The following is a 113,735-nucleotide window of genomic DNA, read 5'->3' as shown; positions in this document are numbered from 1 at the left end:
GCCGCGCCGAAACGGTCGTTGAGAAACACCTGGCGCCGCGCGTCGAAACTGAGCGCCTTTGCCGCGAGTTGGTTGAACCGCGGCAGGTAGGACGGATAGAAGCAGCTATTCTGGAACAGGCGCATCGCTCAGGCGTACCTTGCCAACATCCATTTCATGTTCAGATACGGCCAGATCCGCCCGACCGTCTCCCAATCCCACGTCTTTGACGCCGTCAGCCGGCTGACTGCTCGGCGCAAGGCCGCTTCATCCACCAATTCGGCAAAGGCCGGCACCTCGCGGTCGAGCAGGTCGGCCGTCCAGCCGGCCAAAGGTCCATTCAGCCATTCGGGCATCGGCGAGTTGAAGCCGACCTTGCGGCGCGCGGTCCGGATCGACTCCGGCATCAGGTTGGCCATCGCCCGCCGGGCGACAGCCTTGGTATAGCCGTCTGCCGACTTGCTGCTTTCCGGAAGCGCCATCGTGTAGGTCACCAGGCGCCAGTCCATGAAGGGCATACGGACCTCGACGCCGTGGGCCATCGAGAGACGATCGAAGTTGCGCAGGATCGTGGGCAGCACCGTGCTGTGAAACATGCGGTAGAGCCGCCGGTTCAGGCCGCCCCATTCACGCGGCAGCACATCGTCCTCGGCAACCAGCGGAAGCGGGCTCGGGATCTCTCGCAGGCCGCCCCGCAGAAAATAGACGCCCTGACGTTTCAAGGCGAGCACGCGCAGGAGGTCCACGCAGCGACGCGCCAGCGGCGATCGCGAGGCCAGATCTTCCGCGGCGTTCCGGATTCGAAATGCAGCCGCCTGGCCTTCCTGCAAATAGGCCCCCATCAACTCGTCCGCCCCGTGGCCGTCGAGCGACACCGTCACGTCGCTCTGCCGCAATTGCCGATAGATCAGCCATGCCGCGCTGGGCAACCCGACATAGACGTCGTCGAGATCGTCGAGAATCCGATCGAGATCCGTCAACGCATCGCCCTGTCCGATCTCGAGGAAAGTGGGTTCGACCTTGGCCCAGGCGGCAGCCTCCTCGGCCATCGGCCGCTCGTCATTCAATGCGCCCGGGAACGTCGCGACGAAGGCATGACGCCATGCAGCGCTGTCGCGCGGCCCCATCCCGGCCTGCTCATGCGCCGCCATGGTGCAGATCACCGCCGATGAGTCGAAGCCTCCGGACAGGCACGTCCCGATCGGCACGTCGCTGCGCATCCGCAGCGCCACGGCGTCCTGGAACAGCTCGCGGAAGCCGGCCACACGCTCGGATTCCGTGGCCGGTACCGCAGGCAGATGATCGATCGTCCGCCACCAGCGCCTGACGCCGACCTTGCCCTGGCGCAGCCACATGCAATGGCCGGCCTGCAGACGGCGAACCTGCCGAAACAGGGTGCGGTCGCTTCCTTCGATACCGAAGGCGTCGAGCAACAGCCGCCGTGCCACCTCCAGGTCGACGGAAGCATCGATCAGTCCGCTCCGCACCAGCGCCCGCTGCTCGGAGGCGAAGACAAATCGCTCCGGCGACATGGCATAGAGCAGCGGCTTGATGCCGAAGCGATCGCGCGCGAGAAACAATTCGCTCGTAGCCGTGTCGAAGATCGCCAGCGCCCACATGCCGTTGAAGCGCGGCAGCATGTCTTCCCGCCAGGCCTCCCAGGCGGCGAGGATCACTTCGGTATCGGATTGGCTGCGGAACACCGCGCCCCGCGCCTCGAGCTCGCGGCGCAGCTCGAGGAAATTGTAGATCTCGCCGTTGAAGACAATGACGTGACGGCCGTCCGCAGACAGCATCGGCTGATAGCCGCCCTCGCCGGGATCGATGATCGCAAGGCGACGATGGCCGAATGCGAGAGTCCGGTCCGGGCTGAACCACGTTCCTTCGCCAAACGGACCACGATGCGCGATCAGGCTGGTCAGCCGCGAGATGTCGGCCGGCTCGACCGCATTGCCGCGCAAATCGACGATTCCTGCGATTCCACACATGTCCTAGATGGCCTTCAGGGGCACGAAGCGACTGAGAATGGCGCGCAAGTCCTGCAAGCAGGCCCTTCGATACGGCCCCAGCTGCGAGGCGGCAACTTCGACGACAAAAATGATCGCAGCCGTCACCGACGCGACGAGGCCCACCGACCACCAGGACGGCGCAAGGTGGAATGGTGCGCGGTCGAGGCCGGTGCGCAGCGCCAGCGCCGTCGCGATCCCGATGCCGAGCGGCATCAGCACGCAATGGATGACGCGCGGCCAAATGCCGGAAATGTCAAAGCTACGGCGCAGCAGCACGACGATGGTCGCCATCTGCGCGGTCATGCCGGCGCAGGCGCTCCAGCCTGCGGCCTGCCATCCGAAGCGCGGCAATACGACCACACTGGTACCGAGGATGACGATACCCGTGATCAATGCGATGAGCGCGTTGGAGCGCGAGCGCCCCTGCGCCAGCAGATAAAAGCCGAACACGTTCGCACTCGATCCGAGGATACCGGCAATCGACAGCACGACGAGCACCCGCGCGGCCTCGGCTGCAACCTCCGCTCCGGTCCAGACATGCAGCAGCGGGCCGGCCACGGGGATCAATGCGCCCAAGGCACTTGCAGCGAGAACGTTCAATATCCACGACGATCGGAACAGCAGATCGACCTTGCGATCCTCGCTCTCCTTTTGCAGCGTGCTGAAGAACGGAAACAGGATCTCACCGACTTTGAGGATGCCGATATAGGTCGCCTCCTGCAGACGCTGCGCCACGCCATAGAAACCGACGAATTGCGGTTGCAGCAGCGCGCCAAGCAGATATCGATCGGCCTGCCCCGCAAGCAGTGCACCACCCTGCGCGGCCACCTGCCAGATGCCGAAGCGAGCGAGCCTTGCGAACGCATCGCGATGCAATGCCGGCGGTGCGAGCCATTGACCGATTGCGCCACGGGACCAGGCCACAGCCATCAGCAGGCCGGTCGCAAATCCCAGCGCCTGGCAACCGAGAAACGTCGACGCATATGGCGAACCGGGGATCAGCAGGAGCATCGAGAACGTCGAGACCACGGTGCTGGCCATGCCGACCAGGGCAATCCGGCGATAGTCCTGGCGCGCGGTAAACAGGGCAACGAAGACCGCCGATACGCACTGGCATAGCCAGCCAATGCCAGCCAGTGCGAACGCCCGCCCGAGGTCGTCAGCGGCCGGACCGGCCAGATGAAATCCGAGACGCGCAAGGGGGGCCCCGGCAACCAGAAAGAAAACACTGATCGGGCCGCCCGCGCCGATCGCGAGCATCACCGAGGTCGCGAACAGGCGTCGGGCATCGTCACGATCGGATGGCTCAAGTCGCTGCGCAAGCTCGCGCGCCGTCGAAAGTCCCAGCGCGTTGCTGAACACCAGCGCCGGCGCAATGCAGGCGGTGACGAGACCGGCCACGCCGAAGGCAGCGAGGCCGAGGTGAACGATCACGAAAGGCAGGATGGCCAGGTTCAGCACCACGGCCACCACGAAGGCCGTCGCATTCCACGCGGAGTTCCCCAGCAGATCGGGCGGTCTTTTTCTCGAAGTCATGCCAGCCACCCGGCCGTACCCTCACCAAGCCTTTGCCACCTCGTCAATCAGGGTTCCCCCAAGCAGCGCGAATTCGGGCTAGCAGTCAGTGCACGGATTGTCGATAGCCTGCGGAGGCCACTGCCGTCCGCCTGGGCCGGGCCCGTCCCGGCACGGCCAGCTTGCCGGGACGCATCACGAACGTGGGCTTCCAGATTCCGGGATCGAGCGCTCAGAGCCCATCCGACTCGCCGTTCTTCGGCGTCGAACGTGGCACAAAGGGCGCAAACGACGGATCGTTCGTCCCGGGCACCGTCGGCCTCCCGCCGACATCCACAGGGGGAGCCGCGGGGGCCGCTGCCGGATCCACCGGGCGCTGGAGCGCCAGCACCTCGCTGCGATCACCCTGCTTGAATGTCACCTCGCGCGGCTGAACCTCCGTCAGCGACCAACCGCCGAGCGATTCGCCCTGCCGCAGGCGCACGACCTTCTGGTCGATGCGGTTGACCAGAATCGCGATGGCGTCGCCCTCGCCCACCACGGCGCCCACCAGCAGCAACGGCGGCGGCGCCTCGACCGCCTTGGGCGGCGGGGCTGCCTGCACCTCTTCGACCGGAGACCCGGCGACCGCGCGCGGCGGTGGCCGGCGCGAGGCCGAGAAGATCGGGCGCTCCTGGGTTGCCGTCAGCGCCGAGAGCGGCACCGACCACAGTGGATTGCCACGAGGGATCGGCTTGCTCACAGCCTGCGCCGGCCGCGCAATCGGCCTCACCGCGCCGACATCGACGCTCTCGGCAGGACTGCCCGCGGCATCGTCGGGCAGGATGTCGATGCGCGAAGAGGTGGCAGCCCAGGTCGCGGCACTGCCCAGCACCGTCCAAAGCGCGGCCAATCCGATCGCTCGAAGCCACCCGGACATCGAATTCCCCTGCAAGGTCCCTTCCGCAGCAAACTAGGCCCGATGCGCCCGGCCATCAACCGGCTCGTGTCTGCTCAATCCGGCATCGGGCCGCATTTCGCTGCCTCTGTTGCGACACGTGAAAATGTTGCCCAACGGCCACGATTGCGGAAATTGCACGCGGGAACAGGTCCGAACCCCGCGCAATCATACCTCCGTTCATTGCGATGCACGGTGAGGCCATGAGATCATGGCACAGGCACAGAGCCGCACCGCACGCATAAGTTGCATACCTGCGATATTTTTTTGATTTGAGAGCCCCGATGGCCAGACTGAAAATGGCGCCCGAGAGGATCGGATACGGACTGCGGTCCGTAACGCGCCACGCGCTGGCGACCCTGCTCGCAACGACCGCGCTCGGTGTCGTCGCCGCGCACGCCGTGGACGGCACCTGGACCGGTGGCAGCACCGACTGGACCGATCCGACCAACTGGTCATCGAACCCAAGCGTGCCGGACGGAACCGCGACCTTCACCAACACCGGCAGCGCGAGCGTCGACAACAACAACGGCGTCGTGGTCATCGGCACGGTGCTGTTCACGAACACCGCGCAGGCCTACACGGTCACGGTCGGCGACGCATTCATCGTCAACGGTACCGGCATCATCAACGATTCGGGCAACACGCAGAACTTCGTGTCCGCCTCCGGCGGCATCAATATGGTGTTCCAGAACAGCAGCAGCGCGAGCGGCGGCACGGGTGCCGTGACCATCACCAACAGTTCCGGCGGCACCGTCTCCTTCCTCCAGAACAGCACCGCGGGAACGGCAAGCATCATCAACGGCAGCTTCCTCACCTTCGAGGATTCCAGCACCGCCGCCAATGCCCAGATCACCAACAATGCCGGCGGCCAGATCGATTTCTTCACCAGCGCCTCGGCCGGCAGCGCCACGATCAGCAACGCGGCGAGCGCCACGCTGAACTTCCACAACACCACGACCGCAGCCACCTCGTCCATCATCAACGACGGGACGGTGAATTTCGACGGCTCGGCCACCGCCGGCAGCGCCACCATCACCACCAACAACGGCGCCACGACGAACTTTTCGGGTGCGGCGACCGGCGGCAGCGCGCGCTTCATCACCAATGCCGGCGGCACCGTCGACATTTCGGGCCTCACCAGCGGCGGGATGACCAGCGGCTCGATCGAGGGTGCGGGCAATTACGTGCTCGGCGCCAACACGCTCACCACCGGCAGCCTCAACACCTCGACGCAGGTTGACGGCGTGATCTCCGGCACCGGCGGCGGCCTGACCAAGGTCGGCACCGGCACGCTGACCCTGACCAACGTCAACACCTACACCGGCCCGACGACGATCTCGGCCGGAACGCTGGCATTATCCGGCGCCGGCAGCATCGCGAGTTCCAGTGTCGTGACGGTGAATGGGACATTCGACATCTCTGCGGCCTCGTTCCCGATCATCGCCATCACGACGCTCGCCGGCAGTTCGAGCGGCGTCGTCAACATGGGCGCCCACGGGCTGTTCATCAGCAACGCCTCGACGGAATTCGCAGGCGTCATTCAAGGCACCGGCGGCTTCGAAGTCGGCGGCGGCACTCAGACGCTCTCGGGCGTGAACACCTACACCAACGTCACCCAGATCGACGGGGGCGCGACGCTCGCTCTGAAGGGCGCCGGCTCGATCGCAAGCTCGCTCTATGTCGCCCTCGCCGGCGCCGGCGCCACGCTCGATATTTCCCAGACCAATTCAGGCGCTTCGGTCGGCGGCCTTTTGTCCGCCAGCACCGCCGGCTTCGTCTCGCTGGGATCGAGGACGCTGACGATCACGAACGGCAGCTTCTATGGCGGCGTGATCCAGGACGGCGGCATCGGCGGCGGTACCGGCGGCAACCTCGTGATCGCGAACGGCGCGACGCAGCAGCTGTTCGGCACCAGCACCTATACCGGCACCACGACCATCGCGAGCGGCGGCGAGCTCGATCTCATCGATTTCGGCGCCCTCGATGGCAGCATTGCGACCTCCAGCGGCGTCATCGCCAACGGCGTCTTCGGCATCTCGGGCCTGCTCAACGGCGGCACCTCGATCAAGGCGCTGTCAGGCTCGGGCACAGTCAATCTCGGCTTCAACACGCTGACCATTACCAACGGCAACGGCAATTTTGCCGGCGTCATCGACGATGCCGGCCTCGGCGGCGGCTTGACGCTGACCGGCGGCACGCAGACGCTGTCCGGCGCCAACACCTATACTGGCGCCACCACCATCAACGGCGGCACGCTGGTGGTGAACGGCTCGCTCCTGAACAGCCCGGCCACCGTCAACACCGGCGGCACACTCGCCGGTACCGGCACGCTCTCTGGCATCGACGTAAACGGCGGCACGCTCGCCCCGGGCAATGCGGCAAACCCGTACGGCACGCTCAGCGTCACCGGAAACGTCACCTTCACCGCCGGCTCGACCTATCTGGTTCAGGTCTCCTCGACGAGTGCCAGCCTCACCCAGGCCAACGGCACGGGTGACCTCGGCGGCGCAACGGTGCGCGCGAATTTCAGCACGGGCACGCTCAAGAAGCAGTACGCGATCTTCTATGCAGCGGGCGGCCTCGTCGGCACCACCTTCAATCCGACCGTCGTCTCCAACATGCCGACGGTCAATGCAACGCTGAGCTACGACGCCCTGACCGCGTACCTCAACGTCAACGTGAACTTCACACCCGCCGGCGGCCTCAACGCCAACCAGCAGAGCGTCGCGAACACGCTGACCAATTTCTTCAACACGACCGGCGGCATTCCCGCGGCCTTCGCCGCGCTGAGCCCGGCGGGACTGACCACCGCCTCGGGCGAGCTCGGCACCGGCATCCTCCAGGCCGCGATCAACGCCGACGGCCAGTTCATGAGCCTGATGCTCGATCCGACCATCATCGGCCGCTCCGGCGGCTTCGCCAAGGCGGGCAGCGTCGCGCAATTCGCCGAGAGCGACGACGCCACCGCCTACGCCAGGATGCGTCCGGCCAACGCGCGCGAGCGCGAAGCCTATGCGATGGCGACCAAGGCGCCGCTGCTCTCCTCGCAGCCGAGCAGCCGCTGGAGCGTCTGGTCGGCGGGCTATGGCGGCTCGGCCGAGGTCGGCGGCAATGCCGCGGTCGGCTCGCAGGACCTCACCGCACGGGTCTGGGGCGGCGCGGCCGGCGCCGATTACAGGATTTCGCTGGACACCCTCGTCGGCTTCGCGCTCGGCGGCGGCGGGCTGAACTACTCGGTTGCGAATGCAATGGGCTCGGGCTCGTCCGACCTGTTCCAGGCCGGCGTCTACGGCCGGCACAATTTCGGCCCGGCCTATATCTCGGCCGCCCTCGCCTATGGCTGGCACGATGTCACCACCAACCGCACCGTCGCGCTCGCCGGCGCCGACCAGCTCCAGGCCCGCTACAAGGCCGACAGCTTCTCGGCCCGTTTCGAGGGCGGCTACCGCTTCGCAACGCCGATGATCGGCATCACGCCCTACGCGGCGGCGCAGGTGACGAATTTCAACCTGCCGAACTATTCCGAAACGAGCCTCAATGGCGGCGGCCTGTTCGCGCTGAACTACGCCGCGCAATCCCTCACCGACACCCGCTCCGAGCTCGGCCTGCGCACCGACAAGTCCTACGCCATGCAGAACGGCGTGCTGACCTTGCGCGGCCGCGCCGCCTGGGCGCACGACTACAATCCGAGCCGCGCCGTCACAGCCTTGTTCCAGACCCTGCCGGGCACCAGCTTCGTCGTGAACGGCGCCAGGGTCGATGCCGATTCCGCGCTCGTCAGCGCCAGCGCCGAGATGAAATGGCTGAGCGGCTTCTCGATCGCCGGCACCTTCGACGGCGAATTCTCCGGCAACGTCACCAGCTATGCCGGCAAGGGCGTGTTCAAGTACAGCTGGTGAGCTGGCACTACTTCCCCGCCTGCCACTGGCCGGAGACGCCCAGGATCACCCTGACACGGCCGGTGGGCGCATCGCCGAGCGCGGTGGTCTGCGGTACCTGGACGTCGAGCTGGTCGACGAACAGGAACGGCATGCCCGCCTCGAGATCGTAGAGCAGCTTCTGGAGCGCGGGCTGCTCCAGCTCGCAGCTCACGACGAGGCCGACGAAGCCGTCCTTGGTTTGCGCACCTGATACGTCCACCTGCGAGGACTGCACCGAGCCGCCGACATTGCCGACGGCGGCTGCAACCCGCTGCAACAGATTGGCGCCCGCGACCGTCACGGTCGGCCCTTCCAGGAACGGCGTGCCGGGATGCTCGGCCGGCGACGTCGCGGCGTTCTTGGCGCCGCCCTTGCGGCCGCGCAGCTGATCGAGCAGGTCCGACGTCTCTGCCAGCGCCTGGCGGTGAGCAATGACGTCGGCGATCGAGAGGCCGGCCATCAGCAGCAGCCCGCCGGCGATCGCGACGTAGAGCGAGACCGCAATCAGCGGCGAGCCGGTCAGCGCCCGCGTCACGACGTTTCCACCAGCGGCCTTGGCGCTGCTCATGGCGCGTTCCTCGGCTCGACCTGCGCCTCGATGTGGAAGCGCTCGCCGGGATCCGACGGGCTGCGGGTCGTCGGCGCGTAGAAGGTCGCGCGGGTGAAGTGCTGGGACTGCTCGATCAGCGGGATCAGCGAGGGCGCATCGTGGGTGATGCCGCCGATCTGGATCTTGTTGCCGGAAAGATGCAGCTCGGTGACGTAGGTGTGGTCCGGCAGCAACCGGCTCAACGACTCCAGCACGATCACGCTCGCCGGCGTCTCGTATTTGCGCCGCTCGAGCAGCGCGAGCGGCGAGCGCTCGCCGCCGTCATTGCCGCGCAGCGCGGCGCGGCGCTGGCTGATCTGCCGTTCGAGCTCGCTCTGCTGCGTGCTGAGGCTGTCGGCCAGATAGCCTGCCGCGACCGACCCGGTCACCGCGGCGACCGCGGCGAGCGCCAGAACGGCTTGCAGCGCGCGGCTCAGCCGCACCGGGTCGACGGCGCCGCGCGATTTCTGCTCGAACACCTTGATGCGCGGGCCATCCGCCGCCTCGGTCACGATCGCGATCGCCGAGGGGTGGAAGCCCATGAGCGCCTCGACATAGCCCATCGCCATCCGGCGCGGCGCCGCGGCGATCTCCGTGGTGATGCTCTCGCTGCCATGCGCGACCGGCGGACTGCAGCCGAACACCGCCTCGGCGGCGCTCCACGGCGTCAGCCGGTCGATCTGGGCCCGCACGATGCCGTCGAGGAAATCGGCCGCACGGGCCGGCAGCTCCAGGGGGCGAAACAGGAAGCGCGTCGACCGCAGCACGATCTCGACGCGGCTGCCGCGGACGATCGGTGCGAGATTGGCGCCCACGAACTTGCCGTCCTCGAAGCTGATCTCGTTCGGCACGTTCTCCGACTTCGAGGCCTCCAGCGCGAATGCGCCGGTCCCGGTCTCGACCAGCCGCACCACGCGCGGCGCCACCACCCGTTCCAGGCCGGCAACGATCGTGCCGGCCACGGTGCCGGTCCAGGCATCGAGAATGCCGCGAAGGGAATTGAGCGAGCTCATCTCACAGAGGCTTTCCGGCAGAACCGTCGAAGGCGTTGTGCCATGACAATACACGATAGGGCTCATCGCCGCTTTCGAGAAGCAGGATGACGATCTCGGCCGAGCTGCGGCGATGCGACGGGGCCTCGACGGCGACCGTCATCCGGTAGGCCTTCGAGCCCTCGATCGTCGCATTGGCGCTGCCGGCGAGCCCGACCAGGGAGCGCGGGTCGACCTTGGGATCGGCGCGGTCGCGCAGCACCTGCTGCAGCGTCTCCGGCGTCATGCCTGGCAGCGCCGCCACCACCTGCGGCGCGGCGTCGAGCACGTTCACAGTGCGCATATTGCTGAACACGGTGACGAAGGGCATCACGCGTTCCACCACAGCTGACGGAATGCCGCGCACGAGCCAGAGCTCGTCGCTGTGCGGAAACGGTGCGTGACGCGGCAAGTACGGTGCGCCGAGCGTGCGATAGTAGGAATCCTCCGGATTGTCCTGTCCGGCCTCCGTCGACGAGCGCCAAGCCAGGATCCGGTCGGCATAGACGGGCGCATCGCTCGCGGAGACGCCGAGCGCCATCATCAGCCCGGCGAGCACCGGCTTCGGCGCCATGTTGAGGTCGACGCGCGCGGCCTCCGAGCGGAACGTCACGCTCACCCGCCCGGCGCCGACGCGGGCATTGAAAGTGCCGCTGGTCGGACGCGCCGCTTCGTTCTGCGCCGTCAGCCGGTAGGCGGCGAGCTCGAGCCCGGCATTCACCAGCGCGTCAGCCTGCAGCCGGTCGGCGCTGACGGCGACCGTGACCGCGGTGTTGGTGACATAGGTCAGATAGATCAGCGCCAGCGCGGCCAGCGCCGCCAGCATCCAGAGCACCGCGACGACGATGAAGCCGCGGCGATCACCAGGCGTCGCATGGTCGGGCCTCGCGCCGCTCACAGCTGCTGCTCCTCTTTCGCCGGCTGTTGCGGCCGGCCGCCCGCCGCCACGCAGGTCACCGGATTCTTGGCCCGCGCGCATTCGGCCGGTGCCGTGATGTGCGGGATCACTGCGCCCGACACCGCCAGCACCTGCCCGCTGGCGCCGTCACGCACGGTGATGCGGATGCGAGCCGGCAGTTGCGGCTGGCCGCGCCAGGTCGGCTGCCACTGACCGTCCTGCCCGGCATAGGCGAAGCTGACGCGGAACGGCGCCCGGATCAGCACGACCTGGTCGACGAAGCGGATCTGCCCGTCCGTCGGCATCGGCTGGAACGGCGCGCGCTCGCGCACCAGCGCGAGCCCCTGCGAGTCGGCTTTCTCGATCAGGCGGATGAATTCGAGTCCGGGACGCGCGCTCGGGCCGAGTGAGGTGCGCAGAAACGTCACCGACAATTCGGCGCCGTCGAACAGCGGCGCTTTGGCATCGCCGTTGACCGTCATCTGCTCGGCGACCGAGAGGTCGGCGATGATGCGGTCGAGGCCAGTCGCGAGGCGCTCGGCCCGCTGCACGCGGGCGATGCCGCGACTCCAGTTCGGCAGCCATTGCGCCGTCACCGTCGCGAGGGCCGCCAGGATGACCGTCATCAGCAGCGTCGCGAGCAACACTTCGAGCAGGGTGAAGCCCGCCTCATCGGCGAGTGCGCGGCGCAGGCGCTTCATGGCCAAGCCTTCAATAGAGCCTTTCTTAGAAAAGCCCTTCACTGCGGAGCCCTCGGCACCAGCTTCACCGTCGTGACCTGGATCGCAGCGCCGTCGGCGCGCTGCAGCCGCAGATTGACGGCCATCGGCACGAAGCGATCGGTCTCGGGATTGCCACCCGTCACGCTCATCGGGGCAACATCGACGCGCCACCGGCTGCCGGCGAGTTCGCCGCTCTGCCGCCCCGGTTTCAGCAAGGACCGCGCCGGCAGGTTCGCAAGCAGGGTCTCGGCCGTGCCGGCGAGCACGAGACGCTGGTCGATCGCACGCGTGCCCTTGGTCGTGGTGGCGATGACCGAGCCGATCGTCCCGAGCACGACGGCGATGATCGCGAGCGCGACCAGCGCCTCGATCAGCGTGAATCCGGCGGCGTCAGAGCAGCTTCTGCGGGACAATCTCGACGCCTCCGGTCAGCCAGTTGACGCGCACCTCGTAGCCCATGCCGGGCCGCGCCAGCGCAATCGTTCCCCCGCACGACATGCCCGACGGAAAGAAGTCGATCGACCGCCCCGTTGCGCGATCGGCACAGCGCGAGGCCAGCATCGCCTGCATCACCACGTCGCCCGGCAGGCGGATGGTCCGCCCGGTGACGCCGGAACGGATCGCGCGCGCCTCCGCGTCCACCTGCGTCGTCACCCTGACCTGCCGGCGCAGCGCCGCGCTGCGGTCGGCCTTCAGCAGCGCCGCGGTCTCGACCGCGTAGCTTTCCAGCCTCGCCCGGGTCGTCGAGCGCGGGATCGCCGGCAGGATGATCGCTGCAAGCAGGCCGATGATCGCGAGCACGCACAGGATCTCGATCAGCGCGAAGCCGTGCGCATCGCGGATGTCCTCAGCGCGTGCCGCTGACAATGTCGGCTGCCGTTCCACTGCCGCCTTCCTGGCCATCCGACCCGAGCGAGATGATCTCGTAGGGCGCGCTCGCGCCCGGCGAACGATAGACGTAGATGTGACCCCACGGATCGCTCGGCACCGCGCCGCCGCGCAAATAGGGTCCGTTCCAGCCGGCCTGGTTATTGTTGCGGGTCAGCGCCGCGAGGCCTTCATTGGACGTCGGATAGCGGCCGAGATCGAGATAATAGAGATCGAGCGCGCTGGAAAAGCTCTCGATCTGGATCTTCGCCGCCTTCGCCTTGGATTCGCTGAGATAGTTCAGCACGCGCGGGCCGACCAGCGCCATGATCATCCCGATGATGGTGATGACGACCAGCATCTCGACGAGGGTGAAGCCCTCTTCCCCTCGGCCTCTTCGCCGCCGGCTGCGCCTTGCGGATGGATGTTTGGTCACTTCAAGCTTCTCCCGTTCCCTGCCTATCCGACAATCTGGCTCACCGACATCAGCGCCGTCATCACCGAGGTGATCAGGCCACCGACCACCAGCGAGATCGCGATGATCGCCGCCGGTCCGGCAATGCCGACGGCGCGGTCCAGCGTACGCTGCAACTTGGCCTCGTAGAATTCGGCGACCCGCCCGGACAGCATCGGCAATTGCCCGGTCTCGTCGCCGAGCCGGAGCATGCGCACCGCCATCGCCGGCAACGCCGCGGTCTCGGCCAGCGCATCGGAAAGTTTCGAGCCATGGCGGACGCGGTCGGCGGCCTCGCTCCAGACCGTGGACGGGCCGGTGGTGGCCATCATGTCGATGAGGATGCGCAGCGTAGTGGTGAGATTGACGCCGCTGCCGAGCAGCAGGCCGAGATTGCGGCAGAACAGCGCCGTGCGGTACGCGCTCATGATGTTGCGGATCGCCGGCAGCCGCGTGATCGCATGGGTGATGCCGCGGCGAATACGCTCCTGCCGCAGCAGGAGCCAAGTCGCGGCGATGACGGTCGCGAGGCCGCCCAGCACCACGTCGGAATTGCTGCGCAGGAAGGTCGAGATGTTGAGGAAGACACCGACGACCGGATCGACCTTGGCACCGAAATCCTGCAACACCGATGCGAACTGCGGCAGCACGAAGGTGAGGAAGAACAGCAGCACGCAGCCGGCCGCGCCGAGCACGAAGATGGGGTAACGGATCGCATCCGACAGCCGGCGCCTCAAGGCCTCGCTGCGCGCGCGCTCGCCGGCCAGCACCTCCAGGACCTGATCGAGGGATCCCGAGGCCTCGCCAACCCGCACCAGCGCGATGTACATCGGCGGAAACAGCCCCTCGTGCCGCGCCAGTGCCTCGGCAAAGCTCTCGCCCGAGACGACGCGGGAACGGATGTCGGCAACGACCGGCCGCAGCCGGCCGAAATCGGGATCGGCTGCGAGCAGTTCCAAGCCGTCATTGATGCGGGCGCCGGCCCGCAACAGCAGCGCGAGGTCGCGGGTGAAGATGGTGACGTCTTCCGGCTTCGGCCTGTTGAAGAGGCTGGTCACGCGACCGGCCGCGCCGCCCTCTTCCGGCGTGACGTTGTCGACGAGGACGAGGCCGAGCCGCTCGATCCGCTGCGCGACGTCGCTCGCCGCGGGCGCGGCGATGGCGCCGGAGACCAGTTCGCCGTTGGCGTTGAGTGCGCGGTAACGATAGTTCGGCATGGGTTCTAGAGCCGAATGAGCTTGGGTCGAATGGATTGGCCGCGGGCTCGGTGCACCTCTCCCGCTTGCGGGAGAGCATAGGCCGCCTTCGGCGGCCGTTCTCCAAGAACGCCGAGGCGAAGCCTCGGCTTTGCCGAAGGCGCGGGTGAGGGCTCTCTCCTCTTGGGGGTTCTCGATTGCGGAGACACCCTCTCCCCAACCCTCCCCCGCAAGCGGGGGAGGGAGCAAACTTCCCTCGCGGTGGGATTTGCACCAGATCTCATCATATCCTAGCGCACCGTCGTGACGCGGAAGAGCTCGGGCACGGTGGTGAGCCCGGCCCGGCATTTGGCCACCGCGTCCTCCAGCATCGTCGTCATGCCGCCCCGCATCGCGGCGGCGTCGATCGAATGGGAGTCGGTCTGCGGTCCGACCAGCGCGCGCACCTCGTCGGACATTTCGAGGATCTCGAACACGCCGTTGCGGCCGCGATAGCCGGTGCCGCCGCAGCGCTCGCAGCCGCCGGCCTCGTACACGACCTCGCCGCACCGAAAGCCGATCACCGCAAGGCGCGGGTCCTTGGCAAGATCGGCCTCGGTCAATGCATGCGGCACCTTGCAGCGGTCGCACAGCACGCGCACCAGGCGCTGCGCCACCACCGCGCGCAGCGTCGACTTCAGCAGGAAGCCCTCGATGCCGAGATCGATCAGGCGCGGCACGGCGGCCGCCGCCGTCTCGGTGTGCAGCGTCGTCAGCACGAGATGGCCGGTCAGCGCCGCATGAATCGCGATGTGGGCGGTCTCGGCGTCGCGGACCTCGCCGACCATGATGACGTCGGGGTCCTGGCGCACGAAGGCGCGCATGGCCGAGGCGAAGGTCAGCCCGATCGACGGCTTGACCTGGGACTGGTTGATGCCTGGGATCTCGTATTCGACGGGATCCTCGATGGTGAGGATTTTTCGCGTGGGCTCGTTCAGGATCGACAGCATGGTGGCAAGCGTCGTCGTCTTGCCGCTGCCGGTCGGGCCGGTCACGACGATCATGCCGTGCGGCATCGCCAGGAGCCGCGTCATCACGCTCTCGTCGCGTGCGGCGAGGCCGAGCTTGCTCATCTCCAGCAGGCCGCGGTCGCGCGGCAACAGGCGGATGACGGCGCTCTCGCCGTGCTGCGTCGGCATGGTCGCGACGCGGACGTCGATCTCGCTGCGCCCGACGCGCACGCGCGCGGCGCCGTCCTGCGGCAGCCGCCGCTCCGCGATGTTGAGGCTGGCGAGAATCTTGATGCGCGAGATCAACGCCTGTGGCGGGATGCCGTGCGGCGACGGCAGTGCGCGCAAGAGGCCGTCGACACGCATGCGCACGGCAAGTCCGGCGCGGAACGGCTCGACATGGATGTCGCTCGCGCGCAAGTCCACCGCGCGCTCCAGGAGATCGTTGAGCGCGCGCACCACCGGCGCACCGCTGGCGAGATCGCGCAGGCTTTCGATGTCGTCGTCGGACTGCTGCGCGACGCTCCTGCCGCTTCGATCGGCATGTGCGTCGTCGGCCTCGGCCCGTTGATCGAGCACCGTCGTAATGTCCTCATATGACGCTACGACGACATCGACCGGTGTGCCGAACACGATTTCGGCGGCGCGAATGGCAGCGGTGTCGGAGGGGTCGGCGACGGCCAGCCGAAACACGTCATCGGTCGCACTAAAGGGAAAAATGGTGGATTCACGCAGGAAACGGCGCGAAAAGCCGTCGAGACGGGGCGTGGCCGCGAGCAACTGCGGTAGGCTCAGCCGCGGCAGGGCAAAATAATCGGAGACTTCATCCGCGAATTCGGCAGCGGAAAGATCGGTGGCCTCCCACAATTCGCGCAAGGGGCGCGTCAACGCGGGATTGGCCGACTTGTCGATATGGGCGTGCGCCCGCTGCGGCAGTGAATATTTTTCCAGGAGGTGTTGCCGGAAGCTATCTGCGGAGCGGTCGCGCATCGCATTCACAGCGTTGACCTTGTTACCTGAATGCAACAACTTCGGCGGGTTACGCCCTTGACTTATTTCTTAGCAAAAACATAATCGTGGCGCAAACAATTGCGCGTCCGAACCGAGGGGGATCGGATGCAATTTCCAATCACTCCTAGCGTTGGCAGGCGTATTTTGTTTAGGGTGCTCCAGCCGCTTTTGCGCCTTCGCTCAGCGTTGCCTGGAACGCTCATCCTGTTGTCGTCAGCCTTCCTGCTCGGCGCTTGCATCGTCACCGCCGATCAGTCGATCGAGGCCGATCCAAAGGATCCGCGCGCCCAGGACATCGCCGACAAGATCCGCTCCCTCGACCTGCAGCCGCGGCAACCTGCGGATGCAGGCGCGAGCGGCATTGCCCAGGCGAAATCGTCCAAGCCCGCGATCTACCTCAGCGATAGTGCAACGCCGCAAGGTGGCGCGCTGGCCGAGCGCGACGATGGCGGCGGCAGCGGCTATGACCTCAATTTCGAGAATGCGCCGGTCGCCACCGTGGCAAAGGTCATTCTTGGTGACGTATTGAACGTCGGCTACACGATCGACCCGCGCGTGCAGGGCACCGTGACGTTGGCCTCGGTGCGCCCCGTGCCCAAGGCGGACGCGCTCTACGTGCTGGAGAACGCGCTACGCATGTCCGGTGTCGCGCTGGTCCGCGACCGCACCGGCTATCGCCTGCTCCCGGCACCGGAAGCCGGCCCCGGCGGCGTCGATCGTTCGGTGAATGCCGCGGCCGGTCAGGGCATCACGGTGGTGCCGCTGCGCTATGTCTCGTCGCAGAACATCTTCAAGCTGCTCGATGCCTTCGGTGTGAAGGCCTCGACCATGCGTCCCGACAACGCCCGCAACACGCTGATCGTCAGCGGCAGCGGCAGCGATCGGGCGGCCGCGGTCGACACCATCCTCTCCTTCGATGCGGACTGGATGCGCGGACAATCCGTCGGCATCTTCCCGGTGCGCAATTCCTCGCCGGAGCCTGTCATCACCGAGATCGAGAAGATCATGGATTCCGGTGAAGGCGGCATGAGCCAGAACGTGATCAAGTTCCAGCCGATCTCGCGGCTCAACTCGATTCTCGTGGTGAGCCAGAAGCCGGAATATCTCAAGCGCGCGCAGACGTGGATCGCGCGGCTCGATCGCTCCGACACCGACGGGGTGAACCTGAAGTCCTATCCGCTGCGCTACGGCAATTCCAAGCTGATCGTGTCGCTGCTGAACGAGATGCTGCTCAGCCAGGGCTCGGCGAGCTCGACGCTCGACAACGCGTCGAGCCAGATTGCGCCCGGCGCCGGGATGTCGACGACGTCTTCCAGCAATCCGGTGGCGTCGCTGAGCGCACTGCCGACTGCTGCCGCAGGTGCGGCAACGCCGGTCACCACGCCTCCGGGATCATCGCTCAGCGCCCGTCCCGCACCGGCCGCCGCCGCGACGCCGGCGCAGGACACTGGCCTTGGCGGACTCTCGGGCGGCGGAGCCAAGCCCGGCCTCAACGGCATCCTCCAGAACGTGCGGATCACCGCCGACGTCACCAACAACGCCGTGCTCGTCTACGCCAATCAGGAGGCGCAGCGCATCGTCGAGCAGACCATCCGTCAGATCGACCGGCCGCAGCGCCAGATCGCCATCGAAGCGACGATCGCCGAGGTGACGCTGAACGACCAGCTGAATTACGGCGTACAGTTCTTCCTCGCCAGCAAGCAGGGCTCGATCTCCAACACCATTTCGGGCATCAGCAACAGCGCCACGATCGGCAGCAACACCGAGCCGGCCAGCAACCCGGTCAATGCCGCGGCCGGCGCCCTGCTCGGCCGCGCGCTGCCGGGCTTCAACTTCCTGATCGGCGCCGAGAACTCGCCGCGCGTCGTGCTCGACGCATTGCACGGCATCACCAACGTCAAGGTGTTGTCGAACCCGTCGCTGGTGGTGCTGGACAACCAGGCCGCGACCTTGCAGGTCGGCGACCAGGTGCCGTTCTCGACGGGCACCGCGACCGTGTTGACCGCCAACAACACCGTGGTCAACACCATCGACTACAAGAACACCGGCATCATCCTGCGCGTGCTGCCGCGCGCCAATGCCAACGGCAACGTCGTGCTCGACATCGAGCAGGAGATCTCGAGCGTGGCGGCCGGCAGTGCCAACTCGTTGACGCCGACGATCTCGCAGCGCCGGGTCAAGAGCTCGATCGCAGTGACGAGCGGGCAGACCGTGCTGCTCGCCGGTCTGATCAGTGAGACCGAGAACAGGCAGCGCCAGGGCCTGCCGATTCTGGATTCCATTCCCGGCATGGGCGATGCCTTCTCGCATCAGACCAACGCGCGCAGCCGCACCGAGCTGATCCTGTTCATCCGTCCGACCGTCATCAAGGACGGCGTCGATGCTCACGTCATCGCCGAGGAGATGCGCAGCAAGATGAACGGCCGCATCGTCGGGACCAGCAATCCCGTGGTCACCGTGAGCCCGCCAAGGGCTGCGCGCTGACGGCGTGTCGGACCAGGTGGTGAACGACGGCACGGGCGCTTCGTTCGCGCTCGGCATCGCCCTGCTGCTGGGGGTGTTCGCGAGCCTCGTCGCCGCGCCGGGGGCGGAAGGCCTGTACGGCGCGTTCCTGGCTGCCCTGATGCTGGCGATCGCCGCGCACGATGCCCGTCACTACCTCATTCCGAACGAGCTGACGGGCACCGCTTTCGCGCTCGCCTTGCTCCGCGCCGCGGCGTTCGTGCCCGATATCGGCCTGGAGGCACTGCTTTGGCCGCTCGCCCGTGCCGCAGCCGTGGCGCTGCCGTTGCTCTTGCTAATGGCGCTCTACCGGCGCTGGCGCGGCCGTGACGGGCTCGGGCTCGGCGACGTCAAGCTCGCCGCGGTGTGCGGCGCCTGGCTCGATCTTGTGACCGTGGCCGCGGTGATCGAGCTTGCGGCGCTGCTTGCGATCGCCGTCTATGCCGCCAATGCTGCGCGGCGAAAGAAGCCGCTGCGCGCGACCGCCTTTCTGCCGTTCGGATTGTTCCTGGCACCGGCGATCTGGCTCGGTTGGCTGGGCGAGACCTGGTACGCGAACTGGCTTGGCGGCTGGCCCGGCTAAGGCGCGGTGATACCGGGCGGAATCGTCATTCCACCGCACGCGGGAGGCGCCGCGCCGGCGGTCGCCGCCTACTGTGCATGGGGTTGTTTTCGCACTTTTTTGTTGGGGGCCTCTTTAGGGGCGCGGACGGCCGGGCAAGCTCGACGGAAGGCCGTCAGTGCTCGCGGCTCGGCGCCCATTCCAGCGCCCGCAGACGGGCCTGGGCGATCTCTCCGCGCGTCATCTTGGTGGTGACGGCATCGCGGATCCGGGCCCGCGCCTCGCGCGCCGGCGGGGGGGCGGCGGCCGTCGACAGGTTGAGCCATTTGGAGGCCTCGACGATGTCCTGCGGCACGCCAAAGCCGCGGTCATAAAGCAGGCCCAGCGAGTATTGGGCACGGCTGTCGCCCTGCTCCGCCGCGCGGCGGTACCACATCGCAGCTTCCGTATAATTCTGCGGCACGCCGCGCCCGGTCTCGAACAGGAAGCCGAGATAGGTCTGCGCCGCCGCGTTGCCGCGCTCGGCCAGCGGAATGAAGATGCGGGAGGCCGCCGCATAGTTCTGGTGCTGGAATGCGGAGACACCCTGGCGAAGCGACTGGGCCCCGGCCGGCGCTGCGAGCACGAGCGTCATGAGCATCGCGAAGATGGCGGTGCTCCCCCATCCTGTCCGTCGCGGAAAGTCGCGCAACCGTGCTCGCGGCACCTCGCGGCAAAACCCAATATTCTGGCTGTCGAGGGTCTGCATGCGACCGGCTCTCCCTGCATATGCAGCCAGACTAGTCCGCGGGCATCCCAAAATCCATAGCGCTGCCAGGCACAAGACAAATCCGGGCGCATTGCGCCCGGAGTACACGACAGCTTTGACTAGGTCCAAGCCAGGGAGATTTCATCGTGCTCTGAGAAAGGCATTGTGCGCCGCCTCTAGTCGTCCCCGCGACGGCCTGCCGATAGCAGCTTTTATGATGTCCGCCACCCGATGATAGTGACGCTCAAAAAGAACCGCAAAAATGAATGCGACAACGTTCGAGACGAGGATCGCGAACAGCAATCTCAAGACGCTCGGCTCCAGCCACAAGCTGAAAATGGCACGCATAATTGTGAGGTGGACCAGAAAAAGCGAGTACGAATAGTCAGCAAGAAAAGTGATCAGCTTGCTTAGCGAATGCGGCACTACACGAAAATGTTGCGACACCAAAACCAAACTGAAGAACGACAATACTAGCAATGGATATTGCTGCAGGCTGGCATCGTCCCCCGGCGTCCGCTGAATCAGCCAAGATGCTGTCGTTACCACGAGAGCCAAGCACCAGAATGCTACATTCGGCTTCAATTCGATAACAGCTTTCGCGACATAATAAGAGGCGAACGCCATAAGCCAGAGCGCGAACAGCGCACGATCACTGCCAGCCGGCCCGCTGGAAAAATAGGTAAGTGGCATGAAAGAGAATGGCGCGGCAATACAGCAGCAAAGCACGAAGTTCCTACCACGAAGAACGAAGTACATCGCCCCCACGAAGAAGTAGATATGAAATTCGAGCGCTACGGAAGTGAGCTGTCCAGCCGTTCCGAACGTGGCTACCCCCATACAGCACGGGACGTTCTGCTGCATGAGCAAATTGCCAATAAAAGTCTTCACATTGACCGGATCACCACTCATCTCGACGCCATACCATCGCAACACCAGCGTTGCGATCCCGATGAACAACATCGCCGGTAGATATGCCGTATAAATTCTCGCAAACCGCTCTACGCCAAAATCGATCACCGTGTAGGATAGCGCTCTAGATTTGCCATCTAAAGTATAGGCAATGAGAAAGCCGGACAGAACAAAGAACACCAACACTCCGTCGACGGGGATGAACGTGACTCCAAATCCTCCGAAGTTGCAAGCATGACCAATGCAAACAGCTTGTGCTGCAGCTGCCCTCAGAAAATCCAGCGTGACCGAAGTGTCATTCTTAGCCGGGTCCAATCTAAGCATAAAAGGGATGTTCCTTACCTTCCACTCGGGTTTTGATCACTGTTCAATCCCGGGACCCGCAGAGAGGACACCGCTCGTCTGGACAATTGCCACAGCGTTGCGCAAGCTGCCAATGCGAAACATCGATAAGATCGGGATGAACGCAATCAAAGACGCTTCGGTTTGCTAGACTGCTGCCTGAGAATGGAGCATCTGCATTGTCGAGGCCGTCGCCCTGCATGGAACCACGGAAAAGGCTCCAGACGGATCGTCTGGAGCCTGCACATGCTGATGATTGAATTGGGTCTACTTGTAGCCGCCTGCTGACGGAGGCGTGGTATCCGTCCCGTTGCCGGCGATCTGATTGTCGAGATAGGACAGAACAGTGCCAGCGGTGGCCGTTCCGCTATTGTTGACGATCATGGACCGGCCGATGCGGACGTTTGAGACACCACCTTGAGCTACGCCTGTACTGAGACTCTCAGAGATGTTGCTGTTGTTGACCTGAACATTGACTGAGCCCTGGACATTCAGACCGACAAAATTCTTGTTGATGGAGACATTGTTGATGAGGACCTTGGCGGTTCCGCCATTTGGGTTGATCAGAACCCCATTTCCATCAGCGTTCGAACCATTGTGCGTGATGATGCTGTCGCGCATCATCAGCAACGCGTTCGCATTCGAAGGAGTGAAGGAGACGCCCACCCCGCCGGCAGCATTGAAGTTTCTTATGAAGGAATGCTCGATGACCACTGAGGCCGCCTGCAGGACGTTGACGCCCTTGATCCCGGTCCCGGCCCCGTCGATGTCCAGGCCGCGCAGCACGATGTGGTCGGTTGCCGCCGCGTTGATGATGACGCCGTTGACACCGGATGCCAGAATGCCGCCCACGACACCTTCGCAATAGATCGTAATCGCCTTGGTGATGGTCACGGTGCCGAAGCCGCCCGAATCGAGACAGTTGATCTCGCCGCCGGCCGCCGTCTTCGAGATCGCGCCAGGGAAGGTCTTGCACGGCGCAGTGCGACTGCACGGATTGACATCGTCTCCTACGCCCGAAACCCAGGTCCTCGTCGCTTGGGCGTGAGCCGGCTGCGACGCGAGCAACGGCGCAAACAATCCGGCCGCGAAGACCAAGAGTGCTATTCGTCGCATTTCATCCTCCAAATTAGCTGATACTCAGCTTGTTGCACTGTACGACTTTCCTGCGACCGCAACCGTACCGCGCGCGACTGCACGGACCGACGTCACGCGCACTGAATTTCCCGTCGCCGCCGGCGTAACCGGGACTAAATTCAGGTCTCTAACTATCTGGGTACGCAAGGGGGACTAAGGCTCTGGATGGCTTCTGCAGTGTTTTGCAAGACGGCATGCAATTCAGAAGAGCCCGCGGGACTGCCGCGAGTTACTCAACGAGAGAACAACGTGGGAATGCGCTCACTACCGAAGCCAATGGAGATCTCGGGAGATACCATCAAAAAAGCAAGAGGAACGATGAAAGCGAGGACGAGAGCAATCAAGACCCATTGGCGATTAGTCAGTGATCTCTCATCCACTGGCAGATCTTTCGTTATCCATTGCGAACACTCATTAAAAGACATCGCTGGACGAGAGGTAAGTTTACCGCCTACGGGTCCAAAAAGTCATTTCGCGAGTAAGAGTTGAATTACGACGGAGCATTGATCTTATGGTTGTCGCGCAAAACAGAGCAGGGTTCAAGTCAGCCATGCAATTTTTATTGTGTGCAATCGGCTGCCAACCGTGAAGCCGCGGTCGCTCCGATGGCCTGCGTCAACGGGCATCACCGCTTCTCTTTTCCCCGCAGGGCCGGATCCATCCAGCGCGAGCTATGACAGAAAAAGCCGCACAGGATGTCGCGATTGGACACGACGAGACCACGCCGTCAGCCCAGCAGGAAGCCGGAGCCGTGCAGGTTGTGAAGCACGTCCATCAGAACGTCGATCGCAGCCGCGTCGTGACTCCCCGCCAATTGAGTCCACGGCTCTGACGTGGTGTGCGGATCGGCTGGCGCCGGCATAGGATCGGGGAGCTCGGACGGGATGGTCGACGAGGTCCCGCCCTGGGCGAAGTTGAATGCGAAGCTGTCATTGGAGGTCGTTGTCGCGAGCGGCGCTGCGCCTACGACGCCGTCGCCGTTGAGATCCTGGTGGAGCGTCGGCTCCAGCGCTTTCAGCGACGGATCGGATCCGAGCACTTCCGGGGCCGCTGCAAGGGTGGTCTGGAAGTTGCCGTTAGCGTCCGTGCTCCAGACGGAATAATGGGCGTTCGCCGAATTCTTCCAGACCACGTCGTAACCACCGCCAGATACTTGCTCGGCGCCAATCACCGACCACGTGCTGTAATTGGCGGCGTTCACGACAGAGCCCGCGTATTTCAGGGTCGGTTGGGTACCGGTCGAGATGTTTTCGAGGTAATAGTTGCCTCCAGACAAGATCACGCTGGTCGATCCGAGCGCTTCGATTGTGACGCCGCTGACGACGGGGAAGCCGATCGTGCCGTCGCCGTTGAGATCCTGATGCAGCGTCGGCTCCAGCGCTTTCAGGGACGCATCGGTGCCCAGCACTTCCGGGGCCGCAGCAAGGGTGGTCAGGAAGTTGCCGGTGCTGTCCGTACTCCAGACGGAATAATGCCCGTTCGCCGAATTCTTCCAGACCACGTCGTAACCGCCACCCGACACCTGCTCGGCAGCAATCACCGACCACGTGCTGTAGTTCGCCGCGACCACCGCGGAGCCGGCATATTTCAGCGTAGGTCCAGTGCCGGTCGAGATGTTGTCCAAGTAGTAGTTGCCACCAGACAGGACCACGCTGGTCGATCCGAACGCCTCGATCGACGCCATGCTGGAGCTTGCGACTGTGCCATCAGCAAACTGAAAATATTCGACGCCGGTGGCGGTATCGGTGCCGTCAGGCGAACCGCTGCGTTGGTCGACAATGGTAAAGGTCTGCGTCGCCGAATTGTACGAGACGAGATAGTTGGCCTGGTTGCCCGAATACACCGCCGTGTCCGTGCCGGCTCCGCCGACGATGGTGTCGTTGCCGCCGCCGCCGGTGATCGTGTCGTTGCCGGAGCCGCCGTTCAGCGTGTTGGCGATGGCGTTGCCGAGGATGGTGTCGTTGCCGGACCCGCCGATGGCGTTGTCGATGTAGGAGCGCGCGTCGTTGTTGTAGAGGTAGGCGTTGTAGACGTTGCCCGAGGCGTAATGGCCATTGCCGAGATTGGCGAGCTGCGTCGAAGAGAACAGCGATGAAGCGCCGGGATTGAGGTTGATGCTCAGGTTGGTCGTGTAGTTCGACAGGTCGTAGGTATCGACGCCGCCGCCGTCCCACACCGTTTCGTAGATGCGGTTGGCCGAGCCGCCGGTGCCGCCGCCCGGCGCGAGCTGCCCGACGCCGTTGATGAACTCCTGTCCCGTCGTCGGATTCCAGGTGTAGACCGTGCTGCCGCTCTGGGTCGTGTAGTTCGCGCCGTACATCGTCTGCAGCGCGAGGATATCGTTGGCCATATAGGTCTGCGGGTATCCATACGACTCGTTGGTGTAGCCGCTGGTCGTCGACGCACCGACATAGCTGCGATAGCTCATGACGGTGTATTCGCTGTCGTCATGCGCGCTCGGCACCGCGACGTTGGCGGGGCCACCCGTCTCCTGGCTGTGCTTGAGGCCGAGGGCGTGGCCGAGCTCGTGCAGCGCCGTCGTGAAATAGTAGTTGCCGAGCTTGGCCAGCGAGTAGTTGTACTGGGTGCCGAACCAGATGTCGCCGCCGGACGCATAGTTGCCGGGATAGTAGGCGTAGGAGGTCGGATTGGCCGACGGGGACTGCGCGACCATGATGTCGGCGCTGCCGGTCCCGTTGTACTGGATCGTCGCGTTGGTGTAGCCGAGGATCAGCCCGATCGCGTAGTTGATCGCCGCCTGCATCTGCGTGGGCGCCGAAGCGAAGCCCGTCGAGGTCGGTTCGCTGTTGCCGCCGGTGTAAGGATTGGCGTAGTCGCTGGGCGAATCCGGAAAGCTGTAGCTGATCGTGCCGGTCCATTTGGAGCCCGACAGCAGACCGTCGATCTCCGCGTTGTAGGTGGCACTGACTGAAACCGAGGTAGCCAATGAACTCTCCGAAGCAATGCATCGCGCGCGATTCGCGGCGCAGGAGCATGATTCTAGCTAGAGAGTTATACGTTTGGTTTAATTTGGGCGTCGGGCCATCAGTCGGGCCGTAACGCCGTGTTAGCCATCAACTCCCGTAATGATACGGAGCAGCAACGGCATTCAGTACCGCGCCTAGCGTGTTCCGTAAAGGAAACTATGAAACTGCGCCCATTTTTGGCCGGTCTGATCGGCACCCTGGCGGTGCTCGCCGGGCCGGACCGTCTGCCCATCGGAGAACAGCCTGTCATGGCCTCGAAAGCCAATGCGGACGAAAGCAGCAAGGGGATCACCAAGGGGGGACGCGCCCCCTCCATGCCAATGGCCCGCGATCCTTCCGCCGCGGTGGCGGAGGAATTCGAAGCCGCCCGTCGGACGGGAACGCGGGAGGCGTTCGAGCTCTTCATAGCGCGCCACGGCGATGACCCGCTGGCCGAGCAGGCGCGCGCCGAGCTGAAGCGCCTGTCGCGCTGATCCCTCGCGCCGCGCGGCAAGCTGCGTCAGGCCTGCATTTCGACAGGCGACATCCGCGTCGCGGCCGTCTTGCCGCCTGACGTTTCGGCACTATGGTGGCTCCGCAATCTGTCCCGGAGCCTTTCAAGATGCCTTTTCCGCATGCCTCGGAAGCCCTGTCGCGCTTCACCGTGCTCGATCTGACGCGTGTCCGGTCCGGGCCCACCTGTGTGCGTCAGCTTGCGGACTGGGGCGCCAACGTCATCAAGATCGACGCGCTGACCGAGGATGCCGGCGGCGAGCAGCCGGGCGGGCCGCGCCGTGGTTCCGACTTCCAGAATTTGCACCGCAACAAGCGGGCCATGACGCTGAACCTGAAGGACGAGCGCGGGCTCGCCGTGTTCAAGCGCCTCGCCGCCAGGGCCGACGTCGTGGTCGAGAATTTCCGTCCCGACGTGAAGAAGAAGCTCGGCATCGACTATGAGAGCCTCGCCGCGATCAATCCGCGCATCGTCTATGGCAGCATCTCCGGCTTCGGCCAGGACGGCCCCTATCACAAGCGGCCGGGCTTCGATCAGATCGCGCAAGGCATGGGCGGGCTGATGTCGATCACCGGCGCGCCGGGCGAAGGTCCGATGCGGGTCGGCATTCCCGTCGCCGACCTCACTGCCGGCCTGTTCTGCGCCATGGGCATCCTCACCGCGCTGCTCGAGCGCGAGGTCTCGGGCAAGGGCCAGTGGGTGCAAACCTCGCTGCTGCAGGCCCAGATCTTCATGCTCGACTTCCAGGCCGCACGCTGGCTGATGGAAAAAGAAGTCGCAAAGCAAGCCGGCAACAATCACCCGACCAGCATTCCGACCGGCGTGTTCAAGACCTCGGACGGGTACATCAACATCGCGACGACCGGCGGGCGGATCTGGGAGCGCTGTGCGCAGGCAATCGGCGCGCCGGAGCTCTACAGCCATCCCGACTACGCGACCGCCCCTGCCCGCTCCAAGAACCGCGACGCGCTCAACGCCGAGATCGAGAAGCGCACGGCGACGAAGTCGACCGAGACCTGGGTCCGTGAGCTCAACGAGGCCGGCGTGCCCTGCGGGCCGATCTACGCCATCGACCAGATGTTCGAGGACGCCCAGGTCAAGCATCTCGGCATCGCGCAGGACGTGCCGAACGATGAGGACCGGCCTATCCGCCTGGTCGGCCAGCCCGTGACGCTGTCGCGCACGCCGAGCAAGATGGTGGCGCGACCGCCGGAATTCGGCGAGCAGACCGACGAGGTGCTGAAGGAATTCGGCCTCAGTGCGGACGAGATCGCTGAGCTTCGTCAGCACAAGGTGGTGTGACAGAGCGGCAGCGCTCTCGCACCTTTCCGGATCATGCTCTAAAGCGCGATGAGATTTGGATGAATCGTCATCGCGCTTTAGGTCGTTGTTTACGCATGATCTTTTCGGAAAACCGCTTCGCACTTTTCCGGATCATGCTTTAGATCTTGCGCAAACCGTCGAACCGCGTGTCGACATAGTGACCGCCCGCATCGACGACCCGGCACAGCTCTCCGCCGTCATGGTAGAGCAGAACGACCTTGGCGCCCGCTTCGAATTGTCCGGCCGGTGGCCCGCTCGGCAGACCGCGCGAGGTGTAGAACGGCTGCGATCTCGCCACCTCGTGGGTGAACTGGTTGGGTGGCGGCGAGATCAGGCAGTCCGACGGGATCAATGACGAATCCGGCAGCACGATCGCTTCCGGTCGCTTCATGCCCTCCATGATCCGGTATCCCTGAATTGCGCAAGGCCTGGCAGTGCCTTGCCTTGTGAGCCTTGGCTCAAGGGTCTTGGCTCAAGAGCCGAGGCTGTCCTCGGGCAACGTGATCGGAATCCGCCGGAGCACGATGCCTCTCGTGTTGTCGGCATGCGCCGCAACGATTCCTGCTTCGGCCATATGGAGGTGATTGGGCAGGTGATAAGACTGGGCAGCGTCCATGTTCACCTGATAGCCGAGATCCTGCAGACTCGCGATCGTCATCCGGCTCATCGGATTGCCGCCTTCATTGACGAAGCCGGTCATCATCTCCGCGCCGAACACAGTGTCGCGCCAATGCGAGTCCACGGTCCCTTCACCGCCCGTGTTTTCGACGGGGACGGGCAGTGGCGTCGCGGAGCCGCGGAGCTTGGCGTATTCGTGCATGGCGTTGGCGCCATTGAACGTCGGATTGTGGGTATGTGCGCCTTTCAGCAATTTCTTGTTCGTCCAGATCGTTCCGATGCCGATCACGTGCCCCATCTCGTGCGTGATGACGTCGTTCAGGGTACCGTCGGCTTCCATGGCGGCAAGATCGGCCGTGTCGAATTGCATGTCGCCTGTCGCCGGCAGGAACGCGGCGGCCCCGGCATTCTTCGGGCGCAGGCGGTCCGGCCCCGCCTGGCCGAGAACATTGCCGGGCCCGTCGATGTCGGTGCCCTGCGCCGTGATACGGAGGTTGTTGATCCTTTCGCCGCCGACCGTGACGTCAGGCAAATCCCCGATGATCGCGTGTGTCCACCTGTTTGCGGCGAGCTTGAAAGCGGCCTTTTGCTTGTCCGTCAGTCCGCCCAGGAAATGAACCTCGATCGTGTAGCCTCCGGCGGGTGCGGCCGCGACCGCGTGTGAAATCTCGGCGCCTCTGCGAGCGCGATAGCGTTCAATAGCCATGACATTCTCCAAAAAAATAAGATCAACAAATTTCTATCTAGGCTTGTATTGTGATCCCGATTAGCGTCACTGACAAGTGAGAGAAAGCGTCATGGGGTCTGACTGTTCTCATCACAAAAGCGCGAAAGCCCGGCGCGACCGCCGGGCTTTCGACTTGCAGGAGGCCTGCAAAGATCTCGCTCAGGTGCCGCTGAAGCAATAGTTCAACCCGAAGCGCAGGATGTTGTCGCTGACATGCGCGCGATAGCCGACGACCAGCGGTGCGCCGCTGAGTGCGATGACAGGGGTCACGAGCGAACCCGACACCGTACCGAGATCGACATAGAGATACTCAAGCCTGGCGCTCCAATTGTCGGCGAAGGCGCCTTCGACGCCGGCACCCGCGGTCCAGCCGACCTTGGTCGTGCTGCTGCCAAAGCTCGCGGCGACCGGCGTGAACGTGCCGCCGTCGGCGCCGGGGAAGCCGCCGACATTGATCGCGCTCACGCTGCCCGATGTGGAGATGCGGCCATAAGCGAGACCGCCGGTGCCGTAGAGCAGCACGCGCGGCGTCACGGCAACGCCGAGCCGGCCGCGGACGGTGCCGAACCAGTCGAGCTTCTGGGTGAGATCGAAGGCAACCGGCAGTGCCGGATCGAACGTGTTGTCGCCACGATGGCCCGGCGTGCAGACGCCATCCTGCAAGCCTGCAGGCGCGCCGGCGCACAGCGCGGCGAAACTGCCCCTCTGGCCGCTGCCCTGGAAATCGGCCTCAAAGCCGACGACAACCATCTCGCGCTGCCAGTTGTAGCCGATCTGTCCGCCGCCGGTGAGGCCGTTGCGATCGAACGTGCCGGCGCTGGAGCTGAGCAGCGCGCCGGCTCGGCTGTCGATGAAGTCCGCTGTCGTGGCTGAACGGCCCCATCCGTAGCCGACATTGATGCCGGCATAGAAGCCGCTCCAATTGTAGCCGGGATCGACCGCCACCGGCGGCGCCTTGGCGTAAATCTGCGGCACCGCCAGATCAGCGGCGAAGGCAGGCGGCGCGAGCAGCATGGCGGTCGCCGCCGCAGCCAGCAAAGTTGTCATCACTCTTCCCTCGAGACATGGCGTTGCCTGTTCGCCTGCTCGAAGATGCGCGGGCGATTCAGTGCCGCGACACTAGGGAAGAGCGTATCGCTCCGCGTCCTGCGTTCGAAGGTCACTCGTTCGAAGGACGCAAGTCAGCCGAGGGCGTGCGAGCGATCTCGGCGATTTCGAGCGCGCAGAAACGACAAAGCCCGGCGCGAGGCCGGGCTTTGCTTCTTGTTGACGCCTTGGTTGATTTCAGTACTTAGCGACCACCGGGCCGCCGAACTGATAGTTGATGCCGGCGCGCAGGATGTTGTCCGTGAAGCGCGACGAGGTATTGGCCGCGATCGCAGAAGCCGGCGCGAGCGAGAACGGACCGGCGGAGAAGCGGCCGAGATCCATGTAGAGATATTCGAGCTTCGCACTCCAGTTCTGGGTGATCTTGCCTTCGACACCCGCGCCGACGGTCCAGCCGACGCGCGTATCCGAGCTCGAGCCGGTCGAGGCGATAGCGACACCGGCAGGCGTAAAGCCGGTCATGGTGCCCGTGGTCTTGATTTCGCCGAAGGCCAGACCGCCGGTGCCGTAGAACAGCACCTTCGGGGTCGCCAGGATGCCGACGCGGCCGCGGACCGTGCCGAACCACTCGAGCTTCTGGTCGATCGTCAGCGTGGTGCCAACCAGAGCGCCAGGCGGAAGGAAGGTCAACCCGGGAAGACAGGCACCGCCGGCAGGCGCGACGCCGCCGCAGTTGAAGACCGCGCGGCCCTTTTCACCGGACCACTGCAGGTCACCCTCGATGCCGAACACCCAATTGGCGCTCTGCCAGTTGTAACCAGCCTGACCGCCGGCGACGCCGCCGTTCATGTCGAACGAAGCGCTGGTGATGGAGCCGGCCGGAGGCGCGATCACCGCACCGGTAGCCGTGTTGTTGTAGGTGACGTCGGTGCGCGAACGGCCCCAGCTGTAGCCGCCATTAGCGCCGACGTAGAAACCGGTCCAGCTCCAGACCGGATCGACCATCACCGGCGCCTTGACATAGGGCTTTGCCGCGAGATCGGCAGCCATTGCACCCGTCGCGAACAGCGACATCGCCGCCGCCATTCCAATCACAATCCGCTTCATGGCAATCCCCTCCGCACAAATTTGTGATCAAGATATACGCCAGCGTCCCCCCAAGGGCTGTGCCGCGGCTGCAACATTCAGAAACAATCGAGCCCTGGGTAGTGTCCCGACTGGTACACCACCCTGGATATAAGAAATTGATTTCAAACGATATTATTCGGCGAAGCGCGGGCGATGTCGTCCGGCGATGTCGCCCTGGGACGCTGCGTCCATCCGACGCGGCCTAGCAAACCGGCGATCGCGGGGCAAAACAGCAGCAGAATCGCCCCGTGCCAAATCGGGCAGGAAATGACAAAGCCCGGCTCGGGGCCGGGCTTTGCAGCTTGTCGACGTCCTTGTCGATCTCAGTACTTCGCGACCACCGGGCCGCCGAATTTGTAGTTCACACCGACCCGAAGGATATTGTCGGTGATGCGCGAGCTGTAGTTGCTCGTTAGCACGCCGCCACCGAGAGCTCCGATCGCGGTCGTGAACGAACCGCGGGTGCGGCCAAGATCCATCCAAAGATATTCGAGCTTGGCAGTCCAGTTGCCGCTGATCACGCCCTCGACGCCGGCGCCGACCGTGTAGCCCACCCGGACGTCGGAGTTGGAGAACACGGCCGCAGCCGCACCGATGGTCTCCGTGGTCTTCACCTCACCATAGGCCAGACCGCCCGTTCCATAGAACAGCACGGTCGGAGTCGCCAGGATGCCGACGCGACCGCGCACCGTCCCGAACCAGCTCAGCTTCTGGTCAAGCGTGACCGGCACGGCGGGACCGGGGGCCACGAAGAGCACACCGAACGGAGGCGTACAAACACCGGTCGGACAGGTGAAGGCGCGGCTGCCCTTCTGATCACTGCCCTGGATGTCCGCCTCGAGACCCCAGACCCAATTCTGCGTCTGCCAATTGTAGCCAATCTGACCGCCGCCGATGACGCCGTCCATGTTGGCGCGATCGCTGCTGGCAAACAGCGCCACACCCGCCGGCGTCGTCAAGGTGGAGTCGTCTCGCGAGCGTCCCCAGCTGTAGCCGATGTTGCCACCGACATAGAAGCCCGTCCAATTGTAGACGGCGGCGACCATCGGCGGAGCCTTGACGTAGGGGCGCGCCGCAAGATCAGCGCCCATCGCGTTCGTGGCGAGCAACGAGATTGCCGCGGCTATTCCCAGCACTATCCGCTTCATAGAAATTCCCCTCCGTCTAAGATACTGACTCAAATACGCCTCGGAGGGCCGAAAAGCTGTTGCGAGTCAGCAACATCATGAAACACTAGCCCGGACCACAGACCCGGCCTGGAGCGACATAATCCGTTAAGGCATTGACGTTCTAAGGGTTTTATATTCGCCGTGTCCATCCGACACGGCCCAGCAAGCCGTCGATCACCGGCCAGAACAGCAGCACGATCGCCAGCGTCGTGATCGAGCCGACCAGCCCGTTCGACCAGAACACTCCAAGGTTTCCGCCGGAGCCGATCATCGACAGGCGGAAGGCATCCTCGGCGCGGTTGCCAAGCACGAGCGCCAGGGTGAAGGGCGCAAGCGGAATGCCGATCTTCTTGAAGACGTAGCCGACGACGCCGAAGCCGAGCATCAGCCAGATGTCGAACATCGCGTTCTGGATCGCATAGGCACCGATCGCGCAGGACACCACGATCATCGGCGCCACCGCGGCGAACGGCACGCGCAGGATCGAGGCGAAGACCGGCACGGTCGTCAGCACCAGCACGAGGCCGACGACATTGCCGAGATACATCGAGGCGATCAGGCCCCAGACGAAGTCCTTGTGCTCGACGAACAGCAACGGACCCGGATTGAGCCCCCACACCATGAGGCCGCCGAGCAGGATCGCCGCGGTGCCCGAGCCGGGAATGCCGAGCGCGAGCATCGGCAGCAGCGCCGAGGTGCCGGAGGCATGCGCGGCCGTCTCGGGTGCGAACACGCCCTCGATGCGGCCCTTGCCGAAGCTTTCGGAATCCTTGGCGAAGCGCTTGGCCAGGTTGTAGCCCATGAAGGACGCCGCGATCGCGCCGCCTGGGGTGATGCCGAGCCAGCAGCCGATGAAGGAGGAGCGCAGCAGCGTCACCCAGTATTTCGGCAGGTCCTTCCAGACGCCGAGCACGACGCGCAGCGAGATGCTGGCTGCATGTCCGCGCAGCGCGAGGCGCTCCTCCATCGTCAGCAGGATCTCGCTGATGCCGAACAGGCCGATGACGGCGACCAGGAAGTTGATGCCGCGGAGCAGCTCGGCCGAGCCGAAGGTCATGCGCAGATTGCCCGACACCGTGTCCATGCCGACGCCGGCGAGCAGCAGCCCCAGCGACATCGAGATGACAGTCTTGTGCTTGGCTTCGCGCCCAAGGCCGACGAAGGAGCAGAAGGTCAGCAGATAGACTGCGAAGAACTCGGGCGGGCCGAATTTCAGCGCAAAGGACGAGATCATCGGCGCGAGGAAGGTGATCAGCAGCACCGCGACCAGCGAGCCGACGAAGGAGGAGGTGAACGCCGCCGTCAGCGCCTCCGCCGCCCTCCCCTGCTGCGCCATCGGATAGCCGTCGAAGGTGGTTGCGACCGACCAGGCTTCGCCCGGGATATTGAACAGGATCGAGGTGATGGCGCCGCCGAACAGCGCGCCCCAATAGATGCAGGATAGCATCACGATGGCCGAGGTCGGGTCCATCGTGAAGGTGAGCGGCAGCAGGATGGCGACGCCATTGGGGCCGCCGAGCCCCGGCAGCACGCCGACGAAGATGCCGAGCACCAGCCCGACCATCATCAGGACGAGCGTTTTCCAGGTGAGCAGGACGGCGAAGCCGTGAAGCAGGAGACCGAGAGCTTCCATCGTTCGCCCGCCCTAACGGCCGAAGGCCGCTTCGAGCGGCCCCTTCGGCATGATGACATCGAAGGCGATGTCGAAGGTGACGAACATGATCGCCGTGAACACGAAAGCGGTGAGCAGCGACTTCCACAGCGCGATCTTGCCGACGAGGCGCATGAAGCCCGCGATCAAAAGGAAGCTCGCGACATAGAGGCCGAGGAACTGCATAACGAGGCAGAACAGCAGCGTCGGCACGAACACCGCCATCACGCGGCGGGCCTGGGCGCGGGTGACGAAGCTTTCGAATGCCGCGCGCCGCGCCAGCAGCGCCGCAATCAGGCCATAGAGGCTGCCGCCGCCGAGAATGATGGAGAGATAGAACGGGAAATAGCCCGGTTCGGGCCCGGTCGCGTCCCAGGACGCGCCGGTACGCCAATTGTCGTAGCCGAGGGTGACGGCGAGCGCGAGCAGGAGGACACAGACGACGATCTCGATCGTGCCCGAGCTGACAACAGAGGGGGAGTCGTCTTCAGGCGCGGTCGGATCGTCGACGACGATTTCAAGATCGGTTTGGGACATGCTCTGCCAAGTCAGGTTGCGCTGTCATCATCCGCGAAAGCGGATGATCCAGTACGCTGTGCAGAAGCCGTCCTTCGTCGAGCTCTGTGCAATACTGGATGCCCCGCCTTCGCGGGGCATGACGTGGCGGATATGATTTACTTCGCGACGAATCCGGCTTCCGTCATCAGCGCCTTGTTGACGGCATCGTCCTCCTCGAGGAACTGCACCATGTCCTTGCCGGTGAGGAAGATCGGCTTCAGCGCCTGCTTCTCCATATAGTCCTTGTACTCGGCGGTCTGCGTCACCTTGTGGAACAGCTCGACGTAGAACGCCTGCTGCTCAGCCGTGACCTTGCCGGGCAGGAACATCGCCCGCAGCATCAGATACTGGACGTCGACGCCCTGCTCCTTGCAGGTCGGGATGTCGGCCCAGGATTGGGTGTCCGTCACCTTGCTGGTGTAGGAGATACGCTCCTTGTCGAACACGCAGAGCGGACGCACCTGGCCGGCGCGCCAGACCTCGAGGTTTTCACTGGGATTGTTGACGTTGGCTTCGGTGTGGTTGCCGACGAGCTGGGTCGCTGCCTCGCCGCCGGACTTGTAGGGCAGATAGGAGAATTTCGCGCCGGTCTTCTGCTCCAGGAACACGGTGAGCACGTGATCCTCGCGCTTGGAGCCGGTGCCGCCCATCTTGAACGGCGAGTTCGCCGCCTTGGCAGCCTCGATGAATTCCTTCACCGTCTTGGGACCGGCGCTGTTGTCCCACAGCACGAACTGGTCGAGCGCAATCACCGAGACCGGGGTCAGTTCGCGCCAGTTGAACGGGATCTTCGCCGACAGCGGCAGCATGTAGATCAGCGAATAAGCGATCAGCACCTTGTTCGGGTCGCCCTCGCTGGACTTCATGTACATCAGCGCTTCCGCACCGGAGGCGCCGCCCTTGAGCGAGACCACCATGGGCTGCTTCATCAGATTGTTCTTCTGGATCGCGGCCTGCATCATCCGGGCCATCTGATCGGAGGCGCCGCCTGCACCCGCCGCCACCACGATCTCGACGGGTTTGGTCGGCTCCCAGCCGGCAAAGGCGGGCGTGCTCAACAACAAGGCCGTCGCAGCCCCGACGGCTTTCACTGGAATTCGCACGAGTTTCGTCCCCTGGTTATTATTGGCTTATGATGCCGGGAAATCTTATCGATGCATTGTGCGGACTAAAGGTTGTGAGTTCAAGCCGGCGGACATTCCGCCGCATATGACTTTCGGCTGACGAAGCGCGCTACTTGCCCTTCCAGACCGGCGCACGCTTGTTGAGGAAGGCGTCCATGCCCTCGCGGAAATCTTCGCTCATATAGGCCTTGAGGATCAGGTCCTCGCCCTCCTCGCGCGACAGCGTGCGGCGGATGCGGCGCACCGCTTCCTTGGTCGCCTCGAGCGTGAGCGGTGCGTGGCTCGCAACGAGCTTGGCAGTCTCATCCGCGCGGCGTTGCAGCGTCTCGACGTCGGGCACGATCTCGTTGAGAAGGCCGAGCGACAGCGCTTCCTGCGCCTCGACCAGGCGCGCCTTGAAGATCAGATCCTTGGTGCGGGCAGGTCCCACCAGCGCGACGACGCGGCTGATGTTGGACATCGACAGGCAGTTGCCGAGCGTGCGCGCGATCGGAAAGCCCATCCGCGTCGTCTCGGTGCCGATGCGAAGGTCACAGCAGGCGGCAATGCCGGCGCCGCCACCGGTGCAGGCGCCAGCGATGGCCGCAATCACGGGCACGCGGCACTGCTCCAGCGTGCCGAGCACGCGGTCGATACGGGCCTCGTAGTCGAGTGCGTCCTGCGCGGTCTTGAACGCACGGAATTGCGAGATGTCCGTGCCGGAGGCGAACGCCTTGTCGCCGGCGCCCGTGAGGATCAGCGCCTTGATGGAGCGGTCGGCGTTGATCTCCTGGCAGATCTCCGCCATGCGGTCATACATGGCGAAGGTCATGGCGTTGCGTGCCTGGGGACGGTTGAAGGTGATCCGCGCGATGCCGTCCGTGACGGAGTAGAGCAGGTCTTCGCTAGTAGTCGTCGGTGCGTTCATCGCGCGCTCACTTTCTAAGTTAGTTCAGGCAACCTGGGCTTTGGCCATCGGCACCACGTCGCGCCCCTTGAGGACATCCATGGCCGCCAGCACGCCACCGCTCCGGTGCGGGATCTTTGCAAGATCCAGGCCCATCTCGACGCCGGCGAGCGTCCCCATCAGCATCAGATCGTTGAAATGGCCGATATGGCCGATGCGGAACACCTTGCCCTTGACCTTGTTCAGGCCGGTGCCCAGCGACATGTCGAAGTTCTCCAGCACCACCTTGCGGAAGGCGTCGGCGTCGTGGCCCTCGGGCACGCGCACGCCGGTCAGCGCCGGCGAATGCGCTGCGGGGTCGATGCACTGCGTCTCCAGGCCCCAGACCTTCGCAGCAGCGCGCGTCGCCGCGCTGTGGCGCTTGTGGCGGGACCAGACGTTCTCCAGCCCTTCCTCTTCCAGCATCTTCACGGCTTCACGCAGGCCATAGAGCAGATTGGTCGCGGGCGTATAGGGGAAGGTGCCGAGCTTGTTGAAGCTGATGACCTCCTGCCAGTCCCAATAGGAGCGCATGCCCGGATTGGCCTTGGCAACGGCGAGCGCCTTCTCCGAGACGGCGTTGAAGCCGAGGCCGGGCGGCAGCATCAGGCCCTTCTGCGAGCCCGCGACCGAGACGTCGATGCCCCAGGCATCGTGTTCGTATTCCATCGAGCCGAGGCCTGAGATGGTGTCAACCATCAGCAGCGCCGGATGCTTGACGCGGTCGAGCAGCTTGCGCACCTCCAGCGGCGGCGTCACGCAGCCGGTCGAGGTCTCGTTGTGGACGACGCAGACCGCCTTGATGGTGTGCTGCTTGTCGGCGGCAAGGCGCGTCTCGATCTCGGCGAGATCGGCGCCATGGCGCCAGTCGCTCGGGATGAAGTCGACGTCGAGCTTGAACTTGTCGGCGATGCCACGCCACAGCACGGCGAACTGGCCGGTCTCGCACATCAAGACCTTGTCGCCGGGCGAGAACACATTGACCATCGCCGCTTCCCAGGCGCCGGTGCCGGACGAGGGGAAAATGATCACGGGCTGCTTGGTGCGGAACACACGCTGCATCGCGGCAAGCACGGCGAAGCCGAGTTCGGCGAACTCCGGACCGCGATGGTCGAGCGTCGGCATGTCCATCGCCCGCAGCACGCGGTCGGGCACGTTGGTCGGTCCTGGAATCTGTAAGAAATGCCTTCCAGTATGCACGGTCATAGGCGTCCTTCCCGGTCTAGCCTTATTTTGAAGGCCGCCGAATAGCACCATTTGACCGGCTTGTCCCCTCTCCAAAGGGCGACTCCCATGCATAAGCGTCGGGCCTCCGCCGCCCCTATTCCGCCGCCACCATCTTTCCGGCCGGCCCCCTGCCCTCGACCTCCGCAAACGGCCGCTCCGGGTGCATCAGGAAGGCCGAAAAGCCGCCGAGCAGGAGCAGGCCCATCGACATCAGGAACGGCAGGTACCAGTTGCCGGTCGCATCGATCACGAAGCCCGCGACCAGCGGGGAGACGATCGCGGCAAAGGCCGAGCCGGTGTTCATGATTCCCGAGGCGGTGCCGGAATATTTCGGGGCGATGTCCATCGGGATCGACCACATCGGGCCGATCACCAGTTCGGCGCAGAAGAAGCCGGCCGACAGGCACAGCGCCACCACGGTGATGTCGTGGACGAACAGGATCGGAAGCAGCGAGAGCAGCGCCCCCGTAAACCCTGTTACGGTGACGCTGAGGCGCGCCAGGCGGACATTGCCGGTGCGGTCGAGGATCCTGTCCGAGAGCACGCCGCCGACGCTGTCGCCGACCACGCCGGCGAAGAAGACCCCGGAGGCGAACAGCGCCGAGTTCTTGATGTCGAGATTGTAGTTGTTCTTGAAGAACAGCGGCAGCCAGTTCAGGTAGAGCCACAGGCACCAGCCGTAGCAGAAATAGGTCAGCGTCACCGGCCACATCCGCCCGAGCAGCGGGCCCCATGGCACGCGCGGCCGCTCGCCGGTCGGGCGTGGCGGCAACGCGGCGAGTTCGGCCTCGGTGATGGAAGCATGCTCCTTCGGCTCGTTGCGGAAGTACCAGACCCAGATCACGCCCCAGATGAGGCTGACGAAGCCGAGCACGACGAAGGCGCCGCGCCAAGTCAGCCACAGGATCAGCAGCGCCACCACCGGCGGCGTCACGGCATTGCCGAGCCGGGCGAAGGAATGGGTCAGGCCCTGCGCAAAACCGCGGCGGTTGGCCGGCGTCCAATATTGCATCGCGCGCGTGGCGGTGGGAAACGTCGCGCCCTCGCCGAAGCCGAGCGCGAAGCGCGCGACGAACAGCGCCGCGAGACCGGTGACGAAGCCGGTCATGATGGTGGCGACCGCCCAGATCATGCCGCACCAGAACAGCGTCTTGCGCGGCCCGAAATGATCGCCGACCCAGCCGCCGATGACCTGGAACAGCAGGTAAGGATAGGCGAAGGCGGAGAACACGAGGCCGAGCTGGGTGTTCGACAGGCCCAGCTCCTTCTGGATCTCGCTCGCGGCCGTGCCGATGTTGACTCGGTCGACATAGGTGATGAAATACATCGCGCAGAGCATCGCCAGCACTACATGCGTGGCCTTGAACCGAACCCCCATCTCACCCCTCCCGTATCACTGTTGTTATGATTGCTGCCCGCCTGTCCCGCGCGACCTAAGTGCCGACCACTTTCAGGTGCGGCGATGCGTTGCCTTGTGGACGCTGCTCCAAGAGCTTCATCGCGACATCGACACCGCCGGAGCGATGCGGCACGCCGGCCACCGACAGGCCCATCTCGACGCCGGTGAGCGCGCCGAGCAAGGTGAGCGCGTTGCATTCGCCGAGATGGCCGATGCGGAAAACTTTTCCGGCGACCTTCGAGAGGCCCGAGCCAAGCGACATGTTGTAATTGTCGAGCACGACTTTCCGGAACTGATCGGCATCATGCCCCGGGGGCATCAGCACGGCCGTCAGCACCGGCGAGAACTCTGAAGGCTCCTGGCAGAGCACTTCGAGGCCCCAATGATTGACGGCGGCGCGGGTTGCGGCGGCAAGCCGCTGATGCCTTGCGAACACGTTGGCGAGCCCCTCCTCGAGCAGCATCGCGATCGCCTCGCGCAGGCCGTAGAGCAGGTTGGTCGCCGGCGTGTAGGGGAAGAAGCCTTTCGCGTTGGGTTTGAGCATCTCCTCCCAGTCGAAATAGGAGCGCGGCATCTTGTTGGTCTTGGACGCCGCCAGCGCCTTCTCCGAGATCGCGTTGAAGCCGAGGCCGGGCGGCAGCATGAAGCCCTTCTGCGAGCAGCTGACGCTGACATCGACCTTCCACTCGTCGTGGCGATAGTCGACCGAGCCGAGCGAGGAGATGGTGTCGACCATCAGCAGCGCGGGATGGCCCGTGCGGTCGATCGCGGCGCGGATCTCGGCAATGCGGCTGGTCGCGCCGGTCGAGGTCTCGTTGTGCACGACCATGACGGCCTTGATCGTGCGTGCCTTGTCCTCGGTGAGCTTTGCTTCGATCACGGCCGGATCGGCGCCGTGGCGCCAGTCGCCCGGAACGAAATCGACCTCGATGCCGAAGCGTCCGGCCATCTGCCGCCAGAGCGTCGCGAAATGGCCAGTCTCGACCATCAGCACCTTGTCGCCCGGCGACAGCGTATTGACGATCGCAGCTTCCCAGGCGCCGGTCCCCGACGAGGGGAAGATGATGACCGGACCCTTGGTCTGAAAAATCTTCTGGCTGCCTTCGAGCACGGTGCGGCCTAGCTCGCCGAACTCCGCGCTGCGGTGGTCGATCACAGGCATATCCATGGCGCGCAAGACACGCTCGGGGACCGGGCTCGGGCCCGGAATCTGAAGGAAATGGCGTCCCTGATGCATGAAAACCTCCCTGTCGGCGGGTTAAGGCCGGCTCTACCGGCTATTTTGCATTCATTTTTTGTCCTTTCAATCGAAATTTGGTATTCGATTGTGGACGTCGACGTGACCAAACGGGCAAACTATTGTGCTGCAAATGAAATCCACGATTCCCGACACCGGGGTTCCGATCACCCCGCCCGCCGGCAATGGCGGCGACCGCCAGGAGGCCTCGCTTCACGGCGAGATCCTGCTGCGGCTGCGCGACTACGTGGTCGAAGGCAACATCGCGGAGGGCGCACGCGTTCCCGAGCGGCAGCTCTGCGAGATGCTCGGCATCTCCCGCACGCCCTTGCGCGAGGCGCTGAAAGTGCTCGCCGCCGAGGGCCTGATCGAGCTATTGCCCAACCGCGGCGCACGCGTGCGCCAGCTCAGCCAGCGCGACCTCGAAGAACTGTTCGACGTGATGGCGGGGCTGGAAAGCCTGGCTGGGCGCCTGGCCTGCGAAGCCATTACGGATGCGGAAATCACCGCAATCGAGCAATTGCATTACGAGATGTACGGCCACTATCTGCACCGCGACATGCACGGCTATTTCCAGACCAACCAGCGCATCCACGAGAGCATCGTCGCAGCCGCGCGCAACGAGACGCTGAAGACCGCCTACGCCAATTTCGCCGGCCGCATTCGTCGCGTCCGTTACTCCGCCAATTTCGCCCGCAAGCGGCAGCGCTGGGCGGAAGCGATGCGCGAGCACGAGGCCATCCTCGATGCGCTGCGTCGCCGCGCCGGCAGCGAGCTCAGCGACATCCTGTTCCAGCACCTGCGCAACAAGCGGACGGCCGCGATCGAGCACCTGACCGAGCCTCAAGAGGACGCGCCGGCCTCGCCTTGAAGGTGCCCGGCTTGCTCATTTTGCATTCATAATATAATCGGTCTGGAACCATAATGAATAACTCAGCAAGGCTGAGCCTCGCTGAGGCAGTCCGGGATCAGGGATGACAAACGCCTCCTCGCTCGAACGGCGCCTGCGGTCGGAATTGACCGGCGACGTCCTGTTCGACCCCTTCAGCCGCGGCCGCTACGCCACCGACGCCTCGTTCTACCAGATCATGCCATCAGGCGTGGTGGCGCCGAAGACGATGGACGAGGCCTTGAGGGCGCTGGCGATTGCCCGCGACGAGGGGGTGAAGGTCACCCCGCGCGGCGGCGGCACCTCGCAATGCGGCCAGACCGTCAATGACGGCCTCGTGGTCGATCTCTCCAAGCACCTCAACCGCATCCTGTCGCTGGACGTCGAGGGCCGCACCTGCGTGGTCGAGCCCGGCATCGTGCTCGACGACCTCAACCGGCAGCTTAGGAAGCACGGCCTGTGGTTTCCGGTCGACGTCTCCACGGCGTCCCGCGCCACCATCGGCGGCATGGCCGGCAACAATTCCTGCGGCGGCCGCTCGCTTCGGTACGGCACCATGCGCGACAACACGCTGTCGATGGAGGCATCGCTCGCCGACGGCACGCTGAGCCGTTTCGGCGAGGTATCGCGCGATCTCTCCGACGTCGAGGCCAGCGACAGCACCCGCGCCCTGTTCCGCGACATGCTCGATCTCGGCACGCGCGAGGCCGACGAGATCGCGGCGCGCTTCCCGAAAGTGCAGCGCCGCGTCGGCGGCTACAATCTCGATGCGCTGGTGCCGCGCAATGCGCCGAACAACATGGCGCATCTCTTGGTCGGCTCCGAAGGCACCCTCGCCTTCACCACCAAGGTCGAGTTGAAGCTCTGGCCCGTGATCCGCAACAAGGCCCTCGGCGTCTGCCATTTCGGCAGCTTCTACGAGGCGATGGATGCGGCCCAGCATCTGGTCAAGCTCAAGCCGATCGCGGTCGAACTGGTCGACCGCACCATGATCGCGCTCGGCCGCGATATCGCGATGTTCCGCCCGATCATCTCCGCGGCCATCAAGGGCGATCCGGACGCCGTGCTGGTGGTGGAATTCGCTGAAGAAGATCAGGCCGACAATCTGCTGCGCCTCAAGCAGCTCTCCGAGCTGATGGGCGATCTCGGCTTCGGCTGGAATAACGAGACGCGCAAATGGGGCGGTGTGGTCGAGATCACCGAGCCGGCGCGGCAGAGTGGCATCGCCGATTTCCGTGCCGCCGGCCTCAACGTCATGATGTCGATGAAGCAGGAGGGCAAGCCGGTCTCCTTCGTCGAGGACTGCGCGGTGCCGCTGCCGCATCTGGCCGATTACACCGCACGGCTGAACGAGGTGTTTGCCAAACACGGCACCAGCGGCACGATGTACGCCCACGCCTCGGAGGGCTGCCTGCATGTGCGCCCGGTGCTGAACCTGAAGCTGGAGAAGGACGTCAAGGCGATGCGCGCCATCGCCGAGGAGGCTTTCGCGCTGGTGCGCGAGTACAAGGGCTCGCATTCCGGCGAGCATGGCGACGGCCTGGTGCGGTCCGAATTCCACGAGACCATGTTCGGCGAACGCCTCGTCGCCGACTTCAGGGAGGTGAAGCAGCGCTTCGATCCCGCCGGCGTCCTCAATCCCGGCAAGATCGTCGATGCGCCCAAAATGGACGACCGCTCGCTGTTCCGCTTCAAACCGGACTATCGCGTTGGCGAGCTGAAGACGAAGCTCGACTGGTCGGCCTATCCCGGCGCCGGCGGCGGTTTCCAGGGCGCGGTCGAGATGTGCAACAACAACGGCGCCTGCCGCAAGCTCGAGGGCGGCGTGATGTGCCCGTCCTATCGCGCGACGCGCAACGAGAAGGATGTCACGCGAGGCCGTGCCAACACACTGCGTCTCGCGATCTCCGGCCAGCTCGGCCCCGATGCGCTGTCCTCCGACGAGATGATGGAGACGCTGAAACTCTGCGTCTCCTGCAAGGCCTGCCGCCACGAATGCCCCACCGGCGTCGACATGGCCAAGATGAAGATCGAGGTGCTCGCCGCGCGCGCCGCCGGCCACGGCCTGACGCTGCGCGACCGCCTGGTCGGGTACCTGCCGTGCTATGCCGGCCTTGCGTCGCGCTTCGCGCCGCTCGCGAATTTGCGCAACCGCAGTCCGCTGTTGCGAAAACTGTTCGAGCGCTTTGCCGGCATCAGCGCGCGCCGGGCGCTCCCCGCCTTCCGCAGCGATGTGTTCGTGCCGCCAGCCGAAGCGGTCGGGCCGGAAACCGGCCGCGAGGTCGTGCTGTTCACTGATACCTTCAACCGCATCTATGAGCGCGAGAATCTCGACGCAGCGCTCCGCGTGCTCGCGGCGGGCGGCTATCGCGTGCACATGCCGAAGCCTGCGAGCGGCAGCCGGCCGCTGTGCTGCGGCCGCACGTTCCTCTCGGCTGGTCTCGTCGACGAAGCCAAAGCCGAGCTCGACCGACTGGTCTCCGCCTTCGCGCCGTTCGCCGCGCGCGGCGTGCCGATCGTCGGCCTCGAGCCGAGCTGCCTCTTGACGCTGCGCGATGAGCTCACCTCGCTGCGCAAGGACAACGACGCCAAAGCGGTCGGCGCCCATGCGCTGACGTTCGAGGAATTTTTGGTGCGCGAGGCCGAGGCCGGACGATTGCAACTGCCGCTCGGCACCATCGCGGACAAGGCCATGGTCCATGGCCATTGCCATCAAAAATCCTTCGGCGCCTTCAAGCCGGTCGAGCAGGTGCTGCGCCTCGTCCCCGGCCTCAAGGTCGAAACGATCGAGTCGAGCTGCTGCGGCATGGCCGGCGCCTTCGGCTATGGCGCGGACACGTACGATGCCTCGATCGAGATGGCCGAGCTGTCGCTGCTGCCCGCCGTGCGGCGCGCGGATCAGACTACGCTGGTCGTCGCCGACGGCACCTCCTGCCGCCACCAGATCCACGACGGCACGCAGCGCGAGGCGCTTCACGTCGCGCGCGTGCTGGCGATGAGCCTCGATCGCGCCACCCCTTCAATCGCCACTCCCGCTACAAAGGAACCAAGCCATGGCTGAACTCACCCTCGACGTCGCCCGCAAGATCCTCGACGCCGCCTTCGCAAAGGCCGGCGAGCTGAAGCTCAAGCCCCTCGTCGTCACCATCCTGGACCCCCGCGGCGTGCTCAAGCTCGCCGCGGCGCAGGACGGCACCAGCCTGATGCGCGCCGAGATCGCCCATGGCAAAGCTTACGGCGCCCTCGCGATGGGCATGGGCTCACGCGCCCTGTTCCAGCGCGCGCAGGAGCAGGCCTATTTCATCGACGCCGTGAACACCATTGCGAAGGGAGCGTTGGTGCCGGTCCCCGGCGGCGTGCTGATCATGGACGGCACGACCCTGCTCGGCGCCGTCGGCGTCTCCGGCGACACCTCCGACAATGACGAGGCTTGCGCAGTGGCGGGTATCCAGACGGCGGGGCTGAAGGCCAACGCGGGGTAAGTGCCGTAGGGTGGGTTAGCACTGTGGGCGCGCAAAGCGCGGCCAGCAGGGCGTAACCCACCTCTTCTGCCTCGACGGAAACAAACGGTGGTGGGTTACGCCAAGGGACTGCGCTTCGCGCAGCCCAGGGCTAACCCACCCTACGAACTTCCTCTCACCTCCCCGTCCAGACCGGCTTCCGCTTCTCGCTGAACGCCTTCAGCCCTTCCTTGGCGTCCTCGGTCATCGCAAGCAGCGCGATCTGGCTCTCGGTGTAGGCGATGCTCTCGTCGAACGACATCGCGGCGATGGCGCGCATGGCGTATTTGCCGCGACGGATCGCGGTCGGTGATTTGTCGACGATGCGGCCGATCAGCCAGTCGACCTTGGCATCGAGCTCGGCCGCGGGCACGACGTAGTTGAGGAGCCCCGCAGCTTGCGCAGCCTTCGCATCGAATGGCTCGCCCGTGAGCGCCCATTCGTTGACGAGGCGCGGCGGCGCGATCCTCTGGAGCAGGCTGAGGACCTGCATCGGGAACACGCCTACCTTCACCTCGGGCAGGCCGAAGATGACGTGATCGGCCGCAACTGCCATGTCGGTCATGCAGAGCAGGCCCATGCCGCCGGCCATGCAGACGCCACTGAGGCGCGCGATCGCCGGCTTGGTCGCGTTCTGCGACAGACGCAGCAGATCCGCATAGTCGACGTTGGGTTTGGAATGATCCATCGCGAACGCCGCGCCGGAATTCTGCAGGTCCGCGCCCGCGCAGAACGCCTTGTCACCCGCACCGGTCAGCACGATGACGCGGACGTCCTTGTCCTCATGCGCATCGCGATAGCCCTTGCTGATGCCGGCGATCACATCGCCGTTCAGCGCGTTGCGCTTCTCCGGCCGGTTGATGGTGATCCAGAACGCCTGCCCGCGCTTTTCGGTGATGACGGCTGTGGTGTCGGTCATGGCACGCTCACTTCCTTGCTCCCGTTTGCCGCCATTTGCGGCAGCTCGGGCGAAAGGTGCAAGCGCAAACTGCGGCGCGGCGCCGCTTTAGCGCCTCGACACAAATTGCGCGGCAATCGCCGTGCGCTCAGCCGACCGCTTTCCTGATCCAGACCTTGTTGTCGTGGAATGCGGCTCCGCCGATCGGCGCGATCGTGTCGGCCCCCGTCAGCATGTTGATGCCGCGCCCACCGATATGATTCTTGTTGGGGTGAACGGACTCCGCGATCAGCACGCCGCGCCGCACGCCATCGAACAGCGTTGCGACCAGCGTGGTCTCGCCGCGGCTGTTGCCGAGTGTCACCGCATCGCCGTCAGCAATGTCGAGCGCGGCCGCATCGATCGGATGGATCATCACGCTCGCTTTGCCCTCGCGCGCCTGCGAGGACGGTGTCTCGTTGAAGGTGGTGTTGAGGAAGCTGCGCGAGGGGCTGGTGGCGAGCCGGAACGGATGGGCCTGGTCGGCGTGCTCGATCACCGCCCAATGGTCCGGCAGATCAGGCATCTTGTCGAAATCGCCCATCGTCACGCCGAACGGCGGGTGCGCCCAATCCGCCCGGAAGTGGAATTTCTTGTCGGCATGGGCAAAGCCGTCGAGGAAATGCGAGGTGCGGAAATCCGGCTGCAGGTCGCGCCAGATGTCGGCTTCGAGGCCGCCGATGTCGCCGTGGTTGCTGAGCTTCAGCGTCGCGTCGATCAATTCGCGCGGCGCCATCTCGAAGCCCCGATGTTTTGCGCCAAGCCGCGGCGCCAGCGCCTGCAAGACCTCATGATTGGAGCGGCATTCGCCGGGCGGGTCGATCAGCTTCGGCCCGACCGAGATGTGCTGGTGGCCGCCGCCGTAATAGAGGTCGTCGTGCTCCATGAACATGGTCGCCGGCAGCACGATGTCGGCCATCAGCGCCGTCTCGGTCATGAACTGCTCGTGCACGGCGACGAACAGATCCTCGCGCGCAAAGCCCTGCCGGACCAGCGCCTGCTCCGGCGCCACCGTCATCGGGTTGGTGTTCTGGATCAGCATCGCCTTGACGGGCCCCTTACCGCGCAGCGCCTCGGCGTCGCCCGTGAGGATGCGGCCGATCTTGGACTGGTCGAGTGCGCGGACGCTGTGGTCGACCGCATCGTGGGCTTCAATGATGGATTCGTTGAAATGCCACAGCGCGTAATTGTTGAAGAAGGCGCCACCGCCCTCGTACTGCCAGGCGCCGGTCACCGCCGGAATGCAATTCGCCGCATGCATCTGCACGGCGCCGTTGCGGCTGCGCGTAAAGCCGTAGCCATAGCGGAAGAACGTCCGCTTGGTCTCGCCGACCGCTTTCGCAAAAGCCTCGATCTCCGCCACCGGCACGCCGCAAATCGCGGACGCCCATTCCGGTGTGCGCGTCTTCAGATGCGCCTCGAGCTCGGCCGGGCAGTCGGTGTATTTGTCCATGTAGGCGCGGTCGGCATAGCCGTCGCGGAACAGGACATGCATGACGCCGCAGGCGAAGGCGCCATCGGTGCCCGGACGCAGGATGATCTTGATATCAGCCTGCTTCATCGTCTCGTTGTCGTAGATATCGACCGCAGCGATCTTCGCGCCGCGCTCCTTGCGGGCACGCGAGGCGTGCGTCATCACGTTGACCTGGGTGTTGACGGGGTTGGTACCCCAGATCACCACGAGGTCGGACAGAGCCATCTCGCGCGGATCGACGCCGGCGATCTTGCCGGTGCCGATCGCAAAGCCGATGCGCCCGACATTGGCGCAGATGGTCTGATAGAAGCGCGAATACTTTTTCACATGCGTCAGACGGTTGAGCCCGTCGCGCATCACGAGGCCCATCGTTCCGGCGTAGTAGTACGGCCAGACCGATTCCGCGCCGAATTCGCGCTCGGCCTGGTTGAAGCGCTCCGCGATCTCGTCGAGCGCCTCGTCCCACGAGATGCGCGCGAACTGGCCCGAGCCCTTCGGCCCAATGCGGCGCATCGGGAATGTCACCCTGTCAGGGTGATGGATGCGCTCGGCATAGCGGGCGACCTTGGCGCAGACGACGCCGGCCGTGTAGGTCTGCTTTTTCGAACCGCGGACGCGGCCGATGCTGCGGCCCTCGACCACCTCGACATCGAGGGCACAGGCCGAGGGGCAATCATGTGGACATGTCGAATGGCGGATTTCGATCTTCGCGTGCTGGTTCATGTCCCAGTTCGTAACACCAAAATACCTGCCAGCCGAGGGCATTTATCCGGCAATGCCCATGCGATTTGCTCAAACCGCGCGCGGCGGTGGTTCCTGCCGCGACCGCGAAATGCGGCCCAATCACACCGAATCCCCCGGATATTCCCGGTCGGATCGGCTTTGTAAGGCGTCGACAGTCCGCATTCCCTGCCGTTACAGTACCGGCCAACAAGAACGACATCAGGGAGGTGGGCATGACGGCCCGAAGCTTCATGCTGGCGCTGGCCGCCGGCCTGCTCGGCGCATGCGCCGCAGCCCCCTCATTGGCGCAGGACTATCCCACGCACGCGGTGCGGATCATCGTCCCGTTCGGGGCTGGCGGGCCGGCCGATGTGGCGGCCCGGCTGATCGGCAACGTCTTCCAGGAAAGCTTTGGCCAGCCCTTCGTGATCGAGAACCGCACCGGCGCCGGCGGCGTCATCGGCACCGTGGAAGCTGCGAAGTCGCCGGCCGACGGCTACACGCTGCTGATGATGTCCAACACCCAGACCGCGAATGAATCGCTGCTGACGCCGGACAAGCGCAAATACGAGCTGATGCGCGACCTCGCGCCGATCGCACCGGTGAACTATTCCGATCTCGTCGTCGTGGTGAACCCGCAAGTGCCGGCGAAGACGCTTGCCGAGTTCATCGCACTCGCCAAAGCGCAACCAGGCAAGCTGAACTACGCCTCCTCCGGCCAGGGCACGCCGTATCACATGGCTGGTGAGCTGTTCAAAGCGATGGCCGGCATCGACGTCGTCCATGTCCCCTACCGCAACAGCGGCGAAGCCCGCGGCGGCGTGATCGGCGGACAGGTGCAGATGATGATCGACGCGGTGCCGGCGATGGCGCCGAACATTGCCGAAAGCCAGGTTCGCCCGCTCGCCACCACAGGCAAGCAGCGCTCCGCGGTGCTGCCGAACGTGCCGACCGCGATCGAAGCCGGCGTTCTCGGCTATGAGGCCACGATCTGGCTCGGCCTGATGGCGCCGGCCGGCACGCCGAAGCCCATCATCGACAAGCTCAACGCCGCCGTAAACGCAATGGTGAAGCGTCCGGACATCGTCAAGCTCTGGACCGAGCAGGGCGCCGTACCCATGTCGATGACACCGCAGGAATTCGAAAAATTCCTGCGTGGCGACATCGAGAAATGGGCCGATGTCGTCAAGAAGTTCGACAAGTCCTGAGGCCGTACTGCTCATGCCCACGGTTCAATTCCGACTCAACGGCGCGGCGATCGTCGTGGACGCCGATCCGGACCAGATGCTGCTCGACGTGCTGCGCAACCGGCTCGGCATCGCCGGTGCGCATTTCGGCTGCGGAGCCGGTGAGTGCGGCGCCTGTCATGTCATGGTCGACGGCCGCGCAATGAGCTCCTGCGACATGCCGATGTGGTCGGTCGAGAACAAGGATGTCGTCACGGCGGAAGGCCTGGGAACAGTGGAGCAACCGCACCCGCTGCAACGCGCCTTCATCTCCGAGCAGGCGATGCAATGCGGCTATTGCGTCTCGGGAATCCTGATCGGCGCAGCGGCGCTGCTGAAACGCAATCCGTTGCCGACGGAGGCTGAGGTGAGAGAGGCGCTCGATCGCAACCTCTGCCGCTGCGGATCGCATAACCGCATGGTGCGCGCGGTACTTCGCGCGGCCTCGGAGATGGCTTTGCCATGACGTCCCCTGCCCCGAAACTGCCGGTCAGTCTGGTGGCCAATCCAAGGCTGTCGTCCTGGGTAAGGTTCACGGGCGACGGCCGTGTCGCGATCTCGCCGGGCAAGGTCGAGATCGGCCAGGGCATCGTGACGGCGCTGGCGCAAATCGCAGCGGATGAGCTCGACGTCGATATCTCCAAGGTCGAGATGATCCGCGCCTCGACGGCAGCCAGCCCGAACGAAGGCGTCACGTCAGGCAGCCTTTCGATCCAGCAATCCGGCCGCGCGCTCCGACAGGTCTGTGCCGAGGTGCGCCAGCGCTTCCTGTTTGCGGCGTCCGAGCGTCTCGGTGTCGACGCAGCGTTGCTCGATGTCGATGACGGCACGATCTCGGGTCCCGGCAATGTCAGCACCAGCTATTGGGAGCTCTCGGGCGACGTCTCGCTCGACCACGACGCCACTGCGGGCGCGGCGGCGAAGAGCGCCGCCAGGCGCGCCGTCGCCGGACATTCCATCCAGCGCGTGGACATTCCCGACAAGGTGTTCGCCCAGCCTCGCTTCATTCACGACCAGGCGTTGCCTGGCTTGCTGCACGGACGCGTGCTGCGGCCGGACATCTCGGGCGCCAAGCTGATTGCGCTCAACGAAACAGCCGCACGCGCCGTCCCCGGCCGCGTCGCGATCGCCCGCGACGGCGGCTTTGCCGGCGTGATCGCTGACGCCGAGGCCGCGGCGGAAGCTGCACTGAAAGCCTTGCGCAAAGGCGCGACATGGTCGGCCGGAGAACCGCTGCCCGATGAAGATGATCTGGCAGGCTTCCTGAAAAGCCAGCCGGTCGAGACCACCGTCATCGACACCAAGCCGGCGTTATCGCCGCGCGAGCACGCTCGTACCCTACGCCGGCAATACACCCGACCCTACATTGCCCATGCTTCGATCGCGCCCTCCTGCGCCATGGCGCGATGGGACGGCGATCGTGTCCACGTCTGGACGCACAGCCAGGGTGTCTATCTGCTGCGCGCCGATCTCGCCATCGTGCTCAAGCTGCCCGCCGAAAACATCGTCGTCGAGCACATGGAGGGCGCCGGCTGCTACGGACACAACGCGGCCGATGACGTCGCGCTCGACGCCGTTCTGCTGGCGAAAGCGGCCGGCGGCCGACCGGTCCGGGTGCAGTGGTCGCGCCACGACGAGATGTCCCATGCGCCGTTTGGTGCGGCGATGGCCATCGAGATCGAGGCCGATCTCGATGCGGACAACGAGATTATCGGCTGGCGCCACGCGATCTGGAGCAACGGCCACGCGGCGCGGCCGGGACGCGCGGCGCAGCCCGCGCTGCTCGCGGCAACCGAAATCGCGAACCCCTACCCGCGCATGATTTCGACGAATCCGCCCGCCGCCAATGGCGGTGGCGGCGATCGCAACTCCGTTCCGCTCTATGATTTCCCGGCCTGGACGATCACGAGCCACCGGCTGCTGACGATGCCGGTGCGTACCTCGGCACTGCGGACGCTGGGCGGGCAAGGCAATGTGTTCGCTATCGAGTCCCTGCTCGACGAGATCGCCGCATTGCGCGGCGAGGATCCGATCGCATTCCACCTGCGCCACCTCCGTGACGAGCGGGCGCGCGACGTCATTCGCGCCGCGGCGCGACGCGCGCAATGGAAACCGCAGAAGCAGGCCGGCATCGGTCACGGCGTCGGCTTTGCACGCTACAAGAACACGGGGGCCTATTGCGCCGCGATTGCAGAGATCGAAGGGGCCGACGACATCCGCGTGAAGCGGCTGACGCTTGCGGTCGATGTCGGCGAGGCCATCAATCCGGACGGCGTCATCAACCAGATCGAGGGCGGCGCCATCCAGGCGACGAGCTGGGTCTTGAAGGAGCGCGTCCGCTTTGACCGGTCGCGCATCACCTCGACTTCGTGGACGGATTATCCGATCCTGACTTTCAGCGAAGTGCCGGCGGTAGATGTCGAGATCATCCAGCGGCCGGAAACCGAGCCGGTCGGCGCCGGCGAAGCCGCGCACGGTCCGGTGACGGCGGCGATCGCGAACGCCGTGTTCGATTGCCTCGGCGTGCGCGTCCGTGACCTGCCGATCACGCGCGACAGGATCATCGCAGCCATGGAGCTTGCATCGTGACGACAGTGACCATCTTGAGCGGCGGCGCGGCGCAAGGCCTGGTGCGCGGCCTCAGCGAGGACTTCAAGACACAGACCGGCTGCGGCATCGACGGTGAATTCGGCGCGGTCGGCGTCATGGCCGACAAGCTGCGCGCGGGTACGCCGACAGATCTCATGATTCTGACGCAGGCCCTGCTTGCAAAGCTTGCCGAGGAGAAGCTCGTCGCTCCATCCTCGATCGCGGATGTCGGTCGGGTCGAGACCGCACTGGCAGTTCGCAGCCGTGATCCCAGGGTGACGGCGAAGACCGAAGCCGATTTGCGCGAGGTGCTGCGTTCCGCGGACGCTATCTACGTCCCTGATATCAAGGCGTCCACGGCGGGACAGCACGTCGCAAAAGTGCTGGATCGGCTCGGCATCGCCTACGAGGTCGCCTCGCGCCTCAAGATATTTCCAAACGGCGCGACCGCGATGCGCGAGCTTGCAGCCTCCACCGCAGCGCGGCCGATCGGCTGCACGCAGGCGACCGAGATCATCGCGACCGAAGGCATTGCGCTGTCGGGGGCGTTGCCGCCGGGCTGCGAGCTCGTGACGATGTACACCGCGGGCGTGACCGCGGGGGCCGCTCATCCGAAAGAGGCCGCCGCGCTAATTGCGTTGCTGACTGGCGCGGATCACAAGGAACTGTGCCAGCGCGTGGGCTTTGCCAGCTAGGCAGCCGCCCTATTTGTGCAGCTGAGTGAGACCGGTCGGCGGCCCGTCGACCGCGGTCCAACCGCCATCGACGAACAACGTGCTGCCGCTGACATAGCTCGCGGCGTCCGAGGCCAGATAGGCCACGGCGGTGGCGACCTCGTCGGCGCTGCTCCAGCGGTTGAACACGGTGTGGCCGGCATAGAGATTGTAGATGTCGGGCCGCTGCTTGAACGGGCCGGTCAGCGCAGTCTCGGCGATGCTCGGCGCAATCGCGTTGACGCGCACGCCGGCATGGCCGACCTCGGAGGCAAAGCCCTTCACCAGGAGGCCGATCGCCGCCTTGGTGGAGCCGTAGACGCCGAGGCCCGGCTCGATGGTCACCGCGCGCACCGAGGAGCAGGCGACGATGCTGCCGCCCTTTTGTTCGACCATGATGCGGCCGAAGGCCTGGAAGAACCAGACCGTGCCCTTGACGTTGAGGTTGAGGACGCGGTCGAGATCCTCCTCGGTGTAGTCGAGGATGGTTTTGCGGATGTTGAGCCCGGGCGTGGTCACGGCGATGTCGAGCCGCGGAAATTTCTGCATCACGGTCTTGGCGAGCGCATTGACGTCCGCGGCACTTGCAGCGTCACAGCTGGCTGCTTCGGCCCAGCCGCCCTTCTCGCGAAGGCCGGCGGCGGTCGCCTCCGCCGCGTCAAGCGCACGATCCGCGCAGACGACGCGGGCCCCTAACCCGGCCAGCGCCTCGGCCGACGATTTGCCGATCCCCGAGGCGGCACCGAGCACCACGGCCGTCTTGCCGGTGAGATCGAAGAGCTTGCGATAGTCGGTCACGGACAGATTCTCCCTGTTGTCGTGACGCAAACTACGCAAGGCGGGTGCGCCGGCCAAGTGGCGGCGCACGCACGGCAGCTATCCCTTGTATCCCATCAACAGACGCGGCAGCCACAGCGAGAAAGCGGGAACGTAGGTGACGAACATCAGTGCTGCGATCAGCGCGGCGTAGAACGGCAGGATGGTGCGCATCACTGCGCCGACCGAAATGCCGCCGATGGCGCAGCCGACGAACTGCGTCGTTCCGACCGGCGGGGTGTTCAGCCCCAGCGCGCAGTTGATCAGCATCAGCATGCCGAACTGCACGGGATCCATGCCCGCCTTCATCGCAATCGGCAGGAAGATCGGGGTGCAGATCAGGATGGTCGCCGCCATGTCCATGAACGTGCCGAGCACGAACAGGATGACGTTGATCAGCAGGAAGATCATCCAGGGCTGCGTCGAGACCTTGCTCATGAGGTCACCGGCGAAGTCGGCCACTTCGTAGAGGCCCATCAGGTACTGGAACATGGTGGAAACGCCGATCAGCAGCAGCACCACGCCCGTCGTCTTCACCGCCTTGGCCGCAGCCCGCAGGAAATTCTGCAAGGTCATGGTGCGGTAGATGAAGAAGGTCAGCAGGATCGTGTAGGTGACCGCGACAGCCGCGGATTCGGTGGCCGTGAAGACGCCCGAGAGGATGCCCGCGAGGATGATGCCGACGATCAGCAGACCGGGCAGCGCGGCCGCGAGCGACCGGAACACCTCGGCCCAGCCCGGGAACCTGCCGGCGGGATAACCGCGCTTCACCGCGACTGCGTAAGCAGCGACCAGCATGCACACCATCAGCACCAGCGCCGGCAGGAGGCCGGCGGCGATCAGCGCGCCGATCGAGACCTTGCCGCCGGCGGCCAGCGCATAGATGATCATGTTGTGGCTGGTCGGCATCAGAGCGCCCACCAGCGAGGCGTGGGTGGTGACGTTGACGGCGTAGTCGGTGTCGAACCCTTCCTTTTTCATCATCGGGATCATCACCGCGCCCATCGCCGACACGTCGGCCACGGGCGAGCCGGAGACGCCGCCGAACAGGGTGCAGGCGACCACGTTCGACATGCCGAGGCCGCCGCGGATGTGGCCGACGAGATTCTTGGCGAGCTTCACGATCTTGTCGGCGACGCCGCCATGCAGCATCAGCTCACCGCTGAAGACGAAGAACGGGATGGCCAGGAAGGAGAAGATATTCATCCCCGACATCATCTGCTGGAAGATGACGGCCACCGGCAGACCTTCGTAGAGGATGGTGCAGATCGCCGAGAGGCCGATCGCGAAGGCGACCGGTACGCCGAGGATCAGGAAGCCGAAGAACGTGGCGCCGAGGATGATCAGTTCCATGAGGGGACGACCTCTTCGCCGCGCAGGAGAGCAATGATGTGCTCGATGGAGAAGGAAACGATCAGGATGCCGGAGGCAATCAGCGGGACGTAGCGGATGACCTCGGGCAGGCCGAGATTGGGGATCTTCACGGTGCCGACCGACGCCCCGAGGATCCAGCCGTTATAGGCCATCGCAATGCCGAACACGGCCACCAGAACGTGGATCACGATCTCGACTTTTTCCCGGACGTGATCCGGAAGCATGACCAGCAGACTGTCCATGCCGATGTGGCCAGCATCGCGCACGCCGACGGCGGCACCAATCAGTGTGACATACAGAATGAGGACCAGCGCAAGATTCTCGGTCCAGGTCGGGCTGGAATTGAGCACGTAGCGTCCGAACACCTGGTAGAACACGATGGTGACGATGACGAGCAATCCCGTCACCGACAGATACATGCCGAGGCGCGCGATGGGTGCATTGATCCGCGAGAGCAGGCCGGTGGACGGCCGCCCGGTGACCGCCTCCTGCTCGTGATCTGCGACGTGTGGGTCTGTCATCGCGCGCCTCCCTCGCGAGGGCCCGGTGTCACCTTGCGGCGACGCCGGACCCGATCCGCCGTGCTCTTACTTCGTGTCCTGGATACGCTTGACGAGGCCCTGCAGCTTCTCGTCGCCGGCGAACTTCTGGTACACCGGCTTCATCGCGTCGACGAACTCCTGCTTGTTGGCGATCGTCACGACCTGAACGCCGGCCGCCTCGACAGTCTTGCGGGAGGCCTGCTCGCGCTCGTCCCAGAGCTTGCGCATGACCGGCACCGATTCCTTGGCCGCCCTGCGGACCATCGCCTGATCCTCCTTGCTCAGCGTGTCCCAGACCTTTTTCGACATCACGAGAACTTCCGGCGCCAGCGAGTGCTCGGTGACGTTGTAGAACTTGGCCGCCTCGAAATGGCGCGAGGACTCGTAGGAGGGCCAGTTGTTCTCGGCGGCGTCCACGAGGCCGGTCTTGAGCGCGGTGTAGACCTCGCCATAGGGCATCGGGGTCGGGTTGGCACCGAGGCTCTGAATCATGCCGACCCAGAGGTCGGATTGCTGAACGCGGATCTTCAGGCCCTTGAGGTCCGCGAGCGACTTGACCGGTGCCTTCACCGTGTAGATGGACCGGGCGCCGCTGTCGTAATAGGCAAGGCCGACCAGGCCCGCGGGCTCCATGGCCGCCAGGATCTCGTCGCCGATCGGCCCGTCAAGGACGGTGCGCATGTGCTGCGTGTCCCGGAAGACGAAGGGCAGGCACAGGGCAACGGTCTCGGGCACGAAGTTGTTCAGCGGCGACGCGTTGATCCGCATCATGTCGAGCGCGCCGATCTTGAGCTGCTCGATGGTGTCCTTCTCGGAGCCCAGGGCACCGTTCGGAAACACCTTCACGCCGAGCTTGCCGCCGCTCGCCGTCGCGAGCTGCTTGCCCATGAACTTGACGGCCTCGACGGTCGGATAGTCGGCGGGATGGACGTCGGCGGAGCGGAAATCGCGCGCAGTCGCCAGCGGCGCTGAGACCGCCAGCACGGCGGCTGCGATGATACCGGTGAGTGTCTTCATCTGGGCTTCCTCCTGAGGTGATTATGTCGTTGTCGGGCAGGCTGCAGGCCGTCTTGGGTCGCTCCACTTCAGGCGTGAAGTCAAGCGCCAATGTCGTCCCTAGGGCGGGCGGCATTCTCTGTCCAAGCCAAATCCAGCATCGATCAATGCAAGAGTTGCATCGATCAGTTTCTTGCGCAATTCGCACTATGGTGGGTATGGCGGCCGGCTCGACGTCGCCGGAGCGTGACTTGACGCCTCCAATGGAGGCCCCTCAAGATATCCCGAACACTGGACTGTCTCGAGGGAATGCCCATGCCGCGGAAGCTGATCGATATTTCGGTGCCGCTCCGAAACGACGTGACGTCCGATCCGCCAGGCAACCATCCGACGATCCAGTACATCGACCACCAGCAGGGCCTGCCGCGCATGCTGCAGTTCTTCGACGGCCTCAAGGCGGAAGACCTGCCGGACGGCCAGGGCTGGGCCGTCGAACAGGTCTCGTTGTCGACCCACAACGGCACGCATCTCGACGCGCCCTGGCACTTCCATCCGACCATGAACCGCGGCGAGCGGTCATGGACCATCGATGAGGTGCCGCTGGAGTGGTGCCTTCAGCCCGGCGTGAAGCTCGACTTCCGGCATCTGCCTGACGGCTACGTCGTGACTGCCGGCGACGTCGAGACCGAGCTCAAGCGCATTGGGCACACGCTATCGCCGCTCGAGATCGTGGTCGTCAACACCAGCGCCGGCGCCAAATTCGGCGAGGCCAGTTACGTCAACTCCGGTTGCGGCATGGGCTATGAGGCCACCATGTATCTGCTCGAACGCGGCGTGCGGCTGACCGGCACCGATGGCTGGAGCTGGGACGCGCCGTTCGTCTTCACCGCGAAGAAATATGCCGAGACCAAGGACGCCGGCCTGATCTGGGAAGGCCACAAGGCGGGACGCCACATCGGCTATTGCCATCTCGAGAAGCTGCACAATCTCGATCAATTGCCTTCGACCGGATTCACGGTCTCATGCTTCCCCGTGAAGATCGAACGCGCCTCGGCGGGCTGGACCCGCGCGGTCGCCATCATCGACAATTAGCTGAGACGTATTACTCGCCGTCGAGGCCGCTCTCGGCGAGTTCGCGCAATGCATCGGTGTCGAGCACCACGATGGCACCATGCTCGAGACGAACCCAACCGCGACCGGCCCAGGCGCGCAATTGCTTGTTGATGCTCTCGCGCGTCATCCCCACCATCTCGCTGATCTCCTGCTGGGTGATGGCGAGCGTGCCGCTGCCGGAGTCGAGCTTGCGCTCCTCGGTGAGGCCGAGCAGCGCGCTTGCCAGCCGCCCCGGCAGATTTTGCAGGATCACCTGCTCGACCTGCTGGCTGGTCCAGCGAAGGCGCGCGCAGAGCAGTTCGATGAACTTCATCGCCAGCGCCGGCTGACTCTTCACGAACGGCAGGAAGTCGCGGCGGTCGATGATGTAGAGCTCGCAATTGGTGTTGGCTGTCGCATCCGCCGAACGCGGCGCACCATCGAGAACCGCGATCTCGCCAAAGATTTCTCCAGGACCGATGAGATTGAGAATGGCATTCCGCCCGTCAGGCGACGAGGAGGATATCTTCACTGTTCCGGTGATCACCGCGAACAAATTGTTGCCGGGATCGCCCTTGGCGGCGATCGTCGCGCCGCGCTTCACCGTGGTGTGCTTGGCGTAGCGGCAAAGCTGATCGAGCGCCTCCGGCTCCAGATCCGCGAAGATCGGGTGCTTGCGCAGGACCGATAATTTGTTGCCCGCCGATTGCCGGGGGTCGCCGGTCTTGTCCTGAGGCACGCCGCTGGGCTCCTAAGACTGCGAGGCACTGGAGTTCCTGCGTAGTCAGTGTTGCCCGGCTTTTCAACCGGAAAGCATGCCCGCGGTTTTAGGCAAATGCGGCGAGATTACCTCGGCCCCGGCTCGGGGTCGGCATCCAAAGGATGCGCCGATGCGCTCCGGTCGATGCAGAGTTGCAGGCACCGCAAGTCGCGATTGCGTCAAGGCGCTACCGAACGGCCCAACGCCGGCTGGGCGAAAGCGGACAGCTAGCTCACCAGGCGGAAACCATGATCCGCAGCATCAACGCTTGGAATCGGGATGGATCCTGCCTGCGCTGGTTTGCCGGTCCGCCCACGCCAGAGCTGCGGCGAACGTGACGAAGATCGCCACGACGACAATAGTCATCAGCAACGCGTCAGTGGGCATCATGCTCCTCCCGGATCGTTTGAGCGCATTATTTGCGGCGGATGCCGGGCGTCATTGATCGGGATCAAAAAACCGAGAGCGTTGTGGAAAGCCCTGTCAGGCTGCGGCCAAGGCCTCGACGCGCGCCGGGTCGAGCAGGCTGATTCCGCCGTGAATGATCTCGATCGCACCGTGGCGTTCGAGCTTGGTGAAGGTGCGGCTGACGGTTTCGATGGTCAGGCCGAGATAGTCGGCGATGTCCTGGCGGCTCATCGGAAGCGGAACCGTGTCGGACGGCCCCTTGAGCGCCAACAGCCGTTCGCGCCAGCCGAGCAGGAAAGCGGCGACCTTCTCGTCCGCCGAGCGGCGGCCGAGCAGGACCATATGGTCGCGCGCCTGGCTCAACTCGCGAATGGCGAGCTCGTTGATCCGCCTGAGTAGCTGCGGACGATCCTCGATGAAACGGCCGAAGGGCGCCTTTGCGAACTGGCAGACGGTCACCGCGCCGATTGCATCGGCCGAAAAATTGTGGCGGCCGGAAAGATTCATCCCAAGGAAATCGCCGGGCAATGCGAAACCCACGATCTGCCGGCGGCCGTCGGGCAGCAGCTTGTACAGCCGCATGACACCATCAAGGACGTTGTAGAACGAGGTCGTGATGTCCTCCTCGGAGAACACGGTCTCGCCGGAAGAAAAATGGACACGGCGTCCGAGATGCTCGAACTCCCTGAGTTCGGCCGCATCCAGCGACGAACAAACCGCCGATCCACGCACGCCACAATCGCTGCAGAAATGCCCGTTCGGCTCAATCGTGACCACGGAAGGCTTCATCCACCGCTCCTAGCGTGGGTCCAGCTCCGCCCCCCGGCCGAGTCCGCCACGCGGCTGCATTTTACTGCGCCGCCACAAATGCGATTGACCCAGATCAATTTTGGCCTCCCTCCCCCCTCTATTCTGCGCCGAGAGTTCGACGGGATTCCGCCTTCCATGTTTCAGCACGCGCTCCGCCAGGGCCTGATTGGCCTCTTTCTGATCACGCCTGCGCTGGCGGCCCCCACCGCCGAACAACGCGGCAAGGCCTTCGCGCGGACCAATTGCGCGCGATGCCACGCGATCGACCGCGTCTCCGAGAGCCCGCTCAAGATCGCGCCCCCGCTACGCACCCTGCACCGGCGCTATCCGATCGAGACCCTTGGCGAGGCGCTGGCGGAAGGCATCTACACCGGCCACGCCGACATGCCGGCCTTCGAGCTCAATCCGGACCAGATCCACGATCTGCTGTCCTACCTGAAGACGCTCGAATAGCCGGCCCTAAAGCGCAATTTAGACCGCCTGCACCGTCCAGCCGATCAGCTCCTTGGCGATGCGGGCGAAAGCCGCATCGAACGCCGCAACGGCAGCCGCTGGCTCGACCTTGTCCAGCTTCTCGCTGGTCTCGACGAGGCGGGACGCGATCACCTTGCCGTTCTTGTCGACGATGCGCGCCGACAGGGCGATCTCGACCCTTGTCTCGCCTTCCGTGGCGATCCGGAAGCGTCTGATGTCGATCAGAAGCTGGTAGTCCGCCTGCCCGAGATCGCTGGTGCGCAACGGCGCATGAGCGATGTCGTAGTTCTCGAAACTGTCGATCAGCCGCGCCTGCACCAGCTTCGGGATGCTGTCGGCCCACAGGAAATCGGCAAAGCCCGGGTTGTCACCGACGGGAGAGAACAGCATGCGCTGGGTCTGGAGCATCGCGACCGCGGTCGGCTCGGGAATGGCCAGCGACGCGGAGAACGTCTTGCCGGCCGGGCCAAGGTTCTGCGGCGCGCGCAGGTCGTAGGTGATCTTCTGCGCAGGCGTCCCGCCACCGGTCATCTTCTCGAGACCCGCCAGGATGCCGTCGATCTTGCCGGTGTTGCGCGCAAGCCCGTCGGAGAATGTCTTGAGATTGGCGATGGTGTCCTTCAGCGGACCGGAATTGTCCTCCAGCACGGTGTCGACCCGCCGCAGCGCATCGCGCGCGGCCTGCGTCATGCTCTGGCCTGCGCCGGCCTCGGCGATCAAGGTCAGGGGCTCGCCGGATTTGGCGACGATCATGCCGCCCTCCAGCGTCACCACGGGAACGCCGGTCAAGCCCTGGAAATCGAGCCCGACCCTGGTGTCGGCGCGCACGGGCGTTGCCGAAGCAACCGAGATCGTCGCGTTGACGAAGCGCGGATTGTCCGGCGCTAGCCCGAGCTGGGTCACCTCGCCGACGCGGATGCCGTTGAACAGCACGCCGGCGCCGACCAAGAGACCCGGCACAGGTCCCTGGAATTGCACGCGATAGTTCGTGCGCGGCCCGATGCCGCCGGTGTTGTTCAGCCAATAGACGAAGCCGAACACCGCGATAATCGCGGCCAGTACGAAGCTGCCGATCAGCACGTAGGGAGCGCGGGTTTCCATGTCTCATCTCATCTCGTGTTGCAGCATCTGCGAGCGCTTGCCGTGGAAATAGGCGCGCACCCAGGGATGCTCGGATTGCAGCAGTTCGCGCATCGGCCCGATTGCGACGATCTTGCCGTCGGCGAGCGCGGCGACGCGGTCGCAGACCGTGGTGAGGCTGGCGAGATCATGGGTGACCATGAACACGGTCAGCCCCAGGGTCTTTTGCAGGGTCCCGATCAGCGCATCGAAATCGCCGGCGGCGATCGGATCGAGGCCGGAGGTCGGCTCGTCCAGGAACAGGATCGGCGGATCGAGCGCAAGCGCGCGCGCCAGCGCCACGCGCTTGGTCATTCCACCCGAGAGCTCCGCCGGATATTTGTCGGCATCCTGCGCCCGCAATCCGACCATCTCGAGCTTGGCGATCGCGATCTCGTCCATCAGCTCCTGCGACAGGACGAGATTTTCGCGCAGCGGAAACTGGACGTTCTGGCGGACCGTCAGCGAAGAGAACAGCGCGCCCTGCTGGAACAGGATGCCCCAGGCCGTGGCCGCACCTTGCGTGCGGCCGCCGATCGGCTGTCCCATGACCTCGATGGTGCCACTCCGGCGCGGGATCAGGCCGATGATGGTCCGCATCAGCACCGACTTGCCGCCGCCGGACGCGCCCACCAGCCCGAGGATCTCGCCCCGGCGCACATCGAGCGACAGATGGTCGAGCACGGTCTGGCGGCCGAAACCGACCACGAGGTCGCGAACCCGGATCGCGAACTCTTCCTGCTGTTCGCCCATGGTCACATTCCGATCGAGGCAAAGAAGATCGCGAACAAGCCGTCGAGCACGATCACCAGGAAGATCGACTTCACCACGGAGGTCGTCGTCTGCCGCCCGAGCGACTCGGCGCTGCCCTTGACGCGCAGGCCCTCGCTGCAGGCGACGATCCCGATCACCAGCGCCATGAACGGTGCCTTCAGGATGCCCACCTCGAAATGGGTGACGGATATGGCCTCATGCAGCCGTGCGATGTAGATCGCCGGTCCCATGTCGCCATAGAACTGCGCGACCAGGCCGCCGCCATAGAGCGCGGCAATCGATCCGATGAAGGCCAGGATCGGCAGCGCGATGACCAGAGCCGCAACGCGGGGCAGGATCAGGACGTCGACGGGATCGAGCCCCATGGTCGAAAGCGCGTCGATCTCCTCGCGCATCTTCATCGAGCCAAGCTCGGCGGTGTAGGCGCTTCCCGAACGTCCTGCGACCATGATGGCGACGATCAGAACGCCGAGCTCGCGCAGCACCAGGATGCCGACCATGTCGACGGTGTAGGACTCCGCGCCGAACCTGCGGAAATGGAAGAATCCCTGCTGGGCGATGATGGCGCCGATCAGGAACGTGATCAGAACGACGATGGGGATCGCCTGCCACCCGATACGGTAGAGCTGGTAGACCAGCGACGTCAGCCGCAGCGTTCGCGGCCGGCGCAGCACGCCGACGACGGCCATGAACAAGGCGCCAAGCATTTGCAGGAAGATCGTGATGTCCTCCCGCGCGCCGACCGTGGACTTTCCGAGATCGCCGAGCCTGAGCAGAACCGGATTTGGCGCCGCTGCCGGCGCCGGCGTATGGCGGTTGACCTGGCGCACCTCCTCCATCAGGCCGCTGAAATGATCGGCGACACCGACGAACTCGGCCGATCTGCCCGACGATGCAGCCCGGCGCGACAGTTTCTCCAGGACCCAGGCGCCGAGCGTGTCCAGCGCACTGACGCCCGACATGTCCAGGGTCACACCCCTCGACCGATCGACCTCGGCTCCCACGGACCGGGACAGCGTTTCGAGCGTCGTCACATTCGCTGCGGTCCAGGGCCCTTCCGGGCGCAATTTCAGCGCATCGCCAGAGGGCGTTGCCAGCAACAGCGGTTCGGAGTTCACGCTTCCACCTCATCGGGACGATTGGCCCCCATTCAGCCGCCACTTCTAGGCCAGCGTGTGGCGGCCGATTTGACCTGTCTCAAGCGCAGGGCCGGCCCGCGTCTTGACGCAAGTCAAGCGCGGTCATGCCAGCGGGCCCTAGGGTTCGCGTCATTCAATGGAGACATCAAATCCATGTTCGACAGCGACAGGATGAGTGAAGAATTGCGGACGTTGAAGGTGGACGTCACGCGCCTCTTGAGCACCGCCGGCGAGGAGATGTTCGACAGTTCGAAGGAACGTGCCGAGGCTCTGGCTGATCAGATCAAGGCCGCGCTTGCCGAACTCGGCGAAACCGTCAGCGACGAGCAGGAGCAGCTACAGGGCCTCATTGCGGAGCGCCCAATCACGTCGCTCGCCTCGGCCTTCGCGCTCGGCGTGGTCGTCGGTTTCATGCTGAGGAGACACTAGGTGAATAGCGACAATGTCGTCAAACATCTGCGCCTGCTGTGGCGCACCGACAGGATCATCGCGGATATCAGGCTGCGCCATCTCCTGATGGGCCTCGGCCTGCGCGCCTTTGCGGCGCTGATCGCGGCGTTCGGGCTGCTGATGCTGGAGCTGTCGGCCTATTTCGCGCTGGTCCAGATCTGGAGCGCCATTGCCGCGGCCGCCATTCTCGGCACCGTCAATTTTGCCATCGCGGCGGTTCTCTTCGTCATCGCCGGCCGTGCTCCGTCCGGCCGCGACATCGAGCTCGCCAATGAAATCCACGGCGCGTCCATCGAGGCCCTTCAGCTCGAGGCGCGCGCGCTCCAGGCTCAGGTGTCGGGCGCGGTGCATCATCCGCTGAGCACGATCGTGCCGGAGCTGGTGCCCCTGATCGCGATTATCGTCAAGTCTTTGCGAACCACCGCGAAGACATCTGCCAAGACATCCGCCACCGCAAGTTCGGCCGAATCGCCCTCCTAGCGAGCGCTCAGAGCTTCAGCCTGACGTCGCAGATATCAGGCTCGTTCGGATCCGGCTTGACCTCGAAACCGAGCTGCCGGCACATCTCGAGCATCACGGTGTTCTCCTGAAGCACATCGCCCGAGATCGCCTTCAGCCCTTCCGACCTCGCGTAGTTGATGATCAGCTGCATCAGGGCCCATCCGAGCCCCCTGCCCTTGAGATCGGACCGCAGCAGGATCGCATATTCTCCGCTCTCGTAGATCGAGTCCGAATGGAGCCGGACGACGCCGACCATCTCGCCGGTCGCCTCGTCGAACGCGATGAAGGCCATGGCGCGCGCATAGTCGAGCTGGGTCAGCCGCGCGATGAATTCGTGGGTGAACTCCTTCATCGGCGCGAAGAAGCGCAGGCGAAGGTCATGAGGCGTCACGTGACGCAGGAACTCATGGATGGTCGGCTCGTCCTCGGGACGCAACGGCCGCACGAAGATCCGCCAATCGTCCTTGAGCTTGAGCCGGCGTTCCCACTGCGACGGATAGGCGCGAACCGCGAAATTGGCGGGGCCAGAGCCTGCGAATTTCCGTTGCGGCGGCCCCACCGCGACACGGGCGTCGACCGCGGTCACGCCGGTCTCATCCGCAAGCAGCGGGTTGATGTCGAACTCGCGAATCTCCGGAATATAGGCCGCCATCTGCGCAAGCTTGACCAGCACCATGGCGACGGCGTCCTGCTTGACGGCAGGCACGTCCCGATAGGCGCGCAGCAGCCGCGAGACCCGCGTGCGATCGATCAAGTCACGGGCGAGTTGCAGATCGAGCGGCGGCAGTGCAAGAGCCTTGTCGTTGATGATTTCCACCGCCGTCCCGCCCCGGCCGAAGACGACGACGGTGCCGAAGGTGGGATCGTCGGCGAGGCCGAGGATCAGTTCGCGCGCCTTCGCCTTGACGACCATCGCCTGGACGATGACGCCGCCGATGCGGGCCTCGGGCCGCAGTTTCCTGGCCCGGGCGAGAATATCGGTCGCGGCCGCGCGCACCGCCTCAGGCGTCGTCAGATTGAGCACGACGCCACCGACATCGGATTTGTGCACGATGTCGCGCGACATGATCTTCAGCACGACGGTCCCGCCTTGTGCAAATATCTCGTTCGCGCAGACCACCGCCTGCTCGACATCACCAGCGGCATAGGTCGGCACCATCGCGATATCGTAGGCTTCGAGCAGGTGCTTGATCTCGACAGGCTCGAGCCATTGGCGGCCGTCGGCGATGGCCGCGGCGACGATCTGTCTGGCACCCTGTGCGTCGGGTACAAACGTGTCGGGCATCGCGGGAGGAACCTGGCTCAGCTCCTCGACCACTTCGCGATGCCGGACCAGATGCATGAATCCGCGCACCGCATCGTCCTCGGTCGGGTAGTTCGGAATGCCCGCGCCGGAGAGTGTCTGAATGATCGGCTGATCGGCCCCGACCCATGCGGCAAGCACGGGCTTTGCCCAACTGCGGTGCCGCTCGCGATATTTGGCGACGAGATCCGTTACGGTCGTCGCGATGTCGGCAGCCGAGGCGATTGCTGTCTGCACATTGAGGACGAGAACTGCGTCATTGTCGGAATCGGCCAGCAGCGCCTCTAGCGCAGCCGCATAGCGCGATGCATCGGCATCGCCCACGATGTCGACGGGATTTCCGCCCGACCAGGTCGACGGCAGCACGCCGTCGAGCTTCTTGCGGGCATCCGCCGAGATCGACGCCGGAATCCCGCCAAGCTCGACCAATCGATCGACGGCGAGGACGCCGATGCCGCCGCCATTGGTGAGGATGGCCAGTCGCTTTCCGGTCGGCGATTCGACGCGGCCGAGCGTCTCGGCACAGTCGAACAGCTCGCGCAGATCGGAGACCCGCAGGACACCCGCACGGCGGAACGCCGCGTCATAGACAGCGTCAGCGCCCGCGAGCGCGCCGGTATGGGTCGCGGCCGCCTTCGCTCCTTGCGCCATGCGGCCGGACTTCACCACGACGACCGGCTTGACACGCGCCGCGGTGCGGGCCGCCGACATGAACTTGCGCGCGTCCTTGATGGACTCGATATAGAGCAGGATCGCGCGGGTCTTGTGATCCATCGCGAAATAGTCGAGCAGGTCGGCAAGGTCGACGTCGATCTGGTCACCGATCGAGACGATGCCGGAGAAGCCGACGCCGCGCTGGGCGGCCCAATCAACCATGCCGGCAGCGATCGCGCCGGATTGCGAAATCAGCGCGAGATTTCCCGCTCCCGGCATGTGCGCGGCAAAACTGGCGTTGAGGCTCACGCCGGGCATCATGATGCCAAGGCAGTTCGGCCCGATCAGCCGCATGCCGTATTTGCGGGCTGCGGCGATTGCGGCCTCCTGCAACGATCCCGGCCCATGGCCTAATCCGGCCGAGACGATCAGCGCGCCTGCCGAGCCGCGCCGCCCAGCCTGGTCGATGATGCCGGGAACCTCCCCCGCCGGCGCGGTGATGACCACCAGTTCGGGCACGAAGTCCAGCCTGTCCAGGCTCTTCACCGATGCAACGCCAGCGATCTCCGCATGGCGCGGATTCACCAGGCCGAACTGTCCCTTGAAGTCGGCCTTGTGAATGTTTTCCAGAACGGCGCGTCCCACAGAAACCGGGCGGGCGCTCGCCCCGACAAGTGCGACCGAACGCGGCGACAGCAGATTCTTCAGGCGATAGGTTGACATGAAAGCAAATGCGCCCGGTTGCGGGCGGTTCCGATGGTCGAATGATGAGGCCGGAAAGCTGGCGGCGAGCCTAAAGCGCGATGAGATCGAGGTGAACCGTCATCGCGCTTTAGATTGTTGTTTAAGCATGATCTTTTCGGAAAACCGCTGCGCACTCTTCCGGATCATGCGTTAGTGCGAGATCATAACCCAGCACGGTGGCTGGCCAATGACGGTCTTTGTCACACCGCCCCAAACGATCTCGTTCAGGCGTGAATGATGGTAGGCCCCCATCACGATCGCATCGATGGCATTGGAATTTGCCCAACTTCCGAGCACCTTGCCGATCGAGCTCCCGCCCCCCTTCGCCGTTTCGAACGAGGCGTGGACACCGTGTTCCCTCAAATGCTCGACGAGCGAGGTTCCTGATTGCACGATCTCGTCAGTCTTGTCGTCCGCTACGGTCACCACGCGGACCGAGGCCGCAGCCTGAAGGACCGGCAGCGCGTCACCGACGGCTCGCGCTGCGCGCGCGGAGTGATCCCAGGCGATCATGACGTTCTCGAATTCCGGTCGCAGCACCTCCACATGTTGTTCCGGGCACAGCAACAGCGGTCGCCCGGATTCGAACAGGAGCGTCTCGATGATGTGCTCCGTTCGGCTGTCATGCGGCTTCACGGGGACCAGGGTGAGATCGCTGAAACGCGCATGCTCAGCCAGGATCGGCGCGATCTGGTCCGCCGGCACCTTGCCCGACCGGCTTTGGGCCCGAATGCTGGCGCGAGACGCCGCACCGGTGAAGGCATCCAGCAGACGTTGCATCTCGACCGCTCCAGGAGCCCCCTTTGCCTCGACGGCGTCGGGGTCGTCAGGGAGCAGCACCTTTGGTCGCACGAAGAGATCTTCCTCGAGCGCAAGTGCGGTGATTCTGGCACCGAGGTCGGCGGCGACAGAAACGCATTTCTCGATTGCTGCGAGGGCCGGTCCGCGCGGCTGGCCGACAAGCGGCAGAAAGACGTCCTTGATGGGCATCGGAATTCTCCTTAGCTGCCAGAATAGGCCGGCTTTCGTCAGGATGCTTGATCCTCGTCAAGCCTCGGGAACTGCCCGACCGGGCAAGGACGGGCATTGACGGAAGTCAAGGACTGGCCGCGCACTGCCATTCTATGGATAGTTCGATCGGAGCGGTCCGCCCCGGAGAGACTGATGCGTGCGATGGTGTTGGCGGCCCCGCGAGCGCGGCTCCGGATGGAGGAGCGCCCCGATCCAATCCCCGGCGAAGGCCAGATCCGGGTCAGGGTCAGCGCCTGCGGCGTCTGCCGGACCGATCTTCATGTCGTCGATGCCGAACTGCCCGACATCCGCTATCCCATCGTGCCCGGCCATGAAATCGTCGGCCGCGTCGATCTCATCGGTCCCAATGTCGCGATGCATGCGCTGGGCGACCGGGTCGGCATTCCCTGGCTCGGATTCACGTGCGGAAACTGCCGGTTTTGCCGGGAGGGCATGGAGAACCTCTGCGACCGCCCGCTCTTCACCGGCTATACAAGGGACGGTGGCTATGCAACGCACGTGGTCGCCGACGCGCGCTACGCCTTTCCGCTCGGCGAGACCGGCGACGACGTAGCCCTCGCCCCGCTGCTGTGTGCGGGCCTGATTGGCTGGCGTTCCCTGGTCCTGGCCGGCAAGGCCGAGCGGCTCGGCATCTACGGCTTCGGCGCCGCCGGCCACATCGTCGCGCAAGTCGCGGTCTGGCAGGGGCGATCGGTGCATGCGTTTACGCGGCGCGGCGATCTGGCCGCACAGGACCTTGCGCGCCGGCTCGGCGCCGTCTGGGCCGGCGCTTCGGACGAGACGCCGGACACGCCGCTCGACGCGGCCATCATCTACGCCCCCGCCGGCGAGCTCGTGCCGGCCGCATTGCGCGCCGTTCGCAAGGGCGGGCGCGTGGTGTGCGCCGGCATCCATATGAGCGACATTCCGAGCTTCCCGTATGATCTGCTCTGGCAGGAACGGCAGTTGATCTCCGTTGCCAATCTCACCCGACAGGACGGTCTCGATTTTCTAAGCATCGCCCCGCGAGCCGGCGTGCGCACCGAAACGACCGCGTTCCCGCTCGATCAGGCCAATGAAGTCCTGGACATGCTGCGGAACGGGCAAATTCTCGGCGCCGCCGTGCTGAAGCCCTGACCGCATCTTGGGACACCAGCTTCGATGACAGACGAAACGGCTGCCCAGGAACGAATCTTCGCGGCGCTCTGCACGCATTCCGGCGTGACGCGGATCGATACGCATGCCGCGTCGGTCTTTCTCGACGGGCCGCGAGCGCTGAAGATCAAGCGAGCCGTCCGGTTTCCGTTCCTCGACTATTCGACGCTCGATAAACGCAAGACGGCCTGCGAGGAAGAGATCAGGATCAACCGGCCGCTGGCGCCGCAGATCTATCATCGCGTCGTGGCGATCACCGAGGAGACCGACGGATCGCTGAAGGTCGACGGCAGCGGCCGGCCGGTCGAGTATGCGGTCGACATGTCCCGCTTCGACGAAAGCCGGACGCTGGATCATCTGGCGAAGGCCAGCCCGCTGGATGCGAACCTCGCCTCGGCAACCGCCGACGCCATCTCGGCTTCGCATGCGGCGGCGTCCCGCGCCGACGGCAAGGCATGGGTCGCCTCCATCCCGGGCCTCATTGATGGAAACAGCAACGGCCTGCGGAAGGGCAACCATCTCGAAGCCGAAGCGATCGAGCAGCTCGGCAAGGCCTCGCACGCGATGTTCCTGCGCCTGCGGCCGCTGCTCGAGGAGCGCGGCCGGCAGGGCTTCGTGCGCCGCTGCCACGGGGACCTGCATCTTGCGAACATCGTCTCGATCGGCGAACAGCCCGTCCTGTTCGATGCCATCGAGTTCGATGCGCAGATGGCGACCGTCGACGTGCTCTACGATCTCGCATTCACCCTGATGGACCTGCTCAGCCATGGCCAGTCCGCGGCAGCCAACATCGTGCTGAACCAGTATCTGACCACGTCGGCGGTCGAAACGCTCGACGCGCTGGCGGCCCTGCCGCTGTTCATGTCGATTCGCGCGGCGATCCGTGCGCAGGTGGCATTGGCGCGGCTGACGCGGCCCGATGCCGACCGGAGCGGAATTCTCGCCGAGGCGCGGCGCTATTTCGATCTCGCCCGGGCTCTGATCGCGCCCCCCGCCCCGCGCCTGGTTGCGGTCGGCGGATTATCGGGCACCGGCAAATCTGTCCTCGCCCGCGCCCTGGCGCCCCACATCGCACCGCAGCCGGGAGCCGTCGTGCTGCGCAGCGACGTCGTTCGCAAGCAGCTGTTTCAGGTGGGACACACCGACCGACTGCCACCGTCCACGTACCGGCCCGACGTCACGGCACGCGTCTACGATGTGCTGGCGCAGCGTGCCCGACAGGCGCTGGCGCAAGGCCATTCCGTCATCGTCGATGCCGTCTTTGCACGCGAATCCGAACGGGACCAACTGGCCGCTCTGGGGCGCGAATGCAACGTGCCGTTGAGTGGGCTCTTCCTCGTCGCCGACCTCGCGATCCGTCAGGCGCGCATCGGGGGCCGCCACGGCGATGCCTCCGACGCCACGCAAGAGGTTGCTGCGCAGCAAGAGCACTATAATATCGGTCACGTCGGTTGGGCGACCATCGATGCATCCGGAACACGGGAGCAGACGCTCCAGAGCTGTCGGGACGCGATCGCGAGGCAATAAGGCAATCTGATTGACGCGGGCAAGGATGTCGCGACCCACCACGAGTTCGACCGCGCCCGCCAAGCCGGCGACGCGGCGCAATGTCCTGCCCGGCCGGCTCAGCCCCGGCATGGCCTGCGACACGGCATTCCGGATCATCGCCCGCCGCCATCTCGATGCCGTCCTCGCCCAGCATGACGGTACATGCCGTGGCGACCCGGAGGCACTGCATCAGATCCGGATCGCGCTGACGCATCTGCGCACCGCCATTCGCTTCTTTTCGCCCATGGTCGACGACGGGCTGCGGCCAAACGTCTGGGCCGAGCTCAAATGGCTGAATAGCCAGCTGGGCATGGTGCGCGACCTCGACGTCGCGATCGACCGGGTCATCGCCGAGAGCGACGGCGAGCTCGCCGTTGTCGCCGAGCTCCAGCACTGGGACGAGAAACGCGCCGAAAGCCACCGCCTGCTCGCGCGCGCGCTGCAGTCCGCGCGCTTTCGGCGCCTGGTCGAGCAGACCTCAGCCTGGATCGAGAGCGGCCCCTGGTCGACCCGGCGCAGCAAGGAAGCGGTCAGGTTGCGTCGGTGCCCGCTGGCCGACCACGCGACGGCCCGCCTGACCGAGTGGGAAGAGACGCTACTCAAGAAAGCCCGGAAGCTGCGCAAGCTCGACGTCGAGAGGCGTCACAAGCTGCGGCTTCTCAACAAGCGGATGACCTATTCGGTCGAATCGCTCGCGGATTTGTTCGCCGACGAATCCTTGACGAAGCAGAAGTCGATCCTCAAGCAATTGAGGAAGGCGCAGAAATCCCTTGGACAATTGAACGACGATGCGCGTGGGCAAACGCTGGCGGCGTCACTGAACGAGGCCGTCCCCGAGGCAGGCATTCGCTTCCTCGACCGCAAGCGGGAAAAGAAGCTGCTGCAAACTGCCTCGAAAGCCTACCGGAAACTGGACAAGGCCAAGCCGTTCCGCTCGTCAGACCTTGCGCCCAATGCGCAGCCTGAGGACTAGAGCGTTTTCAAACGAAGTGCATACCGGTTCGCGTCAAGAAAACGCGTCAAAATAGCAATCCAGAGCCTCGTTCCGATTCATTCGGAAACGGGGCTCTAGGTGTGGACGTAGTCGCCCGGCGCGTCGGGCAGGCCGTCAATGTCTCCGAACCCGATCGACGGTGGATCGCAGGTCGCGCCTGAGCGCGCCGCCAACCATTGGGTCCATTCAGGCCACCACGAACCCTCAACATGCGGCGCCAGCTTCAGCCACTCCTCCGGACCGACAAAAGGCGCGTCCGCAGCCTTGGTCTTGACCTGGTAGTTGTGCCAGGACTCGCCAGGAGGCGCGACGACACCGGCGTTATGACCGCCGCTTGTCAACACGAACGTCACGTCGGCGTCGACCTGATAGTGGATCTTGTAGACGGATCGCCACGGCGCGACATGATCGGCGAGCGTGCCGACCACGAACATCGGCGTGTGAATGTCGGACAGCGAGACGCTCCTGCATTCGACGCGATAGCGACCTTCGGCCAGATCGTTGTGCAGGAACAGCTTGCGCAGATACTCCGAGTGCATGCGATAGGGCAACCGCGTGGCGTCGGCGTTCCAGGCCATCAGGTCGCTCGACGGCGAGCCCTCGCCCATCAGATAATCATGCGACAGCCGCGACCAGATCAGCTCATTGGAGCGCAACAGCTGGAATGCGCCGGCCATCTGTGTGGTGTCGAGATAGCCGCGCTGCCACATCATGTCCTCGAGGAAGGCGACCTGGCTCTCATTGATAAAGAGCGTCAATTCGCCGGCCTCGGTGAAATCGGTCTGCGCGGCGAGGAGCGTGATGGTGCCGAGACGGCTGTCGCCGTCGCGTCCCATGGCCGCAGCGGCGATCGACAGCAAAGTGCCTCCCAGACAGTAGCCGAGCGCGTGGACCTTCCGGCCCGGCACGATCCGACCGATCATGTCCAATGCGGCCATCACGCCCAGCTTGCGATAGTCGTCGAAGGCCACATCCCGATCGTTCGCATCCGGATTGCGCCAGGAAATCGCGAAGACGGTGAAGCCCTGACCGGTCAGGTATTTGACCAGGGAATTCTGCGGCGACAGATCGAGGATGTAGTACTTCATGATCCAGGCCGGCACGATCAGGATAGGCTCCGGCCGCACCTGCGCGGTCGTCGGATGGTACTGGATCAGCTCGATCAGATTGTTGCGGTACACGACCTTGCCGGGCGAGGCCGCCACTGTCTTGCCGACGACAAACTGATCGTCGCCCGCCGGCTTCGTGGAGAGCAGGCGCATCAGGTCACTGCACCAGTTTTGCCAGCCGAACACGAAGTTCTCTCCGCCGCTCTGGAACGCCTTTTCCAGAACCTGCGGATTGGTGGCTGCAAAGTTGGAGGGCGACAGCATGTCGAGCATCTGGCGCATCGAGAACTCGACGATGGCTTCATTTGCCTGGGACACGCCGCGTATGCCGGTCGTGGCATCGTGCCACCAGCGCTCGGTGAGCAGAAACGCCTGCGCAAACAGATTGAACGGCGCCGTTTCCCATTGACGGTCCTTGAAGCGGCGATCCCGTCCCTGCGGCTCGATCACAGACCACGGCTTTTGCGACATCGCGTGCGCTGCAGCTCCCAGGAGCCGGCCGGTATCGCGAAGAGCATTGCGGGAAATCTCCATCTGGTGCTGCGGCGCCGCCGCAAGATGCGTGCCCCAATCGAGCCAGGCGAGCGACAAGGCCACCGGCGAAATCCCGCCCGTGAACCGCGCCAGCATGGCATGAAACGCGCGGTCGAGAGGATACGAATCTGATGCGGGCGGGCAATTGCAGGCAACCGGCGTCCCTGCGGCCCTTTCGGGAATCACGGCGGAGACCTCGGCGACCGGCTTGGCGGAGGGAGCCTGCAGCGGCGCTTCGGCCCGGGGAAATATCTTCACGACGCTCATGGCTGATTGTTCCTGCGGGCTTCTATTCTACGCCTGCAGCAGGATATGGCGACGCTTCCGCTCCGCGTTGAGCTGCATCAAATCCCGGCACGGATCACGATTGCTCAAGCAGGACAAAACGGCCTTGTCCGCTTGACCTGGGTCAAACCGCCCCCCGACGAGCGGACTAGGTTTTGCGCATTGAAATTCGACATGCCAGCGGAGTTTTCCATGCGCGCCCATCAGATCATGACCCGGTCGGTCATCTCGGTCACCCCCGACACCAGCATCGTGGAGGCGGCAAACATCATGCTGAAGCGGCACGTCAGCGGCCTCACGGTGGTGGACGACGCTGGCAGGCTGGTCGGCGTCGTCTCGGAAGGAGATTTCATCCGTCGCAGCGAAATCGGCACGGGACGCAAGAGGGGGCGCTGGTTGCGGTTCATCCTGGGTCCGGGAACATCGGCCAGCGACTTCGTCCACGAACACGGCCGTAAGGTCTCGGAGGTGATGACCGCCTCGCCCGTGACCATCACTGAAGATACGGCGCTTGCGGAGATCGTCGATCTCATGGAGCGGAACAACGTCAAGCGCCTGCCGGTGGTGCGCGGCGACATGGTCGTCGGCATCGTATCCCGCGCCAATCTGCTGCAGGCGGTCGCAGGGCTGGCCCGCGAAGTGCCTGACCCGACGGCCGACGACGATCACATTCGCAGCCGCATCATCGACACCATGGAGAAGAACGACTGGTGCCCGTTCGGCCTCAACGTCATCGTCCGCGACGGCATCGTTCACCTCAGCGGCGTTATCACCGAAGAACGCGCGCGGCAGGCCGCGGTCGTCGCGGCAGAGAACGTCGAAGGCGTGAAGAAGGTGCACGACCATCTGTGCTGGGTCGATACCATGTCCGGCGTCTACCTGAACTCGCCTGAAGATGACGAACTCGCCAAGGCGAGCTGACAAGAAGAGCTGAAGGAGTAAGCGCGGCTCAGCGCGGGATGACGGCGGTGGCCTCGATCTCGACCCGGGCCGCCTCCTCGACCAGCCGCACGACCTGGACCAGTGCCATCGCCGGATAATGCGCACCGAAGACGGCGCGGTAGACCCTGCCGAGTTCCTTCAGGTTCGCCAGGTATTCGTCCATGTCGACGACGTACCAGGTCAGGCGCACGAGGTGTTCGGGGCGCGCGCCGGCCTCATTCAGGATCGCGGCGATGTTGCCCAGGGTCTGGTGGACCTGCGCTACGAATCCGTCGGCGAGCCGCTCGTCGGCATCCCAGCCGATCACGCCACCGGTGACGACGATCCGTCCTTCGGCAGCCATGCCGTTGGCATAGCCTTTCGGCACCGGCCAACCAGACGGCTGGAGGATCTGCGCCACCGAACCTGTATCATTCTCGTCGGCGGTCGGCAGCACCGCAAGCTGCGGGCCTTTCGGCGTCGTCACGGACAATTCTCTATCCTTCTCTCATTCTGCCGCGACGCCCGGGGACGTCGCTGCCGCCTGCGCGAGCTGCCGCAGGGCAAAACGCTTCAACTTGCCGGTCTCGGTCTTCGGAAGTTGCGTCACGAACTCGATGGCGCGCGGATATTTGTACGGCGCGATCTCGCGTTTGACATGCTCCTGCAACTCGGCTGCGAGCTGAGCGTCCGCCGTCACCCCGGGTGCGGCGATGACATAAGCCTTCACGATCATCCCGCGCGCCTCGTCCGGCGCACCAACCACACCGCACTCGACAACAGAAGGGTGCGTCAGCAGCGCCGCCTCGACGTCGGTGCCTGCGATATTATAGCCCGCCGACACGATCATGTCGTCGGAGCGCGACTGGTACCAGAAATAGCCGTCGCTATCCATCAGATAGGTGTCGCCGGTGATGTTCCAGCCGTTCTGGACGTATTTCCGTTGCCGCTCGTCGGCAAGATAACGGCAGCCGGTCGGCCCGCGCACGGCGAGCTTCCCCATTGTGCCCGGCGGCACGTCATTGCCGGCGTCATCGACGATCTTGGCCTCATAGCCCGGCACCGGCTTGCCCGTCGCGCCCGGGCGGATCTCGTCCTCGGTCGCGCTGATGAAGATGTGCAGCATCTCGGTCGAGCCGATACCGTCCATCAGCTTGATGCCGGTGGCCTTGAGCCAGGCGTCGAATGTGGGCTTTGGCAGTGTCTCACCGGCCGAGACGCACTTCCGAAGCGAGGAGATGTCGCGTCCCGGAAGCTTGCCGATCATGGCGCGATAAGCGGTCGGCGCGGTGAAACAGACTGTGGTCTTGTACTGCTCGATCGCCGTCAGGATGTCGTCCGGCGTCGTCTTCTCCAGCACCACGAAAGAGGCGCCGATGTGCATCGGAAACAACACGCCGCCGAAGCCGAAGGTGAAGGCGAGCGGCGCCGAGCCGACGAAGCGATCCTTCTGATCGGCGCGCAGGATGTTGCGCGCGTAGCCATCGCAGACGGCCAGCATGTCGCGGTGGAAATGCATGGTGCCCTTGGGATCGCCTGTTGTGCCCGACGTGAAGGCGATCAGGCAGATGTCGTCGGACGCGGTATCGACGGCCGTGAACTCGGGGTTGGCATCGGCGATCAGCGCCTCGAGCGAGTCGGGCGCGCCGTTCCCCCAATAGACGACCCGCTTGAGACCGGGCGCAGCTAGCTTCGCCTTCTCCATCTCGTCGGCGAGTTTTCCGTCGCAGAGCGCCAGCGTGATCTCCGCCTTCTGGATCGGATAGAACAGCTCCTTGGCGCGCAGCAGCGGCATGGTCGCCACGCAAATTCCGCCGGCCTTGATCACAGCGAGATAGGTTGCGACCATCATCGGATTGTTGGCCGAGCGCAGCAGCACGCGCCCGCCGGTGACGAGACCGAGCTTGCCGACCAGCACATTGGCGATGCGGTTCACGAGTGCCTGCAGCTCGCGATAGGTGTAGCTCACGGCGGGACTGATGACGCAAGGCGCATCGCCGTGGCCCTGCTCCACCCAGCGATCGAGAAAATAACCGACGCAGTTCAATCGCGGCGGATAGTGCAGCTCCGGCCGCGTGAAGATGAATTCGGGCCAGACCTCGCGCGGCGGCAGATGCTGCCGCGCGAATGTATCGACATGGGCCGTCGCGGCGTTGCCGTCATACGAGCCCGACGCTTGAACCTTGGCGGCGTTGGCCATCGCACGCTCCTTTGCGCATGGAAAGCACCCGGCAGCACTATCTGGGAAACATTTTAGGCTTAAAACAATTTGGCGCAATAGCGGATTTTGGGCATTCCGTGCATTTTGCTGCGGCAAAGTGGATTGGCAGACCGGCCGACTATGGCCCTAGGGCCGACGGCGCACGGCCGATTTCTGCGCCGACGCCTTGGTTTTCGCGAGGAGGCGCATCAGCTCGCGCACGTCCTTCGGTGTCAGGTCGGCGAAGAGATCGGCGATCCAGGTCTCATGTTCCGCAGCCATCTTGCGAAATTCGGCGCGGCCGAGCTTTGTCAGCCGGATCACCTGGACGCGGCGGTCGGTTTCCGAGGTGCGCCGGTCGAGATGGCCTGATTCCACGAGACGCTCGACGAGACCGGTGACGTTGCCGTTGGAGACCATCATGCGCTTGGAGACGTCGGACAGCGTCATGCCGTCGGGCGCCTTGTCGAGTTGCGCCATCAGGTCGAACCGGGGCAGCGTGACGTCGAAGCGCTGCCGCAACCGGCCGCGCACCTCACCCTCGATCAGGGTGGTGCAGGTCAACAAGCGCAGCCACAGCCGAAGCTCTTCGGCGTGGTCCTCCGGCGTCTCGACGGCCTTGGTCTCGGAATCAAGCATCTGATGCAGTCATTGACGGCAGGCATTGGCGCCGGCACGGATTCCCCAACGTTTTGAGCTTCAAATAAATTGAAGCCGGCCGCAAGTCCAAAGCTGCAGCAATCGACCGCACGCCGATTTCTTTAGGCTTCAAATAATTGGCGCGCCGCTTGCATGCGCACCGCCGCGCGGGATGGCGACGTCTTGAGCCTTGCTTGCCGCGGCAGCCATCATCGGCATAAGCTTGGATTGGAGTACGCGGCTTGCTGCGCAGGCCCTGATGTCACGAGGAAAAAAGATGAAAATGCAGTCGACCTTGGCCGCAGCCACCTTGCTGCTCGGCACCGCAATGAGCCCCGCCCTCGCCCAGGAGAAGATCAAGCTCGGCGTGATCGTGACCCTGTCGGGGCCCGCCGCCGCGCTCGGCCAGCAGGTTCGCGACGGCTTCGCGCTCGCGGTCAAGGACCTCGGCAGCAAGATGGGCGGCCGCGATGTCGAGGTCGTGGTGGTCGACGACGAGCTCAAGCCGGACGCTGCGGTGACCAAGGTCAAGGGCCTGCTCGAGCGCGAGAAGGTCGATTTCGTGGTCGGCCCGATCTTCTCCAACATCCTCCAGGCGATCCACCGGCCCGTGACCGAATCGAAGGTGTTCCTGATCAGCCCCAATGCTGGGCCGTCGACCTTTGCCGGCAAGGACTGCAACCCGTTTTTCTACGTGACGTCGTACCAGAACGACCAGGTCCACGAGATCCTCGGCAAGGTCGCCCAGGATCGCGGCTACAAGCGCATGTACCTGATGGTGCCGAATTATCAGGCCGGCAAGGACTCGGTCGCCGGCTTCAAGCTCGACTACAAGGGCGAGATCGCCGAGGAATCCTACATGCCGCTGAACACGCTGGACTTCCAGCCGGAGCTGTCCAAGATCTCCTCGCAGAAGCCCGATGCGCTCTTCACGTTCATGCCGGGCGGTCTCGGCGTCAATCTCGTCAAGCAGTACCGCCAGGCGGGCCTTGCCGACACCATTCCGGTGCTCTCGGCGTTCACAGTGGACGAATCGACGCTGCCGGCGCAGCAGGACGCGGCCGTCGGCATGTTCGGCGGCGCGAACTGGGCGCCCAATCTCGACAACCCACAGAACAAGAAATTCGTCGCGGCCTATGAAGCGGCCTACAACGTCGTGCCCGGCACCTACGCCTTCCAGGCCTATGACGCGGCGATGCTGATCGACAGCGCCATCAGGGGCGTGAAAGGCGACCTCTCGAACAAGGAGGCAGTCGGAGCCGCGCTGAAGAAAGCGGATTTCACCTCGCTGCGTGGCGCTTTCAAGTTCAACGCCAACGGCTATCCGATCCAGAATTTCTACCTCACCAAGGTCGCCAAGCGTCCGGACGGCAAGTTCCAGACCGAGATCGTTCAGAAGGTCTTTGAGAATTACGGCGACCGCTATGCCAAGGACTGCAAGGCGGCAAACTGAAACCGCGCGTCGCGTTAAGGGAGGACTGCAATGAAGAGCGAAATCACCGGCATCACACGGGCCAATGAGGGGATCCAGGGCATTTCCTGGAACATCCTCGGCCAGACCTACGTGCCGAAAAGCTACGCCGAGAACAGCTTCTCTTGGCACGCAACGCTGCCGCCGGGCACGTTCGTGCCGCCGCACATTCATCCCGACCAGGATGAGTATCTCTACATGCTGGAGGGCAAGCTCGACTTCGTGCTCGGCAATTCGGAGGCGCAGGCAACTGCGGGCGACCTGATCCGTCTCGGCATGGGCGTGCCGCACGGCATTTTCAACAAATCAGAGCAGACCGCAAAGGTGCTGTTCTGGGTCTCGCCGAGCCGCAAGCTGTTCGATCTGTTCTGGGGCCTTCACAACATGAAGGAGCAGAAGCCCGAGGACGTGGTGGCGATGGCCGCCGAGTTCAACATCCACTTCCTGCCGCCGCCTCCTGGCGCCGGCTAACAGCATGCCCCCGGAAAAGGGTGAAGCGGTTTTCCGGAAGGGGCATGCTCAATCAGAAGTGCATCAAGCACGCACCGCCGCCAGTCCCGGGACAGCGGCGAAGCCTGCCTTTGTGGCATAGCCGCGCACGATCGCCTCGCGCTGGGAATAGCTCAGCACATTGTCGACATTGTCGAAGCCGTCGGGCGCGAGCTGCTCGACGGCATCGATGACGCCCTCGGGGCCGCCGCGGCGGTTGGAGCGCACGATGTCCGCAGTCATCGGCAGGCGCTTCTTCTCATATTCGAGCAGCGCCTGGCGCGGATGCTCGGCGCGCACCAGCGCGTCAGCGAGGCAGCGTGCGTCGAGGATCGCCTGCGAGGCGCCGTTGGAACCGACCGGGTACATGGGATGCGCGGCATCGCCGAGCAGCGTGACGCGCCCCGACGACCAATAGGGCAAGGGATCGCGGTCGCAGGTCGGGTACTCGTAGAATTCGGGCGTTGCCGAGATCAGGCTCTTCACGTCGATATAGGGCACCGAGAAGCGCGCCACGTGAGGCATCAGTTCCTCGCGGCGGCCCGGCCGCGACCAGTCCTCTTTCCGCGGTGGCGGGGCATTGCCCTCGCCGACCTTCACCAGAACCGCCCAATTGGTCAGACGGCTTGCGGGGCTCGATCCCTCCGCAATCGGATAGATCACCACCTTGGCGTTGAGGCCGCCGGCCACGATCATCGACTTGCCGGTGAGGAACAGCGGCCAGTCGCGCGCACCGCGCCACAGCATCAAGCCGTTCCAGCACGGCGGCCCCTCGTTCGGGAACAATGTCTCGCGGACGCGTGAATGGATTCCGTCGGCACCGATCAGGATATCGCCACGCGCAGTGTGGATATGCGCGCCGGCACGATCAAAGAAATAGGCGGTGACGCCGCCCTCGTCCTGCGTGAACGCTCCGAGACGGCAACCGGTGTGGATCGCGCTTGCTCCGAGCCGTTCCTCGACGGCACGATGAATGACGCCCTGAAGGCGGCCGCGATGGATCGAGAATTGCGGCACGTCGTGGCCGGCGTCGATGCCGCGGGCTTCGCGCCACACTTCCTGGCCGTGGCGATTGAGGTAATAGAGCTGGTCAGTGCGGATAGCGACATCGTCGAGCTTCTGCAGCAGGCCGAGGCCTGCCAATTCACGCATCGCATGCGGCAATGTGTTGATGCCGACACCGAGCTCGCGGATGGTCTCGGCTTGTTCGAAGATCTCGCAATCGAGGCCCCGCGAGCGGAACATCAATGCCGTGGTGAGGCCACCGATACCGCCACCGACGATAATCGCCTTCATCGCCCTTACTCCACTCGAAATACTTGAGGCAATGGGGTTAACGTCGCACGGGCGGTTACTCCGCCGCAAGCGGCTTTGTCGCCTCCGCCTTCAGCTCGGCCCGGGTCTTGGGCTTAGCCTTAATTCTCAGCTCCTCGAGATCTTGCCGGTCACGCTCGCTGTTGCGGAAGATCTGATCTTTTCCGGGCAGATATTGCGGGGGGCAGAAGGCGTCGTTTGCCCCGTACCAGGCAGCGGCCTTCATGGTGAAGAAAGGATCGACCAAATGAGGGCGCCCGAGCGCGACGAGATCCGCCCGGCCGGCCGCCAGAATGGTGTTGGCCTGATCTGCCGTCGTAATGTTGCCGACGCACATGGTGGCGACCCGCGCCTCGTTGCGGACTTGATCGGAGAACGGCGTCTGGAACATACGCCCGTACACCGGCTGCGCGTCGCGCACGGTCTGGCCGGTCGAGACGTCGACGAGATCGACGCCGGCCTCGGCGAAGGCGCGCGCAATCGCAACCGCATCGTCGCCGGTGACGCCGCCGTCTGCCCAATCAGTTGCCGAAATACGCACCGACATCGGCTTGTGCGATGGCCAGACCGCACGCAGAGCCTCGAAGATTTCGAGCGGGAAACGCAGTCGGTTGGCGAGCGAGCCGCCATATTCGTCCGTCCTGGTGTTCGTCAGCGGCGAGATGAAGCTTGCGAGCAGATAGCCGTGGGCGCAGTGCAGTTCCAGCATGTCGAAGCCACAGCGTTCGCCGCGCTCCGCCGCAGCGACGAAGGCGTCCCTCACCGCGTTCATGCCGGCGCGATCGAGTTCGCGCGGCACCTGGCTATCCGGGAAATAGGGTAGCGGTGATGCCGAAATCACGTCCCAGCCGCCCTCATCCAGCGGTCGGTCCATCCCATCCCACATCAACTTGGTCGCGCCCTTGCGGCCGGCATGGCCGAGTTGCAGGCATATCTTGGCGGCCGAGTTGCCGTGGACGAAATCCACGATGCGGCGCCACGCCGTCTCCTGCTCGTCATTCCACAGGCCGGCGCAACCGGGCGTGATCCGGGCGTCGCGGCTAACACAGGCCATCTCGGTGAAGATCAGGCCGGCGCCGCCGATCGCGCGCGAGCCGTAATGGACCAGATGAAAATCGCCCGGAACGCCCTCCTTCGCCGAATACATGCACATCGGCGACATCACGGCGCGGTTGGCGATCTCCATTTCGCGTAAACGGAATGGCTGGAACAGCGGCACCATCGGCTTGTTGGTGTCGACGACAAAACCGTTGCCACGAACCTGCTTTGCAAACGACTTCTCGACATCGGCGACGAAATCAGGCGCACGAAGTTTCAGATTATCGTAGGTGATCGCCTTCGAGCGCGTCATCACGCCGAAGGCGAACTGCACGGGGTCGAAATCCCAGAAGCGATCGACGTGTTCGAACCAGACCAGAGACACGTCGGCGGCGTGCTGCGTCTTCTCGACCTCCTCACGGCGGCCGTGCTCGTAAACTTCCAGCGCCGCCCTGATGCTCGTCGCGTTCTGCATCGCTTCGGCGAGCGCGATCGCATCTTCCATCGCGAGCTTGGTGCCGGAGCCGATCGAGAAATGCGCGCTGGCCTTGGCGTCGCCGAGCAGCACCATGTTTTCCTTGACCCAGCGCTTGCTGCGGATCATCGGAAAATTGCGCCACATCGAGCGGTTCGTGAGCAGCTTATGGCCGTCGAGGAACCAGCCGAAGATGTCGGCCATCCGCGCGGCGGACTCTTGCTCGTTCAGCCCGGTTAACCCTGCCCGCTCGAAGGTCTGCGGATCGGTCTCAAAGATCCAGGTCGAGTGCCCGGCCTCGTACTGATAAGCGTGGGCGATGAACGGTCCCCACTCGGTCTCCTGGAAGATGAAGGTGAAGGCATCAAGCGGCCTGGTCGAGCCCATCCAGGCGAACTTGTTGGCGCGGACATCCACCTCCGGCTGGAAATGATCGCCGTATTTTTCGCGGAAGCGGCTGTTGATGCCATCCGCGAGCAGGATGAGATCGGCATCAGCGAAGCGGGCTTCATCGTCGATATCCACTTCGAACTGCAGCGAGACGCCAAGCTCTCGTGCACGCTCCTGGAGGATCAGGAGCAGCTTCTGCCGTGAGCAGCCGCAAAAGCCGTTGCCGCCAACCCGGTGCACCGTGCCGCGGAAATGCACCGCGATATCGTCCCAGTAGGCGAACTCCTGGGTGATGCGGCGGTAGCTCGGAAGGTCATGCTTCTCGAAATTGTCGAGCGTCGCATCCGAGAACACCACGCCGAAGCCGAAGGTGTCGTCGGGCCGATTGCGCTCATACACGGTGATGTCGGCGCCCGGACGCTGCTTCTTGAGCAGGATCGCAGCGTAGAGACCCGCAGGTCCGCCACCGATGATCGCGACTTTCATGGGAGCCTCGCCAATTCACCCGGCCATGAAAACTATTTTAAGCCTAAAATAATTTCACGCAAGTCCCCCTCGCTGGCCTGGCTGCGGATAATAGCAGCCGGCTCAGTCGCCCCTGAAGACCGGCTTGACCTTGTTGGCGAAGGCCTCGAATGCGCGCTCAAAATCCGCCGTCGTCATGCACAGCGCTTGGGCAACGGCTTCCGCCTCGATCGCCTCCTCCACCGACATCGCCCATTCCATCGCCAACATCCGCTTGGTCATGGTGTTGGCGAAGGTCGGCCCTTCCGCGACCTGCCTGGCCAGAATCTGCGCCTGGGGCAGCACCTGCTCGGGTGTGACAATCCGGCTGAAGAAGCCCCAGCGCTCGCCCTCCTCCGCGGTCATGAACCGGCCGGTGTAGAGCAACTCGGAGGCGCGGGACTGGCCGATGATGCGCGGCAGGATGGCACAGGCGCCCATGTCGCAGCCGGCAAGGCCCACCTTGTTGAACAGGAACGCGACCTTGGCACCGCTGGCAGCGAGCCTCATGTCGGATGCCATGGCCATGATCGCGCCAGCGCCGGCGCAGATGCCTTCGACCGCGGCTACGATCGGCTGCGGACAGGCCCGCATCGCCTTGACGAGGTCGCCGGTCATCCGCGTGAAGGCGGTCAACCCCTTGGTGTCCATCTTCACCAGCGGACCGATGATCTCGAACACATCGCCGCCGGACGAGAAATTGCCGCCGGCGCCGGTGACAACAATCGTCTTGACCGCGTCATCGAACGCACAGGCGCGGAAGAAATCGGTCAGTTCCCGATAGCTCTCGAACGTCAGAGGATTCTTCCGTTCGGGACGATTGAGCGTCACCGTGGCAACACCGTCGACCACGGCGAGCAGGAAGTGCTGCGGCGAATAATCCGCGAGCGGCACGGTCACGGGATTGGCTGGTCTGCTCATATGATCTCCTTGGCCGTCCTGTTCTGAACCCACGTCACGCTAAATTTCACCACCGGCAACGGCGATTGCCTGACCGGTAATCGCACCGGCGCCCTCGCCGCACAGCCAAAGTACGGCATCCGCCACCTCCTGCGGCGTGATGAGCCGCCCCTGCGGATTGTGCTTGGCTAGGTCCGCGATCGCCTGCTCGCGACTCCGGCCTGTCTTCTTCATGATATTTTCGATGCTGCCGGCGACGAGATCGGTGTCCGTAAAACCGGGGCACACCGCATTTACGGTCACATTGCTGCCGGCCATTTCGAGGGCGAGCGAACGCACGAGGCCGACCACCGCGTGCTTGGCCGCAGTGTACGCGCTGACATAGGCATAGCCTTTGAGCCCGGCTGTCGACGCGACCGCCACGATGCGTCCATAGGGGCGATCCTTCATCCCGGGCAAGACAGCGCGGATGGCGTGGACCACGCCCATGAAATTGACGTCCATCATGCGCGCGAAAAGGGCACTGTCCGATTTCACGAACGGCGCGGATTCGGCACTGCCCGCGTTGGCGACCAGGATATCGATCGGCTGCCGCGCACTCGCCTCCGCGATGGCGGCGTTCAGCGACATCTCATCCGAGACGTCGGCGACGGCTGCAAAATGCGCGGCTCCCGCCTTGATCGCCTCTTCAAGAGTTGCGACGTTCCGGCCGAGCACCGTCACGGTTGCGCCGGCCCCGACGAGAGCGGCCGCGATCGCGCGGCCGATGCCGCGGCCGCCACCGGTCACCAGCGCGTGCGGCGATTGCGGCAATGCGGACATGCGCTGGCTCCTCGGGATCTGCTGATCGCTCATTCGGATATATTTTAAACTTCAAATTTTTGCAACGAAAGCGCCGATTGCCGCCGTGAACGGTTGCGTGCCAGAGACCGGCCCGGAAATTGCTTTAAGTATAAAATTATCTCTTTCCATCCCCCACAGGCCTGTTAGCATCACGGGGCCAAGCAAAAGGATGTCGCGTGTCGCAGCCTGCGCCAATGATAACAAAGGACGGACGCTTCGCCTATGAAGCTGCGGGCGCTTCCGATGCGATACCCTTGATCTTTCTACATGGCATCGGCGGCGCGGCACGCGCCTGGCGACACCAGCTAGCTACATTCGGCAACCGCTTCCGCGCGATCGCCTGGGACATGCCCGGGTATGGCGGATCGGCGCCGCTTGCCAGCGTCAGTATCGCTGCACTGGCGGATGCGCTCCAGCAATTCATCGAGCAGCTTGGCGCGACCAAGCCTATTCTGGTCGGCCATTCCATCGGCGGCATGATCGTTCAGAAATGGCTGGTGCAATCGCCAAAACTGGCGCGCGCGGTCGTTCTTGCGCAGACCAGCCCGGCATTCGGGAAGGCCGACGGCGACTGGCAGAAATCGTTCATTGCAGCGCGCCTTGGGCCGCTCGATCGCGGGGAGACGATGAAATCGCTAGCGCCCTCTCTGGTGAAGGAGCTTGTCGGCGATGATCCGGATCCCGGCGGAATGGAGCTTGCGCGCGAGTGCATGGGAAGCGTGCCGGAGGCAAGCTACCGCGCCATGATGCTGGCCCTGATCGGCTTCGATCAGCGCAGCACGCTCAAGGATATTTCCGTGCCGACGCTGCTGCTGTCCGGCTCCAAGGACAACAATGCGCCGGCGCCGATGATGGCGAAGACGGCGACATACATCCCGTCAGCCGAATATACCGAACTCGCCGGCGTCGGCCATCTCGCTAACCTCGAACGTCCTGATGCGTATGACGAGGCTCTCGGCCAATTCCTGAACTCCGTCGCGACCAACGCGTAAGGTGACTGCGCAATGACCATGCAAGTCAGCAAGACTATCGGCGCAACCGGCAAGGTCGCGCTGGATGCGCCGATCTTCGACCCCGTCGCCTTCCGCCTCAGCGACGAACAGGCTGGCATCATCACACGCGCGCGGGAGATCGGTCAGAGCGTGTTCGCCGGCCGCGCCGCGACCTACGATCGCGAGGCGATCTTCCCAACGGAGAATTATCGCGATCTGCACCGGGCCGGTCTGCTCGGCATCGCCGTCCCCAAGAAGCATGGCGGACTTGGCGCGAACTACCAGACCTATGCGCTCGCAGCAGCCGAGATCGGGCGTTATTGCGGCGCGACGGCGCTGACCTGGAACATGCATGTCTGCTCGACCCTGTGGTCAGGGCCCCTCGCGGACGATCTCGACATGGATACGGAAACCCGCGCCGAGCACGAACGGCGGCGCGCAATCCACTACAAGCGCATCGTCGAGGACGGCGCGATCTACTCCCAGCCCTTCTCCGAAGGCGGCGCGGCGGCCGCGGGCGGCGTTGCCTTCGGCACGGAAGCGAGGCCGGTCGAGGGTGGCTGGATCGTCAACGGCAAGAAGATCTTTGCATCGCTCTCCGGCCACGCCGACTATTACGGCGTGCTTTGCACCGAGATCGAGGAAGGCGAGAAGGCTTCACGTCGCAATACGCTTTACCTCGCAATCCCCGCAACATCGCAGGGCGTCTCGGTCGTCGGCGATTGGGATCCACTCGGCATGCGCGGCACCGTTTCGCGCACACTGCTGTTCAAGGACGTGTTCGTCCCGGAGGACGCGGCGCTGATGCCGCGCGGCGTCTATTTCCAGGCTGCGATGCGCTGGCCGCACATGTTCCTGACGCTCTCGCCGACCTATATGGGCCTCGCGCAAGCAGCCTATGACTTCACGGTGCGCTATCTGCGTGGCGAGGTGCCGGGCATGCCGCCGGTCAAGCGGCGGATGTATCCGACCAAGCAGATCGCGGTCGCGCAGATGCAGATCAAGCTGGAGCAGATCAAGTCGATCTGGTTCCAGGCGGTCACCGAAGCCTGTGCCAATCCGAGCAAGGAGCAGGTGTTGCGGGCTTATGCCGCGCAATATTCGGTGATGGAAGGCGCCAATGAGCTTGCGGCACTCGCGATCCGCACCTGCGGCGGCCAGGCCATGCTTCGCTCATTGCCGCTGGAGCGCATTTATCGCGACAGCCGCTGCGGCTCGCTGATGCTGCCCTGGACGGCCGAGCTTTGCCTCGATCGGATCGGGCGCGAGGCGCTGTACGAGGCCGGCGAAACGGACGACTGACCGTGGACCTCTGTAGTCTGATCGACCGCAACGCGGCGTTCGCGCCAGAGAAGACAGCCGTTGCCTTCGAAGGTGAACGGCTGAGCTACGCGGCATTCGCCGCGCGCATCGAGCGGACGGCCACGGCCTTGAAGCAGGAGCTCGGCGTCGGCCGCGGCGACCGCGTTGCGATCCTCAGCCTGAACCGGCCGGACTACCTGGTTCTGCTTTATGCCTGCGCGCGGCTCGGGGCGATGCTGGTGCCCTTGAACTGGCGGCTGGCAGTCGCCGAGCAGCTTTTCATTCTCACCGACGCAGGTGCCAAGGTGTTGGTGCTCGAGCAGGCATTGGAGGGAGTTCTCCCGGAGCTTGCGCAGACTGCGCCGGGCACCGCCGTCATCGGCTTCGATTTCACGCCGCCTCGCGGCACGACATTCGAAAGCCTGCTGGCCCGTGGCGAAGGCAACGGTCGCAACCCGCACACCGATCTCTCCTGCCCGCTCCTGATCGTCTACACGTCGGGAACGACCGGACGGCCGAAAGGCGCCGTGCTGCGCCAGGAAGCGCTGTTCTGGAATGGCGTCATGAGCCAGCACATGCACAACATGACGTCCGACGATCATGTGCTGACGGTGCTGCCGTTCTTCCACGTCGGCGGTCTCAACATCCAGACCACGCCGGCGCTCCAGCTTGGCGCAACCGTCACGATCCACGCGCGGTTTACGCCGGATACGGCGCTCACTGCCATTGAACAGGAACGACCAACCCTGACGGTCATGGTGCCGGCGATCATCCAGGCTGTCAGCGAGCATCCCGCTTGGGCCACAGCCGACCTCTCGTCACTAAGAGCCGTCGCCACCGGGTCGACCATCGTGCCACCGCACCTGATCGAGCGCTTCGTCGCGCGCGGTGTCCCGGTCCTTCAGGTCTACGGCTCGACGGAAACCTGCCCCATCGCGGTCTACACGCGGCTTGGCGGCGACCTTTCGCGCGCGGGATCGACTGGGCTCGCCGGCCTGTGCTGCGAAGCGAAGGTAATCGACCAAGCCGGCGCTGAAGTGCCGGCGGGCACGCCGGGCGAGATCGCGGTACGCGGCCCCAATGTGTTTTTCGAGTATTGGGGCAATGCAGACGCCACACGCGATGCGCTGCACGACGGCTGGTATCGCACCGGCGATATCGGCCTGTGCGACGCCGACGGCTATTTCTGGGTTCGCGACCGCAAGAAGAACATGATCATTTCCGGCGGCGAGAACGTCTATCCGGCCGAGGTCGAACGCGTTCTGCTCGAACATCCCGATGTTAGCGAATGCGCCGTGATCGGCCGACCCGACCCGCGCTGGGACGAGGTGCCGATCGCCTATGTCATCCGGCGGTCAGGCTGCCGGCTCGAAGCGGACGAACTGAGAGTACATCTTCAGGCGCAGCTCGCGCGTTACAAGATTCCGCGCGACATCGTCTTCGTCACGGACCTGCCGCGCACGGCGCTGGGCAAGGTCCAGCATTTCCTGCTGAAGCAGCTTGATGCGCGCTCACGCGCGCAAGGAGAAGCATCTTGAAGATTGCGGTTCTGGGTGGGGGAAACGGCTCTTTCGCGGCCGCCGGCGATTTTGCGCTGTCTGGGCACGAGGTCCGGCTCTGGCGCCGTGACGCCGGTCAAGTGGCGGCACATCGCGCCGCCGGTTCGCGCGTCCTGGTCAAGGATCATAACGGCCGCCACGACGTAAAGTTGGCGCTGGTCACGACCGATATTGCCGAGGCGGCAAGCGGTGCCGAACTGATCCTGTGCCCTGCCCCGGCTTTCGCTCAGCCGGACATTGCCCGGCTCCTCGGGCCGCATCTGCAGGACGGACAAGTCGTGTTTCTGCCGCCGGCGACATTCGGCTCGATGATCTTCGCGCAGGCCACACGGGATGCCGGCAACCGCGCCAAGGTGAGCTTTGCCGAAACCGGCACCCTGCCCTGGCTGACGCGCAAGCATGGACCATTCGAGGTCGCAATCACCATCCGCGCCAAGCGGCTTCCGGTCGGGGTGTTCCCGCTGGACCAGGCGCCATATGCGCTCGAAGTGATCGGACGCGCCTTCCCAGGTGCAATCGAGCCGTGCGGCGACGCGCTGTCCGGCGCGCTGATGAATGCGGGCCCGATCATCCATCCGCCGTTGATCGTGATGAACGCCGGCCCGATCGAGCACTTCGAAAAATGGGACATCCACAAGGAAGGAACGCAAGCCGCGATCCGCCGGGTCACCGACGCACTCGACGCGGAGCGGATCGCGGTACGCGAGGCACTCGGCTATGGCGCGCCGCATTTCCCGCTCGCCCATCACTACGCGAGGGAAGGCGAGATCTGGATGTACGGCCGCGGCTCGCATGACCAGCTGACCGATTCCGGCGACTGGCGCGAACGCATCGTGCTGACCGACCACCGCTACATGCGTGAGGATTTGCGGCTTGGGCTATCGCTGCTGGTCTCCGTCGCCGGCCTGGCGGGCGTGGCCACGCCGCTGGCCAAGGCTTTCCTGGCGATCGGCGGCGCGGTCTGCGGCGAGGATTTCGCACAAGGCGGCCGAACGCTCGATACGCTTGGCCTTGGCAACCTCAGCAAGGCCGAATTGCAGACACTGCTTCGCAATGGATTCTGATCGATGACCCGCCGCGCCAACATCGCCTGTCTCGGGGCTGGCCGCATGGGGCGCGGCATCGCCGTCGCGTTCGCCTATGCGGGGCATACGGTCACGATGATCGACGTCAAACCTCGCTCCGTAGAGGATTTTGCCAAACTGGAAGCGGACGCACTCGGCGAAGTCAGCAAGACCTTTGCCAGCTTATCAAAGCTGGGGCTGCTGACCGGGGCAGATGTCGATCCCCTCATCGCTCGTGTCTCGGTGGTGCCGGCCAGCCAGAGCGGCGCAGCGCTCGCCGATGCCGGAATGGTCTTTGAGGGCGTCCCTGAAGTCGTCGAGCTCAAGCGCGAGGTGCTGGGGCCGGCCTCGAGGCAGGTCGGTCCGGACACGATCATCGCATCGACCACGTCGACGATTCTCGTCGACGATCTCTCCGGCGCAATTGTGAACCCTCGTCGCTTTCTCAATGTGCACTGGCTCAACCCGGCCTATCTGATCCCGCTGGTCGAGGTTTCGCCCGGTAAAGCCACCGATCCCGCCGTCGTCGAGGAGGTCAAGGCGCTGCTTGAAGGCATTGGGAAGGTACCTGTGGTCTGCGCGGCGTCGCCCGGCTTCATCGTCCCGCGCATTCAGGCGCTGGCGATGAACGAGGCTGCACGCATGGTCGAGGAAGGCGTCGCCAGCGCTGAGGAGATCGACAAGGCGATTCGCTACGGCTTTGGCTTCCGTTATGCCGTGCTCGGGCTGCTCGAATTCATCGACTGGGGCGGCGGCGACATCCTCTACTACGCGAGCCGCTATCTCGAGGGCGCACTCGGCAGTGACCGCTATCGCGCGCCCGAGGTGATTTCGAAGAACATGCACGAGGGCCGGATCGGTCTCCGCACGGGCGCCGGCTTCCTCGATTATTCAGGCATGGACGTCGATGCCTATCGCGTCAAGCGGCTTCAGGCCATGGTGGACCTTCTCCGGCATTTCGACCTGGCCCGTCCGCCCGTGATCGACCGCGGCTAGCCAAAGACGTCCTGCAGGACGCCCTCCCGAACCACCGCGACGCCATCGAGCTCAATGGTCGTTCCCATCATGGGCAGATCGAAATGCCCTGCCGTGTAGCGACCGGCGAATTCGTTCGCGCCAGTGGAGAACAGGAAATTGCCGGAGACAGCACGGATCTCCGTGCCGTTGGTGTCGCGCTGGTCATACATCGACAGCGCCTCGTAGCGCGCGCCCGGATTCATGCCGAAGCCGACATGCGACACAGCGTAGGCCTCGCGGTCGCCCCAGGCGGCGAGATAGGCGCGCATCATGGCGGCATCCGTGCCCTCGCCTTCCAGTTCGACAACATAGTCGTCCTTCAACGTCATCTTCACCGGCGAGGTCAGATAACGCTTGAATGTCAGATTGATGTCACCGGGCGCCATCACCAGCGTGCCGTTGATCGTCCCGCTCTTGGGAAAGCTGACCACGATGCCGCCGGGCCAATGCGCCAGCGTGCCGGGCTTGTCAGTCCAGCCCCACACACCGACCGTTGAAGCACCGACCATATCGACGTCGAGCGCCGTGCCGGCCTTCGAGGTCACCCTCATCCGCTTGGTTCCGCGCAGCATCTTCGCCGCGGCGCGGACGCGCTTCTCCAGCGCCGGATCCGGCACCATGCGTTCCAGCGCCTCTGGATGCTCGTTCGAGATCACCAGGATTCGCGCGCCGGCTTTGAGGATTTCAGGCGTCTCCACCGCGTGCATCAAGCCCTCGATGGTGCAATCCACCACAAAGCCGGCCTGTTGAAGTGCGGTGATGACCGGACCAAGCTTTTGGATCGCCTCGCTCGCCCCGGTCGAGCGAACCGGAACGATATTCCGATTGCGCGGCGTCGGCATCACCACATGAAACGGCCGCGCCCCCATGCGCAACAGAGCGAGCTCCGCCAGATGAACGTTCAACGCGCGCGATTGGGTCTCCGAGAGGATCGCCGCGGTATCACCGGCCTTGACGGCGCACCGCTCAAAAATCTCGCAAAATGCGTCGATCCATTTTGCCTCGATGCGATCGGCCAGCATGGTTCACTCCCGGTATCGTGGTTTCTTGTTAAGTCAGATCACGCTTCGGGGAAGCCCCGCAAGAGATACGATCGCACGGCGCCCAACAGGGCGTTCAAAATCAACCCCAGCAGCGAGATCGTGATCAACGGTACGAACATGTCGACGGCCTGAAAAGTTCGGGCCGCCGTGACCAGGGCGTGGCCCAGCCCGTCCGTCGACGTGATCATCTCGGCCAGAAACACCACGATGCAGGAAATGACAAGGCCGATCCGGCAGCCGGTCAGGATCGAGGGCATCGCCGCGGGCAACACCACCTTGAACAGGATTTCGTAGCGTGGCGTCCCCGCCGCCATCGCCGACCAGATCAGCTTCTGCTCGACAGTCGATGCGCCGTAATAGGTGGACAAAAGAATAGGGAAAAGTGCGTCCGCAGTCACCAACGTGATCTTCGATCCGTGACCGAAACCGAGCAGCAGGAGCAGTGCAGGATAGAGCGCGACCTTGGGCAACGGCGCCAATACGCGTACGATCGGCCGGACCGCGGCGTTGATTGCCGGACTGGCAGCAGCAGCGATACCGATGCCCACGCCGAGCACCACCGCGATCGCAAAGCCAGCGAACAGCCGGACCAGGGTCGCCGCGATCTCCTGCTGAAACGTCAAGGTCAAGAGCTGCTGAAGCAGGCGACCGAAGACGAAGCCCGGAGGCGGCAGCAAGACTGCAGGCGCAAAGCCAAATGATACGAGGCCCTGCCACAACACGATCACCAGCGCGATAGGCGCAAGCCCGAAGATGACGTTGATGGAGAGAAGGCGCGACATCATGAGAAGCTCAGCGGCATGTCGAACTGAGGCTCGGACCAGCGCACAAGCCTGGCGCGGATCCGCTCGAAGATCGCATCGAGGCAGATTCCCATCGCGCCCACGATGATGATCATCGCGAAGACAGTGTCGTATTGCCCCATATCCAGCGCGTTGAACAGGATGTTGCCTGCGCCCGACTGGCGCGCGATCATCTCGCTGGTGATCATCGTGATCAGCGCCAGCACCAATCCCGTGCGGCATCCGGTCAGGATCTCGGGCAGCGCAGCGGGCAGCACGATCCGGACTAGGCGCTGCAGGGAAGAGAGTCCCATCGCGGCGCCTGACCACAGCATCTTCTCTTCGACGGCCTTGGCGCCCTCGAAGCTGTGATAGATCACGGGCAGACTGACGCCAAGGAAGATCACCAGCGTCTTTGTGATGTCGCCGACGCCCAGCCACAGCATGATGATGGGCATCAAAGCGGCCTTCGGGACCGGATAGATCACCATCAGAAGCGGATTGAAGAAGGCTGCGACGGCCCGGCTGCGCCCCATCAACAGGCCAAGCGGAATCGAAAAGAGCACCGCTATACCGAACCCCATCGCCATGCGACGAAGCGAGGCCAGGATGTTGATGAGCGCTTCCTTGTCGCCGAGGATATCCGGGATCGCGCGGATCGCCTCGATCGCCGTTGGAAAGCTGTCGTTCTTCAGCAGCAGCGCAGCGGCCTGCCATATTGCCAATAGCCCGATGCAGGCAAGCACCGGGGCGGCACGCTTGAGCACGGCGGCCGGCGACATCATGAGGATGCCCCGACTTCGTCGCTCTCGTCGAACATGCGTTCGATGTCCACCACATATTTCTGGTAACGCGGATCGAGCAGCAGTTCGTTGCGGCGACGCGGCCGCGGCAGATCGATGTCGATGACCTGCCGGATGCGACCGGGCGATTTCGACATCATCACCACCTTGTCCGACAGGAAGACAGCTTCGTCGACCGAATGGGTGACAAACAACACCGTCTTGCGATCGCGCTCCCAGATGTTCAGGAGATCGTTTTGCAGACGCGTCCGGGTATGAGCGTCGAGCGCGCCGAACGGCTCGTCCATCAACAGGACTTCGGGATGGTAGGCGAGTGTCCGGGCGAGCGCGACGCGCTGCTTCATGCCGCCAGACAGCTCCTTGGGATAGAAGTTCTCGTAGCCCTTGAGGCCGACCATCTCGATCAGCGAGCGGCTCTGCGCTTCGGCCTCGCTAGCCCGCACACCCTGCTGGCGCGGCCCGTACATCACATTGCCCAGCACTGTCTTCCAGGGAAACAATGCAAACTCCTGGAAGACCGGCCCGCGATCCGGACCGGGTCCTGTGATCGCCTGTCCCTTGATCTTCGCCACGCCACTGGTCGGGCTAACAAAGCCTCCGACGATGTAAAGCAGTGTCGACTTGCCACAGCCTGACGGCCCGAGAATGGAGACGAAAGCTCCTTCGTCGACCGTCAGCGAGATGTTCGACAGCGCCAAATGGTCCTTCCGCGCCGAGGTCTGAAAAACCTGCGAGACGCGATCGATCTCGATGATCGCAGAAGCCGGCTTTTGTGACGTCACCGGTCTCACCCATTCGCTCGATCTCGAAGGCACTACCTTCATCCCGCTCTCACTTCACGCACACGCGAACGTCACGCAATCGACCTGCTGAATGTCGTCCACCAACAGCACGAGCTTAGCAAGAAGCCTGCCAGATGGACGGTTGCCTTCGGCGACGCCGCAGCACGTCATTCGAACCAGGGCCATTCCGCCGGGCCTTCGTGCGTAACCGCTCCACCCGGCGCTTGACCAACTAGTCGTGCATATTTCGCCAGCGCGCCGGCCCGATGCCGCGGCGGTCGCGGCTTCCAGTCACGCCGGCGCGCAGCAAGTTCCTGCTCGTCGATCAGCACATCCATGCGGCGGCCAGCCGCGTCAATCCGGATCTTGTCTCCGTCGCGAACGAGCGCCAGCGGGCCGCCAACAAATGCTTCGGGGGAAACATAGCCGACGCACATCCCGCGGGTGGCGCCGGAGAACCGCCCGTCAGTGATCAGGGCCACTTTTTCACCCATGCCCTGCCCATAGATCAGCGCCGTGACGCCGAGCATCTCGCGCATGCCGGGGCCACCGACCGGCCCTTCGTTGCGGATAACGAGAACCTCTCCCGCCTTGTAGCTACGGTCACGAACCGCTTTGACACAGCCTTCCTCGTCTTCGAAAACACGCGCGATACCCTCAAAGACCAGGCTCTTGAGACCTGCAACCTTGATGACCGCGCCATCCGGACAAAGATTACCCTTCAGCACCGCCACACCGCCATCCGGCATGATCGGGTCGCGCGAGGTGTAAACGACTTCTCCATCGGGCGCATTGGCCGCGCCGTATTCCTCTGCGAGCGGACGCCCCGTAATCGTCAGGCAGCTGCCATCGATATGCCCGCCTTGGATCAGCTCCCGGATCACAACGCCAGCGCCGCCGATATCGTAGACGTCCTTCGCCGTGTATTTGCCCCCGGGCCGCAAGTTTCCGATCAGAGGCGTCCTGGCAAAGACTTCACCGACGTCATCGATCGTGAATGCGATGCCGGCCTCGTTGGCGATGGCAGGCAGATGCAGCGCAGCGTTGGTCGAGCCGCCCGTGGCAGCCACGATGGCCGCGCCATTCTCAAGGGATTTCCGCGTCACGATGTCGCGCGGGAGTGGCCCGCCGCGTTCCAGCATCTCCATGATCAGTCGCCCGGCGCGGCGCGAGATCTGCGCGCGTTCGGCATAGACGCCGGGCACCATCGAAACGTTTGGAATGGTCAGACCCATTGCCTCCGACACCATCCCCATGGTGTTCGCCGTGAACTGGCCGGCGCACGCGCCGATAGTGGGCAGGCAAGCACGTTCGATCCGCTCGAGCGTCTCTCCGTCGATCTCGCCCGTCATGAAACTACCGACGGCCTCATAGGAGTCGAGCACTGTGAGTGTCCGCCCGTCGACGCGCCCCGGCAGCGAGCTGCCGCCATAGATGAAAATGGACGGCACATTGCAACGAACCATCCCCATCATCACGCCCGGCAGCGTCTTGTCGCATCCGCCGTATCCGATCAGCGCATCATAGGCGAGGCCATGGACGACCGCTTCGATCGAGTCGGCAATCAGCTCGCGCGAGAAGAGGGAAAACTTCATTCCCTCATGATTCATGCTGATGCCGTCGGAGACCGACACGGTCGAGAATTCGCGCGGCGTCCCGCCGGCCTCCTCGATGCCCGTCTTGGCCGCGGCCACCTGGAAATCGTGGGTCATGTTGCAGGGCGTCTGCTCGCCCTTCATGCTGACGATGCCGACCATTGGCCTCGCAATCGCGGTGTCGTCGAGGCCCATCGCGCGCATGAAAGCGCGGTGCGGAGCCCGGTCGAGCCCGTCTGTCGTCACCCGTGATCGCAACTTTTTCATACGTGCATTTTCTTCAGGCAACGTCCCAGATGACCGGGACGTTGCGGTCTCATTGTTCGGACCGTTGTTTCTACCGCCTACTGCAGCGGAGCGACGATCGTGGGATGCTTGAACTGCGCAACGTCGAGCTTGGGCAGCATTCCCGTCTCTGCGTAGATGTCGAGCATCTTCTGAATGGCGGGGAAGTTCGGCGCAGCTCCCGGGTCACGGCCAAAGTCGTTCTCCTTGAGTAGGTACGTCTCGAGCACCGGAACGGGAGCTTTCAGCACCTCGGACACGACCTTCAAGGTCTCTTCGCGGTTCGCCAGAGCCTTCTTCATGCCCGACGTGATGTCGCGGACATAGGCTTTGACCAGTTCCGGGTTCTTGTCGACGAAATCGGCGCGGCAGGCTTCCAGAATGTGCACGATGTTCGGCATGGCCTGCGACAGCGGGAACAATTTGCGGGTACCGCCTTTCGCCTCCGCTCGCGCGGCAAACGGCTGGTTCATGTTGACCGCGTCGACGCGGCCCTGGCGCAGCGCGTCTTCCGAGACAGCGAAGCCGACTTCGACCAGCTTGATATCCTTGGCGGGGTCGACGCCGTTCTGCTTCAGGAGCAGGTTGAACGGCCCCTGCGTGCCGCCGCCGATCACGGAAATGCCGACAGTCTTGCCCTTGAGGTCGGCGATGGTCTTGATCGGCGAGTCATCCATCACCGCCCAATAGACTGAAAAGCCGCCCGGCTTCTCGAAGACATGCTGTGCGACGATATAGGCCTTGAGATTGCCGCCAACGACGCCGTTGGAGAGCGACAGCGGCGCCTGGGTCGCGCAATCCAGAGCGCCCGCCGCCAATGCCTGCGTCATCGGCGCGGTGCCCTGAAACTGGGTCCATTCGATGTTGTAGGACTTGCCGATATTGGGGAATTCAGCCGGGCGACGCATCATCCAGTACTTGGACTCCTCGGCCGGGATCGTCCAACCGACGCGGATCGTCTGTTGCGCCTGTAAGGGACCTGCGACCGCAATCACGGCCGCCGCCGCCCCCATTGCCAGCATCAACCTCGAAACCGTTCGCATCGCGCCCACTCCGTTGCTCCGGCGCCGACCGGCGCCACCCAACCCGATCAGCCCAAATGTTTCATGGTTCAAACAATCAGGCAAGCCATGCAAGCCGGCCCGGTTTCGCCGCAGGACACGCCATGTATGGTAGGTCGGCGGTCAGGCGCCATTGCGCTGCGACAGGAGGAGGCAACCTATGGCTGATACGAGCAAGGCAAACCCGCAAGGCGCCGAGCGGCTTGGCTATGTCGGCCTCGGGCTGATGGGAACGCCCATGACCCATCGCCTGCTCAAGGCTGGCTATCAGGTCACCGTCTGGAACCGTTCGGAGAGCAAGGTCGCTCCCCTCGTGGAAGCTGGTGCACGGCGCGCAATGACCCCGCACGACGTTATGACGGACGCGGATATCGTCTTCATGTGCGTGACGGACGCCGCAGCAGTTGAGGAGGTGATATTCGGAGCTGAAGGTCTTTCGGCCGCGACCGGCGCGGGCAAGCTCGTCGTCGACTTCTCGTCGATCCATCCCGACGCTGCGCGCGACCTCGCGAGCCGATTGAAGCACACCAACGGCGCAGGCTGGATCGATGCACCAGTGTCCGGCGGTACCAAGGGCGCCGAGGAAGGCACGCTGGCGATCATGGCTGGCGGAGACATTGCCGACGTCGAGAGGGTGCGCACCTACGTCCTCGCCATGGCACGTAGGTTCACCCATATGGGGCCTATCGGCGCAGGTCAGACGACAAAGCTGTGCAATCAGGTGATCGTCGGATGCGCGATGGCCGTCCTCGCTGAAGCAACCCGACTTGCCGTGAACGCAGGAATTGATGCCAATCGATTGCCCGAAGCGCTCGCCGGTGGCTTTGCGGACTCCATTCCGCTTCAGCTCTTCGTGCCGCGGATGGTCCAGGGCATTTACTCACCGCCGCTCGGTCACATCGCCACGATGCTCAAGGATCTCGATACGGTCGCCGATGTCGCGCAGACGACGTCAACGCCGGTGCCGATGGCATCGCTTGCCGGACAACTTTTCAGGCTGGCCAAGGCCGCGCGCGGCGCAGATGCGGACGCGCTGGAGATCTACAAGCTTTCAGCACCAGAGCATTGAGCTGCCGAATGCGACCAGAAGCGCCTTACGGCGACTTCTTGCGCTCATCGTCAGCCAGGAACCGGCCATATGTTCCCCGCGCAAACAGCAGAGGTTCCTTGCCATTGTAGGCATAGGCCTCGACGGCTCCGAGAAAGATCACGTGATCGCCGCCATAGTAGCGGTTGACGGAGCGGCATTGAAAACTGGCCACGCTCTCGGTAAGCACCGGAGCGTTGCCGAGACCTGGCGCCCAGTCAACACCAGCGAACTTGTCCTCGGACGATTTCGCGAACTTGTTGGCAAGCGCCTGCTGCGACGTGCCGAGGACATGGACGGTGAAGTGGCTGGCGTTCTGGAACACAGGCAAGCTTGAGGAATAGACCCCAAGGCTCCAGAGAACCAGAGGAGGATTCAAGGAGACCGATGCAAATGAATTGCAGGTGATGCCATATGGCTTTCCGTCGGCCGCCGTGGCGGTGATGATCGTTACGCCCGTTCCGTATGTACCGAGGGCATTTCGAAAATCGCGAGGATCGATCGGCGAACTGTCGCTCGCGAGTTCGTTGGCTGGATCGGGAACGGACGGATGCTTCGGCAGATCATTCATCGGCCGGCCTCACAGCGTGAGATTCTCGGACGGCAGGCCCAGCGCCACGCGTCCATAGTTGGTTCCGGCTGCGTCGAAGTTGAACGCGAGATGTGAGTTGATCGCGTGTGCATCGCGGAACTGCCGCTGCAGCACTCCCGTTGTGAACAGACCACGCGCCCCGCTCGCCGCAAATAGCATCGAGACCGCATCCGTACACAAGTTCACTGAAAAGGCCCCATCCCGTCGATACCTGGTCTTGGCTGACATATCGGGAATATGACCGCGCCTCGCAGCGTCCATGGCATCGATACAAGCCGAACGCATGATCAGGCGCGCAGCATCGATCTTGGCGGAAGCCTCCGCGATCTTGATCTGCGTGCTCTGAAAGTCGCTCAGCTTGGCACGGTTGTAGGTGGAAATACGGTGACGCACCACCTCGATATAATCGTTCAGGCACGCCTGGGCATTCCCCAGCGCGACACCGGACAAGACGTAAGGAAATAGCGAGAACACAGGTAACGTATACAATGGATTGGGATTGACTTTGCTTCCTGGCGGCCGGCCGCCGGTGAGCTCGCCAACAGCCACCGTCATATCGTCGGCCACAAAGGCGTCCCGGACTTCCACGTCGCAAGAACCGGTGCCGCGCAGCCCGGCGACATTCCAGGTGTCGAGGACTCTATAGTCGCCCTTCGGAAGCAGAAATATCCGGTACTCGATGCCATCTGCCTCGTCTTCAGAGGAGACCACGCTTGCAAGCATGTTCCATTCGCACGACGCGACGCCGGAAGAAAACGGCCAACTTCCGTGCAGCTGGTATCCGCCCTTGACCCTCGTGGCTCGGCCCGCAGGAAAGATGAACGAGGAGGCAATCAGCGTATCCGGATCACGGCCCCAGACCAGGTCCTGCGCCCGTTGCTCGAACATGCCGAGCATCCAGTGATGGCTCGCCAGATTGGCAAGATTCCAGGCCACTGACGCGTCAGCCTGTCCCAGCAGATCGGCGCAGTCAATCAGGGCGACATAATCGAGCTCAGCACCACCAAAGCGCGTGGGCTGGAGCATCCGGAACAGGCCGGCGTCGTGCAGATCCCGTTCGGTCTCGGCCGGAAGGTATCGCAGCTCTTCGGTTCGGGCAGCTCGCTCTCGCAGTCGTGGCAGGAGCGCCCGAGCATTCGCGATCATTGCTGCGTAAGCGCGCTCGCCGGATCCCGGCCCCTCAGGCTGGCCCACGCGCGGCTCTTGACCAGGCGCCATTCCGCATCCCTCGCTTTCTTATACTTATGCGGCGGGAAGATCGCCAAATCAAGCCGATCGCTCTGAACCCGGCTGTTCGGAAAGGAGGCGACATCGCGAACCGGCATCATGGAGCAGCGATCTGAAAGCCGCGCGATGCCAGCCTACCAGGTCGACGGCTCGGGGCTCAAACCGGGGACTTACCTGATCCGAAGACCCCCCTTTGGACGAATTCCGCGATCCGGCGCTGGTCATAACCAAGCGTGTCACGCAAGACGTCCAGGTTATGCTCGCCCAACAGAGGTGCGGCGACGGGATTAATCGCGCCGGTTAGACTCATGGTAATCGGCGTCTCGATGTTGGGGACCCAGTCTGCGGTAGGATGTGGAATCCGGCTCAAGCGATGGCGGTCGCGGGCTTCAGGTGCGTTAAAGCCCTCTTCGACGGTGCGGAGATAGCCGACCGGGATATTGGCCAGCTTCATCTTCGCCATCCAGTTCTCGAGGGTATCGCTTGCAAAGACTTCCGCGATGGCTGCCCGCAACAGTTCCTTGTTCTCGGAACGCGCTTTGCGCGTCGCGAATTGTGGGTCGGTGATGAGATCTGGCCGGTTCAACACCTCGACGACCAACCGGCGGTAGAGTCGGTCGTTGGCGCAGGCCATATAGAGTGGCCCATCGGAAGCTTCATAGACGCCGACGGTGGGAGACCCGCTCGGTGAATTTCCAAACCGGCCGGGATTTTGGCCATTCATCAGATAGGCCATGCCGTAGAAGCCCGTCATCGCCATTGCAATGTCGAACAAGGCGACCTCGACGTGCTGGCCGCGGCCGAGCCGATCCCGCGCCAGCAGAGCGAGAAGAATGGCGTTACAGGCCGTCATTCCCGTCGCAATGTCCACGATGGGTGGGCCGGTGCGAACCGGGGGACCGTCGGCAAATCCGTTGAGCGACATGAAGCCGCTTTCCGCCTGGGTGATGGGATCGAAGCCGGGGCGCGACGCGAATGGCCCAGAGCGCCCATAGGCCGAGATCGAACAATAGACCAGCCGCGGATTGAGCGGCGCGACAGCATCGTAGTCGAGGCCGAATTTCTTCATGACCCCGCTCGAAAAATTCTCGACGACCATGTCAGCCTTGCGAATCAGATCCAGCGCGATCTCGCGGGCTTCAGGCACGGTGAGGTCGAGTGCAATGCCGCGCTTGTTGCGGTTCAAGCTGAGATAAGCAGCGCTCTCACCGCCAAGCTCGGCGTGTTCATACGCGCGTGTATCGTCGCCCCCGTCCGGGTTCTCGATCTTGATGACACGCGCGCCGAAGTCAGCCAGCGTCTGCGTGCAGGCCGGGCCAGCTACCACGCGCGTGAAATCGACGACCAGCAGACCATCGAGCGCCGCAGGTCCTTCCGTTGCTCGCGAGGGACGTTCCGGCAATTGAGGCTTGGTGGACATCGATGACGCTCCCTTACATCGGCTTGTGGTCGCCGATTTCCTGCAAGACCAAACTTAAAGCCCGGCGCAGCCGACTTCGCAAGTGCTTCAGCGGCACCTACCAAAACGCAAAAAAAGCCCGGCAGCCATCAGGCTGCCGGGCCTATCGACATATTGGACGCGCGGGCTGCACCGCGTCTCGGGGAAGCCGTTCTACGTCGCGACGGTCGCCTTCCGCGCCACGGGATACCCGCCTCTTGCTCAGCGCAGCCGCTTTCGCCAATAAAGCGTGTGCGACCAGGCCCAAGGGACCTCGGGCTCGTAGAGCAAATAGCCAGCCCGGATGAAATTATTGGCGGATGCCGGATTATCCGTTGTGTCCGAGACAACACTATCCCATCCGATGCGCCGCCCCCTCGCCTCGATTGCCCGCATCAACCTGAGTTGAAGGCCGCGTCCCCAATGCCGCTGCATGACTCCAACTCGGCAGAAGTACCCACTGTTTCTTGCATGGGTCGATGGCACAACGCCGGCAAAGGCCACCGGATCATCATTGTGATAGGCGAGCCACCACGTACCCGACTCGAATCGCGGCATGGCCGCACCATCGAAGAATGTGAGCCTGTGCAGGTCGCCGAGGGTCTCGGCAATGTCCTCGTCGTCCGCATCGACGATACCAATTCTGTACATGGATGGCCCATCGACTGAATAATTCAGGGCCGAGCGACCGCAACTGGGTCGCGGGGCCACAGTTCATTTGCCCAACATGACTTTGACGCCTAGCCAGACCGCGCCCATCAGACCGGTCGCAACGACGGTGACGACCGCTTTGAATGTATAGCTCTGCGCCTGCTCCACGCTCTTCCGCCAGCGTCGCAAATGCTGGAAGTCTGCCCTGACCTCTTTCCGGTCATCATCTTCGATTCCAAACGAGGCCATGACCGATGCCACCGCCTTCAATACGATCGCGTCGATGCTGTCCTGCTGGAGCCTGTGCTGCTCAGCCAGCGTTTCCGCGACAATTGCCCTGATCTCGTCCTCTGGCATCTTCACCGCTTGATGATCCTTGCGACATTCTCGAACCCGCGCTTGGCGAAGTAGAAGGAGACTACGAGATTGGCGGTGATCGCCGCAAATCCCGCCAGGGCGTCAGTCGAGCCGAAACCTAGGACCTTGTCCCAGACCAGAAGCTTTGCGAAATAGATCGCCACGCAATAGCCCATCAGCTTGTCGGGCTCGTACCAGTGCCCGATCTCCGCGATGCGGTACTGCATGACAGCGTTGGTTTCGGCCGTCTGCGACGCGATCTCGCCGGCCGCGAGATCGGCAGCGATCTTGGCGTCGACATTTTCGGCCTTCAGTTTCGCGCTGTAGGCATTGATCAGTGCCTTGACGACGGGGCCGCCGAGAAATGAAATGATGGTCATCCACATTGGTCTTTTCTCCGAAGCGTACGTAGCCGCGCGATGATCGTGACGACGGAGATCACGAGCAGGATGCGTCCGGTTGTCTTGACGTCGCCCACAGCCGCGCTGATCTGATCCTTGACACCGGGATCGCCCAACGTGTCGGCGAGGTCATCGATGATCGAAGCCAGCGCACCGGCGAGCGCGATGCAATAGCTCCAGGCAATGGTCATGGAATGCAGACAGACCGCCTTGATCTTTGTCAGCATCACAGTTTGGTCCGCAGCGCCGCGAGCTTGAGCTCGAGTGACTTGATCAAGGTGTCGGTGCCGGTCACGGACCGCAGAATTGTGTCCTTGCAAAACCAGCACATGGCAAAGCCGGCAGCGAAAAGGATAATGTCGAAGATCGTCCACATGTTCACTTCCTTCCAAAAAGCGCTCTGGCGAGGTTGACCACGAACGCGCCGATCGAGCCTTTCGACGGGTTCGCCAATGAGGGCCCCGCCGGATCGCCGGCCACCGGGCTCTTTGCGATTCTCGCCGCCGCAAAGCCGATTTCGGGATCGAGCTCCATCAGGGCGATCATCAACGCGGCGCATCCCAATTGCGGGTCGACCTTGCTTGGATCGTAGACACCGTCCCGAACATATTTCCCGGCGCGGTATTGGTTGGTACCGGCCCAGAGATAGGGCGACGACACGCCGCGTGCCGCGTAGCCGATGCCGTTGTAGGTCTCGAGCGCCGTCAGCGCCGATGCGATTGACCAATCCTTGTGGCGCGCAAGGAAGGGCGGGCACTTCACCAGAGCGTCGATCGCGGCCGTCTCCCACGAGGCGAACGGACCGCGCCCAGCCGGAACGTGGACCGAGACGCGGTTCCAGGGATCTCCCTGCGCCAGGGAAGCGCGCCAGTCCTGTGAGGATTCCCGCTCGTGAATGACGGCAATCGCAGGCCAAGGGACGCCAGTTTGGGCTTCTACGGCCTGATAGCGCGCTTTGGCCTTGTACAGGCGGGCGGCGATCGATCCCGCCTCAGCCTTGCGGGTCAGCTTGGCTTTTGACCAGCGAGAAGCGTTCGCCTGAGTGAGGGCGTTAAGGTCTACCATGGGTTGCCCGGTTAGGGTTTGGGTGGTAAATCGCCGGGATGGACCTAGCGCTTACATTCGATAGAACTTCGGACGTTTCGAAGCTCGACGGCTGCAATACCCGCGGCATTGAATACCGCTGGGACATCTTCAGGCGCCATCTACCCACGAAGGGGCAAGCCTTGGATTTTGGCGCCGGCTCCTTACGTGAAAGCTACGATCTTGCGACGATAGGCTTTGACGTAACGTCGGTAGACTTAGACTCTGAAACTCTCGGCGCATACCAGCGCCGATATGAATGGCCTATCGACAGATCGCATCGGATCTTGGCTGCAGATAGTTTTACTTCTGCACTCGCGAAACTAACAGGCGATCAGTTTGCACTCATCACATGCTTTGATGTGCTTGAGCACCTAGAAGACCCGTCCGAGACACTCACGGCCCTTTCACGGCATTTGACCGACAATGGTCTGGTCTTCATCAGCGTACCGAACGGTCGAACACTTTTTGAACTATTTTGGCGTCTTGACCTCAAAATTGCAAAGGCGACAGGGCGCTACATCCGGCCGGGCGAACCACACTTGCAGCGAAACTCGCCGGCCAAATGGCGAGAGATCATTCAATCGTCGGGCCTGACGATCAAAGCCCACGAGATGCACATTGGCTTCTTTGCCAACAATGCTGCTGCAATGATTCAGGTGCCACTTGCCCTAGCTGGCCGGGTTTCCCGAAAGATGGGCTTTAAGCTCGACGGACTTGCTATCGCGGAGCGCGCCATAGACCAGATCGCGCCTGCAATGGATTTCCTAGACAGAAGATCAAAGTTCCTTGAGCCTCTGTATGGCTGGAATCTCTTCGTGATCGCTAAATAAGACGCAACAACTTATTGCCGATGATGGTCGGCTGAACGTTATTGTGCGCGCCGCCGCTACCGGCATTTTGAATGGTAATGCCGGTTGTCGAGCTTCCGGTAGCGCCTCCCGTAGTGGCTCCATTGATGCCAGCACCGCTACCACTTGCGCCGAACGCCGCGGACTGTGTGTAGGTGTGCGTATGCCCAGGATCAGTGACGCCGTGACTGTGGGTTGGCATCTGCGCAGATGTGAGCGTATGGTTTTCAAGGCCGCCCACCGCACCAAGGCTACTCGGGATCCCACCGAAGTAGCTCGATGTTAGACGAGATGCGGCCGGGCCGCCCATATCGTCCCGGCCGGCCACGACGCGCCCACGCAAATCTGGAATGTTGAACGTGGTCGATCCGTCGCCGGCCCCATACGTCGTTCCCAACAACGAAAACAACGCCGCATAGGTCGTACGCGAGATCGCTTGGCCGTACATCAGAGCGAACGAACTGTTGGGCGCGATCGAGCCCCAGAAGTCAATGCTCGCCCCAATGGGAATATTGTACGGATTGCCAAAGAAGTTTTGCAGGCAAAAGACTCCGTTCGAGGCGTTGTAGAGAGCGACATAAGGCGAACCTTGGATCAGCGTGCCAGCCGGAATTTCAACGCCAGGACTAGACTGGATCGACTTTGCTCCAAGTCCATCCACATTGAGGGTGACGTTCGGTGAGCCGGCCCCGTTCGTTGTATGTGGCGTGAACGCGATCACTTGCCCGTTCAACTGCGCGAGCGTCTGAAACGCCTGATATGTATTAACGGAATAGGCCGTGCTGGTACCGGTCGTCACGATCGCGCCAGTGACATCATCGCGATACTTCGCGATCGCCGCCATCATCGCACGTGCTGAATCGTTGACACTGGAGGGCGACTGGCCCTCCGTCCAGTTGATCGTCGAATCCGCCGTAGCGTCGACGGATGCCGTTTGAGACCATTTGTAGAGAGTCATTTCTGTATCCTGGATGTGAAAGAGACAGCGCCATAGGTCGTCGCTGCACTGTCGAAGAAGTCGTCGTTACCGGGTCGTCAGTCCTGCGCCTTGGCCTCTTTGGCGCACAACTCGATATACTGCGCGCAGCGACAGGACGGCACCCGGGCGGTCAGGAGGTTGCGGATCACGCCTGCGGGAACGCCGGGACTGTCGTTTGCAATCGTGGCCACACGCGCGTCGATGATGCCGTCGATTTCTCTGCGCAATTCCTCGATGCGCTCCTCAATCGTTGTCAAGCGTTGCTGCTTCGTTGCCATCGGCTTTTTCGTCCTTCGTTTGTGCCTCGAGTGTCGCCAGTTTCTGGCGGGCGGATGCTGCATCGTTCTGCGCACGCCGGAGCGCACGGTCCCGCTGAGCTTCGCGCGAGGCGAGATGAATCTGGATGTCATACGGTAGCGTCGCGAACCGACGCTTGAACGGCTCCGGCCAGGACCGTGGCGGAGGAATGGCCGCGATCGTGCTCATCGCACTTGCCGCCGCACCACCGAGGGTCGGGTCGGCAAGACCGAGCGCCACATGCATCCGCGATATGTCCTGCACGGCCGGCCAGAGCCGGTCCATGCCGAGCGAGGCACAGTCGGTCACAAAACGCGCCACCGACGCAGGCGTCGCTGGACAGGCGCTCGCGCCATTCAGCTCACACCATTTGGCGAACATCGGCGCATCGCGCAATCGCGCCTGCGCAAGCGCCGTGAGCAACGGATGGGTCATCGCTTCGCTCTGCGCAACGCCTCATGGATACTGCCCATCCGCCGACGCAGATCGACGAGCTGGACGCGCCTGCGCAGGGAGTGCGGGCTCGAATCGATCTCGGTCAGGGTGCGCGCCCTGGACGTCTTCGCTCGCGCGGGCAAACGCGCCGCTGCAGGCTCGAGCTCACCTTCGATCTCCTCGCTCACGACAACATCTCCCACAGCACGATTGCAACGAGGCCCGCGAGGGCCAGCGATATCAAATAAACGGTCATCATCTCTCCACGAAAAGAAATGCGCGGCAGATCGCGCGATGAGGCGCGATCGTTTCGGGCGCGAACCCTATCTCCGAGTCCCCGGAGACCGCAGCGGCGCGGGCAACAAGCCCGGCGCCGCGGGCCGGCACGTTCGCGCGTGCACGGCCAGCAAGATTGGTTCGGACGGCGGCACGCCGATCGGCGCTCCCTAGACGCGTATCAGGTGAGTGCGTGGCCGCGATGCGTGGGCCACCGTCCGATTCTGGAATCGAGGCGAAAAAACCCGCGGCGGATGCTGTCCGCGCGGGTGAACCAAACTCGTCTCGATGATGTCATTCTGCCGGTGTTTTGCCCGACGTGTCAAACCCTGTGGTGCGCGCGATTGTCGTCACACCAGGCGGACAAGGAAAAGCCCGCTGCGGATTGTTCCGTGCGGGCTGAACCATACTCGTTTCGATGATGCCATTCTGCCAGTGTTTTGCCCGACGTGTCAAACCCTGTGTTGCGCGCGATTGTCGTCACACCAGGCGGACAAGAAAAAACCCGCTGCAGATTGCTCCGCGCGGGCCGAACCAAACTCGTTTCGATGATGCCATTCTGCCGGTGTTTTGCCCGACGTGTCAACGCGGCGAGAGCTGAAACGGAAGTCCCTCCTCCCAGCTCTATATGTGGTCCGCAAGGGGCTTGCTTCAAGCCCCCGGAGACCGCGTAGAAGCCTCGACCCGAACAACGGCTCGAGGGGTCACGACATGCCAATCCTGCTTCCGACATCCCGCTCACGAACGCGCGCAGAACGCGCGACAGCGACCAGCCATGCGGTCATCATCGCCGGCGGCGGCCCGACCGGGCTGATGCTCGCCGCGGAACTCGCGCTGGCGCATATCGACGTCGCAATCGTCGAGCGACGTGCGAGCCAGGAACTATCAGGCACGCGCGCCGGCGGACTGCATGCGCGCAGCATCGAGATCCTCGACCAGCGCGGCGTCGCGGACCGCTTCCTGCGCGAAGGACAGATCGTCCAGCTCGCCGGCTTCGCCTGGACCAGGCTCGACATCGGCGATCTCCCCACCCGTCACGCTTACGGGCTCGCGCTGCGGCAGAGCCACATCGAGCGCATGTTGGCCGACTGGGTCGCGGAGCTCGCGGTGCCGGTCTATCGGAACCTCGAGGTGACGGGCTTCGCACAGGACGAGACCGGCATCGACATCGCGCTGTCGGGCGGCGGCACGTTGCGCGCAAACTATCTGGTCGGCTGCGACGGCGGCCGCAGCCTGGTGCGCAAGACGGCCGGCATCGACTTCGCCGGCTCCGAGCCGACGCTGAGCAATCTCATGGCCGAGGTCGAGATGGCGCAAGAGCCCGCATGGGGCCTGCGTCACGACGGGCTCGGCTTCCACGGCCTCAGCAAGGCGGAGAGCGGACGCGTGCTGGTCGTCGTGACCGAAGCGACGCGTGAGCGCAGCGGCGAGCCCACCTTGCGCGATCTCAGCGATGCCCTCGTCGCCGTTTACGGCACCGATTTCGGCGTGCACAGTCCCGCCTGGATCTCTCGCTTCACCGATGCGGCGCGGCAGGCTACCACCTATCGCAGGGGACGCGTGCTGCTCGCTGGCGATGCCGCGCACATCCATCACTCCGTCGGCGGACAGGGCCTCAACACCGGCCTGGAGGACGCGGTCAATCTCGGCTGGAAGCTGGCGCAGGTGGTCAAGGGCATCTCGCCCCAAGACCTGCTCGACACCTACCACACTGAGCGTCATCCCGTCGCCGCGCGCGTGCTGCGCAACACCAGGGCGCAGATCGCCCTGCTCCGCCGCGCTGATGACGGCCTCGACGCCGCGCGCGAAATCGTCTCCGAGCTGCTCGCCATGGACGAGCCGCGCAAGCGCTTTGGCGCCATGATGAGCGGGCTCGATATCCGCTACGATCTCGGCGAAGGCCACGCGCTACGCGGACATCGCATGCCCGATCTCGACCTGACGATCGAGGGCCGGCCACAGAGATTGTTCACACTGCTGCACAGTGGGCGCGGCCTGCTGCTCAATCTCGGCAAGCCGGATATTATCGACATCACGCCATGGGCGGATCGCGTCCGCCTCATCCGCGCCGGTTACGACGGCGCGTGGGAGCTCCCGGCGATCGGGCAAGTCGTCGCGCCAAAAACCGTGCTGGTGCGCCCCGACGGGCACGTGGCATGGATCGGAGACGAGAGCCAAAGCGGACTTGCGGAGGCGATGACGAGGTGGTTCGGGCCGGCGGCGGCGTAGCGGACGAACGCCTTCTCTCGTCGTCGAAACAAACAAGCCCGCGGCATCCCGCAGGCTCGTTCCGAATTCCTTCGATGATGCCATTCTGCCAGTGTTTTGCCCGACGTGTCAAACGATCGAACCTGGAGCGGCATAGGAAGGACTCAGCCCCCACCTTCACTCCGGCCTAAGCATCGGCCGTATCCAGCGGGAGAACCACTCCTCAGCGTCGTTGTGCGGATTGCCTGGACTCTCCACTCCAAAGATCGGTGGCGGAATAAGATAGCTCGGCTCATCCGCGAATACGCCTATCGGCCTGCTCGGCTGCGCTGGCGGACCGTCAGCGGTCGGCGAGATCCAGCTTCCAAACCGATCGTTGATTTCCGTCGACAGGAGATAGGGGACCGGTGCGCTCCCGGACGAGAACACGCTGGCCGCGTTCCCCTCATTCACACGGGTGAGACGCCGGACATCTGTGGGCGCGACTGATCCTGCGGCAAGCATGGGCGTGGCTTCTGGCAGATCTTTCGTAGGCATGGTGCCGGCTGGCGTGGTAGCCCACTCGCCGAAGCGACCTGCAAAGGTGCTAGCGGTCGCGTCCGAGTCAAGTGAGGAAGCTCCGTCTAGCTGCGGCCAGAAGGCCGATGAAGCCGAAGAGCCGCTGCGATTGCCCGTGTTGTCTACGTTAAGCCCATCGCCGTTGGTGTTGTGCACAGGCGCTCCTGTCGAGAACACTCCTCCGCTGGAAGTGGAAGGACCCAGCGTCGCACCGTCTGGGCTAATCTGCGCGTTGGCAGCGCGCGTAAGCGCTAAGATACCTCCAATGCTAAGCAGCCAAGCGGGAATGAAGGGAGCCGCTGCACCGACCGCAGCCGCCCCTGCCAACCAAGGAAGAAGAGCACTATCCACCAGAGATGTCCCACCGGCCAACGAATTCTCGTAGAATGGAAGCGGCGTTCCGGCGTGCGGATCGGATCGGAGGACTAGCGGGTCCGTCGGGGCGGCCGTGGTGGGCGGCAATTGTCCAAAGCCTTGCGGATTGGCCGCTGGGAAGCCAGGTGATCCATAGTTCGGTAGCGGGTTCGGCGTGAATCCTTCCGGTCGATTCAAATCTCCAGGCGAAGGCGGAATAAAGGGGGGAATCCGCGTATCGATGACGGGCGGCACGAGGCCAGGCTGATCGGGAACAGGTTCGACGGCTGTGAAGTGCTGCGAAATAGGCGAGCCTTTGGGATATCGCGCTAGTATCGCTATCTTGTCCGCGAGACTGCGAGTGCCGTCCGGAAGGAGGATGGGGGCGCGCAAAGCGTCTTCCCATTAGCTACCGGCACGGAGTTGATCGACGGTGTCCTGCATCTGCCGAATGCTGCCTCGATTCTCTTCAGAATACGTTTTCCAGTTTGCGTACCAATCCTCGATGCGCTTGTTCGCGTCCTCGCTCGTCATTCCCAAAGGTGTATTGGTAAGCAAATGGCCCCTCGCCAGCGCGTGCTTGGCCGCGGCCAGAAAGCTGCTCATCTCGGCATCCAGTTGATCAACAGCAGCGGTATCGCCTTCCTGAGCAGCGGCGAAGGATGGATGCGACTGGAGTACACCGAGAAACTTGCAAAATATCTTATTATAGCTCGCTAGATGACCTCCCGTGTGAGGGCTTGATCCTAGCTCTCGAGCTGCTTGCTGATCTGATGGCAAAGCCATCAAATTCTTGATGCCATTGAGGTTGAAACGATTAGCCAAGACCTTGAGTGCAAAGTGGCCAGCAAGGCTCTGTGGCAATATGTGATGAATCTGGATCATGCTGGCCTCTTGCGTTGCGCCAAGGCATCGGTCAGCGCGGCCCCAAGACATTGGGTGCCCGCATGCGAGTGAAGGAAAATGAACTGTGAGTTTTGATTGCTTGTCTTTGCTGTCGGGCGAAGCAGCAGCTAGCGACCAGTAGGGCCTTCGAGATTCTTGACGGCTCGCGCCACGCAATTGCCCGAAGCGAGGTTCTCGCATGAGCCGCAAAGAGACGCCCGCCGGCTGCGAAGAACAGACAACAAAAAAGCCCGCGACATCGTCGCGAGCTCACCATTTTCTAGATCATACCACTCTGCCAGTGTTTTGCCCGACGTGTCAACGAGCAGGCTGGACAGCATACGCTGCAAACCACCTTACATTCGTTCCGTCCGATGAGCCTGGAGAGCAAGGCTTTCACACCAAAATCGGCGGCTCTCTCTGCGACAGGATTTCAGGATCGGCAGCAGTTGCGCATCAGCTCAATACTTGGTCGCATCAGTGAATCCGATGCCCCTCATACCCGCCTCTTTGCACGCATCCTTGAAGACCTGATCGCAGACGGTCATGGGATAGAAGGACAGCCTGAAGATATGAGCCGCTCCGACAGCGTCCTCTTTGAAGAGAAGGCAACTTCTTCTATTCAGGTTGTAAACCTTACGACCGGGCGTGGGATACTCGATCTCAAGAACGGAGTTCGCTTCGTCGACGGCATCGAGAACTCTGACGACGTCGCAAAGCCAATACGTTGGCGCCGGGCGACCGTCTCGATACCATGTCTCGCATCTGACAAAACGAACTCCCTCCAAATCCAACGCCTCAAGAAGGCTCTTCATCCGGTCGGACACAAGCCGGTAGTCGTGAAAGAGCTCCCAGTCCGTGGGAGCCCGGCCGAGAGATTTGTCGATGACAAGTCGCGGTGGTTCAGGGAAGGCCACGAAGCCTCGCCCCGGTGGTGGAATGAGTACCTTGCGCTCGCCGGCGAGAGCTACGAGATTCTCCATCTCCCATCCCGGCGCCGTTTGAAACCTGAAGTCCAGACCTACGACATAGAACCTTCGGACCTTTGCTTTGCTCTGGCGCCTCTCTGGAAGGGAACGAACCATCCGTCTTCTCTCGTTTACACAACAGGTCTAATGCACTCTAGAGCATTGTGATGACGATGCCCACTGCCGGCGTTCTACCCGACGCGTCAGACGACCTTTCTGAACGCGACGCGCGCAACTCCTTCCGCGCACCATCGCGCTCTGTCATACCGCCTATTGCACCGAACCGTCGCTGCAGAAAAACACGGGCAGGCCCCCGAATTGATCGGAGTCCTTGTATCTAACCGTGAAGCGCTCGCGCTCATCGCGGCCAAACGTATCGCCGTCTTTGACCACAGGTCCGTGCTCAACCAGATAGACGACCAGACCGTCCACCTTGTCCATCAAGGTTGAGAGGGCCAGCTTGTGGGTCTCAAACTGAATCTCACGCTCGGCAAAAGCCGACAGACCCATTGTCACTGCGCCGATGCCAGCCTCTGATCGGAACGGCAGTATGTCGATCCACAGCGAGGACGGATAGTCGGGGAAAGGTGCGAACGATCGGATGGACATGTCCAGCCATAGATCGGCAGATCGTGCGACCTTGCCATTCCAGACCACGCCGCAGCATTGCGGCATGGTCGCAATCAACGCGCCGATGACGGCAGTTGTCAGACGAGTAGCGGGTAACGGTTGCTGGTTCTGGCCAAGTACCGAAACGATCAGATGGCCTCGGTGCCGTGCCGCAACTACCTTGCCCTGCGGCCATGTCGTGGCAGCGCGCGACCACAGTCCTGCATCATCTGGAATGGGGCCCGGCATCGACATCACGGCAACGAGTTCGTTGCCACAGCGTAGCAGCGGTGAGCCCCGGCGCATGCCGCCCTCGCCGCCTCCGTCCACCTCCATCGGCAGTTCTGGATGTCGCGCACGGACGGCTTCGGCAAGCGCAACCATGTCCGGCATTGCAGGTGTTTCCAGCAAGACCAGGGCAAGAAAAGACTTACTCATCGGCCGCCTCATGGACGCTTTGCGGCGTGACGTGGTCCTATCACGGCTCGCTTGCAGGTTGCGTTTCCGTTCAATAGAACAAAACAAGAACATTGTCAACTTGTGCCGGCGCTCCACGCAATCGGTGTCTTGCTGATCCGCGAAAGTCCCGCGCTCCGCCAAGCCCCCGAACCATCATATGCGAAAGCCACGTCCGCCAACGGACCCGCCACTTCCCGCTCTCTCGCCGGCAGCGCCGAGGCGAAGAATGAGTAACCAGCTCAAACAACGCAAACCGCGCCTCGTGAGACGCTCGAATTCGCCTTCGCACCACTTATTAAATGATGGAGACGCCTCGTCGAAAGAAGCCTAGTGTTCCCCTATCACCGCAAGGCCCTTGGCATCTATCGGTGATGAGAACGCCAATTGCGCTCCCGCCCTACTCCAGCAAGGGAGCAGCGCCATGCTGACGCGGCGGCGTTACAAGCAGACCAGGACTCTCGACCAGCGGCTTGCCGAGGAAGCGGCACGCCTTCGCGACGAGGCGCGCGCGCTGCCGCCCGGGCGCGAGCGCGAGATACTGCTGCGCAAGGCGCGGCAGGACGAGACGGCGGTGCAGATCGAAGCCTGGCTTCGTTCGCCCGGCCTGCGGGCGCCGACATGATGCAGCAGTATCGCGCCTATCTCGTGGGGGAGAACGGGGTGTTTCAGTCCGCCGAGGCTTTCGAGGCGCGGTCCGACGCGTCCGCGCTCCTGTTCGCGCGCCGGGGCGATGTCGAGGTCTGGCAGCTCGGCCGCAGGATCGGCCTGCTGAAACAGGCGACATTGTCCGCCGCAGCCTCGCCCAAAGACGCAGGCCCTGGCGAGCAGCCCGGTCACTCCTCCGCAAGCTTCCGCTCGATATAGGCATCCACCGTTTCGGCAGAGGAGCGCTGCACGCCGACCGCGGCAACATGCAGGTCGAGCGCATCGCGCTGCAGCACGCGCAGGCCGCGGCCACGGGCGCTGACCGGCGCCGTGTTCAGATATTGGTCGATGGCGCCCTTGGCTTGCGGGATCGCCTTCGGATCGCCCCTTGCGATCAGAAGACGCAAGAGGCTCTGGCATTCGGCCAAGCCGGGCATGGGTTTTTGCCTCAGCCTTGCTGCGACTTCGGCTTCGGCCGCTTTACCGGCTGGGTGTGGGTGCCGAACAGCATCAAGAGAAACGCGACTTCTTCCTTCGAACCGACCTGGATCATGATGATCTCCTTTTCGCTTGGTTGGTCGAGGCCAGCGAGCAAGGCGTTCAGGACAATCGGGTTTCGGGATTGTTTCAGGACTGTTTCGTCGTCGGCGATGGGCCACAAGCCGACATCGATGCGACTGAAGGTCGCCAACCCGTCGGCCTCTAGTTTGCGAGCTTGCGATTGCAGGCAACCCTGTCTTCGTTTGTGGCGAGCGAATCGTAATCGTCTGCAAGCCTAAGGTAGACCGTACGCAGCCCCTCATCCGATATGCATGACGCCATCGTTCGGTACTCCTCGGCTACGTGCCGATGCCGGGCGGCTTCCGCCATGTAATCCGTGTTCATCGCAAGCTACCTGAGCCCGACCGTCCGTCCCCGGCGCGAGGGGACCATTGCGATAGATCAATGACTGCAAGACACATCGGCAACCGGCGAACACCGCTGACCAAATCGCGGGACTGTCCGAGGCGGCTAAAGCAGGCGGCGCCCCCCGTCCGCCAAGGATCGGAATCCGGCATCACGACGGGCACTCGGCCGATCCTGCTATTATGCCAGTGTTTTGCCCGACGAGGCTGGGCAAGAATTGGTCGCTGGCGGCGTCAGGCCGGAGCGAACGGGCCGATTGCGGGCAGAGGCCGGATATTTGTCCAGAGTGCCCCTTGAGCAAGCTGGATGCGGCGCCGGAGGGCTGCGAGGATGCATCGGCAAAGAGCAAGCGTCTTTGCGAGCGCGGCCAGAAACCCGTCGAATCCAAGGATGTTGAGCGCACGGGTAAAGTTGTAACAGA

At 63.9% G+C, this 113,735-nt stretch carries 106 protein-coding genes (1 of these 106 running past the window's edge); 32 read left to right on the top strand and 74 right to left on the bottom strand.

Going from position 1 to position 113,735, the window contains the following annotated elements; genetic code table 11:
* From JQ635_RS04050 to JQ635_RS04035, 4 genes are all read right to left on the bottom strand, one after another.
* Window positions 1–125: the start of a glycosyltransferase gene (locus JQ635_RS04050; RefSeq protein ID WP_211408586.1), read on the bottom strand. 964 nt of this gene lie to the left of the window's left edge; the window shows 125 of its 1,089 coding nt (coding positions 1–125); its start codon is at window positions 123–125; the stop codon falls past the left edge of the window.
* Between the two features lie 3 nt (window positions 126–128).
* Complete coding sequence (gene asnB / locus JQ635_RS04045; protein ID WP_211408585.1) at window positions 129–1,967, bottom strand: asparagine synthase (glutamine-hydrolyzing); 1,839 nt, start codon at window positions 1,965–1,967, stop codon at window positions 129–131.
* A 3-nt stretch (window positions 1,968–1,970) separates the two neighbouring features.
* Window positions 1,971–3,524 carry a lipopolysaccharide biosynthesis protein gene (locus JQ635_RS04040; RefSeq protein ID WP_246583300.1) on the bottom strand — a complete coding sequence of 518 codons (1,554 nt, stop codon included), beginning with the start codon at window positions 3,522–3,524 and terminating at the stop codon, window positions 1,971–1,973.
* A 211-nt stretch (window positions 3,525–3,735) separates the two neighbouring features.
* Entirely contained in the window at window positions 3,736–4,422 is a 687-nt protein-coding gene (locus tag JQ635_RS04035; protein WP_211408583.1) for a hypothetical protein, read from the bottom strand.
* 302 nt (window positions 4,423–4,724) lie between these two features.
* Here JQ635_RS04035 and JQ635_RS04030 point away from each other — a divergent pair, with 302 nt between their 5' ends.
* Window positions 4,725–8,342, top strand: coding sequence for an autotransporter domain-containing protein (locus JQ635_RS04030; RefSeq protein ID WP_246583299.1), 3,618 nt, complete (start codon window positions 4,725–4,727; stop codon window positions 8,340–8,342).
* A 7-nt stretch (window positions 8,343–8,349) separates the two neighbouring features.
* Here JQ635_RS04030 and gspM read toward each other — a convergent pair whose 3' ends face one another.
* The 9 genes from gspM to JQ635_RS03985 all read right to left on the bottom strand — a co-directional run bounded on the left by gspM (window position 8,350) and on the right by JQ635_RS03985 (window position 16,099).
* Entirely contained in the window at window positions 8,350–8,931 is a 582-nt protein-coding gene (gspM, locus tag JQ635_RS04025) for a type II secretion system protein GspM (protein WP_211408582.1), read from the bottom strand.
* Window positions 8,928–9,965, bottom strand: a complete 1,038-nt coding sequence (locus tag JQ635_RS04020) for a PilN domain-containing protein (RefSeq protein WP_211408581.1) — start codon at window positions 9,963–9,965, stop codon at window positions 8,928–8,930. The genes gspM and JQ635_RS04020 overlap by 4 nt, the downstream gene beginning before the upstream one ends.
* A 1-nt stretch (window position 9,966) precedes the next feature.
* Window positions 9,967–10,881: a general secretion pathway protein GspK gene (locus JQ635_RS04015; RefSeq protein WP_211408580.1), complete on the bottom strand. Its 915-nt coding sequence runs from the start codon at window positions 10,879–10,881 to the stop codon at window positions 9,967–9,969.
* The gene (locus tag JQ635_RS04010) at window positions 10,878–11,582 is read right to left on the bottom strand and encodes a general secretion pathway protein GspJ (RefSeq protein WP_246583298.1); all 705 of its coding nucleotides are present in this window, start codon (window positions 11,580–11,582) and stop codon (window positions 10,878–10,880) included. Before JQ635_RS04010 ends, JQ635_RS04015 begins: the two co-directional genes overlap by 4 nt.
* 38 nt (window positions 11,583–11,620) lie before the next feature.
* On the bottom strand, window positions 11,621–12,016 hold the full coding sequence (locus JQ635_RS04005; RefSeq protein WP_211408578.1) for a type IV pilus modification PilV family protein: 396 nt from the start codon (window positions 12,014–12,016) through the stop codon (window positions 11,621–11,623).
* Window positions 11,994–12,488 (bottom strand): prepilin-type N-terminal cleavage/methylation domain-containing protein, encoded by a 495-nt coding sequence (locus tag JQ635_RS04000; RefSeq protein WP_211408577.1) that lies wholly within the window; start codon window positions 12,486–12,488, stop codon window positions 11,994–11,996. Before JQ635_RS04000 ends, JQ635_RS04005 begins: the two co-directional genes overlap by 23 nt.
* Window positions 12,451–12,906 carry a type II secretion system major pseudopilin GspG gene (gspG, locus tag JQ635_RS03995; protein WP_211408576.1) on the bottom strand — a complete coding sequence of 152 codons (456 nt, stop codon included), beginning with the start codon at window positions 12,904–12,906 and terminating at the stop codon, window positions 12,451–12,453. The genes JQ635_RS04000 and gspG overlap by 38 nt, the downstream gene beginning before the upstream one ends.
* Before the next feature lie 23 nt (window positions 12,907–12,929).
* Complete coding sequence (locus JQ635_RS03990; RefSeq protein WP_211408575.1) at window positions 12,930–14,141, bottom strand: type II secretion system F family protein; 1,212 nt, start codon at window positions 14,139–14,141, stop codon at window positions 12,930–12,932.
* Window positions 14,142–14,410: 269 nt separating this feature from the next.
* Entirely contained in the window at window positions 14,411–16,099 is a 1,689-nt protein-coding gene (locus JQ635_RS03985; protein ID WP_246583296.1) for a GspE/PulE family protein, read from the bottom strand.
* A 126-nt stretch (window positions 16,100–16,225) separates the two neighbouring features.
* Between JQ635_RS03985 and gspD the strand changes: the two genes are divergently transcribed.
* Entirely contained in the window at window positions 16,226–18,604 is a 2,379-nt protein-coding gene (gene gspD / locus JQ635_RS03980; RefSeq protein ID WP_211408573.1) for a type II secretion system secretin GspD, read from the top strand.
* Window positions 18,605–18,623: 19 nt separating this feature from the next.
* A complete protein-coding gene (locus tag JQ635_RS03975) occupies window positions 18,624–19,205 on the top strand; it encodes an A24 family peptidase (RefSeq protein WP_349631836.1) in 582 nt (193 codons plus the stop codon).
* A gap of 154 nt (window positions 19,206–19,359) precedes the next feature.
* On the opposite strand, the gene JQ635_RS03970 is transcribed toward JQ635_RS03975, so the two are convergent.
* From JQ635_RS03970 to JQ635_RS03955, 4 genes are all read right to left on the bottom strand, one after another.
* On the bottom strand, window positions 19,360–19,818 hold the full coding sequence (locus tag JQ635_RS03970) for a tetratricopeptide repeat protein (protein ID WP_246583295.1): 459 nt from the start codon (window positions 19,816–19,818) through the stop codon (window positions 19,360–19,362).
* A 255-nt stretch (window positions 19,819–20,073) separates the two neighbouring features.
* Window positions 20,074–21,168 carry an acyltransferase family protein gene (locus tag JQ635_RS03965; RefSeq protein ID WP_211408570.1) on the bottom strand — a complete coding sequence of 365 codons (1,095 nt, stop codon included), beginning with the start codon at window positions 21,166–21,168 and terminating at the stop codon, window positions 20,074–20,076.
* Between the two features lie 285 nt (window positions 21,169–21,453).
* On the bottom strand, window positions 21,454–22,302 hold the full coding sequence (locus JQ635_RS03960) for a hypothetical protein (protein WP_211408569.1): 849 nt from the start codon (window positions 22,300–22,302) through the stop codon (window positions 21,454–21,456).
* 748 nt (window positions 22,303–23,050) lie between these two features.
* On the bottom strand, window positions 23,051–25,270 hold the full coding sequence (locus JQ635_RS03955) for a M10 family metallopeptidase C-terminal domain-containing protein (protein ID WP_211408568.1): 2,220 nt from the start codon (window positions 25,268–25,270) through the stop codon (window positions 23,051–23,053).
* A gap of 198 nt (window positions 25,271–25,468) precedes the next feature.
* Here JQ635_RS03955 and JQ635_RS03950 point away from each other — a divergent pair, with 198 nt between their 5' ends.
* Both JQ635_RS03950 and JQ635_RS03945 read left to right on the top strand, forming a co-directional pair.
* Window positions 25,469–25,783: a hypothetical protein gene (locus JQ635_RS03950; protein WP_211408567.1), complete on the top strand. Its 315-nt coding sequence runs from the start codon at window positions 25,469–25,471 to the stop codon at window positions 25,781–25,783.
* 128 nt (window positions 25,784–25,911) lie between these two features.
* Window positions 25,912–27,105, top strand: coding sequence for a CaiB/BaiF CoA transferase family protein (locus JQ635_RS03945; RefSeq protein WP_211408566.1), 1,194 nt, complete (start codon window positions 25,912–25,914; stop codon window positions 27,103–27,105).
* A gap of 139 nt (window positions 27,106–27,244) precedes the next feature.
* Here the strand turns inward: JQ635_RS03945 and JQ635_RS03940 are convergent, their stop codons facing one another.
* From JQ635_RS03940 to JQ635_RS03885, 12 genes are all read right to left on the bottom strand, one after another.
* Window positions 27,245–27,526 carry a hypothetical protein gene (locus JQ635_RS03940; protein ID WP_211408565.1) on the bottom strand — a complete coding sequence of 94 codons (282 nt, stop codon included), beginning with the start codon at window positions 27,524–27,526 and terminating at the stop codon, window positions 27,245–27,247.
* A 72-nt stretch (window positions 27,527–27,598) separates the two neighbouring features.
* The gene (locus JQ635_RS03935; RefSeq protein WP_211408564.1) at window positions 27,599–28,450 is read right to left on the bottom strand and encodes a leishmanolysin-related zinc metalloendopeptidase; all 852 of its coding nucleotides are present in this window, start codon (window positions 28,448–28,450) and stop codon (window positions 27,599–27,601) included.
* A 180-nt stretch (window positions 28,451–28,630) separates the two neighbouring features.
* Window positions 28,631–29,518, bottom strand: coding sequence for an outer membrane protein (locus JQ635_RS03930; protein WP_246583294.1), 888 nt, complete (start codon window positions 29,516–29,518; stop codon window positions 28,631–28,633).
* 237 nt (window positions 29,519–29,755) lie between these two features.
* Window positions 29,756–30,625, bottom strand: coding sequence for an outer membrane protein (locus JQ635_RS03925; RefSeq protein ID WP_211408562.1), 870 nt, complete (start codon window positions 30,623–30,625; stop codon window positions 29,756–29,758).
* A 344-nt stretch (window positions 30,626–30,969) separates the two neighbouring features.
* Window positions 30,970–31,794, bottom strand: a complete 825-nt coding sequence (locus tag JQ635_RS03920) for an outer membrane protein (protein WP_211408561.1) — start codon at window positions 31,792–31,794, stop codon at window positions 30,970–30,972.
* 151 nt (window positions 31,795–31,945) lie between these two features.
* On the bottom strand, window positions 31,946–33,448 hold the full coding sequence (locus JQ635_RS03915) for a tripartite tricarboxylate transporter permease (protein WP_211408560.1): 1,503 nt from the start codon (window positions 33,446–33,448) through the stop codon (window positions 31,946–31,948).
* Between the two features lie 12 nt (window positions 33,449–33,460).
* Window positions 33,461–34,003: a tripartite tricarboxylate transporter TctB family protein gene (locus JQ635_RS03910; RefSeq protein WP_211408559.1), complete on the bottom strand. Its 543-nt coding sequence runs from the start codon at window positions 34,001–34,003 to the stop codon at window positions 33,461–33,463.
* A gap of 137 nt (window positions 34,004–34,140) precedes the next feature.
* Window positions 34,141–35,115 carry a Bug family tripartite tricarboxylate transporter substrate binding protein gene (locus tag JQ635_RS03905; protein WP_433996548.1) on the bottom strand — a complete coding sequence of 325 codons (975 nt, stop codon included), beginning with the start codon at window positions 35,113–35,115 and terminating at the stop codon, window positions 34,141–34,143.
* A gap of 142 nt (window positions 35,116–35,257) precedes the next feature.
* The gene (locus JQ635_RS03900; RefSeq protein ID WP_211408557.1) at window positions 35,258–36,055 is read right to left on the bottom strand and encodes an enoyl-CoA hydratase/isomerase family protein; all 798 of its coding nucleotides are present in this window, start codon (window positions 36,053–36,055) and stop codon (window positions 35,258–35,260) included.
* Window positions 36,056–36,079: 24 nt separating this feature from the next.
* Window positions 36,080–37,279, bottom strand: coding sequence for a pyridoxal-phosphate-dependent aminotransferase family protein (locus tag JQ635_RS03895; protein WP_211408556.1), 1,200 nt, complete (start codon window positions 37,277–37,279; stop codon window positions 36,080–36,082).
* A gap of 115 nt (window positions 37,280–37,394) precedes the next feature.
* Window positions 37,395–38,678, bottom strand: a complete 1,284-nt coding sequence (locus JQ635_RS03890; protein WP_211408555.1) for an MFS transporter — start codon at window positions 38,676–38,678, stop codon at window positions 37,395–37,397.
* 55 nt (window positions 38,679–38,733) lie between these two features.
* Window positions 38,734–39,936, bottom strand: coding sequence for a pyridoxal-phosphate-dependent aminotransferase family protein (locus JQ635_RS03885; RefSeq protein ID WP_211408554.1), 1,203 nt, complete (start codon window positions 39,934–39,936; stop codon window positions 38,734–38,736).
* A gap of 133 nt (window positions 39,937–40,069) precedes the next feature.
* On the opposite strand from JQ635_RS03885, the gene JQ635_RS03880 reads away from it, so the two are divergent.
* From JQ635_RS03880 to JQ635_RS03870, 3 genes are all read left to right on the top strand, one after another.
* Complete coding sequence (locus JQ635_RS03880) at window positions 40,070–40,807, top strand: GntR family transcriptional regulator (RefSeq protein WP_211408553.1); 738 nt, start codon at window positions 40,070–40,072, stop codon at window positions 40,805–40,807.
* 103 nt (window positions 40,808–40,910) lie between these two features.
* Complete coding sequence (locus JQ635_RS03875; RefSeq protein WP_211408552.1) at window positions 40,911–43,886, top strand: FAD-binding and (Fe-S)-binding domain-containing protein; 2,976 nt, start codon at window positions 40,911–40,913, stop codon at window positions 43,884–43,886.
* Complete coding sequence (locus tag JQ635_RS03870) at window positions 43,879–44,307, top strand: GlcG/HbpS family heme-binding protein (protein WP_211408551.1); 429 nt, start codon at window positions 43,879–43,881, stop codon at window positions 44,305–44,307. Before JQ635_RS03875 ends, JQ635_RS03870 begins: the two co-directional genes overlap by 8 nt.
* Window positions 44,308–44,461: 154 nt before the next feature.
* Here the strand turns inward: JQ635_RS03870 and JQ635_RS03865 are convergent, their stop codons facing one another.
* Window positions 44,462–45,244 (bottom strand): enoyl-CoA hydratase/isomerase family protein, encoded by a 783-nt coding sequence (locus tag JQ635_RS03865; protein WP_211408550.1) that lies wholly within the window; start codon window positions 45,242–45,244, stop codon window positions 44,462–44,464.
* A 127-nt stretch (window positions 45,245–45,371) separates the two neighbouring features.
* Window positions 45,372–47,459: a molybdopterin oxidoreductase family protein gene (locus JQ635_RS03860; RefSeq protein WP_211408549.1), complete on the bottom strand. Its 2,088-nt coding sequence runs from the start codon at window positions 47,457–47,459 to the stop codon at window positions 45,372–45,374.
* Between the two features lie 233 nt (window positions 47,460–47,692).
* Here JQ635_RS03860 and JQ635_RS03855 point away from each other — a divergent pair, with 233 nt between their 5' ends.
* Genes JQ635_RS03855 through JQ635_RS03840 form a run of 4 tightly spaced genes read left to right on the top strand, consistent with a single transcriptional unit; the run spans window position 47,693 to window position 51,969 of the window.
* On the top strand, window positions 47,693–48,667 hold the full coding sequence (locus tag JQ635_RS03855; RefSeq protein ID WP_211408548.1) for a Bug family tripartite tricarboxylate transporter substrate binding protein: 975 nt from the start codon (window positions 47,693–47,695) through the stop codon (window positions 48,665–48,667).
* 13 nt (window positions 48,668–48,680) lie between these two features.
* Complete coding sequence (locus tag JQ635_RS03850; protein ID WP_211408547.1) at window positions 48,681–49,151, top strand: (2Fe-2S)-binding protein; 471 nt, start codon at window positions 48,681–48,683, stop codon at window positions 49,149–49,151.
* Complete coding sequence (locus JQ635_RS03845; protein ID WP_211408546.1) at window positions 49,148–51,274, top strand: xanthine dehydrogenase family protein molybdopterin-binding subunit; 2,127 nt, start codon at window positions 49,148–49,150, stop codon at window positions 51,272–51,274. The genes JQ635_RS03850 and JQ635_RS03845 overlap by 4 nt, the downstream gene beginning before the upstream one ends.
* Entirely contained in the window at window positions 51,271–51,969 is a 699-nt protein-coding gene (locus tag JQ635_RS03840) for a molybdate ABC transporter substrate-binding protein (RefSeq protein ID WP_211408545.1), read from the top strand. Before JQ635_RS03845 ends, JQ635_RS03840 begins: the two co-directional genes overlap by 4 nt.
* Window positions 51,970–51,978: 9 nt before the next feature.
* Here JQ635_RS03840 and JQ635_RS03835 read toward each other — a convergent pair whose 3' ends face one another.
* From JQ635_RS03835 to JQ635_RS03820, 4 genes are all read right to left on the bottom strand, one after another.
* Complete coding sequence (locus JQ635_RS03835) at window positions 51,979–52,785, bottom strand: SDR family NAD(P)-dependent oxidoreductase (RefSeq protein WP_211408544.1); 807 nt, start codon at window positions 52,783–52,785, stop codon at window positions 51,979–51,981.
* Between the two features lie 78 nt (window positions 52,786–52,863).
* Window positions 52,864–54,156, bottom strand: a complete 1,293-nt coding sequence (locus JQ635_RS03830; protein ID WP_211408543.1) for a TRAP transporter large permease — start codon at window positions 54,154–54,156, stop codon at window positions 52,864–52,866.
* Window positions 54,147–54,698, bottom strand: coding sequence for a TRAP transporter small permease (locus tag JQ635_RS03825; RefSeq protein WP_211408542.1), 552 nt, complete (start codon window positions 54,696–54,698; stop codon window positions 54,147–54,149). Before JQ635_RS03825 ends, JQ635_RS03830 begins: the two co-directional genes overlap by 10 nt.
* 66 nt (window positions 54,699–54,764) lie before the next feature.
* On the bottom strand, window positions 54,765–55,736 hold the full coding sequence (locus tag JQ635_RS03820) for a TRAP transporter substrate-binding protein (protein ID WP_211408541.1): 972 nt from the start codon (window positions 55,734–55,736) through the stop codon (window positions 54,765–54,767).
* Window positions 55,737–56,030: 294 nt separating this feature from the next.
* Between JQ635_RS03820 and JQ635_RS03815 the strand changes: the two genes are divergently transcribed.
* Window positions 56,031–56,807, top strand: coding sequence for a cyclase family protein (locus JQ635_RS03815; RefSeq protein WP_211408540.1), 777 nt, complete (start codon window positions 56,031–56,033; stop codon window positions 56,805–56,807).
* Window positions 56,808–56,817: 10 nt separating this feature from the next.
* On the opposite strand, the gene JQ635_RS03810 is transcribed toward JQ635_RS03815, so the two are convergent.
* From JQ635_RS03810 to JQ635_RS03805, 3 genes are all read right to left on the bottom strand, one after another.
* On the bottom strand, window positions 56,818–57,546 hold the full coding sequence (locus tag JQ635_RS03810; RefSeq protein ID WP_183239786.1) for a Crp/Fnr family transcriptional regulator: 729 nt from the start codon (window positions 57,544–57,546) through the stop codon (window positions 56,818–56,820).
* A 282-nt stretch (window positions 57,547–57,828) separates the two neighbouring features.
* Window positions 57,829–57,954 (bottom strand): hypothetical protein, encoded by a 126-nt coding sequence (locus tag JQ635_RS39185; protein ID WP_283826054.1) that lies wholly within the window; start codon window positions 57,952–57,954, stop codon window positions 57,829–57,831.
* A 96-nt stretch (window positions 57,955–58,050) separates the two neighbouring features.
* Window positions 58,051–58,764, bottom strand: a complete 714-nt coding sequence (locus tag JQ635_RS03805; protein ID WP_211408539.1) for a Crp/Fnr family transcriptional regulator — start codon at window positions 58,762–58,764, stop codon at window positions 58,051–58,053.
* Window positions 58,765–58,920: 156 nt separating this feature from the next.
* On the opposite strand from JQ635_RS03805, the gene JQ635_RS03800 reads away from it, so the two are divergent.
* Window positions 58,921–59,238, top strand: coding sequence for a c-type cytochrome (locus JQ635_RS03800; RefSeq protein WP_211408538.1), 318 nt, complete (start codon window positions 58,921–58,923; stop codon window positions 59,236–59,238).
* A gap of 18 nt (window positions 59,239–59,256) precedes the next feature.
* Here JQ635_RS03800 and JQ635_RS03795 read toward each other — a convergent pair whose 3' ends face one another.
* From JQ635_RS03795 to JQ635_RS03785, 3 genes are read right to left on the bottom strand one after another with little or no spacing between them, the layout of a single operon-like run.
* Complete coding sequence (locus tag JQ635_RS03795; protein WP_211408537.1) at window positions 59,257–60,360, bottom strand: ABC-type transport auxiliary lipoprotein family protein; 1,104 nt, start codon at window positions 60,358–60,360, stop codon at window positions 59,257–59,259.
* A 3-nt stretch (window positions 60,361–60,363) separates the two neighbouring features.
* The gene (locus JQ635_RS03790; RefSeq protein ID WP_211408536.1) at window positions 60,364–61,131 is read right to left on the bottom strand and encodes an ABC transporter ATP-binding protein; all 768 of its coding nucleotides are present in this window, start codon (window positions 61,129–61,131) and stop codon (window positions 60,364–60,366) included.
* Between the two features lie 2 nt (window positions 61,132–61,133).
* The gene (locus JQ635_RS03785; RefSeq protein WP_211408535.1) at window positions 61,134–62,270 is read right to left on the bottom strand and encodes an ABC transporter permease; all 1,137 of its coding nucleotides are present in this window, start codon (window positions 62,268–62,270) and stop codon (window positions 61,134–61,136) included.
* Between the two features lie 174 nt (window positions 62,271–62,444).
* On the opposite strand from JQ635_RS03785, the gene JQ635_RS03780 reads away from it, so the two are divergent.
* Entirely contained in the window at window positions 62,445–62,720 is a 276-nt protein-coding gene (locus tag JQ635_RS03780) for a hypothetical protein (RefSeq protein WP_211408534.1), read from the top strand.
* Complete coding sequence (locus tag JQ635_RS03775; protein WP_211408533.1) at window positions 62,721–63,221, top strand: phage holin family protein; 501 nt, start codon at window positions 62,721–62,723, stop codon at window positions 63,219–63,221.
* Window positions 63,222–63,228: 7 nt separating this feature from the next.
* On the opposite strand, the gene JQ635_RS03770 is transcribed toward JQ635_RS03775, so the two are convergent.
* Entirely contained in the window at window positions 63,229–65,922 is a 2,694-nt protein-coding gene (locus JQ635_RS03770; RefSeq protein ID WP_211408532.1) for a bifunctional acetate--CoA ligase family protein/GNAT family N-acetyltransferase, read from the bottom strand.
* A gap of 171 nt (window positions 65,923–66,093) precedes the next feature.
* On the bottom strand, window positions 66,094–66,933 hold the full coding sequence (locus tag JQ635_RS03765; protein ID WP_211408531.1) for a universal stress protein: 840 nt from the start codon (window positions 66,931–66,933) through the stop codon (window positions 66,094–66,096).
* Window positions 66,934–67,107: 174 nt separating this feature from the next.
* On the opposite strand from JQ635_RS03765, the gene JQ635_RS03760 reads away from it, so the two are divergent.
* From JQ635_RS03760 to JQ635_RS03750, 3 genes are read left to right on the top strand one after another with little or no spacing between them, the layout of a single operon-like run.
* Complete coding sequence (locus tag JQ635_RS03760; RefSeq protein WP_211408949.1) at window positions 67,108–68,091, top strand: zinc-dependent alcohol dehydrogenase family protein; 984 nt, start codon at window positions 67,108–67,110, stop codon at window positions 68,089–68,091.
* A 24-nt stretch (window positions 68,092–68,115) separates the two neighbouring features.
* On the top strand, window positions 68,116–69,636 hold the full coding sequence (locus JQ635_RS03755) for an AAA family ATPase (protein ID WP_211408530.1): 1,521 nt from the start codon (window positions 68,116–68,118) through the stop codon (window positions 69,634–69,636).
* Window positions 69,637–69,661: 25 nt separating this feature from the next.
* Complete coding sequence (locus JQ635_RS03750; RefSeq protein ID WP_211408529.1) at window positions 69,662–70,630, top strand: CHAD domain-containing protein; 969 nt, start codon at window positions 69,662–69,664, stop codon at window positions 70,628–70,630.
* A gap of 95 nt (window positions 70,631–70,725) precedes the next feature.
* Here the strand turns inward: JQ635_RS03750 and JQ635_RS03745 are convergent, their stop codons facing one another.
* Window positions 70,726–72,561, bottom strand: coding sequence for a PHA/PHB synthase family protein (locus JQ635_RS03745; RefSeq protein ID WP_211408528.1), 1,836 nt, complete (start codon window positions 72,559–72,561; stop codon window positions 70,726–70,728).
* Between the two features lie 210 nt (window positions 72,562–72,771).
* Here JQ635_RS03745 and JQ635_RS03740 point away from each other — a divergent pair, with 210 nt between their 5' ends.
* Window positions 72,772–73,500, top strand: coding sequence for a CBS domain-containing protein (locus JQ635_RS03740; RefSeq protein ID WP_211408527.1), 729 nt, complete (start codon window positions 72,772–72,774; stop codon window positions 73,498–73,500).
* Between the two features lie 28 nt (window positions 73,501–73,528).
* Here the strand turns inward: JQ635_RS03740 and JQ635_RS03735 are convergent, their stop codons facing one another.
* From JQ635_RS03735 to JQ635_RS03725, 3 genes are all read right to left on the bottom strand, one after another.
* Window positions 73,529–73,987 carry a RidA family protein gene (locus JQ635_RS03735; protein WP_433996550.1) on the bottom strand — a complete coding sequence of 153 codons (459 nt, stop codon included), beginning with the start codon at window positions 73,985–73,987 and terminating at the stop codon, window positions 73,529–73,531.
* Between the two features lie 21 nt (window positions 73,988–74,008).
* Window positions 74,009–75,700, bottom strand: a complete 1,692-nt coding sequence (locus JQ635_RS03730; protein ID WP_211408525.1) for a benzoate-CoA ligase family protein — start codon at window positions 75,698–75,700, stop codon at window positions 74,009–74,011.
* 147 nt (window positions 75,701–75,847) lie between these two features.
* Window positions 75,848–76,339 carry a MarR family winged helix-turn-helix transcriptional regulator gene (locus tag JQ635_RS03725; RefSeq protein WP_211408524.1) on the bottom strand — a complete coding sequence of 164 codons (492 nt, stop codon included), beginning with the start codon at window positions 76,337–76,339 and terminating at the stop codon, window positions 75,848–75,850.
* Between the two features lie 277 nt (window positions 76,340–76,616).
* On the opposite strand from JQ635_RS03725, the gene JQ635_RS03720 reads away from it, so the two are divergent.
* A complete protein-coding gene (locus JQ635_RS03720) occupies window positions 76,617–77,792 on the top strand; it encodes an ABC transporter substrate-binding protein (RefSeq protein WP_211408523.1) in 1,176 nt (391 codons plus the stop codon).
* Between the two features lie 30 nt (window positions 77,793–77,822).
* On the top strand, window positions 77,823–78,281 hold the full coding sequence (locus JQ635_RS03715) for a cupin domain-containing protein (protein WP_130364354.1): 459 nt from the start codon (window positions 77,823–77,825) through the stop codon (window positions 78,279–78,281).
* A 63-nt stretch (window positions 78,282–78,344) separates the two neighbouring features.
* Here the strand turns inward: JQ635_RS03715 and JQ635_RS03710 are convergent, their stop codons facing one another.
* The 4 genes from JQ635_RS03710 to JQ635_RS03695 form a co-directional block, all read right to left on the bottom strand.
* A complete protein-coding gene (locus tag JQ635_RS03710; protein ID WP_211408522.1) occupies window positions 78,345–79,595 on the bottom strand; it encodes a flavin-dependent oxidoreductase in 1,251 nt (416 codons plus the stop codon).
* Between the two features lie 55 nt (window positions 79,596–79,650).
* Window positions 79,651–82,002 (bottom strand): bifunctional salicylyl-CoA 5-hydroxylase/oxidoreductase, encoded by a 2,352-nt coding sequence (locus JQ635_RS03705; RefSeq protein ID WP_211408521.1) that lies wholly within the window; start codon window positions 82,000–82,002, stop codon window positions 79,651–79,653.
* Between the two features lie 102 nt (window positions 82,003–82,104).
* Window positions 82,105–82,941, bottom strand: coding sequence for an enoyl-CoA hydratase family protein (locus tag JQ635_RS03700; protein WP_211408520.1), 837 nt, complete (start codon window positions 82,939–82,941; stop codon window positions 82,105–82,107).
* A 39-nt stretch (window positions 82,942–82,980) separates the two neighbouring features.
* Window positions 82,981–83,742: an SDR family NAD(P)-dependent oxidoreductase gene (locus JQ635_RS03695; protein ID WP_211408519.1), complete on the bottom strand. Its 762-nt coding sequence runs from the start codon at window positions 83,740–83,742 to the stop codon at window positions 82,981–82,983.
* Between the two features lie 197 nt (window positions 83,743–83,939).
* Between JQ635_RS03695 and JQ635_RS03690 the strand changes: the two genes are divergently transcribed.
* The 5 genes from JQ635_RS03690 to JQ635_RS03670 are packed head-to-tail and all read left to right on the top strand — an operon-like array spanning window position 83,940 to window position 89,676.
* Complete coding sequence (locus JQ635_RS03690; RefSeq protein ID WP_211408518.1) at window positions 83,940–84,755, top strand: alpha/beta fold hydrolase; 816 nt, start codon at window positions 83,940–83,942, stop codon at window positions 84,753–84,755.
* A 12-nt stretch (window positions 84,756–84,767) separates the two neighbouring features.
* Window positions 84,768–86,057 (top strand): acyl-CoA dehydrogenase family protein, encoded by a 1,290-nt coding sequence (locus JQ635_RS03685; RefSeq protein WP_211408517.1) that lies wholly within the window; start codon window positions 84,768–84,770, stop codon window positions 86,055–86,057.
* 2 nt (window positions 86,058–86,059) lie between these two features.
* Entirely contained in the window at window positions 86,060–87,595 is a 1,536-nt protein-coding gene (locus JQ635_RS03680) for a class I adenylate-forming enzyme family protein (protein ID WP_211408516.1), read from the top strand.
* Window positions 87,592–88,680, top strand: a complete 1,089-nt coding sequence (locus JQ635_RS03675) for an NAD/NADP-dependent octopine/nopaline dehydrogenase family protein (RefSeq protein WP_211408515.1) — start codon at window positions 87,592–87,594, stop codon at window positions 88,678–88,680. Before JQ635_RS03680 ends, JQ635_RS03675 begins: the two co-directional genes overlap by 4 nt.
* Window positions 88,681–88,683: 3 nt before the next feature.
* On the top strand, window positions 88,684–89,676 hold the full coding sequence (locus JQ635_RS03670; protein WP_211408514.1) for a 3-hydroxybutyryl-CoA dehydrogenase: 993 nt from the start codon (window positions 88,684–88,686) through the stop codon (window positions 89,674–89,676).
* Here the strand turns inward: JQ635_RS03670 and JQ635_RS03665 are convergent.
* The 6 genes from JQ635_RS03665 to JQ635_RS03640 form a co-directional block, all read right to left on the bottom strand.
* The gene (locus tag JQ635_RS03665) at window positions 89,673–90,719 is read right to left on the bottom strand and encodes a peptidase M29 (protein WP_028142594.1); all 1,047 of its coding nucleotides are present in this window, start codon (window positions 90,717–90,719) and stop codon (window positions 89,673–89,675) included. The genes JQ635_RS03670 and JQ635_RS03665 overlap by 4 nt on opposite strands.
* A 38-nt stretch (window positions 90,720–90,757) precedes the next feature.
* Window positions 90,758–91,525: an ABC transporter permease gene (locus JQ635_RS03660; RefSeq protein ID WP_211408513.1), complete on the bottom strand. Its 768-nt coding sequence runs from the start codon at window positions 91,523–91,525 to the stop codon at window positions 90,758–90,760.
* Entirely contained in the window at window positions 91,522–92,307 is a 786-nt protein-coding gene (locus JQ635_RS03655) for an ABC transporter permease (RefSeq protein ID WP_211408512.1), read from the bottom strand. Before JQ635_RS03655 ends, JQ635_RS03660 begins: the two co-directional genes overlap by 4 nt.
* Complete coding sequence (locus JQ635_RS03650; protein ID WP_211408511.1) at window positions 92,304–93,149, bottom strand: ABC transporter ATP-binding protein; 846 nt, start codon at window positions 93,147–93,149, stop codon at window positions 92,304–92,306. The genes JQ635_RS03655 and JQ635_RS03650 overlap by 4 nt, the downstream gene beginning before the upstream one ends.
* A gap of 125 nt (window positions 93,150–93,274) precedes the next feature.
* Window positions 93,275–94,969: a dihydroxy-acid dehydratase gene (gene ilvD, locus JQ635_RS03645; RefSeq protein ID WP_211408510.1), complete on the bottom strand. Its 1,695-nt coding sequence runs from the start codon at window positions 94,967–94,969 to the stop codon at window positions 93,275–93,277.
* A 77-nt stretch (window positions 94,970–95,046) separates the two neighbouring features.
* A complete protein-coding gene (locus tag JQ635_RS03640) occupies window positions 95,047–96,030 on the bottom strand; it encodes an ABC transporter substrate-binding protein (RefSeq protein ID WP_211408509.1) in 984 nt (327 codons plus the stop codon).
* Window positions 96,031–96,208: 178 nt separating this feature from the next.
* Between JQ635_RS03640 and JQ635_RS03635 the strand changes: the two genes are divergently transcribed.
* On the top strand, window positions 96,209–97,117 hold the full coding sequence (locus tag JQ635_RS03635) for an NAD(P)-dependent oxidoreductase (RefSeq protein ID WP_211408948.1): 909 nt from the start codon (window positions 96,209–96,211) through the stop codon (window positions 97,115–97,117).
* 25 nt (window positions 97,118–97,142) lie between these two features.
* On the opposite strand, the gene JQ635_RS03630 is transcribed toward JQ635_RS03635, so the two are convergent.
* From JQ635_RS03630 to JQ635_RS03590, 9 genes are all read right to left on the bottom strand, one after another.
* Window positions 97,143–97,706 carry a flavin reductase family protein gene (locus JQ635_RS03630; RefSeq protein ID WP_211408508.1) on the bottom strand — a complete coding sequence of 188 codons (564 nt, stop codon included), beginning with the start codon at window positions 97,704–97,706 and terminating at the stop codon, window positions 97,143–97,145.
* A 9-nt stretch (window positions 97,707–97,715) separates the two neighbouring features.
* The gene (locus JQ635_RS03625; protein WP_211408507.1) at window positions 97,716–98,945 is read right to left on the bottom strand and encodes an acyl-CoA dehydrogenase family protein; all 1,230 of its coding nucleotides are present in this window, start codon (window positions 98,943–98,945) and stop codon (window positions 97,716–97,718) included.
* Between the two features lie 166 nt (window positions 98,946–99,111).
* Complete coding sequence (locus JQ635_RS03620; RefSeq protein WP_211408506.1) at window positions 99,112–100,374, bottom strand: CaiB/BaiF CoA transferase family protein; 1,263 nt, start codon at window positions 100,372–100,374, stop codon at window positions 99,112–99,114.
* Between the two features lie 240 nt (window positions 100,375–100,614).
* The gene (locus JQ635_RS03615) at window positions 100,615–101,043 is read right to left on the bottom strand and encodes a GNAT family N-acetyltransferase (protein WP_211408505.1); all 429 of its coding nucleotides are present in this window, start codon (window positions 101,041–101,043) and stop codon (window positions 100,615–100,617) included.
* A gap of 63 nt (window positions 101,044–101,106) precedes the next feature.
* The gene (locus JQ635_RS03610; protein ID WP_211408504.1) at window positions 101,107–101,406 is read right to left on the bottom strand and encodes a hypothetical protein; all 300 of its coding nucleotides are present in this window, start codon (window positions 101,404–101,406) and stop codon (window positions 101,107–101,109) included.
* Entirely contained in the window at window positions 101,403–101,786 is a 384-nt protein-coding gene (locus JQ635_RS03605) for a hypothetical protein (protein WP_211408503.1), read from the bottom strand. The genes JQ635_RS03610 and JQ635_RS03605 overlap by 4 nt, the downstream gene beginning before the upstream one ends.
* Complete coding sequence (locus JQ635_RS03600; protein WP_211408502.1) at window positions 101,777–102,028, bottom strand: hypothetical protein; 252 nt, start codon at window positions 102,026–102,028, stop codon at window positions 101,777–101,779. Before JQ635_RS03600 ends, JQ635_RS03605 begins: the two co-directional genes overlap by 10 nt.
* Window positions 102,028–102,177, bottom strand: coding sequence for a hypothetical protein (locus JQ635_RS03595; protein ID WP_211408501.1), 150 nt, complete (start codon window positions 102,175–102,177; stop codon window positions 102,028–102,030). Before JQ635_RS03595 ends, JQ635_RS03600 begins: the two co-directional genes overlap by 1 nt.
* Window positions 102,178–102,179: 2 nt before the next feature.
* Window positions 102,180–102,866: a hypothetical protein gene (locus JQ635_RS03590; RefSeq protein WP_211408500.1), complete on the bottom strand. Its 687-nt coding sequence runs from the start codon at window positions 102,864–102,866 to the stop codon at window positions 102,180–102,182.
* A gap of 38 nt (window positions 102,867–102,904) precedes the next feature.
* Between JQ635_RS03590 and JQ635_RS03585 the strand changes: the two genes are divergently transcribed.
* Complete coding sequence (locus JQ635_RS03585; protein WP_283826041.1) at window positions 102,905–103,717, top strand: class I SAM-dependent methyltransferase; 813 nt, start codon at window positions 102,905–102,907, stop codon at window positions 103,715–103,717.
* Here JQ635_RS03585 and JQ635_RS03580 read toward each other — a convergent pair.
* The 4 genes from JQ635_RS03580 to JQ635_RS03565 form a co-directional block, all read right to left on the bottom strand.
* Complete coding sequence (locus JQ635_RS03580; protein WP_211408498.1) at window positions 103,710–104,693, bottom strand: phage tail protein; 984 nt, start codon at window positions 104,691–104,693, stop codon at window positions 103,710–103,712. The two genes, JQ635_RS03585 and JQ635_RS03580, sit on opposite strands and share 8 nt — an antisense overlap.
* A gap of 77 nt (window positions 104,694–104,770) precedes the next feature.
* Window positions 104,771–104,992, bottom strand: coding sequence for a hypothetical protein (locus JQ635_RS03575; protein ID WP_211408497.1), 222 nt, complete (start codon window positions 104,990–104,992; stop codon window positions 104,771–104,773).
* Complete coding sequence (locus JQ635_RS03570) at window positions 104,958–105,434, bottom strand: hypothetical protein (protein WP_246583292.1); 477 nt, start codon at window positions 105,432–105,434, stop codon at window positions 104,958–104,960. Before JQ635_RS03570 ends, JQ635_RS03575 begins: the two co-directional genes overlap by 35 nt.
* 8 nt (window positions 105,435–105,442) lie before the next feature.
* Window positions 105,443–105,634: a hypothetical protein gene (locus JQ635_RS03565; protein ID WP_211408495.1), complete on the bottom strand. Its 192-nt coding sequence runs from the start codon at window positions 105,632–105,634 to the stop codon at window positions 105,443–105,445.
* A 799-nt stretch (window positions 105,635–106,433) separates the two neighbouring features.
* Here JQ635_RS03565 and JQ635_RS03560 point away from each other — a divergent pair.
* The gene (locus JQ635_RS03560; RefSeq protein ID WP_211408494.1) at window positions 106,434–107,951 is read left to right on the top strand and encodes an FAD-dependent monooxygenase; all 1,518 of its coding nucleotides are present in this window, start codon (window positions 106,434–106,436) and stop codon (window positions 107,949–107,951) included.
* Between the two features lie 1,296 nt (window positions 107,952–109,247).
* On the opposite strand, the gene JQ635_RS03555 is transcribed toward JQ635_RS03560, so the two are convergent.
* The 3 genes from JQ635_RS03555 to JQ635_RS03545 form a co-directional block, all read right to left on the bottom strand.
* Window positions 109,248–109,778: an AHH domain-containing protein gene (locus JQ635_RS03555; RefSeq protein ID WP_283826039.1), complete on the bottom strand. Its 531-nt coding sequence runs from the start codon at window positions 109,776–109,778 to the stop codon at window positions 109,248–109,250.
* 410 nt (window positions 109,779–110,188) lie between these two features.
* Entirely contained in the window at window positions 110,189–110,812 is a 624-nt protein-coding gene (locus JQ635_RS03550) for an imm11 family protein (RefSeq protein WP_211408492.1), read from the bottom strand.
* A gap of 153 nt (window positions 110,813–110,965) precedes the next feature.
* Entirely contained in the window at window positions 110,966–111,742 is a 777-nt protein-coding gene (locus JQ635_RS03545) for a DUF4261 domain-containing protein (RefSeq protein ID WP_211408491.1), read from the bottom strand.
* 442 nt (window positions 111,743–112,184) lie between these two features.
* Between JQ635_RS03545 and JQ635_RS03540 the strand changes: the two genes are divergently transcribed.
* Both JQ635_RS03540 and JQ635_RS03535 read left to right on the top strand, forming a co-directional pair.
* Window positions 112,185–112,385, top strand: a complete 201-nt coding sequence (locus JQ635_RS03540; protein ID WP_211408490.1) for a hypothetical protein — start codon at window positions 112,185–112,187, stop codon at window positions 112,383–112,385.
* Window positions 112,382–112,627, top strand: coding sequence for a hypothetical protein (locus tag JQ635_RS03535; protein ID WP_211408969.1), 246 nt, complete (start codon window positions 112,382–112,384; stop codon window positions 112,625–112,627). The genes JQ635_RS03540 and JQ635_RS03535 overlap by 4 nt, the downstream gene beginning before the upstream one ends.
* Here the strand turns inward: JQ635_RS03535 and JQ635_RS03530 are convergent.
* The gene (locus tag JQ635_RS03530) at window positions 112,597–112,845 is read right to left on the bottom strand and encodes a hypothetical protein (protein WP_211408489.1); all 249 of its coding nucleotides are present in this window, start codon (window positions 112,843–112,845) and stop codon (window positions 112,597–112,599) included. The genes JQ635_RS03535 and JQ635_RS03530 overlap by 31 nt on opposite strands.
* Window positions 112,846–113,735 lie beyond the last annotated feature (890 nt).

The organism is Bradyrhizobium iriomotense, from assembly GCF_018130765.1.
Classification (GTDB): domain Bacteria; phylum Pseudomonadota; class Alphaproteobacteria; order Rhizobiales; family Xanthobacteraceae; genus Bradyrhizobium; species Bradyrhizobium iriomotense_A.
This window is presented reverse-complemented; position numbering and strand designations above follow the sequence as displayed.

Excerpts from the sequence above, each read along its gene's own strand:
- asnB (WP_211408585.1), bottom strand. The coding sequence starts at position 1,967 with ATGTGTGGAATCGCAGGAATCGTCGATTTGCGCGGCAATGCGGTCGAG.
- JQ635_RS04040 (WP_246583300.1), bottom strand. The coding sequence starts at position 3,524 with ATGACTTCGAGAAAAAGACCGCCCGATCTGCTGGGGAACTCCGCGTGG.
- JQ635_RS04035 (WP_211408583.1), bottom strand. The coding sequence starts at position 4,422 with ATGTCCGGGTGGCTTCGAGCGATCGGATTGGCCGCGCTTTGGACGGTG.
- JQ635_RS04030 (WP_246583299.1), top strand. The coding sequence starts at position 4,725 with ATGGCCAGACTGAAAATGGCGCCCGAGAGGATCGGATACGGACTGCGG.
- gspM (WP_211408582.1), bottom strand. The coding sequence starts at position 8,931 with ATGAGCAGCGCCAAGGCCGCTGGTGGAAACGTCGTGACGCGGGCGCTG.
- JQ635_RS04020 (WP_211408581.1), bottom strand. The coding sequence starts at position 9,965 with ATGAGCTCGCTCAATTCCCTTCGCGGCATTCTCGATGCCTGGACCGGC.
- JQ635_RS04010 (WP_246583298.1), bottom strand. The coding sequence starts at position 11,582 with ATGAAGCGCCTGCGCCGCGCACTCGCCGATGAGGCGGGCTTCACCCTG.
- JQ635_RS03990 (WP_211408575.1), bottom strand. The coding sequence starts at position 14,141 with ATGCCGAACTATCGTTACCGCGCACTCAACGCCAACGGCGAACTGGTC.
- JQ635_RS03985 (WP_246583296.1), bottom strand. The coding sequence starts at position 16,099 with ATGCGCGACCGCTCCGCAGATAGCTTCCGGCAACACCTCCTGGAAAAA.
- gspD (WP_211408573.1), top strand. The coding sequence starts at position 16,226 with ATGCAATTTCCAATCACTCCTAGCGTTGGCAGGCGTATTTTGTTTAGG.
- JQ635_RS03970 (WP_246583295.1), bottom strand. The coding sequence starts at position 19,818 with ATGACGCTCGTGCTCGCAGCGCCGGCCGGGGCCCAGTCGCTTCGCCAG.
- JQ635_RS03965 (WP_211408570.1), bottom strand. The coding sequence starts at position 21,168 with ATGCTTAGATTGGACCCGGCTAAGAATGACACTTCGGTCACGCTGGAT.
- JQ635_RS03960 (WP_211408569.1), bottom strand. The coding sequence starts at position 22,302 with ATGCGACGAATAGCACTCTTGGTCTTCGCGGCCGGATTGTTTGCGCCG.
- JQ635_RS03950 (WP_211408567.1), top strand. The coding sequence starts at position 25,469 with ATGAAACTGCGCCCATTTTTGGCCGGTCTGATCGGCACCCTGGCGGTG.
- JQ635_RS03945 (WP_211408566.1), top strand. The coding sequence starts at position 25,912 with ATGCCTTTTCCGCATGCCTCGGAAGCCCTGTCGCGCTTCACCGTGCTC.
- JQ635_RS03940 (WP_211408565.1), bottom strand. The coding sequence starts at position 27,526 with ATGGAGGGCATGAAGCGACCGGAAGCGATCGTGCTGCCGGATTCGTCA.
- JQ635_RS03935 (WP_211408564.1), bottom strand. The coding sequence starts at position 28,450 with ATGGCTATTGAACGCTATCGCGCTCGCAGAGGCGCCGAGATTTCACAC.
- JQ635_RS03930 (WP_246583294.1), bottom strand. The coding sequence starts at position 29,518 with ATGACAACTTTGCTGGCTGCGGCGGCGACCGCCATGCTGCTCGCGCCG.
- JQ635_RS03925 (WP_211408562.1), bottom strand. The coding sequence starts at position 30,625 with ATGAAGCGGATTGTGATTGGAATGGCGGCGGCGATGTCGCTGTTCGCG.
- JQ635_RS03920 (WP_211408561.1), bottom strand. The coding sequence starts at position 31,794 with ATGAAGCGGATAGTGCTGGGAATAGCCGCGGCAATCTCGTTGCTCGCC.
- JQ635_RS03915 (WP_211408560.1), bottom strand. The coding sequence starts at position 33,448 with ATGGAAGCTCTCGGTCTCCTGCTTCACGGCTTCGCCGTCCTGCTCACC.
- JQ635_RS03910 (WP_211408559.1), bottom strand. The coding sequence starts at position 34,003 with ATGTCCCAAACCGATCTTGAAATCGTCGTCGACGATCCGACCGCGCCT.
- JQ635_RS03900 (WP_211408557.1), bottom strand. The coding sequence starts at position 36,055 with ATGAACGCACCGACGACTACTAGCGAAGACCTGCTCTACTCCGTCACG.
- JQ635_RS03895 (WP_211408556.1), bottom strand. The coding sequence starts at position 37,279 with ATGACCGTGCATACTGGAAGGCATTTCTTACAGATTCCAGGACCGACC.
- JQ635_RS03890 (WP_211408555.1), bottom strand. The coding sequence starts at position 38,678 with ATGGGGGTTCGGTTCAAGGCCACGCATGTAGTGCTGGCGATGCTCTGC.
- JQ635_RS03885 (WP_211408554.1), bottom strand. The coding sequence starts at position 39,936 with ATGCATCAGGGACGCCATTTCCTTCAGATTCCGGGCCCGAGCCCGGTC.
- JQ635_RS03880 (WP_211408553.1), top strand. The coding sequence starts at position 40,070 with ATGAAATCCACGATTCCCGACACCGGGGTTCCGATCACCCCGCCCGCC.
- JQ635_RS03875 (WP_211408552.1), top strand. The coding sequence starts at position 40,911 with ATGACAAACGCCTCCTCGCTCGAACGGCGCCTGCGGTCGGAATTGACC.
- JQ635_RS03870 (WP_211408551.1), top strand. The coding sequence starts at position 43,879 with ATGGCTGAACTCACCCTCGACGTCGCCCGCAAGATCCTCGACGCCGCC.
- JQ635_RS03865 (WP_211408550.1), bottom strand. The coding sequence starts at position 45,244 with ATGACCGACACCACAGCCGTCATCACCGAAAAGCGCGGGCAGGCGTTC.
- JQ635_RS03860 (WP_211408549.1), bottom strand. The coding sequence starts at position 47,459 with ATGAACCAGCACGCGAAGATCGAAATCCGCCATTCGACATGTCCACAT.
- JQ635_RS03855 (WP_211408548.1), top strand. The coding sequence starts at position 47,693 with ATGACGGCCCGAAGCTTCATGCTGGCGCTGGCCGCCGGCCTGCTCGGC.
- JQ635_RS03850 (WP_211408547.1), top strand. The coding sequence starts at position 48,681 with ATGCCCACGGTTCAATTCCGACTCAACGGCGCGGCGATCGTCGTGGAC.
- JQ635_RS03845 (WP_211408546.1), top strand. The coding sequence starts at position 49,148 with ATGACGTCCCCTGCCCCGAAACTGCCGGTCAGTCTGGTGGCCAATCCA.
- JQ635_RS03830 (WP_211408543.1), bottom strand. The coding sequence starts at position 54,156 with ATGGAACTGATCATCCTCGGCGCCACGTTCTTCGGCTTCCTGATCCTC.
- JQ635_RS03825 (WP_211408542.1), bottom strand. The coding sequence starts at position 54,698 with ATGACAGACCCACACGTCGCAGATCACGAGCAGGAGGCGGTCACCGGG.
- JQ635_RS03820 (WP_211408541.1), bottom strand. The coding sequence starts at position 55,736 with ATGAAGACACTCACCGGTATCATCGCAGCCGCCGTGCTGGCGGTCTCA.
- JQ635_RS03815 (WP_211408540.1), top strand. The coding sequence starts at position 56,031 with ATGCCGCGGAAGCTGATCGATATTTCGGTGCCGCTCCGAAACGACGTG.
- JQ635_RS39185 (WP_283826054.1), bottom strand. The coding sequence starts at position 57,954 with ATGCCCACTGACGCGTTGCTGATGACTATTGTCGTCGTGGCGATCTTC.
- JQ635_RS03805 (WP_211408539.1), bottom strand. The coding sequence starts at position 58,764 with ATGAAGCCTTCCGTGGTCACGATTGAGCCGAACGGGCATTTCTGCAGC.
- JQ635_RS03800 (WP_211408538.1), top strand. The coding sequence starts at position 58,921 with ATGTTTCAGCACGCGCTCCGCCAGGGCCTGATTGGCCTCTTTCTGATC.
- JQ635_RS03795 (WP_211408537.1), bottom strand. The coding sequence starts at position 60,360 with ATGGAAACCCGCGCTCCCTACGTGCTGATCGGCAGCTTCGTACTGGCC.
- JQ635_RS03790 (WP_211408536.1), bottom strand. The coding sequence starts at position 61,131 with ATGGGCGAACAGCAGGAAGAGTTCGCGATCCGGGTTCGCGACCTCGTG.
- JQ635_RS03780 (WP_211408534.1), top strand. The coding sequence starts at position 62,445 with ATGTTCGACAGCGACAGGATGAGTGAAGAATTGCGGACGTTGAAGGTG.
- JQ635_RS03770 (WP_211408532.1), bottom strand. The coding sequence starts at position 65,922 with ATGTCAACCTATCGCCTGAAGAATCTGCTGTCGCCGCGTTCGGTCGCA.
- JQ635_RS03765 (WP_211408531.1), bottom strand. The coding sequence starts at position 66,933 with ATGCCCATCAAGGACGTCTTTCTGCCGCTTGTCGGCCAGCCGCGCGGA.
- JQ635_RS03760 (WP_211408949.1), top strand. The coding sequence starts at position 67,108 with ATGCGTGCGATGGTGTTGGCGGCCCCGCGAGCGCGGCTCCGGATGGAG.
- JQ635_RS03755 (WP_211408530.1), top strand. The coding sequence starts at position 68,116 with ATGACAGACGAAACGGCTGCCCAGGAACGAATCTTCGCGGCGCTCTGC.
- JQ635_RS03750 (WP_211408529.1), top strand. The coding sequence starts at position 69,662 with ATGTCGCGACCCACCACGAGTTCGACCGCGCCCGCCAAGCCGGCGACG.
- JQ635_RS03745 (WP_211408528.1), bottom strand. The coding sequence starts at position 72,561 with ATGAGCGTCGTGAAGATATTTCCCCGGGCCGAAGCGCCGCTGCAGGCT.
- JQ635_RS03740 (WP_211408527.1), top strand. The coding sequence starts at position 72,772 with ATGCGCGCCCATCAGATCATGACCCGGTCGGTCATCTCGGTCACCCCC.
- JQ635_RS03730 (WP_211408525.1), bottom strand. The coding sequence starts at position 75,700 with ATGGCCAACGCCGCCAAGGTTCAAGCGTCGGGCTCGTATGACGGCAAC.
- JQ635_RS03725 (WP_211408524.1), bottom strand. The coding sequence starts at position 76,339 with ATGCTTGATTCCGAGACCAAGGCCGTCGAGACGCCGGAGGACCACGCC.
- JQ635_RS03720 (WP_211408523.1), top strand. The coding sequence starts at position 76,617 with ATGAAAATGCAGTCGACCTTGGCCGCAGCCACCTTGCTGCTCGGCACC.
- JQ635_RS03715 (WP_130364354.1), top strand. The coding sequence starts at position 77,823 with ATGAAGAGCGAAATCACCGGCATCACACGGGCCAATGAGGGGATCCAG.
- JQ635_RS03710 (WP_211408522.1), bottom strand. The coding sequence starts at position 79,595 with ATGAAGGCGATTATCGTCGGTGGCGGTATCGGTGGCCTCACCACGGCA.
- JQ635_RS03705 (WP_211408521.1), bottom strand. The coding sequence starts at position 82,002 with ATGAAAGTCGCGATCATCGGTGGCGGACCTGCGGGTCTCTACGCTGCG.
- JQ635_RS03700 (WP_211408520.1), bottom strand. The coding sequence starts at position 82,941 with ATGAGCAGACCAGCCAATCCCGTGACCGTGCCGCTCGCGGATTATTCG.
- JQ635_RS03695 (WP_211408519.1), bottom strand. The coding sequence starts at position 83,742 with ATGTCCGCATTGCCGCAATCGCCGCACGCGCTGGTGACCGGTGGCGGC.
- JQ635_RS03685 (WP_211408517.1), top strand. The coding sequence starts at position 84,768 with ATGACCATGCAAGTCAGCAAGACTATCGGCGCAACCGGCAAGGTCGCG.
- JQ635_RS03670 (WP_211408514.1), top strand. The coding sequence starts at position 88,684 with ATGACCCGCCGCGCCAACATCGCCTGTCTCGGGGCTGGCCGCATGGGG.
- JQ635_RS03665 (WP_028142594.1), bottom strand. The coding sequence starts at position 90,719 with ATGCTGGCCGATCGCATCGAGGCAAAATGGATCGACGCATTTTGCGAG.
- JQ635_RS03660 (WP_211408513.1), bottom strand. The coding sequence starts at position 91,525 with ATGATGTCGCGCCTTCTCTCCATCAACGTCATCTTCGGGCTTGCGCCT.
- JQ635_RS03655 (WP_211408512.1), bottom strand. The coding sequence starts at position 92,307 with ATGATGTCGCCGGCCGCCGTGCTCAAGCGTGCCGCCCCGGTGCTTGCC.
- JQ635_RS03650 (WP_211408511.1), bottom strand. The coding sequence starts at position 93,149 with ATGAAGGTAGTGCCTTCGAGATCGAGCGAATGGGTGAGACCGGTGACG.
- ilvD (WP_211408510.1), bottom strand. The coding sequence starts at position 94,969 with ATGAAAAAGTTGCGATCACGGGTGACGACAGACGGGCTCGACCGGGCT.
- JQ635_RS03640 (WP_211408509.1), bottom strand. The coding sequence starts at position 96,030 with ATGCGAACGGTTTCGAGGTTGATGCTGGCAATGGGGGCGGCGGCGGCC.
- JQ635_RS03635 (WP_211408948.1), top strand. The coding sequence starts at position 96,209 with ATGGCTGATACGAGCAAGGCAAACCCGCAAGGCGCCGAGCGGCTTGGC.
- JQ635_RS03630 (WP_211408508.1), bottom strand. The coding sequence starts at position 97,706 with ATGAATGATCTGCCGAAGCATCCGTCCGTTCCCGATCCAGCCAACGAA.
- JQ635_RS03625 (WP_211408507.1), bottom strand. The coding sequence starts at position 98,945 with ATGGCGCCTGGTCAAGAGCCGCGCGTGGGCCAGCCTGAGGGGCCGGGA.
- JQ635_RS03620 (WP_211408506.1), bottom strand. The coding sequence starts at position 100,374 with ATGTCCACCAAGCCTCAATTGCCGGAACGTCCCTCGCGAGCAACGGAA.
- JQ635_RS03615 (WP_211408505.1), bottom strand. The coding sequence starts at position 101,043 with ATGTACAGAATTGGTATCGTCGATGCGGACGACGAGGACATTGCCGAG.
- JQ635_RS03605 (WP_211408503.1), bottom strand. The coding sequence starts at position 101,786 with ATGTGGATGACCATCATTTCATTTCTCGGCGGCCCCGTCGTCAAGGCA.
- JQ635_RS03600 (WP_211408502.1), bottom strand. The coding sequence starts at position 102,028 with ATGCTGACAAAGATCAAGGCGGTCTGTCTGCATTCCATGACCATTGCC.
- JQ635_RS03595 (WP_211408501.1), bottom strand. The coding sequence starts at position 102,177 with ATGTGGACGATCTTCGACATTATCCTTTTCGCTGCCGGCTTTGCCATG.
- JQ635_RS03590 (WP_211408500.1), bottom strand. The coding sequence starts at position 102,866 with ATGGTAGACCTTAACGCCCTCACTCAGGCGAACGCTTCTCGCTGGTCA.
- JQ635_RS03585 (WP_283826041.1), top strand. The coding sequence starts at position 102,905 with ATGGACCTAGCGCTTACATTCGATAGAACTTCGGACGTTTCGAAGCTC.
- JQ635_RS03580 (WP_211408498.1), bottom strand. The coding sequence starts at position 104,693 with ATGACTCTCTACAAATGGTCTCAAACGGCATCCGTCGACGCTACGGCG.
- JQ635_RS03575 (WP_211408497.1), bottom strand. The coding sequence starts at position 104,992 with ATGGCAACGAAGCAGCAACGCTTGACAACGATTGAGGAGCGCATCGAG.
- JQ635_RS03560 (WP_211408494.1), top strand. The coding sequence starts at position 106,434 with ATGCCAATCCTGCTTCCGACATCCCGCTCACGAACGCGCGCAGAACGC.
- JQ635_RS03555 (WP_283826039.1), bottom strand. The coding sequence starts at position 109,778 with ATGTCTTGGGGCCGCGCTGACCGATGCCTTGGCGCAACGCAAGAGGCC.
- JQ635_RS03550 (WP_211408492.1), bottom strand. The coding sequence starts at position 110,812 with ATGGTTCGTTCCCTTCCAGAGAGGCGCCAGAGCAAAGCAAAGGTCCGA.
- JQ635_RS03545 (WP_211408491.1), bottom strand. The coding sequence starts at position 111,742 with ATGAGTAAGTCTTTTCTTGCCCTGGTCTTGCTGGAAACACCTGCAATG.
- JQ635_RS03540 (WP_211408490.1), top strand. The coding sequence starts at position 112,185 with ATGCTGACGCGGCGGCGTTACAAGCAGACCAGGACTCTCGACCAGCGG.
- JQ635_RS03535 (WP_211408969.1), top strand. The coding sequence starts at position 112,382 with ATGATGCAGCAGTATCGCGCCTATCTCGTGGGGGAGAACGGGGTGTTT.
- JQ635_RS03530 (WP_211408489.1), bottom strand. The coding sequence starts at position 112,845 with ATGCCCGGCTTGGCCGAATGCCAGAGCCTCTTGCGTCTTCTGATCGCA.